General features: G+C 71.1%; 78 protein-coding genes, 1 tRNA gene, 1 other RNA gene and 1 pseudogene (1 of these 81 cut by a window edge). 34 read left to right on the forward strand and 47 right to left on the reverse strand.

The features are described from left to right. Both ABIC70_RS03520 and ABIC70_RS03525 read right to left on the reverse strand, forming a co-directional pair. On the reverse strand, positions 1 to 230 hold the 5' end (the start) of the coding sequence (locus tag ABIC70_RS03520; protein WP_354438885.1) for an EAL domain-containing protein. It extends 1105 nt beyond the left edge of the window; 230 of the gene's 1335 nt are visible here — the first part of the coding sequence; its start codon is at positions 228 to 230; its stop codon lies beyond the left edge, outside the window. Positions 231 to 264: 34 nt separating this feature from the next. Then, the gene (locus ABIC70_RS03525; protein ID WP_179698917.1) at positions 265 to 2130 is read right to left on the reverse strand and encodes a sigma-54 interaction domain-containing protein; all 1866 of its coding nucleotides are present in this window, start codon (positions 2128 to 2130) and stop codon (positions 265 to 267) included. Between the two features lie 336 nt (positions 2131 to 2466). Between ABIC70_RS03525 and cynS the strand changes: the two genes are divergently transcribed. Then, entirely contained in the window at positions 2467 to 2955 is a 489-nt protein-coding gene (cynS, locus tag ABIC70_RS03530; RefSeq protein WP_051044981.1) for a cyanase, read from the forward strand. 502 nt (positions 2956 to 3457) lie between these two features. Then, on the forward strand, positions 3458 to 3730 hold the full coding sequence (locus ABIC70_RS03535; protein WP_354438886.1) for a hypothetical protein: 273 nt from the start codon (positions 3458 to 3460) through the stop codon (positions 3728 to 3730). Between the two features lie 235 nt (positions 3731 to 3965). Here the strand turns inward: ABIC70_RS03535 and ABIC70_RS03540 are convergent, their stop codons facing one another. The 5 genes from ABIC70_RS03540 to ABIC70_RS03560 all read right to left on the reverse strand — a co-directional run bounded on the left by ABIC70_RS03540 (position 3966) and on the right by ABIC70_RS03560 (position 10675). Beyond that, positions 3966 to 7238, reverse strand: coding sequence for an efflux RND transporter permease subunit (locus ABIC70_RS03540; protein WP_043379305.1), 3273 nt, complete (start codon positions 7236 to 7238; stop codon positions 3966 to 3968). Between the two features lie 339 nt (positions 7239 to 7577). Continuing rightward, positions 7578 to 8012 (reverse strand): tellurite resistance TerB family protein, encoded by a 435-nt coding sequence (locus tag ABIC70_RS03545; protein WP_043354888.1) that lies wholly within the window; start codon positions 8010 to 8012, stop codon positions 7578 to 7580. A gap of 93 nt (positions 8013 to 8105) precedes the next feature. Further along, positions 8106 to 8306, reverse strand: a complete 201-nt coding sequence (locus tag ABIC70_RS03550) for a DUF3606 domain-containing protein (protein ID WP_043354886.1) — start codon at positions 8304 to 8306, stop codon at positions 8106 to 8108. Positions 8307 to 8382: 76 nt separating this feature from the next. Next, positions 8383 to 8604 carry a YbdD/YjiX family protein gene (locus ABIC70_RS03555; RefSeq protein ID WP_043354884.1) on the reverse strand — a complete coding sequence of 74 codons (222 nt, stop codon included), beginning with the start codon at positions 8602 to 8604 and terminating at the stop codon, positions 8383 to 8385. Between the two features lie 10 nt (positions 8605 to 8614). Continuing rightward, complete coding sequence (locus tag ABIC70_RS03560; protein WP_043379307.1) at positions 8615 to 10675, reverse strand: carbon starvation CstA family protein; 2061 nt, start codon at positions 10673 to 10675, stop codon at positions 8615 to 8617. 288 nt (positions 10676 to 10963) lie between these two features. Between ABIC70_RS03560 and ABIC70_RS03565 the strand changes: the two genes are divergently transcribed. After that, positions 10964 to 11833 (forward strand): NAD(P)-dependent oxidoreductase, encoded by an 870-nt coding sequence (locus ABIC70_RS03565; RefSeq protein WP_043354879.1) that lies wholly within the window; start codon positions 10964 to 10966, stop codon positions 11831 to 11833. A 193-nt stretch (positions 11834 to 12026) separates the two neighbouring features. Here the strand turns inward: ABIC70_RS03565 and miaA are convergent, their stop codons facing one another. Next, the gene (miaA, locus tag ABIC70_RS03570; protein ID WP_053609363.1) at positions 12027 to 12947 is read right to left on the reverse strand and encodes a tRNA (adenosine(37)-N6)-dimethylallyltransferase MiaA; all 921 of its coding nucleotides are present in this window, start codon (positions 12945 to 12947) and stop codon (positions 12027 to 12029) included. A 14-nt stretch (positions 12948 to 12961) separates the two neighbouring features. Between miaA and serB the strand changes: the two genes are divergently transcribed. Continuing rightward, positions 12962 to 13855 (forward strand): phosphoserine phosphatase SerB, encoded by an 894-nt coding sequence (serB, locus tag ABIC70_RS03575; RefSeq protein WP_274926504.1) that lies wholly within the window; start codon positions 12962 to 12964, stop codon positions 13853 to 13855. A 298-nt stretch (positions 13856 to 14153) separates the two neighbouring features. Here serB and ABIC70_RS03580 read toward each other — a convergent pair whose 3' ends face one another. From ABIC70_RS03580 to ABIC70_RS03605, 6 genes are all read right to left on the reverse strand, one after another. Continuing rightward, entirely contained in the window at positions 14154 to 15692 is a 1539-nt protein-coding gene (locus tag ABIC70_RS03580) for a DegQ family serine endoprotease (protein WP_043379315.1), read from the reverse strand. 116 nt (positions 15693 to 15808) lie between these two features. Further along, the gene (gene hflC, locus ABIC70_RS03585; protein WP_043379318.1) at positions 15809 to 16786 is read right to left on the reverse strand and encodes a protease modulator HflC; all 978 of its coding nucleotides are present in this window, start codon (positions 16784 to 16786) and stop codon (positions 15809 to 15811) included. Beyond that, positions 16783 to 17967, reverse strand: a complete 1185-nt coding sequence (gene hflK / locus ABIC70_RS03590) for an FtsH protease activity modulator HflK (RefSeq protein WP_043348254.1) — start codon at positions 17965 to 17967, stop codon at positions 16783 to 16785. The genes hflC and hflK overlap by 4 nt, the downstream gene beginning before the upstream one ends. 284 nt (positions 17968 to 18251) lie before the next feature. Next, complete coding sequence (locus tag ABIC70_RS03595; RefSeq protein WP_354438887.1) at positions 18252 to 18743, reverse strand: dihydrofolate reductase; 492 nt, start codon at positions 18741 to 18743, stop codon at positions 18252 to 18254. Further along, positions 18740 to 19534 (reverse strand): thymidylate synthase, encoded by a 795-nt coding sequence (locus tag ABIC70_RS03600; protein WP_043348249.1) that lies wholly within the window; start codon positions 19532 to 19534, stop codon positions 18740 to 18742. The genes ABIC70_RS03595 and ABIC70_RS03600 overlap by 4 nt, the downstream gene beginning before the upstream one ends. A gap of 77 nt (positions 19535 to 19611) precedes the next feature. Further along, positions 19612 to 20379, reverse strand: a complete 768-nt coding sequence (locus ABIC70_RS03605; RefSeq protein WP_354438888.1) for a CPBP family intramembrane glutamic endopeptidase — start codon at positions 20377 to 20379, stop codon at positions 19612 to 19614. Positions 20380 to 20457: 78 nt separating this feature from the next. Here ABIC70_RS03605 and ssrA point away from each other — a divergent pair. Next, positions 20458 to 20839, forward strand: a transfer-messenger RNA (tmRNA) gene (ssrA, locus tag ABIC70_RS03610). 65 nt (positions 20840 to 20904) lie between these two features. Further along, positions 20905 to 21534: an SspB family protein gene (locus tag ABIC70_RS03615; protein ID WP_354438889.1), complete on the forward strand. Its 630-nt coding sequence runs from the start codon at positions 20905 to 20907 to the stop codon at positions 21532 to 21534. A gap of 210 nt (positions 21535 to 21744) precedes the next feature. Here the strand turns inward: ABIC70_RS03615 and ABIC70_RS03620 are convergent, their stop codons facing one another. Then, positions 21745 to 23133, reverse strand: coding sequence for a cytochrome P450 (locus tag ABIC70_RS03620; protein ID WP_354438890.1), 1389 nt, complete (start codon positions 23131 to 23133; stop codon positions 21745 to 21747). Between the two features lie 121 nt (positions 23134 to 23254). On the opposite strand from ABIC70_RS03620, the gene fumC reads away from it, so the two are divergent. From fumC to ABIC70_RS03650, 6 genes are all read left to right on the forward strand, one after another. After that, a complete protein-coding gene (gene fumC, locus ABIC70_RS03625) occupies positions 23255 to 24664 on the forward strand; it encodes a class II fumarate hydratase (protein ID WP_179697493.1) in 1410 nt (469 codons plus the stop codon). A 55-nt stretch (positions 24665 to 24719) separates the two neighbouring features. Beyond that, a complete protein-coding gene (locus tag ABIC70_RS03630) occupies positions 24720 to 24923 on the forward strand; it encodes a DUF4169 family protein (protein WP_354438891.1) in 204 nt (67 codons plus the stop codon). 10 nt (positions 24924 to 24933) lie between these two features. Further along, complete coding sequence (locus ABIC70_RS03635) at positions 24934 to 25158, forward strand: ribbon-helix-helix domain-containing protein (protein ID WP_170861819.1); 225 nt, start codon at positions 24934 to 24936, stop codon at positions 25156 to 25158. Between the two features lie 81 nt (positions 25159 to 25239). Next, on the forward strand, positions 25240 to 25866 hold the full coding sequence (locus ABIC70_RS03640; protein ID WP_043351110.1) for a ParB-like protein: 627 nt from the start codon (positions 25240 to 25242) through the stop codon (positions 25864 to 25866). 144 nt (positions 25867 to 26010) lie between these two features. Further along, positions 26011 to 26931 carry a penicillin-insensitive murein endopeptidase gene (mepA, locus tag ABIC70_RS03645; RefSeq protein ID WP_043351108.1) on the forward strand — a complete coding sequence of 307 codons (921 nt, stop codon included), beginning with the start codon at positions 26011 to 26013 and terminating at the stop codon, positions 26929 to 26931. 165 nt (positions 26932 to 27096) lie between these two features. After that, entirely contained in the window at positions 27097 to 27258 is a 162-nt protein-coding gene (locus ABIC70_RS03650; RefSeq protein ID WP_164706358.1) for a hypothetical protein, read from the forward strand. A 3-nt stretch (positions 27259 to 27261) separates the two neighbouring features. On the opposite strand, the gene msrA is transcribed toward ABIC70_RS03650, so the two are convergent. Beyond that, the gene (gene msrA, locus ABIC70_RS03655; RefSeq protein WP_043379331.1) at positions 27262 to 27918 is read right to left on the reverse strand and encodes a peptide-methionine (S)-S-oxide reductase MsrA; all 657 of its coding nucleotides are present in this window, start codon (positions 27916 to 27918) and stop codon (positions 27262 to 27264) included. Between the two features lie 187 nt (positions 27919 to 28105). Here msrA and ABIC70_RS03660 point away from each other — a divergent pair. Beyond that, a pseudogene (locus tag ABIC70_RS03660) lies at positions 28106 to 28567 on the forward strand (PAS domain-containing protein); the annotation flags it as partial. A 69-nt stretch (positions 28568 to 28636) separates the two neighbouring features. Here ABIC70_RS03660 and ABIC70_RS03665 read toward each other — a convergent pair. Further along, entirely contained in the window at positions 28637 to 28957 is a 321-nt protein-coding gene (locus ABIC70_RS03665; protein ID WP_043351099.1) for a hypothetical protein, read from the reverse strand. 220 nt (positions 28958 to 29177) lie between these two features. Between ABIC70_RS03665 and ABIC70_RS03670 the strand changes: the two genes are divergently transcribed. After that, on the forward strand, positions 29178 to 29855 hold the full coding sequence (locus tag ABIC70_RS03670) for an HAD family hydrolase (RefSeq protein ID WP_111473528.1): 678 nt from the start codon (positions 29178 to 29180) through the stop codon (positions 29853 to 29855). Between the two features lie 405 nt (positions 29856 to 30260). After that, entirely contained in the window at positions 30261 to 30548 is a 288-nt protein-coding gene (locus tag ABIC70_RS03675; RefSeq protein ID WP_043351096.1) for a hypothetical protein, read from the forward strand. A 20-nt stretch (positions 30549 to 30568) separates the two neighbouring features. Here the strand turns inward: ABIC70_RS03675 and ABIC70_RS03680 are convergent, their stop codons facing one another. The 4 genes from ABIC70_RS03680 to argH form a co-directional block, all read right to left on the reverse strand. Further along, positions 30569 to 31282, reverse strand: coding sequence for an invasion associated locus b family protein (locus tag ABIC70_RS03680; protein ID WP_354438892.1), 714 nt, complete (start codon positions 31280 to 31282; stop codon positions 30569 to 30571). A 108-nt stretch (positions 31283 to 31390) separates the two neighbouring features. Then, positions 31391 to 31672, reverse strand: a complete 282-nt coding sequence (locus tag ABIC70_RS03685; protein ID WP_043351095.1) for a hypothetical protein — start codon at positions 31670 to 31672, stop codon at positions 31391 to 31393. Positions 31673 to 31862: 190 nt separating this feature from the next. Further along, positions 31863 to 32354: a P-loop nucleotide/nucleoside kinase family protein gene (locus ABIC70_RS03690; protein ID WP_354438893.1), complete on the reverse strand. Its 492-nt coding sequence runs from the start codon at positions 32352 to 32354 to the stop codon at positions 31863 to 31865. Between the two features lie 209 nt (positions 32355 to 32563). After that, positions 32564 to 33943 carry an argininosuccinate lyase gene (gene argH, locus ABIC70_RS03695; protein ID WP_075381087.1) on the reverse strand — a complete coding sequence of 460 codons (1380 nt, stop codon included), beginning with the start codon at positions 33941 to 33943 and terminating at the stop codon, positions 32564 to 32566. A 42-nt stretch (positions 33944 to 33985) separates the two neighbouring features. On the opposite strand from argH, the gene tlpA reads away from it, so the two are divergent. The 3 genes from tlpA to ABIC70_RS03710 all read left to right on the forward strand — a co-directional run bounded on the left by tlpA (position 33986) and on the right by ABIC70_RS03710 (position 37711). Then, positions 33986 to 34627: a thiol:disulfide interchange protein TlpA gene (gene tlpA, locus ABIC70_RS03700; RefSeq protein ID WP_043759741.1), complete on the forward strand. Its 642-nt coding sequence runs from the start codon at positions 33986 to 33988 to the stop codon at positions 34625 to 34627. A 69-nt stretch (positions 34628 to 34696) separates the two neighbouring features. Further along, positions 34697 to 35893: a Na+/H+ antiporter NhaA gene (nhaA, locus tag ABIC70_RS03705; protein WP_043379344.1), complete on the forward strand. Its 1197-nt coding sequence runs from the start codon at positions 34697 to 34699 to the stop codon at positions 35891 to 35893. 60 nt (positions 35894 to 35953) lie between these two features. Beyond that, entirely contained in the window at positions 35954 to 37711 is a 1758-nt protein-coding gene (locus ABIC70_RS03710) for a carbamoyltransferase family protein (protein WP_354438894.1), read from the forward strand. 54 nt (positions 37712 to 37765) lie between these two features. Here ABIC70_RS03710 and ABIC70_RS03715 read toward each other — a convergent pair whose 3' ends face one another. The 5 genes from ABIC70_RS03715 to ABIC70_RS03735 form a co-directional block, all read right to left on the reverse strand. Next, a complete protein-coding gene (locus ABIC70_RS03715) occupies positions 37766 to 38116 on the reverse strand; it encodes a hypothetical protein (protein ID WP_170867474.1) in 351 nt (116 codons plus the stop codon). A gap of 151 nt (positions 38117 to 38267) precedes the next feature. Then, positions 38268 to 38741 (reverse strand): SRPBCC family protein, encoded by a 474-nt coding sequence (locus ABIC70_RS03720; protein ID WP_043379349.1) that lies wholly within the window; start codon positions 38739 to 38741, stop codon positions 38268 to 38270. A gap of 172 nt (positions 38742 to 38913) precedes the next feature. Beyond that, positions 38914 to 39591: a haloacid dehalogenase type II gene (locus ABIC70_RS03725; protein WP_075381084.1), complete on the reverse strand. Its 678-nt coding sequence runs from the start codon at positions 39589 to 39591 to the stop codon at positions 38914 to 38916. Between the two features lie 71 nt (positions 39592 to 39662). Continuing rightward, positions 39663 to 41189, reverse strand: a complete 1527-nt coding sequence (murJ, locus tag ABIC70_RS03730) for a murein biosynthesis integral membrane protein MurJ (protein WP_354438895.1) — start codon at positions 41187 to 41189, stop codon at positions 39663 to 39665. A 200-nt stretch (positions 41190 to 41389) separates the two neighbouring features. Then, positions 41390 to 41989, reverse strand: a complete 600-nt coding sequence (locus ABIC70_RS03735) for a superoxide dismutase (RefSeq protein WP_043351079.1) — start codon at positions 41987 to 41989, stop codon at positions 41390 to 41392. Between the two features lie 301 nt (positions 41990 to 42290). Between ABIC70_RS03735 and ABIC70_RS03740 the strand changes: the two genes are divergently transcribed. Continuing rightward, positions 42291 to 43163 (forward strand): hypothetical protein, encoded by an 873-nt coding sequence (locus ABIC70_RS03740; protein WP_354438896.1) that lies wholly within the window; start codon positions 42291 to 42293, stop codon positions 43161 to 43163. A gap of 128 nt (positions 43164 to 43291) precedes the next feature. Here ABIC70_RS03740 and ABIC70_RS03745 read toward each other — a convergent pair whose 3' ends face one another. The 4 genes from ABIC70_RS03745 to ABIC70_RS03760 all read right to left on the reverse strand — a co-directional run bounded on the left by ABIC70_RS03745 (position 43292) and on the right by ABIC70_RS03760 (position 48014). Next, positions 43292 to 45007 carry a sensor histidine kinase gene (locus ABIC70_RS03745; protein WP_354438897.1) on the reverse strand — a complete coding sequence of 572 codons (1716 nt, stop codon included), beginning with the start codon at positions 45005 to 45007 and terminating at the stop codon, positions 43292 to 43294. Between the two features lie 169 nt (positions 45008 to 45176). Next, on the reverse strand, positions 45177 to 45911 hold the full coding sequence (trmB, locus tag ABIC70_RS03750; protein WP_043759730.1) for a tRNA (guanine(46)-N(7))-methyltransferase TrmB: 735 nt from the start codon (positions 45909 to 45911) through the stop codon (positions 45177 to 45179). Positions 45912 to 46256: 345 nt separating this feature from the next. After that, a complete protein-coding gene (gene metK / locus ABIC70_RS03755) occupies positions 46257 to 47435 on the reverse strand; it encodes a methionine adenosyltransferase (RefSeq protein ID WP_053609375.1) in 1179 nt (392 codons plus the stop codon). Positions 47436 to 47606: 171 nt separating this feature from the next. Then, a complete protein-coding gene (locus ABIC70_RS03760; protein WP_043346443.1) occupies positions 47607 to 48014 on the reverse strand; it encodes a helix-turn-helix domain-containing protein in 408 nt (135 codons plus the stop codon). Between the two features lie 634 nt (positions 48015 to 48648). On the opposite strand from ABIC70_RS03760, the gene ABIC70_RS03765 reads away from it, so the two are divergent. The 3 genes from ABIC70_RS03765 (at position 48649) to ABIC70_RS03775 (ending at position 51720) form a co-directional block, all read left to right on the forward strand. After that, entirely contained in the window at positions 48649 to 49476 is an 828-nt protein-coding gene (locus ABIC70_RS03765; RefSeq protein WP_502915944.1) for a thermonuclease family protein, read from the forward strand. A gap of 5 nt (positions 49477 to 49481) precedes the next feature. Next, positions 49482 to 50966, forward strand: a complete 1485-nt coding sequence (locus tag ABIC70_RS03770) for a M48 family metalloprotease (RefSeq protein WP_354438900.1) — start codon at positions 49482 to 49484, stop codon at positions 50964 to 50966. A 73-nt stretch (positions 50967 to 51039) separates the two neighbouring features. Continuing rightward, entirely contained in the window at positions 51040 to 51720 is a 681-nt protein-coding gene (locus ABIC70_RS03775; protein WP_043346447.1) for a glutathione S-transferase family protein, read from the forward strand. Positions 51721 to 51751: 31 nt separating this feature from the next. Here ABIC70_RS03775 and ABIC70_RS03780 read toward each other — a convergent pair whose 3' ends face one another. From ABIC70_RS03780 to ABIC70_RS03800, 5 genes are all read right to left on the reverse strand, one after another. Beyond that, the gene (locus ABIC70_RS03780; RefSeq protein ID WP_167380420.1) at positions 51752 to 51907 is read right to left on the reverse strand and encodes a hypothetical protein; all 156 of its coding nucleotides are present in this window, start codon (positions 51905 to 51907) and stop codon (positions 51752 to 51754) included. Between the two features lie 85 nt (positions 51908 to 51992). Next, the gene (locus ABIC70_RS03785; RefSeq protein ID WP_043346438.1) at positions 51993 to 52430 is read right to left on the reverse strand and encodes an EamA family transporter; all 438 of its coding nucleotides are present in this window, start codon (positions 52428 to 52430) and stop codon (positions 51993 to 51995) included. A gap of 182 nt (positions 52431 to 52612) precedes the next feature. After that, positions 52613 to 54880: a xanthine dehydrogenase family protein molybdopterin-binding subunit gene (locus ABIC70_RS03790; RefSeq protein ID WP_043759725.1), complete on the reverse strand. Its 2268-nt coding sequence runs from the start codon at positions 54878 to 54880 to the stop codon at positions 52613 to 52615. 8 nt (positions 54881 to 54888) lie between these two features. Then, positions 54889 to 55896, reverse strand: coding sequence for an FAD binding domain-containing protein (locus tag ABIC70_RS03795; protein ID WP_043354027.1), 1008 nt, complete (start codon positions 55894 to 55896; stop codon positions 54889 to 54891). Continuing rightward, a complete protein-coding gene (locus tag ABIC70_RS03800; protein WP_354438904.1) occupies positions 55893 to 56417 on the reverse strand; it encodes a (2Fe-2S)-binding protein in 525 nt (174 codons plus the stop codon). The genes ABIC70_RS03795 and ABIC70_RS03800 overlap by 4 nt, the downstream gene beginning before the upstream one ends. Before the next feature lie 273 nt (positions 56418 to 56690). Here ABIC70_RS03800 and ABIC70_RS03805 point away from each other — a divergent pair, with 273 nt between their 5' ends. Next, complete coding sequence (locus ABIC70_RS03805; protein ID WP_043379370.1) at positions 56691 to 58076, forward strand: M20/M25/M40 family metallo-hydrolase; 1386 nt, start codon at positions 56691 to 56693, stop codon at positions 58074 to 58076. Between the two features lie 4 nt (positions 58077 to 58080). Here the strand turns inward: ABIC70_RS03805 and ABIC70_RS03810 are convergent, their stop codons facing one another. Further along, positions 58081 to 58809 carry a nucleotide-binding protein gene (locus ABIC70_RS03810; RefSeq protein ID WP_354438906.1) on the reverse strand — a complete coding sequence of 243 codons (729 nt, stop codon included), beginning with the start codon at positions 58807 to 58809 and terminating at the stop codon, positions 58081 to 58083. 270 nt (positions 58810 to 59079) lie between these two features. On the opposite strand from ABIC70_RS03810, the gene ABIC70_RS03815 reads away from it, so the two are divergent. The 3 genes from ABIC70_RS03815 (at position 59080) to ABIC70_RS03825 (ending at position 62646) form a co-directional block, all read left to right on the forward strand. Beyond that, entirely contained in the window at positions 59080 to 60240 is a 1161-nt protein-coding gene (locus ABIC70_RS03815; protein WP_354438907.1) for an SMP-30/gluconolactonase/LRE family protein, read from the forward strand. A 6-nt stretch (positions 60241 to 60246) separates the two neighbouring features. Continuing rightward, positions 60247 to 60690, forward strand: coding sequence for an MEKHLA domain-containing protein (locus ABIC70_RS03820; protein ID WP_354438908.1), 444 nt, complete (start codon positions 60247 to 60249; stop codon positions 60688 to 60690). 294 nt (positions 60691 to 60984) lie between these two features. Then, positions 60985 to 62646 (forward strand): methyl-accepting chemotaxis protein, encoded by a 1662-nt coding sequence (locus ABIC70_RS03825; protein WP_043379378.1) that lies wholly within the window; start codon positions 60985 to 60987, stop codon positions 62644 to 62646. 30 nt (positions 62647 to 62676) lie between these two features. On the opposite strand, the gene ABIC70_RS03830 is transcribed toward ABIC70_RS03825, so the two are convergent. The 8 genes from ABIC70_RS03830 to ABIC70_RS03865 form a co-directional block, all read right to left on the reverse strand. Then, on the reverse strand, positions 62677 to 63657 hold the full coding sequence (locus ABIC70_RS03830; protein WP_354438910.1) for an ABC transporter ATP-binding protein: 981 nt from the start codon (positions 63655 to 63657) through the stop codon (positions 62677 to 62679). After that, entirely contained in the window at positions 63654 to 64634 is a 981-nt protein-coding gene (locus tag ABIC70_RS03835; RefSeq protein ID WP_043354012.1) for an ABC transporter ATP-binding protein, read from the reverse strand. The genes ABIC70_RS03830 and ABIC70_RS03835 overlap by 4 nt, the downstream gene beginning before the upstream one ends. 142 nt (positions 64635 to 64776) lie before the next feature. Next, positions 64777 to 65748, reverse strand: a complete 972-nt coding sequence (locus ABIC70_RS03840; RefSeq protein ID WP_354438911.1) for an ABC transporter permease — start codon at positions 65746 to 65748, stop codon at positions 64777 to 64779. Between the two features lie 361 nt (positions 65749 to 66109). Further along, positions 66110 to 67090 (reverse strand): ABC transporter permease, encoded by a 981-nt coding sequence (locus tag ABIC70_RS03845; protein WP_043379385.1) that lies wholly within the window; start codon positions 67088 to 67090, stop codon positions 66110 to 66112. Positions 67091 to 67099: 9 nt separating this feature from the next. Then, entirely contained in the window at positions 67100 to 68716 is a 1617-nt protein-coding gene (locus tag ABIC70_RS03850; protein WP_043759712.1) for an ABC transporter substrate-binding protein, read from the reverse strand. A gap of 307 nt (positions 68717 to 69023) precedes the next feature. Continuing rightward, positions 69024 to 72182, reverse strand: a complete 3159-nt coding sequence (locus ABIC70_RS03855) for a multidrug efflux RND transporter permease subunit (protein ID WP_043379387.1) — start codon at positions 72180 to 72182, stop codon at positions 69024 to 69026. Between the two features lie 17 nt (positions 72183 to 72199). Then, positions 72200 to 73468 (reverse strand): efflux RND transporter periplasmic adaptor subunit, encoded by a 1269-nt coding sequence (locus tag ABIC70_RS03860; RefSeq protein WP_051975938.1) that lies wholly within the window; start codon positions 73466 to 73468, stop codon positions 72200 to 72202. 169 nt (positions 73469 to 73637) lie between these two features. Next, positions 73638 to 74051 carry a hypothetical protein gene (locus tag ABIC70_RS03865; protein ID WP_043379479.1) on the reverse strand — a complete coding sequence of 138 codons (414 nt, stop codon included), beginning with the start codon at positions 74049 to 74051 and terminating at the stop codon, positions 73638 to 73640. Between the two features lie 207 nt (positions 74052 to 74258). Here ABIC70_RS03865 and ABIC70_RS03870 point away from each other — a divergent pair, with 207 nt between their 5' ends. From ABIC70_RS03870 to ABIC70_RS03885, 4 genes are all read left to right on the forward strand, one after another. Further along, a complete protein-coding gene (locus ABIC70_RS03870) occupies positions 74259 to 74819 on the forward strand; it encodes a L,D-transpeptidase (RefSeq protein ID WP_043379390.1) in 561 nt (186 codons plus the stop codon). 292 nt (positions 74820 to 75111) lie between these two features. Next, a complete protein-coding gene (locus ABIC70_RS03875; protein WP_354438914.1) occupies positions 75112 to 75660 on the forward strand; it encodes a formaldehyde-activating enzyme in 549 nt (182 codons plus the stop codon). A gap of 152 nt (positions 75661 to 75812) precedes the next feature. Then, complete coding sequence (locus tag ABIC70_RS03880; RefSeq protein ID WP_043759710.1) at positions 75813 to 77165, forward strand: L-serine ammonia-lyase; 1353 nt, start codon at positions 75813 to 75815, stop codon at positions 77163 to 77165. Between the two features lie 88 nt (positions 77166 to 77253). Further along, positions 77254 to 77904 (forward strand): outer membrane protein, encoded by a 651-nt coding sequence (locus tag ABIC70_RS03885; protein ID WP_182591459.1) that lies wholly within the window; start codon positions 77254 to 77256, stop codon positions 77902 to 77904. A gap of 60 nt (positions 77905 to 77964) precedes the next feature. Here the strand turns inward: ABIC70_RS03885 and ABIC70_RS03890 are convergent, their stop codons facing one another. Continuing rightward, the gene (locus ABIC70_RS03890) at positions 77965 to 79008 is read right to left on the reverse strand and encodes a MaoC family dehydratase (protein ID WP_354438916.1); all 1044 of its coding nucleotides are present in this window, start codon (positions 79006 to 79008) and stop codon (positions 77965 to 77967) included. 12 nt (positions 79009 to 79020) lie between these two features. After that, complete coding sequence (locus ABIC70_RS03895) at positions 79021 to 79323, reverse strand: YggT family protein (protein WP_010684838.1); 303 nt, start codon at positions 79321 to 79323, stop codon at positions 79021 to 79023. A gap of 123 nt (positions 79324 to 79446) precedes the next feature. Between ABIC70_RS03895 and ABIC70_RS03900 the strand changes: the two genes are divergently transcribed. Together ABIC70_RS03900 and ABIC70_RS03905 are read left to right on the forward strand one after the other, a co-directional pair. Further along, positions 79447 to 79522 (forward strand) — tRNA-Ala (locus ABIC70_RS03900). 275 nt (positions 79523 to 79797) lie between these two features. Further along, complete coding sequence (locus tag ABIC70_RS03905) at positions 79798 to 81126, forward strand: alpha-amylase family protein (protein WP_354438917.1); 1329 nt, start codon at positions 79798 to 79800, stop codon at positions 81124 to 81126. A 76-nt stretch (positions 81127 to 81202) separates the two neighbouring features. Here ABIC70_RS03905 and ABIC70_RS03910 read toward each other — a convergent pair whose 3' ends face one another. Continuing rightward, a complete protein-coding gene (locus ABIC70_RS03910) occupies positions 81203 to 81574 on the reverse strand; it encodes a hypothetical protein (protein ID WP_043759707.1) in 372 nt (123 codons plus the stop codon). Between the two features lie 754 nt (positions 81575 to 82328). Between ABIC70_RS03910 and ABIC70_RS03915 the strand changes: the two genes are divergently transcribed. Both ABIC70_RS03915 and ABIC70_RS03920 read left to right on the forward strand, forming a co-directional pair. After that, positions 82329 to 83789, forward strand: a complete 1461-nt coding sequence (locus ABIC70_RS03915; protein ID WP_043759706.1) for a helix-turn-helix transcriptional regulator — start codon at positions 82329 to 82331, stop codon at positions 83787 to 83789. A 195-nt stretch (positions 83790 to 83984) separates the two neighbouring features. After that, a complete protein-coding gene (locus tag ABIC70_RS03920; RefSeq protein WP_354438918.1) occupies positions 83985 to 84908 on the forward strand; it encodes a PhnA-like protein in 924 nt (307 codons plus the stop codon). Positions 84909 to 84968 lie beyond the last annotated feature (60 nt).

Genomic DNA, 84968 nt, shown 5'->3' on the forward strand with positions numbered 1-84968 from the left:
GCCATCTCGCCGAAGAGCTCGCCGGCCCCGCGCCGGCCGAGCACCGACTCGCCGCCGTCGCGCCGCCGGAAGATCGCGATGCGCCCGCTCAGGATCAGGTAGGCACAGTGCCCGATCGCCCCCTCCTCGAACAGGACGGCGCCGGCCGGGAGGGTGACGGGCTCGGAGAGATCCTGCATCGGCCGGGGCGCTGCGACGTCGACGGGGAAGGCCGGAGCGACCCCTGGCACAGCGATCTTAAGATCGGATCAAGGACCTGCCGGATCAGCCGCGCGGGATCCCGTGGGCCTTGATCCGCGAGGCGAGCGTCGTCGGGCGCAGGCCGAGCAGCTCGGCCGCGCCGCCCGGCCCGGAGACCCGGCCGCCCGCCAGGGACAGGGCGGCGACGATCTCGGCGCGATCCCGGGCCCGGCGCTCGGCTTCCGTGGCCGGCCGCCCGCCGGGCGCCGCGGCCGGTGCGGCCGGGTCCGTGGGCCCGGTCGCCTCGCCGTCGGGCAGATCGAGGCGGAGCCGGCCCCCGGCGGAGAGGATCACCGCCCGCTCGATCACGTTCTCCAGCTCGCGGACGTTGCCGGGCCAGGGATAGCGGCAGAGGCGGCGGACATCGCCCTCCGAGAGCCGCGGCTCCGGGACGGTGAGGCGGCGCGCGGCGACCCGGAGCAGGTGCAGGGCGATCGGCGGGATGTCCTCGGGCCGCTCGCGCAGGGGCCGCGCCTGGATCGGGAAGACGTTGAGGCGGAAGTAGAGATCCTCCCGGAAGCGGCCCGCCCGGACCTCGGCGCGCAGGTCCCGATTGGTGGCCGCGACCACGCGCACGTCCACCGCGCGGGTGCGGGCCTCGCCGACCCGCTCGAAGGAGCGCTCCTGCAGGACGCGCAGCAGCTTGCCCTGGAGGTCGAGGGGGATCTCGCCGACCTCGTCGAGGAACAGCGTGCCGCCATCGGCGAGTTCGAACCGCCCGATCCGGTCGCGCAGCGCCCCGGTGAAGCTACCCCTGACATGGCCGAAGAACTCGCTCTCGAAGAGCTCGCGGGGGATCGCCGCGCAGTTCACCCGGATCATCGGGCGGGCGCTGCGGCGGCTCGCCTCGTGGATCGCCCGGGCGATGAGTTCCTTGCCGGTGCCGGATTCACCGGTGATCAGCACCGTGGCGTCGGTTCCGGCCACGAGGTCGACTTGGCGCAGCGTGGCCGCGATGGCGGGGGAGCGGCCGATGATGCCCTGGTGCTGGCGCTCGGCCCGGATTTCCTCCTTGAGATAGGCGTTCTCCAGCTCGAGGCGCTCCCGGAGGGAGTCGACCTCGGCGAGCGCGCTCGTCAGCCGGGCCTCGGCCTCCCGGCGCTGGCTGATGTCGCGAAACACGATGACGGCGCCGAGCAGGCGTCCCCGGTCGCGGATCGGCGTCGAGGTGTACTCGACCGGGAAGGACGTCCCGTCGGCGCGCCAGAAGACCTCGTGATCGACCTGATGCACGATCCCGTCGCGGAACGCCGCGTAGATCGGGCAGTCGCGATGGGGGTAGTGGCTGCCGTCGGCGCGGGTGTGGTGCACGGCGGCATGCATGTCCCGGCCGACGAGGTCGGCGGCCTCGCAGCCGAGCATGCGCGCGGCAGCCGGATTGACGAAGGTGGTCACGCCCTCCGCGTTGACGCCGTAGATCCCCTCCCCGGCCGCGCGCAGGATCAGCTGGTTGCCCCGCTCGATGTCGCGGAAGATCCGCTCCATCCGCTGCCACTCGGAGAGGCCCGCGCGCATATGGGCCTCGGCCTCGCCGTCGACCTGACGGCGGTGGAGGGCGTCCGGATCCGCGAGCGCCACGACGAGGCGCATCTGTTCGCCCGGAAGCGGGAAGGCCACGGTCTCGACCCGCAGGTCGCGGCCCGCCGCGTCGCGGGGCGCCAGGGTCCGCGTCCACCAATGCCCTTTCGCCAGGACGGCCTGGGTGAACGCCGTGAGGGCCGCGAGCTGGCCCGGAAACAGCGCGCTGGCCCGGGCCCGCCGCAGCGCCGGACGCCCGTGACCGAGCAGACGCGCCGCCGCCGCGTTGGCGTCGGCGATCCGGTCCTCCTCGGGCAGGAGCACCAGCATGGGATCCGGGCTCGCCTCGAAGACCGCCCCGAACGCGCCCATCTCGCGGGTGTCACGATATGTCGTCATGGTCTGACGATATCTCGTTTCCAACGAGATGTCGTGATTCTCGCACTGGCCGGCCAACCTCCTGCCGGCGCTGGCGATTCCGGAATTTCCGCGGCTGGCATACCGCTTGCGCAGCGAAGGGGGTCCGCCCGTCGTCCGGCGCCGCTCCCGATAGCGGCCAGGCCGATGATCGGCGGATGTCCGCGTCCGGTCGCGACCGTATCCCCTCACCGGTCGCGATCCGGACGCGCACCCCGCATCGGGGTGGGTGGGGCCGCGGACGACGCGGCCTCACCGAACCCATCGCAGATTGAAACCCAGGAGCCGACCATGAAGCGCGAGGACCTCACCGAGAAGCTTCTCGACATCAAGCGCGAGAAGGGCTGGACCTGGAAGCACATCCACGAGGCGATCGGCGGCCTGTCGCCGTTCCTGATCACCGCCGCGTGCCTCGGCCAGATGAAGCTGCCGAAGGCCCAGGCCAAGCGGGCGGCCGAACTCTTCGGCCTCACCGAGGCGGAGGAGCGGATGCTCAACGAGCCGCCCTACCGCGGCTCGATCCCGTCGCTGCCGCCCACCGACCCGCTGATCTACCGGTTCTACGAGCTGGTGATGGTCTACGGCACGACCTTCAAGGAGCTGATCCAAGAGGAGTTCGGCGACGGCATCATGTCGGCGATCGACTTCAACATGGACATGGCCCGCGAGGCCAACAACAAGGGCGACCGGGTGAAGCTCACCATGTCGGGCAAGTTCCTGCCGTACAAGTATTACGGCAACGACGACGACACGCCGGAATACGGCTTCAAGGAGGGCTGAGGACATTCGTGCGGTCCGCACGGGCCAGCGGTGTCCGGGCGTGGCGGTTCCGAACCGACGCCCGCCGCTCCTCTCCCCCTGCGGACCACCGGATCCACACCGCTCGGTCTGACACCCCGTTCCGACAGGGCAGCGCGCATCCCCTCCCCCTGCCGGGAGGGGTTACGGGTGGGGTGGTGCAGAAGGCACCGCACCGCCTCATCCTGCGCCCCCACCTCCAACTCCACCCCGCAAGGGGGAGGAGCGCGGCTCCGGCAAGCGATGGGGTGCGTGTCGTCGCCCCGGAGGGCTCAGGGCGCGCGGCGTCCGTCAGGGCCTGAACCCGATCGATCCCGTCAATTTGCCGGACGCCTCCGATCCGCGACGATCCCGGCTGCGCTGTCGCGCCATGGCGTGCGCCGCATTCCGTTCGGATTGTCTCCGTCGATCAAGCAGCGCACGAAAAATCCGCAAGACTGCGAGGGTCGGTCCTGACGGCAACGACCAAGCGAGGGAGAGGGCGATGTCGCATCTGAAGTTGGCGGGGTTTTCCGTCGCCGCAGCCCTCGCGCTCGGCCTGGGAAGCGGCGCGATGGCAGCGCCCTTGGGCACATCTCGGCCTGCGGTCGAGGCGGCCGGCGTCGCAGACGGGTTGATCCTCAAGGCGCAGACCCTCGGCATGGAGCGTCGGCACGATCGCAGGATGGATCGACACGAGCGACGCATGGACCGGCAGGTCAACCGGCAGGACCGGAGGATGGACCGGCACGAGCGACGGATGGAGCGGCGCTACTGATCGGATAGGCACCGCACGACGCCACCACGCCGGCCCGAGGCTGTTCCTGCCGTAGACGTATCACGGCAACGCCGACGACACGCCGGAATGCGGGTTCAAGGAGGGGTGAGCCGTTTCCCCTCCTCCTTATGGGGTGGGGCTCGGGAAGGTGCAGGATCGAGCGTCCCGGCGCCGCCTGCACCCCCACCTCCAAGGCCTCCCCACGCGAGGGAGGCGAGAGCCGCGCGTCCGGCGCTCAGGCCGCCGCCGGTCGCCCCTCCGGCTCCAGGTAATCCTGCACCGGCCGGGCCGGACCGCCGCGCATCAGCACGTAGAGGAACGGCACCAGCAGCAGGGTCGCGGGCGTCGCGAAGGCGATGCCGCCCATGACGGCGCGGGCCAGCGCCGCGTTCTGCTCGCCGCCCTCGCCGGTGCCCAGCGCCATCGGGATCAGGCCCAAAAACATCGCCGAGGCGGTCATCAGCACCGGCCGGAGCCGGGTCTCGCCCGCGGTGATCGCCGCCTCCAGGGCGCTGCAGCCCGTCGCCTCCCGGTGCTCCTTGGCGAAGGTGACGAGCAGGATCGAGTTCGCCGAGGCGATGCCCACCGACATGATCGCCCCGAAGATCGACGGGATCGAGAAGGTCGTGCCGGTGACGAACAGCGCGAAGGTGATGCCGCAGAACGCCATCGGCAGGGCCGCGATCACCACGAACGGGTCGCCCCAGCTCTGATAGTTCACCGCCATCAAGAGGTAGACGGCGATCAGCGCGATGCCGAGGCCGATCTCCAGGCGGAAGAAGGCCGAGCGCATGTTCTCGATCTGGCCGCGCACCACGATCTTGTCGGGCGCCTCCAGGTTCTTCTGCTCGTCCTGGACGATGGCGTCGATCGCGCGGGCCACCGTGCCGAGATCCCGGTCCTGCACCGAGGCGAAGATGTCGAAGGTCGGCTGGATGTTGACGTGGCTGATCATGGTCTGCGTCGGCGTCCGACGGATGTCGGCGAGGCTCGAGAGCAGGGTGAGCACGCCGGGGCCCGAGCCGGAGGTGGCGGCCGCGCGCACGAATATCGGCGTGTTGCGCAGGTCGGTGAGTGAGCTGTTGCGGTATTCGGGCGTCTGCACCCAGAGCTGGTAGGGGATGCCGGTCTTCGGGTCGGGCCAGAAGTTCGGCGTCACCTGGTAGCTGCCCGACAGCGAGATGTTCATGTTCTGCGCCACCTGCTGCTCGGTGAGGCCGAGTTCGGAGGCGAGGCGCCGGTCGACGTCGACGTAGAATTGCGGCGCGTTGACGATCTGCTGCAGGTGGACGTCGACGAGGCCCTTCGTGTGCTTCAGCCGCTGGACGATGCGCTGGGCGACCTCCAGATCCTTCTCCTTGTGCCGGCCTGAGACCTGCACGTCGATCGGCGTGAGGACGCCGAAATTCAGGATCTGGGTGATCATGTCGGCGGGCTGGAAATAGACGGTCACGTCGGGGAAGCGCTTCATCAGCACGTCGCGCAGGCGCTTCATGTAGCCGGCCACCGGGCCGTGCCCCTCCTTCAGGCTGATGAGCATCTGCCCGTCATTGTAGGAGACGAACGAGCCGTCCGAGAACGCGAAGTTGTAGTTGTTCGACGGCAGGCCGAGATTCTGCAGGATCTGATCGATCTCATCCGCCGGGATCACCTCGCGGACGGTACCCTCGACCTCGGCGAAGACCTGCCGGGCGGTCTCGATGCGCATGCCGGTGCGGGTGCGCAGATGCAGGGTCATCTGGCTCGCCTCGATCTGCGGGAAGTAATCCTGGCCCACGAAGGCGAACAGCACGCCGGTCAGCCCGAGCACGCCGCCGACGACGCCGACGGTGACGATCCGGTGGCGCAGCACCGCGTGGAGCAGGCCGACATAGCCCCGGTGGAACCGCGCGAAGCCGCGCTCGAAGTGGCCATGGATCCAGCCGGCGAGCCGCATCACGGGGGCGCCGACGAGACCGGCGGCCCGGGCGATCCGGCCCCGGCGGGGGGCCTCGTGCTCCGCCCGGTCCTTGGCGTGCTTCTGCCGGTATTCCGGCGCCACGATCACGTCGATCAGCAGCGGCACCAGGGTGCGCGAGAGCAGGTAGGAGGTCAGCATCGCGAACACGACCGCGAGCGCCTGCGGGGTGAACAGGTATTTCGGCGTGTCGGTCAGCGCGAACACCGCCGTGAAGGCCGCGCAGATCGCGAGCGTCGAGATCAGCGCCGGCTTGGCGATGCCGGCGGCGCCGTGGACCACGCTCTCGCGGAACTCCTCGCCCTCCTCGAACAGCCGGTAGGTGTTCTCGATCGCCACCGTGGCGTCGTCCACCAGGATGCCCACCGCCAGGGCGAGGCCGCCCAGCGTCATCACGTTGATGGTCTCCCCGAGCGCCGCCAGCACCGCGAGCGAGGTCATCACGCAGAGCGGGATCGAGATCAGCACGATGATGGTCGAGCGCCAGGAGCCGAGGAACAGCAGGATCGCCAGCCCCGTCAGGGCCGCGGCGGTCAGCGCCTCGTGCAGCACGCCCTCGATGGCGTTCGACACGAAGACCGACTGGTCGAACAGCGGCTTGATCGACAGGCCGTCGGGGGCGGCGGCGCGGATCGTCGGCATCGCCGCCTTGACGTTGTTGACGACGTTCAGCGTCGAGGCGTTGCCGTTCTTGATGATCTGCATCAGCACGGCCTGCTGGCCGTCGGCGCTGACCACGTTGACCTGCGGCGGGCCGCCGTCGCGGACATAGGCGACGTCGCGCATCAGCACGGGCTGGCCGGCCACAACCTTGATCGGCGCGAGGTTCAGGGTCTCGATCGAGGGCGGGGTGCCGTTGAGCTGGACCGGATATTGCTGCTCGCCGATCTTGGCGAGGCCGGACGGCACCGTCAGGTTCTGGGCCGTCATGGCGTTGGTGACGTCGAGCGGCGTCAGGCCGAGCGCCTGGAGGGCGTTGAGGTCGAGATCGACCATGATCTGCCGGGGCGCACCGCCGAACGGCGACGGCAGGGTCGAGCCCGGGACCTGCGCGAGGGTCTGGCGGATCCGGTACTGGGCGTAGTCGTAGACCTCGTTGAGGCTCTGCTTGGCCGAGGTCAGGGCGAGCTGGATCACCGGCACCGAGGAGGCGGAGTAGCGCACGATCACCGGCGGCTGCGTGCCGGTGGGCATCACGGCGCGGATCGAGTTGGTGGAGGAGACCACCTGGGCGATGGCGAGATCCAGGCTGACGGACGGGTCGAAGTAGATCCGCTGCACCGCCGTGCCCTGGAGCGTCGTCGACTCCATCCGTCGGATGCTGTTGACGTTATTGGAGATCCCGTATTCGGCGTAGGTCGTGATGCGCTGTTCCATCTCCGGCGCCGACAGGCCGGTATAGGTCCAAACCACCACGACGACCGGGATGTCGACGACCGGCAGCACGTCCTTGGGCGTGACGAGGATCGCGCCGACGCCGCCGAGCATCATCAGCACGGCGAGCACGTAGGTCGTGATCCGGAACTTGAGGGCGTAGAGGACGAGGCCCATGCGGTCTCCGCCGGCCGGCCGCGGGCCGGCAATTCCGCGCTGTGTACCGGCTCACCGGCTAGACCCGGATTGTTTCGCGATCACGTCCGGTCAAGCAAGGGCCGGACCGCATCGCCGCAGGGTTGCGGTCGCCCCCCTCTCATGCCCCGCATCCCGCTGCGCCGTCATCCTGCGGTGCCCGCGTCGCGGGACTCGAAGGCGGGCGCCAGGGATCGCGGCGCCGACTGGCGGTCTGCTTCGAGGCCTCCGCGGCGCTCCGGCCCTTCAGGATGAGGGGGCGGGTTGGCGAGACATCTCGGCGCAGCGTCCCCGCGCCTGCCGGGCGCTGCGCCCTCTGGATCACCGCAGCAGCGCGGACTTGTCGACCTGCAGCGCGGCGGCGATCTCGTCGAGCGCCTTGTGCTCGACCGCGCTGATCCCGTCGATATCGGCCACGTCGGCGCCGATCAGGAACACGTCCTGGCGCTGCTCGATCGGCCGTTCCGCGATGGCGCCGACGTGGCGCAGGTTCTCAATGCGCCCGGCCCGGGTCTTGGCTCGGGCGATCGCCTCATAGAGCTCCTGCTCGACGCGCAGCGTGTCGTACGACTTCTCGAGGATCGGGTTGGCGCGAATGCCGGTGATGGCCGACTCGATCTCCTCCTCGCCCACGTCCCCATCCGCCACGATGACGTTGGCGGCGGACGAAACCGCAGCCTGCAGGAAGACCGCGTCGCCCGCATACGACATGATCGTGCGGCCAAACCGAAGGATGGCGTCTTGGAAAATGCTCATGCCGACCTCCCGTCGGGCCTGAGATGGCGGATATTGTGGCCGCCGAGTCAAGATGCGGCCGAGCTTAAGCCCGGGATCGTGGAGGACGAGCGCTCAGGTGGCGGGCTCGTGGCCCGGCCAGTCCCGCCCGAGATGGGCCGCCACGCGGGCCGGATCGTCGCCGACCGCCGCCACGGCGGCCTCGACCTGCTCCACCGGAACCATGAACCGGCGCGCCCAGTAGGCCCGCTCCCAGGCATGGGCGATGTTGACGGCCCGGGGCTCGATCGGGGCCTGCACGCTCTCGTCGGTCATCGGTGCTCCGCGTCTCGCGAGGGCGGGGCGGCCCTCCGGCCTGGAGAACGCCGGCCGGGCCGCATCGGGTCCGCGCTCAGCAGCAGCGGAAGCCCGCGGTGTTGCCGACGCCGAAGCGGGCGTTCTCCCGGTTGCGGAAGAACTCCACCTCGGTCATCGGCGCCTGGTCCGGATGGGTGCGGCGGACATGCTCGGCATAGGCCGCGTAGTCCCCCTGCCCCACCATCAGACGGGCGCCGTCGCAGACGCATTTGGACAGCGTCCGGAGGCGATCCCGCAGGTTCGACGGCTGCCGCATGGCCCTCCCCCTACTCCGCCGGGACCATGTGGGGCTCGGTCTCCAGGGCGGTCCAGCGATCCGCGCGCCACGCCTTCAGGCAGGCGGCGATGCCGAAGCCCGCGATGGCGACGACGAGGCCGATGAACAGGGCCGCCAGCACCGCGTCGATCCGGTCGTTGAGGATGATCTGGCTCATCTGGTCGGCGTTCTTGGCCGGGGCCAGGATCTTGCCCTCCGCGGCGGCGGCCGCGTAGCGCTGGGCGTGCGCCAGGAAGCCGATCTTCGGATCGGCGGAGAAGATCTTCTGCCAGCCGGCCGTGAGGGTGCAGATGCACAGCCACGCGGTCGGGATGATGGTCACGAACGCGTAGCGCTCGCGCTTCATCTTGAAGATCACCACCGTGCAGAGCGTCAGCGCCACCGCGGCCAGCATCTGGTTCGAGATGCCGAAGAGCGGCCACAGGGTGTTGATGCCGCCGAGCGGGTCGGTCACCCCCTGGTAGAGGAAGTAGCCCCAGGCCCCCACCGAGATGGCGGTGGCCGCGATACTCGGCCCCCACGACGTGGTGTTCTTGAACGACGGCACCGCCAGCGCGACCAGATCCTGCACCATGAACCGGCAGGCGCGGGTGCCCGCGTCCACGGCCGTGAGGATGAACAGCGCCTCGAACAGGATCGCGAAATGGTACCAGAAGGCCATCATCGCCTTGCCGCCGATGGCCGACGAGATGATGTGGGCCATGCCCACCGCGAGCGTCGGGGCGCCGCCGGCGCGGGAGATGATCGTGTGCTCGCCGACATCGGCGGCGGTCTGGGTGATCACCTCCGGGGTGGTGGCGAAGCCGAGCTTGGTCACCGCGGCGGCGGCGGTCTCGGGCGTGGTGCCGAGCAGGGCGGCGGGCGAGTTCATGGTGAAGTAGACGCCGGGGTCGATCACGCAGGCCGAGACCAGCGCCATGATCGCCACGAAGGACTCCATCAGCATGCCGCCGTAGCCGATGAAGCGGGCATCGGCCTCGCTGGCGATCAGCTTCGGGGTGGTGCCCGACGAGATCAGGGCGTGGAAGCCCGAGACCGCGCCGCACGCGATGGTGATGAACAGGAACGGGAACAGGCTGCCCGCCCAGACCGGGCCGGTGCCGTCGACGAACTTGGTGACCGCCGGCATCTGCATGTGCGGCGCCACGACGGCGATGCCGAGGGCGAGGCCCACGATGGTGCCGATCTTGAGGAAGGTCGACAGGTAGTCGCGCGGGGCGAGGAGCAGCCAGACCGGCAGGATCGAGGCGACGAAGCCGTAGCCGATCAGCATCCAGCAGAGCTGCGGGCCCGTGAAGGTGAAGGCCGGTCCCCAGACCGGGCTCGCCGCCACCGAGCCGCCGGCCACGATCGCCAGCATCAGCAGGACGAAGCCCAGGATCGAGACCTCGCCGATCTTGCCGGGCCGGATATAGCGGGAATAGACGCCCATCAGCATGGCGATCGGGATCGTCGACATCACCGTGAAGGTGCCCCAGGGGCTCTCGGCGAGCGCCTTGACCACGATGAGGGCCAGCACGGCCAGCAGGATCACCATGATCAGGAAGGTGCCGAACAGCGCGATGATGCCGGGAATCGTCCCGAGCTCGGCCCGGATCAGCTCGCCGAGCGACCGGCCGTCCCGGCGCATCGACACGAACAGGACCATGAAGTCCTGCACGGCGCCGGCGAGGACCACGCCGGCCAGGATCCAGAGCATGCCGGGCAGGTAGCCCATCTGGGCGGCGAGCACCGGGCCGACCAGCGGGCCCGCGCCCGCGATCGCCGCGAAGTGGTGGCCGAACAGGACGCCGCGGTTGGTGGGGACGTAATCGAGACCGTCATTGTGCCGCACGGCCGGCGTCATGCGCTTCGGGTCGAGGCGCATCACCTTGTCGGCGATGAACTGGGAATAGTAGCGGTAGGCGATCAGGTAGACGCAGACCGCCGCGACCACGACCCAGAGGGCGTTGATGGTCTCGCCCCGCTGGCTCGCCACGATCGCCAGCGCCGCGGCGCCGAGGGCGCCCACGAGGGCCCATGGCCCATGCCTGCCGAGCGCCGTACCCATGTCCCACTCCCTGACCGACCGCCTCGCGCACGGGGCCACGCGCGGGGGCTCCGGCTGGGACTTCGTGGTCCCGGGCTACACGGGCGGGTTATCCTATTCGTCCGCCGTTGACGCAAGCGATCCGAGCTGTGATGCAGCGTCGGCGGCGGCACGACGCCCAATGTGTCACATCGGGTCTCCGGCCCGGCCCCGACCCCCTTCACGGCCAGGCTGCCGAGCTCCGTCGCCGTCCGCCGTCGGAGAAGGAAGGGCGCCGGCGCGGTCCGGGCCTGCGAGGAGCGGACAACCATGGCGAAGGTCGCATTCCTGGGTCTCGGCGTGATGGGCGGGCCGATGGCCGGCCACCTCGCCAAGAAGGGTGGCCACGACGTCACCGTCTACAACCGCACCACGCCGAAGGCGGAAGCCTGGGTGAAGACCTATGGCGGTGCCTTCGCCCCCACGCCCCGGCAGGCCGCCGAGGGCGCCGAGATCGTCTTCGCCTGCGTGGGCAACGACGACGACCTGCGCAGCGTCGTGCTGGGCGACGACGGGGCGCTCGCCGGCATGACGCCGGGCGCGGTCTTCGTGGACCACACCACCGCCTCCGCCGAGGTGGCCCGGGAACTGGCCGCGGCCGCGGAGGCCAAGGGGCTCGGCTTCATCGACGCGCCGGTCTCCGGCGGCCAGGCCGGCGCCGAGAACGGGGTGCTGACCGTGATGTGCGGCGGCGACGCGGCGACCTACGCCAAGGTCGAGGGCGCGATCGGGTCCTTCGCCCGGGCCTGCCGGCTGATGGGCCCGGCGGGCGCCGGCCAGCTCACCAAGATGGTCAACCAGATCTGCATCGCCGGCCTCGTCCAGGGCCTCTCCGAGGGCGTCCACTTCGCCAAGCGCGCCGGCCTCGACGTGGAAGCGGTGCTCGACGTGATCTCCAAGGGCGCCGCCGGCTCCTGGCAGATGGAGAACCGCGGCAAGACCATGAACGCGGGCAAGTTCGACTTCGGCTTCGCGGTCGACTGGATGCGCAAGGATCTCGGCATCCTGCTGGACGAGGCCCGCCGCAACGGCGCCAAGCTGCCGGTCTCGGCGCTGGTGGACCAATTCTACGCCGAGGTTCAGGCCATGGGCGGCAACCGCTGGGACACGTCGAGCCTCGTGGCCCGGCTGGAGCGCTGAGGGCGGCAGCTCCCCTCGCGGTCCGGAGGGGTCGGAAACGGCCCCGTGTGCCCCCTCCCTCGCCCCGTCGCGGGAGGGGGTGTCGGGCGAGGACAGCATCCGTACAGAACAGGATTCTGCCCCGCGTGCAGGCCCTGCCTTCTCCGGAAGCCGGGCTCCCTCACCCGCACGGGGAGGGAGCCCGCGGGAAGCCTCACAGCGCCGCCGCGGCCTCCTCCGGATCCATCCAGCGCCAGTCCTCCCCCATCTGGTGGCGGAACCACGTGAACTGGCGCTTGGCGTAGGCCCGGGTATCCGCCTGTCCCCGGACGATCGCCTCCTCGAGTCCGATCGCCCCCTCGAGATACGCGATCAGGCCCGGCACGCCGTGGGCGCGCATCACCGGCAGCAGCGGGTCGAGGTTTCGCCTGTGCAGGCGGGCGACCTCGTCCAGCGCCCCTTCGGCGATCATGGTCCGGAAGCGGGCGTCGATGCGGGCGCGCAACACCGCGCGGTCGGGGGCCAGGAAGATTTTTTCGAGGGCCCACCCGGCGAGCGGCCCGGGTATCGGATCGCCGTAGAAGCTCGCGATCGGCCGGCCAGTCGCGAGAAAAATCTCCAGGGCCCGCATCACCCGCATCCGGTCGCTCGGGCGCAGGCGGGCGGCGCCCTCGGGATCGTGGCGGGCGAGGTCGGCGTGCAGCGCCTCGGTGGGACGGCCCTCGGCCTCCGCCCGCACCTGCGCGCGCACGGCCTCGGGCACCGGCGGCAGCTCCGAAAACCCCTGCTCCAGCGCCCGGAAGTACAGGCCCGTGCCGCCGACGAAGACCGGCCTTTGCCCGCCGAGCGTCGTCAGCAGCGCCGCCACATCCCGTGAAAAATGCCCCACGGAATAGTTCACGGCGCCGTCGACATGCCCGTAGAGCCGGTGGGGCACCCGTGCCTCCTCGTCCGGGTCGGGCCGGGCGGTGAGGCGCCGCAGGTCGCCGTAGACCTGCATGGAATCGGTGTTGATCACCACGCCGCCGTGACGCTCCGCCAGCCGGGCGGCCAGCGCCGACTTGCCCGACGCGGTGGGCCCTGCGATGAGGATCGCCGCCGGGCGCCCCCCGGCTTCCTCCCGGTCTGGCGGCAAGGTGAAACTCCACGATGCTGGTCGCGGTCCTGATAGCAAACCCGGATCGGCCGTCCATCACCGATGCGGTGCTGGCCGAGGCCCGCGCGGTGCTGCGGACGGAGCACCAGCCCCGGATCCTGCACGGCGCGGTGGCGGCTGAGTTGCTCGTCCCGGGCGAGCCCGCCGCCGCGGCGTCCCTCACCGACGCGCTGCGGACGGCCCTCGCCGGTGAACCCATCGACCTCGCCGTGCTCCCCGCCGACGCGCACCGGCGCAAGCGCCTGTTCCTGGCCGACATGGATTCCACCATGATCGAGCAGGAATGCATCGACGAGCTCGCCGGAACGCTCGGCCTCAAGGAGCATGTCGCGACGATCACCGAGCGGGCGATGCGCGGGGAGATCGCCTTCGAGCCGGCGCTGCGCGAGCGCGTGGCGCTCCTGAAGGACATCCCGGTCGGTGCGGTCGACGGGCTGATCGCCGAGCACCTGACCCTGACCCCGGGCGGCCGCACCCTGGTGCGGACGATGCGGGCGCACGGCGCCCACACCTGCCTGGTCTCGGGCGGCTTCACCCTGTTCACCGGCCCGATCGCGGCGATGATCGGCTTCGATGAGCACCGGTCCAACCTGTTGGGCGTGGCGGACGGACGGCTCACCGGCTTCGTGGAGGATCCGATCGTCGGGAAGGCCGAGAAGCGCGCGGCGCTGATCGAACTCCGTGAGGCGCTGTCCCTCGGCCCTGCGGAGACGCTGGCGGTGGGCGACGGGGCCAACGATCTCGACATGCTGACCGAGGCCGGCCTCGGCGTGGCGTTCCGCGCGAAGCCCGCGGTCGCCGCCGCGGCGCGGGTCCGGGTCGAGCACGGCGACCTCACCGCGCTCCTGTACCTGCAGGGCTATGCGGCGGCGGAGTTCGTGGGGTGAGCCCTCACTGAAGGGTGCGGGTCGGGGCGCGGACCGCGCCCGGAACGGCCGGGGCCTGAACGCCGGTCGCACCGACCCGCCGGCGCACCGGCTCGACCTTCGCGCAGGCGACGGCGCCCATCGTGGCCGCGATGTCAGAGCGTGTCGATACGCGGAGCTTCTCGATCTCCGGTTGGTTCGCGAACCGCTGCGCCTCGCGGCACCGGCGTGCCGCGCTGCGGCACCACGGGTGTCCTGAACGCAGGAAGGCCGCCGCTCCTCGCGAAGCGACGGCCTTCGATCTCGCGGGTGATAGGGCTCAGTCCAGCCCGACGGCCACGAAACGGACGTCGCCGGTGGCGCTCGCCACCAGCAGCAGCACCGACTTGCGCCCGTCCTTCTTCAGGGCGTCGATCCGCTTGGTCACCTCCGCCGGGGTGCTCACCGCCTCCTGGCCGACCTCGACGATCACCTCGCCGGGCTGGATCCGCTTGTCGGCCGCCGTCGAGTTCGGGTCGACCCGGGTGACGACCACGCCCTTCACGGTGTCCTTGATGGAGAACTTCTTGCGCAGCTCGTCGGTCATGCCGGAGAGGTTGAGGCCCAGCGCCTGCCGGGTGGCGCTCTCGGGCTCCGGCTGGCGCAGGTTGGCGAGCTGCGGCTTGTCGCTGTCCTCCAGGCGGCCGAGGGTGACGGGCTTCGTCACCTCCTCGCCCTTGCGGACCACGACCACGTCGACCTTCTGACCCACGGGGGTCGAGGCCACGATCCGCGGCAGGTCGCCGGAGGCCTTCACCGGCGCACCGTTGAACTTCAGGATCACGTCGCCGACCTCGATCCCGGCGGTCTTGGCCGGACCCTTCTCGTCGACGCCGGCCACCAGGGCGCCCCGCGCCCCGCCCTTGAGGTTGAGCGCCTCGGCGGTGGTGTCGTCGACGTTCTGGATGCGGACGCCGAGCCAGCCGCGGCGGACCTCGCCGAAATCGCGGAGCTGATCGATCACGGGCTTGGCCGTACCCGACGGGACCGCGAAGCCGATGCCCACCGAGCCGCCGGTCGGCGACAGGATCGCCGTGTTGATGCCGATCACCTCGCCGTCCATGTTGAACAGCGGACCGCCGGAATTGCCCTTGTTGATGGCCGCGTCGGTCTGAATGTAGTTGTCGTAGGGTCCGGACTCGATGTTGCGGCCCCGGGCCGAGACGATGCCGGCCGAGACCGAGCCGCCGAGCCCGAACGGATTGCCGATGGCGATGACCCAGTCGCCCGGGCGCATCTTGTCCGAATCGCCGAACGGCACCGCCTTCAGCGGGTGATCGGCCGGGGGCTTCACGCGCAGGACCGCGAGATCGATCTTCGAATCCTTGCCGACGATCTCGGCCTTGAGCTTGGTGCCGTCGTGCAGGATGACCTGGATGTCGTTGGCGTCGCCGATGACGTGGTTGTTCGTCACCACGAGGCCGGCGGCGTCGATGATGAAGCCGGAGCCCAGGGAATTGGACTTGCGCTGCGCGCGCGGCGCCTCGCCGTCACCACCGCCGCCGCCGCGGCCGCCGCGCCGGTTGAAGAACTCCTCGAACAGGTCCTCGAACGGGGTGCCCGGGGGGACCTGCGGCATGGCGCGACCGCCGCGGGCCTCCACGGTGGTGGAGGCGGAGATGTTGACCACCGCGTCGGTGACCTGCTCGGCGAGATCCGCGAGCGAGGCCGGCCCCTTGGCGAGGGCGGGAACCGGCAGGGCGGCCGCGGCTACGGAGGCGCCGATCAGGATCGAGGCCATCAGCGCGCGGGCGCGGGAACGAGGCTGCGCGGTGGCGCGGCCGAAGGGCGCCACGGGGGCGCTCGCGACGGGGTGCATGGTCGACCTCTTCAAGAACGCGTTTCCGGCGCCGCGGGCCTCGACCGATGATCGGGGGCCCGCGGGTTTTCCTGCAAGGTAGTCTCCGGACGCCGGGGCGCCAACTCGCATCCCGATCAGCGTGCCGTCCCGGCCGCGGACCCGGTGGTGGACCCGGTGGCGGCGCTCGGATCGGCCGGTCCGCGCGGCCCGCGGGCCGCCGGGGCCGGGGGCCGGCCCTGCGGGTCGCTGAAGTACCGGAAGAAGTCCGAGGTCGGGCTGATCACCAGACGGGTGTCGGATCCCTTCAGCCCGCTCTCGTAGGCCTGCATCGAGCGGTAGAAGCTGAAGAAGTCCGCATCCTTGCCGAACGCCTCGGCGAGGATGCGGTTCTTGTCCGCGTCACCCTGTCCGCGCAGCTGCTCGGAGGTCTGCGTCGCGTCGGCGAGGATCACCGTGACCTCGCGGTCGGCCTTGGCGCGGATCGTGGCGGCGATCTGGTCGCCGTTGGCGCGGATGTCGGCGGCCTCGCGCTCGCGCTCGGTCTTCATCCGCCGGTAGACGGCGGCCGAGTTCTGCGCGGGCAGATCGACGCGGGTCATGCGAAGGTCGACGATCTCGATGCCCAGCGCCTTGGCCTGCCGGTTCACGTCCTCCTGGATCTGGTGCATCAGCTGGCCGCGGTCGGTCTTCACGATGGCGTCGCGGGTCGAGCGGGCGAGCACGTTGCGCAGGCCGGAATTGGTGAAGCTCGCGAGCCGCTGGTTGGCGAGCCCGATATTGCCCACCGCCTGGTAGAAGCGGAGCGGGTCGAGGATCCGGTAGCGGGCGAAGGCGTCCACCTCCAGGTTCTGCCGGTCGGCGGTGAGCACCGTCTGCACCGGCAGGTCGAGGTCGAGCACGCGCTTGTCGAACAGGACCACGTTCTCCATGAACGGGATCTTGAAGTACAGGCCGGGCTTCTCCTCGCCGGTGGCGTTGAGGACGGCGCGGACGCGGCCGAACTGCAGGACCAGGGCCTGCTGCATCTGGCCGACGGTGAAGATCGACGCGTAGAGGCCGATCGCGACGATCGCCGCGATCGCGATCAGGCCGGTGCGGAGAGCCTGCTTCATCGGGCGGCTCCCGTCTGGGTCTGGGCGCGGGCGCCGAACTCCGAGAGCGGCAGCACCGGCAGCACGCCGGCGGCGGTCGCCGCCCCGGGCTGCGTCCCGTTCTGGTCGATGATCACCTTGTTCACGGACCCCAGTACCTTTTCCATCGTCTCCAGGAAGATCCGCTCGCGGCTGATCGCCGGGGCGGCCTTGTAGGAGGCGTAGACCTCGCTGAAGCGGGCCGCCTGGCCGGTGGCGTCGGCGGTCGCCTTGGTCCGGTAGGCCTCGGCCTGCTGGACGATCTGGGACGCCTTGCCGCGGGCCTGCGGCACTTCGCGGCTCGCGTAGGTCTTGGCCTCGTTCTGCGCCGTGTCGGCGTCCTGCTGGGCCGCGTTCACGTCGATGAAGGCGGGGCGCACCTCCGGCGGCGGATTGACCGAGACGAGCTGCACCACCTCGATGCGCACGCCGGCGCCGTACTCGTCGAGCGCCTTCTGGACCATCTCCTTCACCTCCTGGGCGATGCTCGACTGCTCGTTGGTGAGGATCGCCTGGATGTTGCGGCGGCCGATCACCTCGCGCATCGCGCTCTCGGAGATCGCCTTGATGGTGCCTTCCGGGTTCTGGAGGTTGAACACGAAGTCGGAGGCCTTCAGCGGGTTGACCCGCCACTGCACCTCGAAATCGAGATCGACGATGTTCTCGTCGCCGGTGAGCATCAGGCTCTCGTCCGGCACGTCGCGGGTGCGGCCCTGGCCGTTCGGACCGGCGCGGAAACCGATCTGGATCGAGTTCTGGGAGCCGACATCCGGCTTCACAACCCCGCCGATCGGATAGGGGAAGTTGTAGCGCAGGCCCTCGCCCTTGGTGCCGACATAGCGGCCGAAGATCGTCTCGATGCCGACCTGACGGGGGTAGACGGTGTAGAAGCCGGTGGCGAGCCAGATCGCGACGGCGAGCACGGCGATCACCGCCGCGCTGCGGCCGCCGCCGACGCCCTGCGCGCCGCCGCCCCCGTAGCCGCCCGAGCCGCCACCGCCGCCCGGGATCAGACCGCGCAGGCGGTCCTGCCCGCGCCGGAGCAGGTCCTCAAGATTCGGCGGCGTCTTGCCGCCGCCGCCGCCACCACCCCAGGGACCGCCGCCGTTGCCGCCGGGCCGGCCCCACGGGCCCCCGCCGCCGCTCTGATTGCTCCAAGGCATCCTAGACGTCGTCTCCTGCCTGTCCGCGCCCGGCCCATACCCCGGCCGGCGCCCCCTGCCTGAACGGCCACGCTCGCCCGCCTAGTCCCGGCCATCCGGATCGATCGCGAGGCGACCGCATCCGGCCTCAAGCCTTAAGAGCCTGCACGCACGCATCTTCCCGCAGGATGCGCAGGCCCGGCGTGAGCACGCGCACCCGACAGGCACCTGCGGGCGCGCGCCCCGTGCTGTCAAGGCTGGCAGGTGGGCATGCGCGGCATGGAACGCAATTGCGGCGGCGCGCCTCAGCGGACGCGCTCCCAATCGACGAACGCGAAGGCGTGCTCGTCCCGGGGTCCCGCCGGATGCGCCTCGCGGAACGTCTCCCGGAAGCGACCGCGGTCGAAGGCCGGGAAGCGCACGTCGCCCTCGGGCTCGGCCTCGACCTCGGTGAGATGGAGCCGGTCGGCCTGCGGGAGCGCGAGCGCATAGATCTCGGCCCCGCCCACCACCATCAGCTCCGCCCCGGCGGCGGCCGCCAGCGCGGAGGGCCAGTCATGGACGGCCTCGACCCCCTCGGCGCGGAAGCCGGCATCCCGGGTGAGCACCAGGGTGCGGCGCCCCGGCAGGGGACGGCCGATCGAATCCCAGGTCCGCCGGCCCATCAGCATCGGCTTGCCCATGGTCAGGGCCTTGAAGCGCTTCAGGTCGCTGGAGAGATGCCAGGCGAGGCCGTTGTCGCGGCCGATCACGCCGTTGCGGGCGACCGCGGCGACCAGGGAGACGATCGGGCTCATACCGCCACCGGGGCCGCGATGGCCGGGTGCGGCTCATAGCCCGCAATGGCGATGTCCTCGTACCGGAAGGCGAAGAGGTCGCGGACCTCCGGGTTGAGCCGCAGCTGCGGCAGCGGGCGCGGGGTCCGGCCCAGCAGGGTCCGGGTCTGCTCCAGGTGGTTCCGGTAGAGATGCGCGTCGCCGAAGGTGTGGACGAAGTCGCCGACCCCGAGGCCGGTCACCTGGGCGATCATGTGGGTCAGCAGGGCGTAGCTCGCGATGTTGAAGGGCACGCCGAGGAAGGCGTCCGCCGAGCGCTGGTAGAGCTGGCAGGAGAGCCGCCCCTCGCTCACGTAGAACTGGAACAGGCAGTGGCAGGGGGCGAGCGCCATCCGGTCGAGGTCGGCCGGGTTCCAGGCCGAGACGATCAGGCGGCGGGAATCGGGGTTGCGCCGGATCTCGTCGAGCACCCAGGCGATCTGGTCGACGGTGCCGCCGCCGGGCTTCTCCCAGGAGCGCCACTGCTTGCCGTAGACCGGCCCGAGATCGCCGTGCGCGTCGGCCCACTCGTCCCAGATCGTCACGCCGTTGGCTTGGAGCGCGGCCACGTTGGTATCGCCCGTCAGGAACCAGAGCAGCTCGTGGATGATCGAGCGCAGGTGCAGCCGCTTCGTGGTGACCAGCGGGAAGCCGGCCGACAGGTCGAAGCGCATCTGGTGGCCGAACACCGAGAGCGTGCCGGTGCCGGTGCGGTCGTCCTTGGCCACGCCCTCGTCGAGGATGCGCCGGAGCAGGTCCTGATAAGCGTCCATCGGTCATTCCTGCGCGCCGGCGCGACGGCCGGCAAGCGCGCCGCCGACATCTGTCCACCGCCGTCACCAGCTGGCGGTCAAGCCGGCCAAAGCAGGTAGGTCACGAGGGCGAGGTTCGACCAGCCGTGCAGGGCGATCCCGGGCCAGAGCCGGCCGGTCCGCCAGCGCAGCCAGCCGAGCGCCAGGGCGAGCGGCAGCAGGGAGACCGGCCGGGCGAGCCCCCAGGACGAGATGTGGGCGGCGGCGAAGATGACCGCCGTGACCAGGATCGCCCCCGCCGGCCCCAGCACCGCCCGGGCACGGGCGAAGGCCTCGCCGCGCAGCAGCAGCTCCTCGGCCACGGGCGCCAGGATCGCCAGATAGGCGAGCCACGCCGCCACCGCGGCCTGGCTCATGAACGGGGACAGCCGCACGTGCTGGCCGAAGCTGGCACCGAACAGTTCCGCGGTGCCGGTGACCCAGGCGATGTGCAGAACCGGCCAGACGAGGAGGAGCCCCAGCAGGGCGACGGGCCGCATCCCGTTCGGGCGCTCGCGGTCGAGGGCGAGGCGGCGGCGCCAGCCGGTCCGGTCGCGCCACCAGGCCGCACCCACCACCAGAACGGCGAGGAACACCTGACGCAGGACGTCCGTGGCGAAGGCACGGTGGGTCAGCTCCACCGCACCGAGGAACGGGCGCCGCTCCGGCGGCAGGAACGGATCGATCCCGCTCCACAGATCGAACCCGACGCGCACGACCGCCAGCGCGAGCAGGCTCGCGGCGCCGAGATAGAAGACGACGAGCGCGATCAGCCCGCCGAGATGCCAGGCCGCCGACCAGATGCCGGGACGAGGGGCGTCGGCCACCGCGCCGGAAGACGACTGCGCGCTTCCGGCAACAGCCTCACCCGGAGGCTCCAAATGAGACAGCGGCGCGACACGATCGGGCTTCAAAACCGGACCGATCCCCTCTATATCTTGGGAGCCGGTCGCGAGGCCGGCTATGGCGATAAACGTTCTTCGCAATAAACCTATCGGACCCGGGGGCGGTACCCGGCGCCTCCACCCAAGCCCAGGACATGCTGCCGCAAGGCGCGTGATCTTAGCCTGGGCTTTGGCGGGGGCGAAATAGGATCGACGAGGGCGTAAAGGTTGGACTTTCGCTCGGCATGGTTCCGCCGTTATCGGGCCTTTGCAATAGTTGCCAACGACAACTTTGCTCCGGTGGCGGTGGCCGCGTAAGCGGTCCCCAATACCGACCTAAAGTCCTAGCGGGTAGCACCGCATAGGCGGGGTTCGGAGGCACCTGGCAACAGAAGCCTCCACTTCCAATCCTCGGTCCAGCCATCCGCGGCGGGGCGCCGGGCAGACCGGGCGAGAGCGCAACCGCAGATGGCAGACGACCTCATCCGCTACGATCTACTGGTACAGGACGCCCTGCGCGGCGTGGTCCGCAAGGTGCTGACCGACGCGGCCCGCGAGGGCCTGATGGGCGAGCATCACTTCTACGTCTCGTTCCGGACGGAAGCGCCCGGCGTGCGGATCTCGCAGGCCCTGCGGGAGAAGTACCCGCAGGACATGACGATCGTCCTGCAGCACCAGTTCTGGGACCTCAACGTCACCGAGCACGCCTTCGAAGTCGGCCTGTCCTTCTCGGGGGTGCCGGAGCGGCTGCTGGTGCCGTTCGATGCCCTGTCGGGCTTCTTCGATCCCTCCGTGCAGTTCGGCCTGAAGTTCGATCTCAGCGAAGCCGGCGAGACCCCCGAGGAGGCGAACGCCGCCCCGGCGGCCAAGCCCGGCCCGCGCGGGGCCGGTTCGGAACCCGGCGAGGTGCGGCCCAAGAGCGCCGGTCTTGCCACGATCGGCTCCGGCGCGCCGAAGGGGCTGCCCGCTCCCGCCGCTCAGGGCGAGAAAGCCGCCGGCAAGCCCGACGACAAGGCCCCCCGCCCCGCCGCCAAGAAGGAGGGCGAGGAGGGCAGCGCCGAGGTCGTGAGCCTGGACGCCTTCCGCAAGAAGAGCTGAGCGTCTCCCGGGCCGGATCGACGGCCGGGCGTCGTACGGGGGACGACACGGTCGCGCCGTCGATGCTGTCGGCGGCTGCGGGGAGCCCGCGCCCGATCGCCAAGCGATCCGCGACCCTCGAGACCGTCGATCAGATTCGGTCGCCCGTCCCCTCCGGCCGTCCTGCTGAAGGGCGCCGGCCTGCACCGCGGCACGGTGACCGGGCCCGGCCTAGCCCCGCGCCACCGCGTCCATGCGCAAGCCGTGCTCCGGCCGCAGCGTCACCCGGTGGAGCGGCGTCACCGGCGGATGATCCGCCGGCAGCCGGAAGAGCACCGCCCGCACCACATGCGCCAGCACGATCACGGCCTCCTGAATCGAGAAGCTCTGGCCGATGCAGATCCGCGGCCCCGCCCCGAACGGCAGATAGGCGAAGCGCGGAATCGTGTCGCGGTTCTCGGGCAGGAACCGCTCCGGCACGAAGGCCTCCGGATCCTCCCACAGCAGATGATGGCGGTGGAGCACCCAGGGCGCCACCATGACCAGCGAGCCCCGCGGCACCTTGATCCGGCCGAGCCGGTCGTCCCGGATCGCCTGACGGCTGAGGAACGGCACCGGCGGGAACAGGCGCATGGCCTCCTCGATCGCCGCCCGGGTGAACGGCAGACGCTCCGCGGAAAAATCCCCCGACCCGGCGGCGTCGACCTCGGCCTCGATCCGCGCCTGGGCGGCCGGATCCTGCGACAGGCAGTAGAGCGTCCAGGTCAGGGAATTGGCCGTGGTCTCGTGCCCGGCGGCGATGAAGGTGACGATGTTGGCCTTCACGGCGAGATCCGAGAGCCCGTTGCCGGTCTCGGGATCCTGCGCTTCGAGCAGCAGGGTCAGCAGGTCCCGGGGCGCCTCCCCCCGCGCCATCAGCGCCTTGCGGCGGGCGATGAGCTCATCGACCACCTCGGCGAAGAAGCGGCCCGCCGGACGGGCCCTCAGGCGGCCGATCCGCGGCACGAAATCGGGCACGCCGAACACGTCGAGGGGGTCGATCGGCCCGACCGCTTCCAGGAAGCGCGTGATCGCACGGCCGAGGGCATCGGGATCGCTCGGCAGGCCTTGCGTGAAGATCGTCCGCTCCAGCACGTCGAGCGTGACGCGGGTCATCTCAAGGGCCACATCGACCTGCTTGCCGTCGCGGCGGACGAGGCGGCGGCCGAGACGGGCGCCGGCGGCGTTCATCGCCTCCGAAAAGCCCTGGACCGTGCGGGCGTTGAAGATCGGCGCCAGCGTCCGGCGCTGGAGGCGCCACTCGTCGCCCTCGGCGCTGAGCAGACCGTTGCCGAGCCCCGGGGCGAGGACACGCCGCTGCAGGTCGTCCTTGCGGTAGCCGTCGGCGTTCTCGATGAGCAGGTAGCGGATCAGCGCCGGGTCGCTCACCAGGGTGATCCGGCCCATCGCGCTCTCGGCCGCCACCACCGGCAGCTTGAAATGCGCGTCCATCCAGGTGGTGATCGGATTCTTCCGGGCCGCCCGCAGGAAGTCGAACAGGCCGAGCGGCGCCTTCAGCGGCGGCGGCACGACGGGGCGGAACCGGGCGGCGGGTTCGGACAGATCGATCGTCGCGCTCATCGGCTCCTTGTCCGGCGGGAACAGAGCTTCGCTCTTGTCGGGGTGCCGGGAAAACCGGCATCGCGATTCACCCGCGCCTCATTTAAGTAGGCACCGCACGGCACCAGACGTAGAGGCCACGATGTCGCCCACCGAGACCGCCACCCGCACCGAGTCCGACACCTTCGGGCCGATCGAGGTTCCGGCGCATCGCTACTGGGGCGCGCAGACGCAGCGCTCGATCCAGAACTTCAAGATCGGCACCGACCGGATGCCGGCGCCGCTCGTCCACGCCCTCGGGGTGGTGAAGCAGGCCGCCGCCCTGGTGAACAAGGATCTCGGCGCCCTCGACGCGACGCTCGCCGACGCCATCGCGGCCTCGGCCGCCGAGGTAGTGGAGGGCCGCCACGACGACGAGTTCCCCCTGGTCATCTACCAGACCGGCTCGGGCACCCAGTCGAACATGAACGCCAACGAGGTGATCGCCAGCCTCGCCAACGAGCGGCTGGGCGGCCAGCGCGGCGGCAAGTCCCCGGTCCACCCGAACGACCATTGCAACCGCGGCCAGTCCTCCAACGACACCTTCCCCACCGCCATGCACATCGCGGTGGCCCGCGAGATCCAGGGGCGCCTGCTGCCGGCGCTCTCCCACCTGCACGGCGCGCTGGACGCCAAGGCCAAGGCGTTCGCGTCGATCGTCAAGATCGGCCGCACCCACCTGCAGGACGCGACGCCGGTCTCGCTGGGCCAGGAATTCTCCGGCTACGCCGCCCAGGTGGCGCTCGGCGGCTCGCGGGTCGCCGCGACCCTGCCGGGGGTCCTGGCGCTCGCCCAGGGCGGCACCGCGGTCGGCACCGGCCTCAACGCCCATCCGGAATTCGCCGAGCGCTTCGCCGCCAAGGTCGCGGAGCTGACCGGGCTGCCCTTCACCTCCGCCGAGAACAAGTTCGAGGCGCTGGCCACCCACGACGCGCTGGTGTTCACGCAGGGCGCGCTCGCGGCCCTCGCCGCCGGCCTGTTCAAGATCGCTCAGGACATCCGCTTCCTCGGCTCGGGCCCGCGCTCCGGCCTCGGCGAATTGTCGCTCCCTGAGAACGAGCCCGGCTCCTCGATCATGCCCGGCAAGGTCAACCCGACCCAGTGCGAGGCGCTGACCATGGTCTGCGCCCAGGTGATCGGCAACGGCACGACGGTGAGCTTCGCCGGCAGTCAGGGCAATTTCGAACTCAACGTCTTCAAGCCGGTGATCGCCAACGCGGTGCTGCAATCGGTGCGGCTGCTCGCCGACGCGGCGGTGAGCTTCACCGACAATTGCGTCGTCGGCATCAAGGCCAACGAGGACAAGATCGCCGACCTGATGAGCCGCTCGCTCATGCTGGTGACCGCGCTCGCCCCCTCGATCGGCTACGACAAGGCCGCCGAGATCGCCAAGACCGCGCACAAGAACGGCACCACCCTCAAGCAGGAGGCCCTGCGCCTCGGCTACGTCACCGAGGCGGAGTTCGAGCGCGTGGTCCGGCCGGAGACGATGCTGGCGCCGAGCGCCGACTGATTGTTGTGTGACGTCCCGGCGCGGAGCCTCCCGCGCCGGTTACGGGAGGCGATCCGTGGCCGAGATCATCAATCTGCGCCAGATCCGCAAGGCGAAGGCCCGTGCCGAGGCCGACACGAAGGCCGAGGCCAACCGGATCGCCTTCGGCCAGCCGAAGAAGGCCAAGATTCTCCAGCAGCGGCGCAAGGCCCTCGAGACCGAGCGCCACGAGGGCCATCGCCTCGCGCGGCACGAGCCGGATTCCGACCCGAACGCATGATCCGCCTCCCGTGAGCGCCGGCCTCACCAAGCACTCCGTGATGATCGCCGGCCACCGCACCAGCGTGTCCCTGGAGGATCCGTTCTGGGCGGCGCTGCGGGAGATCGCGGAGGCGCGGGGCCAGTCCGTCCAGGCCCTCATCGGCGCGATCGATGCCGGGCGCGACGGACAGAACCTGTCTTCGGCGATCCGGGTCTTCGTCCTCGAAGCCGTGCGCGCGATGCCGGAATCGTGAGCGCGTCGCGCCCTGTCCGATCTGCCGGTCCCGAATAGCTTGTGACGTGCGCGTGACAAAATCCCGCAGTCAGGAGATCCCATGGCCACCCGAGAGCCGCTGCTCAGAACAATCCCGATCGCCGAGCTGCGCCCGACGCAGATGACGGTGGGCTACCGTGAAGTGGCGGAGAAGCGGCGGCGCTGGCGGGAATACGACGGCGAGAAGAAGGAGGAGTTCCTCGGCGCCCATATGATCCCGACGCTGCTCGGGCCGAAGAAGCGCCATTACATCATCGATCATCACCACCTCTCCCGCGCCCTGCACGAGGAGGGGGTCGAGAGCGTGCTCGTCACCGTGGTGGCCGACCTGCACTACCTCGACAAGGACGCCTTCTGGACGGTGTGCGACCACAAATCCTGGGCGCATCCCTACGATGCCGAGGGCGTGCGCCAGCACTTCAAGGACATCCCGAAATCGGTCGATGCCCTGGCGGACGATCCCTACCGCAGCCTCGCCGGCGAGCTGCGCCGGGCCGGCGGCTTCGCGAAGGATACCACCCCGTTCAGCGAGTTCCTGTGGGCCGACTTCCTGCGGCGGAACATCAAGGAGAAGCGGATCGAGGGCGACTTCTCCTCCGCTCTGGAGCGGGCGATGGCGCTGGCGAAATCCAAGGACGCCGACTACCTGCCCGGCTGGTGCGGACCGGTGACCCGCCCCATCCGCTAGGGCGCCGCCGGGTCGTCGCGGTGGATCCGCCCGACCGTTTCGCGTGACGCGGCGGGCTGTCTGCCCGAAAAACGCCCCGCCCCTGGGCGAGGTTCGGGGGGGCCGCCCGCGCCCGCCCCCTCCAGCCGGACGAACAGCCCCCGCATGCCGATGCCGCGTTTCGCCCCGAGCCTCGCGCTCGCCGCCCTGCTCCTGCCCGCCGCCGCGCAGGCCCAGGATCGCGGCAGCGTCAATCCGAAGCCCCTGCCGCCCCTGGAGCATCCGGACGCGCCCTCGACGCCCGCCAAGGCGCTGTTCGGGCGCGTCACCAAGGCGGCCTCCGGGCCGGCGCACATCTACGGCTTCTATGCCAAGGGCTGCTTCTCCGGGGGTGAGGCGCTGCCGCTGGACGGTCCGAACTGGCAGGTCATGCGCCCGTCCCGCAACCGGATGTGGGGCACGCCCTACCTCGTCGATTTCATCGAGCGCCTGTCGCAGAAGGCGGCCCGGGTCGGCTGGCCCGGCCTCCTCGTGGGCGACATGGCCCAGCCCCGGGGCGGCCCGATGATCACCGGCCACGCCTCGCACCAGATCGGCATCGACGCCGATGTCTGGCTGACGCCGATGCCCGACCACCGCATGAGCCGGGCGGAGCGCGAGGAGACCTCGGCCACCGACATGGTCCGCCGCGACCGCCTCGACATCGATCCGGAGGTCTGGACGCCGACGCACCTGCAACTGATCAAGGTCACCGCCGAGCAGCCGGAGGTGGAGCGCATCTTCGTCAACGCGGCGATCAAGAAGGCGCTGTGCCGCGACGCCGCGGGCAGCCGCTGGATGTCCAAGGTGCGCCCGATGTACGGGCACAATTACCACTACCATATCCGGCTCGCCTGTCCGGCCGGCCAGGAGGATTGCCAGCCGCAGGGCGCGCCGCCGCCGGGCGACGGCTGCGACGACCTCAGCTACTGGTTCTCGGATGCGGTGCTGCATCCGAAGCCCCCGAAGGTGCCGCCGAAACCCAAGCCCGCCATGACCATGGCCGCGCTCCCCAACGCCTGCCGGGCGGTTCTGAAGGCGCCGTAGGGCGGAGGCGCGGAGGCGGGGCGGCCGCCATCGCGGGCGAGGCGACCCGTCCGCGCGCCACCCGCGCTGACGGTGGCACCGCCGAGGGGATGAGCGGCGCGGAAACGATCCGCCCGGCGAGACTGGTCGCTCGGCGCGCCGGACGCGATGTGCTAACGCCTGCGGATGCCCCGCTGGCTCTTCATCCTCTTCGCGACCGCCGTCGCCCTCTCGGTGCTGGGCAGCGTGCTGATCGTGCTCCGCAGCCCGAACAGCACGCCGCCGCCGCACGGCAGCGCCGCCCCGTTGCCGGGCCCGCAGACGCGGCCCGACGGACGGAGCCCGTGAGGCTCAGGCGGCGACGCCGGTTCCCACCGGGCAGCTGACGCCGGTGCCGCCCAGGCCGCAATAGCCCGCCGGGTTCTTGGCGAGGTACTGCTGGTGGTAGGCCTCCGCGAAATAGAACCGCTCCAGCGGCTTGATCTCGGTGGTGACGTCGGGGAAGCCGCGCGTCCGGAGCGCCTCGGCGTAGGCGTCGCGCACGGCCCGGGCCGTGGCCTCCTGGTCGGGGCCGACGGTGTAGATGCCGGAGCGGTACTGCGTGCCGACATCGTTGCCCTGGCGCATGCCCTGCGTCGGGTCGTGGCTCTCGAAGAAGGTCCGCAGCACCGCCTCCCGGGACAGCACCGCCGGATCGAAGGCCACCAGCACGACCTCGTTGTGGCCGGTCTGGCCGGTGCAGACTTCCTCGTAGGTGGGGTTCGGCGTGTAGCCGCCGGCATAGCCGACCGCCGTCACGAACACGCCCTCGGGCAGTTGCCAGAACCGCCGCTCGGCGCCCCAGAAGCATCCGAGCCCCAGCACGATCGTCTCGATGCCCGGCGGATACGGCCCCTTGAGCGGGTTGCCGTTGACGAAATGCGTCTCGGCTGTCGGGACCGGCGTCGGGCGGCCCGGCAGGGCGTCGGCCGGGGCCGGCATTTCGGGACGCTTGCGGAACGAAAACATCGGCTTGCCTTCCGGTGTCGAACTCCCGCCGATATGGGGAGGCGGAGGCGGCCAGAAAAGCGTTCGGCGGCCCGGCGACGCGAAACCTTGACGCGAGACTGGACCTCGGACGCGAATTCCGGCTTGTACCCCCGAGAGACACTGATCGAATGGCCGCTCCGAGCGGCGTTGGGAAGGGCTGATCCGCATGGAGACGGGCGGGACTGCCACGAGCCACGTGCCGGACAATGTGAAGGTGGGGTCGCAGCGGGGCGATCCGTTCGCCGCAGCCGTGCGCGCGACGCGGATGCCGATGATCATCACGGATCCGGCCCAGCACGACAACCCGATCGTCTTCGTGAACGACGCCTTCCTGACGCTGACCGGCTATACCCGGATGGAGGTGATCGGCCGCAACTGCCGCTTCCTGCAGGGTCCCGAAACCGAGGCGGAGGCCGTCGATCGCCTGCGCGACGCCATCCGGCGGGAGGAGGACATCCGGGTCGACCTCCTCAACTATCGCAAGGACGGCTCGACCTTCCAGAACGCCCTCTATGTCGGGCCGGTGCGGGATGAGGCGGACCGGGTCGTCTACTTCTTCGCCTCGCAGTTCGACGTCAGCGAGCGGTACGCGCTGACCGCCGAGGTCGAACGGCTGAAGGGGGCGCTGGCGGAGGCCGAGGCCCGGCTCGCGGGCCGTTAGGCCGCGCCCGAGCGCCAGGGCTTCGTCATTACTTCGTCAGGGCTTCGTCAGGAAGCCGATCGGCTCGCGGCCCGGCTGGCCGAGCCAGAGCAGCACCGCGCCGAGCCCCAGGCCGATCAGGGAGGCCGGCGCCAGGGTGAGCGGCAGGCCCAGGATGTGCCAGAGCCAGGGCGCCGCCCCCTCCACGCTGCCCTGCAGGGCGCTGGCCTTGTCCTTGAACAGGGTGGCGATCACGTCGGAGAGGGGCGTCACCCGCAGGCCGTTGTTGGCGATGGAACGGGCGCCGTCATAGATCAGCGCGACGAAGCCGCCGGCCATCAGCAGGAAGCCCAGGACGCGGGCCAGGAAGCGGAACATCGCGGGGCCTTCTGAGCCTTGCCTTACGGACCGTTTGGGCTTTCGCCGGCGCGCCCGAGGGCGCCCGCCCCGGGAGTATGGGTCCGGACCGCAAGGTGCAAGCGCCAGCGGCGCGTCTGCGGCGCGTCCGGGGCGAGCGTCGATCCGCGCGGTTGCCGGGTCGCCGGGCCCGTGCCACAGGCTCGCCCCGCGGCGGCGGGCCGCGGGAGAGCGGTCGACCTTGAACGCGCGCGCGACGAATCTCGGCCTCGTGATCTTCGATTGCGATGGCGTTCTGGTGGACAGCGAGCCCCTGAGCCTCGCCTGCCTGACGGCCGGACTGAACCGGATCGGCGTCGATATCGACTTCGCCACCGTGCGGGCCCGCTTCACCGGCACCGCGATGCCCTCGATCATGGCCCATATCGCCAGCGACTACGGGGTCGCCGCACCCGCCGGCTTCGTCGAGGCGGTGAAGGCCGAGACCCTGGCGCTGTTCGACGCGGAGCTGCGGGCGATGCGCGGCGTCGCCGAGGCGGTCGCCGCCGTGGGCCTGCCGGTCTGCGTCGCGTCGAGCAGCGACCCGGTGCGGCTGCGCCATTCCCTGACCCTGACCGGGCTGCTGCCGCTGTTCGGCGACCACGTCTTCTCCTCGGCCCAGGTGGCACGGGGCAAGCCGTTCCCCGACCTGTTCCTGTTCGCCGCCGCGCGCATGGGCGCCGCTCCGGCCGCCTGCCTGGTGATCGAGGACAGCGTGCCCGGCGTCACGGCGGCCCGGAGCGCCGGCATGCGGGTGGCGGGCTTCACCGGGGGCGGCCATTGGGGGCACGACCCGGCAGGCACCGGCCTCGCGGAGGCCGGCGCGACCCGGATCTTCTCGGACTTCTCCGACCTCGCCGCGGTGATCGCCGCCGCCTGAACGATCCCGCCTCCCCCGAGCGCGGCCGGGACCGGATTCCTGCCAGGCGGGCACCGAAAATCGGAAGTCCGTTCCGTTGACGGTGTGCGGCGCCACGCCCATTTTCAAGGTGCCGGCCGGGCTGAACGCCCGGGCGCTCCGCCGGTCCGGCCGCGGTGATTTGAGAAGCGTAGCTTGCGCCGCGTGATCAAACGCTAAAGCACTGCGACGGCCCCGTGCCGCGCGGTCCTTCAGTCTGGAGGACATCCGATGGTCCCGCGAACACCGTCCCTTCGACACCCGCTCCTGAACGCGCCCTGCTGCCCCGCCGCCCGTCGGCGCTGTCGACGCTAGCCCCGCCGACCGTCCGCAGCAGCCCACGCGATCCGGCACGGCGATATGCCGGCCCAGGGAGTTCCCAGTCCGATGCACAGTCTCGCAGAGTTCCAGCCCGAAGACCGTCCCGATTTCGCAGACCCGGCCATCGGACCTGCCGAACCGGCCCGGGTGATCGAGATCGGTGAGGTCACCGCCGGGATCGCCGTGCCCGAGGGGCGCGGCGTCCGGTTCTTCTCATCGGCGCGCGCGTTCGACGGTCTCGACGGCGCCGTGTTCCGCACGGCCGAGCAGGCGGCCCGGGCAGCCCGCGCGCGCATGCGTGCCCCGAGCCGGCCGGCCGCGCGGGCGCATCGCCCCGCGCTGCGCCGGGCCTGACCCGCGCGCCACCCCGCGCGCTACCGGCCGCACTCGTCGCGGGTGCGCTTCAGGGCCTCCGCGAACCCGCCGAGGGCGTATTCGTCGCTCGTCGGGTTCCCGCGCAGCGAGGTGGTCTTGATCACGAGCTTGGGGTTGCGGGCGCTCATCTCCGAGACGACCCGCGCCTCCTCGGCGGGGTTCTGCAGCCAGGCATTGCCGTCCTTCACCACGAGGCCGTAGCGGCTGGCACCGAGGTTGAGGCTCGGATCGGTGGGCGCGGCCGCGGAGCCGGGCTTGATCTGGGAGGCCGCGGGCTTCGACGGGAAGCCCAGCATCACCGCCACCTCGTTCTGGACGTTCTCGCCCTTGCGCACACTCACGAACAGATAGGCGGTGTCGCGCTTCAGGGTCTTGGGCGAGCGCGTCTGCGGCTGCGCGATGGCGTAGCAGAGCTTGTTGCGGCCGTCGCCGTTCACGAACACGTTCCAGTCGCCGAAGATCGCCACCGGCGTCGCCTGCTGCATGCCGGGCGGCGTCGCCGCCTTCTCCGCGCGCTTGGTCCGCTCGCGCCCATGCCGCCGCCCCCGGCGGCTCGGGGCCGCGTCGCCGCCCCCGGCATCCGGGGCCTGCGCCAACTCCTGGGCATGGGCCGTCGTCGCCGACAGGCCGACCCCGCCGAGCAAACCGGTGGCCAGCCCGGATGCGAGCAGGGCGAGAGCTCCGACCGGGAGCGAGCGGGAAACGCGGACCATCTTCACTTCCTGACGACGGGCGGCTCCGTCAGGAGCCGGACCGGGGATCGGGATTAGTGAAGCTTGCGTAAAACGTCGGCAAGATGGCGAGGCCGGATCTCTCGAACATCAGACCGCGCGGGCTTCCGTCGCCCGGGCCGCGATCAGTCCGGCCGGAACCGGCAGCGGCTCGACCGCCTGGCCGGCCGGGACCGCGATCGCGTCCGGCTGGGCCGACGCGGCGCGCTTGCGGGGCGGATCGTTGTAGGGCGTGTTGTAGCCCTTGCGGACCGCGGCCCAGTAGGATTCGCGCGTCAGGCCCGACCCGGTCAACGCGGCGTCGATCATCGCCGTGGCATGCGCCGCGAAATCCGGCACGTCCTCCGGGTTAAGCCAACTCTCGACAGGCATCCTGCGAACTCCGATCCGAACGGCGAAGCTTGTAGCTGAGCGGACTTATCCAGACGCTGAACGCACGGGCGGGCCGAGGGTTGCAATGCACAATTTTAATGGGCGCTGTGGATGACCGGGCGCCCGTCATCGGGCCCGAGGCGATCGGGGCGCCGCCCTGTCGGCGGAGCGAAACGCCCCCCAGCCCGCGCTACGCCCGGTGAACGACGAGGGTAAAGCCTTCCTCCGGGTCCGGCGGCACGAAGTAGCGGCTGAATAGGTCGAACTCGGCATCCGTCACCGTGAAGGGATGGGCACCCTCGGCGTTGCGGAGGCGGAGGCGGGCCTTGCAGACCGCGTCGGGCACGTCGAGGACGTGGAGTTGGTGGGCGACGCCGGCCGCCTCGAACAGGGTCCGCATCCAGGCCCGGCTGGCGACGGTGTTAGCCGGGAAGTCCAGCACGACCGAGAGGCCGAGTCGCAGCAGCGCCACGAGGTGCGGCGCCATCGCGTCGCGCAGGCGCGCCGCGTTGCGCGCGTAGTCGGCCAGGGAGATTTGCTCACCGGGATAGAGCCGGGCGAGCCAGTGATCCTCCGCGACCACGACCGTGCCGGGCTGCTGCCCCAGGCGGTCGGTCAGCGTCGATTTGCCGGCGGCGATCTTGCCGCACACGAGGTGCAGAGTCGGGACGTGGGTGGGCATGGCGGGGACCTTGGATGCGGCGCGACGGCCGCGGGGCGCTCACGGGCGGGTCGGCCCGGCCTGACGGATCAGGCCGGGTTCCGAATTCGCCCGCGCAACGCGGCCCCTCCGCCGTGAATCGACAAGGTCATGAACCCACTCTGACATCCGCCGGGCGCCACTGCCAAGGAGCACCCAGGAGCGGCGGAGGCCCGCGGGGGCGCGCCGGCTCAGCCCAGCCGCTCGATCCAGGCCTGCGCCTGCCGCCGGACGTTGTCGGGCGCGGTGCCGCCGTAGCTGGTGCGGCTCGCCACCGAGTTCGCGACGCCGAGCACCGCGTAGACCGCATCGGTGATCCGCGGCTCCGCCTCCTGCATCTCGGGCAGCGACAGCGCCTCGAGCCCGACGCCCTTGGCGGAGGCGACGCCGACGAGACGGCCGGTGACGTGGTGGGCCTGCCGGAACGGCAGGCCGAGCTCGCGCACCAGCCAGTCGGCGAGGTCGGTGGCGGTGGCGTAGCCGGAGCCGGCCGCTTGGCTGAGCACCTCGGCGTTGGGCTCCAGATCCTTCACCATGCCGGTCATGGCGGCGAGGCACAGCGACAGGGCCTGGAGGGCGTCGAACGTCCCCTCCTTGTCCTCCTGCATGTCCTTCGAATAGGCGAGCGGCAGGCCCTTCATGACGATGAGCAGGCCGGTCAGCGCGCCGATGATCCGGCCGCTCTTGGCCCGCACCAGCTCGGCGGCGTCGGGGTTTCGCTTCTGCGGCATGATCGACGAGCCGGTGGTGTAGCCGTCCGACAGGCGCACGAAGTTGAACTGGGCCGAAGTCCAGACCACCAGCTCCTCGGCGAAGCGCGACAGGTGCACCGCGCAGATCGAGGCCGCCGCCAGCGCCTCCAGGGCGAAGTCGCGGTCGGCGACGGAATCCAGGGAATTCGCGGTCGGCCGGTCGAAGCCAAGCGCCGCCGCGGTGGCGTGCCGGTCGATCGGGAAGGAGGTGCCGGCGAGCGCCGCGGCGCCCAGCGGGCACTCGTTGAGGCGCGCCCGGGCGTCGCGGAACCGGCCCCGGTCCCGGGCCAGCATCTCGACATAGGCGAGGCAATGGTGGCCGAAGGTCACCGGCTGCGCCGACTGGAGATGGGTGAAGCCCGGCATCACTGTGCCGGCGTGCTGCAGCGCCGTCTGGCTGAGGGCGCGCTGCAGGTCGGCGGCCTGCTGGTCGAGCGAATCCAGGGTGTCGCGCACCCAGAGCTTCATGTCGGTGGCGACCTGGTCGTTGCGCGAGCGCGCCGTGTGCAGGCGGCCGGCGGCCGGCCCGACGATCTCGGTCAGGCGGCTCTCCACGGACATGTGGATGTCCTCGAGCTCGCGCTTGAACGTGAAGGTGCCGGCCTCGATCTCGTCGCGCACGGACTTGAGCCCGGCCTCGATCGCGGCCACATCCTCCGCTGGCAGGATGCCGGCTTGGCCCAGCATCGCCACATGCGCCAGCGAGCCGCGGATATCCTGGGGCGCGAGGCGCTTGTCGAACCCGATGGAGGCGTTGATCTCCTCCATGATCTCCGCCGGGCCGCTCGCGAAGCGGCCGCCCCACATCCGGTTGCTCATGTCGATCCTTCCGCGCCCTGACCGTCCCGAGGCCCGAGCCTGATGCCCGGCCGCACGCCCATCCTGGCCGGCGCGGGCGTCGCCGCGCTCGCCGTCCTCGGCCTCGCCCTATACGGGAGCGGTCTCCTGCCCGGCAACATGGGCGGCGCCCTTCAGCCCTGCGCCGCCGCCAAGCCCGCCCTCGCCCGGGTCGACGCCGCCGCGAAGGGCGAGGTCGCCGCCATGCAGGCCCTGACGCAGGCCCGGCCCGCGCCGGACATCCGCTTCAAGGGGCCGGACGGCGCCGAGACCGGCCTCGCCGACCTCAAGGGCCGGCTGCTCCTCGTGAATCTCTGGGCGACGTGGTGTGCCCCCTGCAAGGCCGAGATGCCGGCCCTCGACCGGCTCCAGGCGCAGATCGGCGGGCCCGACTTCCAGGTCGTCGCCATCAACGTCGACACCCGCAACCTCGAGACGCCGCCGGCCTGGCTGAAGCAGGCCGGCATCCGCGACCTCGCCTTCTATGCCGATCCCGGGGGCCGCGTGCTTCCGATCATCCAGCGCGACACGCAATCGCCCGGCCTGCCGACCACGATGCTGATCGACGCGCAGGGCTGCACCCTCGGGGTGATGAAGGGACCGGCCGCGTGGTCGAGCCCGGACGGGCTGGCCCTGATCCGCGCGGCGCTGGGACGGACGTCATAGAGGTTGGCGCCATAGGGGTTACGGTCGCGCCCTTGCGCCCACCTGGGATGCGCGGCAAGGCCTGCCGCGATGACATCTCCCCACACCGCGCCGCGGAGGCGGGGCCCGCGCCCCCTCTCGATCATCCGCACGCTGCTCGCCGGCGAGGCGGTGGGCGGGCTGATCCTGATGGCGGCCGCCGCCCTGGCGCTCGTCGTCGCCAACGGGCCGTTCGCCGAAACCTACGCGCACGGGCTCCACGCGGCCCTCGGGCCGATGAGCGTCCAGCACTGGATCAACGACGGCCTGATGGCCGGGTTCTTCCTGCTGGTCGGGCTGGAGATCAAGCGCGAGGCCCTCGACGGGCGGCTGCGCACCTGGCCCGACCGGATCCTGCCCGGCTGCGCGGCTCTGGGCGGCATGGCGGTGCCGGCCGCCTTCTACGCCCTGGCCAATCTCGGCGCCGGCACCCTGCGGGGCTGGGCGATCCCGGCGGCCACCGACATCGCCTTCGCGCTGGGGGTCCTGGCGCTCCTCGGATCGCGGGTGCCGGTCTCCCTCAAGATCTTCCTCAGCGCGGTCGCCATCGTCGACGATCTCGGCGCCGTCGTGGTGATCGCGCTGTTCTACAGCTCCGGCCTCGACCTCACCATGCTGGGGCTCGCCGCCCTGGTGGTGGCCGCCCTCTACGGCCTCAACCGGGCGGGGATCGGATGGCTTCCGGCCTACGGGCTGCTCGGCCTCGTGCTCTGGGTCCTCGTGCTGCGCTCCGGGATCCACGCGACGATCGCGGGCGTGCTGCTCGCGCTCACCATCCCGATCCGGGTCAGCCCGGGCCGGCCGGAGGATGCGCTCTCGCCCCTGCACCGGCTGGAGCACGCCCTCGCCCCCTGGATCACCTACTTGGTGGTGCCGGTCTTCGGCTTCGCCAATGCGGGCGTGGACCTCTCCGGCCTCACCCCCGAGGCCCTGCTGCAGCCGGTCACGCTCGGCATCGCGGCCGGGCTGTTCCTCGGCAAGCAGGCCGGCGTGTTCGCGAGCCTCCGGCTGGCGGTGGCGCTGGGATGGGCCAAGCGCCCGGCCGGGGCCGGCTGGGGGCAGGTTTACGGGGTCGCGGTGCTGTGCGGCATCGGCTTCACCATGAGCCTGTTCATCGGCGGCCTCGCCTTCCCGGATCCGGAGCACGAGACCGCCGTGAAGCTCGGCGTGCTCGCGGGCTCGGTCCTGTCGGGGCTCGCCGGCGCGGCGATTCTGCTGCTGGCCAAGCCGCGGACCGCCACGCGATAGCGGCGTCCCGCGCACGAGGCGGGATCCGCTGCGCGGAAAAATGCGCTACCCCGCGTCGGCATGCGCTTCTATCTCGGCCTCGCCACCACCTTCCACGACCCGGCCCTCGCCCTGGTCGGGCCCGACGGCACCCTGCTCTTCGCCGAGGCGGCGGAGCGGGTCCTGCAGTACAAGCGCGCGCCGAACTGCGAGCCGGACGCCCCGGCCGTGATGGCGTCGCTGCTGAAGGACCACGTCCCGCCGGGCTCCGAACTCGTCGTCGCCTCCAGCTGGGGCCCGCAATTCACCGACTTCCTACGTGGTCAGGCGGGCACCGGCGCCTTCGACCTCATGGCGCTGTCCGCCCACACCACGGCGCTCAACCGCTCCTTCGTGCCCGAGCAGGCCGAGCGGGTGTTCATCGCCGACCTCCACGGCGCGCAGGAGCGGGCCGGCCACGGCACCCTGCTGGCCCTGAACCAGGAAGCCCGGATCACCGGCGCGGCGCCCCGGGCGACCATCGCCGGGCAGCGGCGCTACCCGCACCACCTCTGCCACGCCGCCTACGGCCTCTGGGGCAGCCCCTTCGACACGGCCACGGCCCTGGTGGTCGACGGCATGGGCGAGACCGGCGCGGCGGCGATCCACCGCCTGGAGGGCGGCCGGATCACGGAGCTGCGCCGCCATCGCGGGCGCGGCTCGCTGGGGTTCCTGTACGGGCTGATCACGGATCTCGCCGGCTTCGACCAGGTGAAGGGCGAGGAGTGGAAGATCATGGGGCTCGCCCCCTACGGGCGGTCCGATCCGGATCTCGCCGCGCTGCTCGGCCGGCTCTGCACGGTCGAGGGCCACCGCCTGCGCTATGCCGACGCGGAGACGATCCGCTCTGTGGCCGCGGAGATCCGCGCCCGCCGCCCCGCGGACGCCCTGGAGACCGGCTGGGCCGATCTCGCCCGCTGCGGCCAGGATCTTTTCGGAACCCTCATGGACGCGCTGGTGGCCGAAGCCTACGCCCTGGCGCCCACCGAAAACCTCGTGATCGCCGGCGGCTGCGGGCTGAACTCCTCCTACAACGGCCGGGTGCTCGGCCGCTCCGGCTTCACCCGGCTGCACGTGCCCTCCGCCCCGGCGGATGACGGCAACGCCGTGGGCGCCGCGTGGCTCGCCTACGCGGAGGACCATCCGGACTGGGCGGGACCGCCGCACGCGCAGCGTCCGCTGACCCCCTATCTCGGCTCGCGGGTCTCCACCGGCCCGATGGAGCGGCTCGCCGAGCAGGAGCCGCGCGCCAAGCGCGTCGGCCACGCGGAGGCGACACGCGCGGCGGCGCGGATCCTCGCCGAGGGCGGCCTCGTCGGCTGGGTGCAGGGCCGGGCGGAGTTCGGGCCCCGGGCGCTCGGCAACCGGTCGATCCTGGCCGATCCGCGGCCGGAGGGCGCCAAGGACGACCTCAACGCCAAGGTGAAGTACCGGGAGGCGTTCCGGCCGTTCGCGCCGTCGATCCTGGCCGAGGCCGGGCCGGACTGGTTCGAGGATTACGCCGACAGCCCCTACATGGAGCGCACCCTGGTCTGGCGCGAGGCGGTCCGGGCCCGGGTTCCGGCCGTGGTCCACGCGGACGGGACCGGCCGGCTCCAGAGCGTCACGGCGGCGCGGAACCCGGCCTACGCGGCCCTGATCGGCGCCTTCGCGGTGATCACCGGCGTGCCGATCCTGCTCAACACGAGCTTCAACGTGATGGGCAAGCCGATCCTCCACGGCGCGGAGGACGCGATCCTGATGTTCTACACCACCGGCCTCGACGCCCTCGTGGTCGAGGATTGGCTGGTGGTGAAATGAAAAGCGCCGCGCCCCCGGGGGACGCGGCGCCGGTCGCGCGACCGCGCGGATGCCTTACTCGCAGACCTCGACGCGGCGGTAGGTGAACTCGCCGTCGCCGAGCCATTCCTTGCGGCGCTCGTAGTGGCAGATCGGGCCGCGGCGCTCGCGCACCACGATGGTCTCGGGCTCCTCGACCACGACGCGGCGCGGGCGGTACTCCGGCGGGGGCGGCGGGGGCGGCGGGTTCGCGCCGTTGACGAGGGCGCTGCCGACCATGCCGCCGACGACGCCGGCCGCGAGGCCGCCGACGATGGCACCGGTCTGGTCGCGGGCGGTGGCCGGGGCGACCGCCCCGAGCACCAGGGTCGCCGCGAGGGCTGCGGCCCCAGCGCGAATCATCGTGAAGGAACCGTTCAAGGACACGCGAAAGATCTCCCGTTCGTGTTGAGGACGATCCAACACCGGGAGGATTAAGAATCCCCGAAGTGGGCCAATTGAATTGTGTGCCGGATATGGCATCGGCCCGTCCGAAGTTCCTGGGCGGAGGCGCGCAGGGCCCGCCTCCGCCGGCCGGCTACTTCGCCTTGTCGGCGATGCCCTTCAGGCCGGCCTCATAGACGCCCGCGATGGCCTCTTCCGCTTTCGCGTCGGGGGCGCCCTTGGCCTTGAACGTCCCTTTCCAGGTCACCTTGGAACCGCTGCCGGCCTTCGCGACCATGATCGTGGAATGATAGTCCGTGACGGGCAGCGGGCCTTCCAGGATGGTGTAGGTGTAGTCCATCTTGGTGTCGTTGCGGGATTCCTCCTCCTCGACGATCGTCCCGCCACCCTTCAGGCTGAGCGTCCGGACCGCCTTGCCGCCCTTCTTCGACAGGGCGCATTTCTCGATCACCGGATGCCAGTCGCCGATCCCGCAGAACCCGCCGATCGTCTTCCACACGGCTTCGGGCGACGCGGCCACATCCACCGACTTGGTGACGTCCAGGGCCCAGGCCGGCCCCGCCGCCCCGAGGCAGATCGCGGCGGCCGCCAACAACATACGCTTCATCAGTCGCTTCCTCCCGCTCGACGCTCGATTTCCCGGCGTCCGAGTCAGGCCCAAACCAAGAGCGACACGCCCACGTTGCAAGGTCGACTTTAGTCCAAGACGCGGCCGAAAAATTCTGCCCCGGCCGCGCTGCGGGCCATCCGGTGCACCGCGTCCCCCGCGGCCTCGGATGTCAAAGCAGACCGTCGAGGGCCCCGATCACGACCGTCGGCGCCGAATCCATGTACTCGTCGGGCAGGCCCTTGCGGTTGACCCAGGCGGTCCGGAACCCGAAGACCCCGGCCCCCGCCACGTCCCAGCGGTTCGACGAGCAGAACAGCACGTCGCCCTGCCCCACCGCCAGCCGGGTCAGGGCGATCCGGTAGGCGTCGGGATGGGTCTTGAACACCTGCGCGTCGTCCACCGAGAGAACCGCGTCGAGGTGGTCGGCCAGCCCCGCCGAGGCCACCGCCCGGTCGACCATGGCGGCGTTGCCGTTGGTGAGCACCGCCGTGCGGATCCCGCGCTTGCGCAGGGCCGCCAGCACGCCCGGCACCTCCGGATAGGCATCGAGGTCGCGGTAGGCGTCGAGGAGCCGCTCGCGCAGGCCGGGATCGACCTGCGGGTGGACCGCCAGGGCGTAGTCGAGGGCCCGCACGGTGAGGTCCCAGAAGGCCGCGTACTGGCCCATCAGCGACAGGGTCCAGCTGTATTCGAGCTGCTTGTTGCGCCAGACCTCGGAGAGGTGTGCGGCGTCCGGCCCCACCGCCTCGGCGTAGCGCTGGACCGCGGCGTTCACGTCGAACAGGGTGCCGTAGGCGTCGAACACCGCGGCCTTCACGCCCGCAAGGGGTCCTGATGCGTCGGTCATGGTGTTCCTCACTCGGTGCTCTCGCCCGATCTGGGGCCGGACCCGCGCTGCGGCGAGCCTGGCCGGGTCACTCAGGCCCGGCGCAGGCGCAGGCCGAACAGGTGCAGAAGGCCCGCCAGCAGGCCGCCATAGACCAGCGCTCCCACGAGCCCCAGCACCGCCAGGACGACGAGGTCGCGCCCGTGCGGGAGGGCCGGCACCAGCGCCTGGACGAGTCCCTGGCCGTAGACGGCGACCGCCGCCAGCCCGAGGCAGGCCAGGGCCACGCCGGCGACGGTGAGGCCGAGCGTGCGCCCCGGCGCCGTCCAGTTCCGGCGCTTGGCCAGGACGAGCAGCAGCAGCAGGTTCACCCATTGGCTGACCGCGGTGGCGAGCGCCAGCCCGGTGACGCCGTAGGGGCCGGTCAGCCAGAGCTTCAGGACCACGTTGACGCCGATCGCCGTGAGGGAGGCCCAGAGCGGCGTCTTGGTGTCCTGGCGGGCGTAGAAGCTCGCCACGGCGCTGCGCACCAGCACCACCGCCGGCAGCGCCAGCCCGTAGGCCGCCAGCACCGAGGCCGCCCGGGCCGCATCCTCGGCGCTGAAGGCGCCGCGCTGGAACAGGGCCGCCATGATCAGGCCCGGGATGGTCAGGAAGGCCACGGTGAACGGCGCCGACAGGGCCAGGGAGAAGCCCGCGGCCCGGTTCTGCGCCGCGTGGGCCCCGGCCACGTCGCCGGCCGCGATCCGGCGGCTCATCTCCGGCAGCAGGACGGTGCCGGCCGCGATGGCGATGACGCCGAAGGGCAGCTGGTAGAGCCGGTCGGCGTAGTAGAGCGCCGAGACCGCCCCGGTGGGCAGCCAGCTCGCGATGATCGTGTCGGCGAAGGCCGCGATCTGGAAGCCGGCCGAGCCGACCACCGCCGGACCGAGCACCGTGAAGAAGCGCTTCAGCGCCGGATCGAGGCGCGGCACCGCGAGGTCCGGCATCACCCGGACCCGGCGGCAGCCCCACCAGAGCAGGCCGAACTGGAGCACGCCCGAGACGGCGACGCCCCAGGCGGCGGCGTAGGCGGCGTTCGGGAACAGGAAGCTCACACTCAAGGCCGCCAGCATGGCGAGGTTGAGCAGGACCGGGGCGCCCGCCGCCACCGCGAAGTGCCGGTGGGCGTTCAGGATGCCCGACAGCAGCGTCACCAGCGTCATGAACAGCAGGTACGGGAAGGTGATGCGGGTCAGCGCCACGGCGAGCTGGAAGCGCTCGCCGTCCTCGGCAAAGCCCGGCGCCAGGGCGTGGACCACCCAGGTCATGGCCGGCAGGGCGAGATTGAGCAGCACGAGCTGCACGATCAGCATCAGGGTGAAGACGCGGTCGGCGAAGCGGTGCGCCGCCCCGGGCTCGCCGGCCTCCGCGAGCCCGGCATAGGCCGGCACGAAGGCGGTGTTGAACGCGCCCTCGCCGAAGATCGCGCGGAAGTGGTTCGGGAGCCGGAAGGCGACCACGAAGGCGTCGGCCATGGGCCCGGCGCCCATCACGGCGGCCATCACCACGTCGCGGGCGAAGCCGGTGACGCGGGAGACCAGCGTCCAGCCGCCGACGGACAGGATGGAGCGGATCATCGGGCGGGGCGCTCGCTCACCCCCTCCCCCCGCAGCGGGGGCGGGCGAGAGCACGGTCGAAGCGTCGCGCGTGTCGATCGAAAGGAAATGGCCGGCCCCTTCTGCACCGGGTCATCCGGCCTCGGGCGCATCAAGAGCCGGTTTCGTGCGCCACCTCAAGGGTGCCGCGGACACAGGGTCCGCGGCACCGGCGATGCGCCTCAGCGGGTCGCCTCGGCGTACATCTTCTCGACGTGCTCCCAGTTCACGAGGTTCTCGATGAACGCCTTGAGGTAGTCGGGCCGGCGGTTGCGGTAATCGATGTAGTAGGAGTGCTCCCACACGTCGACGCCGAGGATCGGCTTGGCGCCGTGGACCAGCGGGTTCTCGCCGTTCGGGGTCTTCATGATCGCGAGCTTGCCGTCCTTGACGGCGAGCCACGCCCAGCCCGAGCCGAACTGGCCGACGCCCGCCTGGATGAAGTCCGCCTTGAACTTCTCGGCACCGCCGAGATCCTCGTCGATCTTCTTGGCGATCGCGCCGGGGATCGCGCCGCCGCCATTCGGCTTCATCCACTGCCAGAAATGGATGTGGTTGTAGTGCTGGCCGGCGTTGTTGAAGAGCGGCTGATTCGTGTTGTAGGCGGCCTTGACGATCTCCTCGACGCTCTTGCCCTGGAGATCCGTGCCCTCAAGCAGCTTGTTGCCCGTGTCGACATAGGCCTTGTGGTGCTTGTCGTGGTGGAACTCGAGGGTTTCCTTCGACATGTACGGCCCCAGCGCGTCGTAGGCGTAGGGCAGTTCCGGCAGGGTGAAGGTCATCGCGTCTTTCTCCGCTTAGCAGGGGGCGGCCTCGTCCCCGGCGGGGGGTCCCGAGTCGAGAGCCCGCTAGGTAAGTCGGCGACCGCGGGACGGCAACGCCGTTCGGCCGCAGCGCGGGACGTTCCGTCGATCCCGAAGCCGCGGCGGCGGATCGGTCCGCGCGGCGGATTGCCGGGTGAGATCCGGACTATTCCGCTTTCCCGGACAATCTCAGCCCCGAGTTTTGCAATATGACCGGTAGGCCTTACTGTGCGACCGCCTTGAGTGCCGGCCGTCAGCCGGCCCGTGTCTAGAGAGTATCATGATCGCTGCGCTGTTCGCGCTCGCCGCCGCCATGATCATCGGGGGCTGCGCCGCCGTGATCCAGGGCTTCCCGTACGTGCGTCTGGAGAGCGGGCTCGCGATGGTGATCGCGGGGTCTGTGGCGGCTTCGTCGGGTGCGGTCCTCCTCGGCCTCGGCGTGGTGGCCCTCGGTTTCCGACGGGTCGAACGGGCGATCGGGCGGAATCCGATGGCCGGCCCGCGGGAGGCCACCGCGGGCGCCGCACCGACAATGTCCCCCGACGAGGGCCGGATCCGGCTGCCGCCGGTCCTGCCGGCGGCGCCCGCCTTCATCGTGCCCTCGGTGGTGGAGCCGGCCTTCGACCCCGAGCGCCCCCGGATCGAGCCGAACCTGGAACTTCGGGCCGACGAGGCCCGCGCGCCCATCGCGGGCCCCTCTTTGGCCGAGCTGGAGAGACCCGTTCCGGCCGAGCCGCCGCCGCTGCATGTGGCGCCTCCCGTCCACGTGGCCGAGCCGATCCGCGCAGCCGCGCCGGAAGCCCCGAAGGCCGAAGCCGCGATCGCGCCCGACGACGACCTGTTCGCCGCCCCCGAGCCGCCTCCGGAATCCCGGTCGGAGGAGCCCCATAAGGGGCCGCAGGAGGGACCGCAGGAGGAGACACCCGCCCTGCGCCCGAGCCTCGACACTCCCCCCGAGCCCGAGCCGGCTCCGAAGCCCGCCACGCGCACCGTGGTGGGGCGCTACGCCTCGGGCGGCAACACCTACGTGATGTTCGAGGACGGCTCGATCGAGGCGGAGACGCCGCAGGGCCGCTTCACCTTCGGGTCGCTCGACGAGCTGAAGGCCTTCGTGGATGGCGGCGGCGAGGCCGGGACCCGCGGCGCGGCCTGACCCGCGTCCGCGCGCGCGCAGCGCAGCGACCCAGGGCCGCGCGCCGTCTGCGGGCGCGGTGCGCTGCTCGATGGCCCCGTCCCCCGCAAGGACGGTGACCTGTCCGAGCCAGCGGCGGGGACGCGGCCTCACACCAGCGGGTTGAGGCTGTCGTTGCGCGGCGGGATCGGCGCCCGCATCGTCAGGGCGAAACCGCCGGGGGCGTAGTCGGTCGTCACCTCGGCCTGGACCTGGGTGATCAGGACGCGTTGCAGCAGGCGCGACCCGAAACCCTGACGGCTCGGCGGCGAGACGGGGGGACCGCCCGTCTCACGCCAGGAGAACCGCAGGATCCCGGCCGGTCCGCCGGGCTCCAGCGACCATTCCACCGCCACCCGCCCGGTGCGGTTCGAGAGCGCCCCGTACTTCGCGGCGTTGGTGGTCAGTTCGTGGATCGCCATGCCGATCGGGACCGCGATCTCGGAGGGCAGGTCGATCGCCGGCCCGTCGAGGCTGATGCGGCCCTCGGCGCCGCCGTCCGGCGCCACCTCCGCGTAGGGCTTCAGCTCGTTGCGCAGGAGGTTGGCGAGGGACGCCATCTGCCACGTGTCCTCGGTGAGGACCGAGTGCGTGTGCGCCAGGGATTTGATGCGCCCGACGAACGCCTCGTAGAAGCTCTCGATGCTCGACGCCGTCCGCGCCGTGGAGCCGACGATGGCCTGGACGGTGGCCAGCGTGTTCTTCACCCGGTGATGCAGTTCCCGGATCAGCAGGCTCTGGCGCTCCTCCGCGACCCGGCGGTCGGTCACGTCCGCCACGACGCCGATCAGGCGGCGCGGCAGGCGGCCGGGGGCGTCGCGCTCGAACCGCCCGGCCATGTCGATCGTGCGCCACACGCCGTCGGACTTGCGCCGGATCCGGCCGCTGATGTGGAGATCGCCGTCCTCCCGCAGCGCCTTGGAGATCGCCCGGCGGACCGCGGGACGGTCTTCGGGATGGAGGATGTCGTTGAGGAACTCGGTCTTGCCGATCGTCCCGTCCTCGGGCGTGTGCCCGAAGATCTCGTACATGTGCTCGTTCTCCCAGATCGCCTGATCCTCGAGCATGTGCCACTCGAAGATCCCGAGCTTGGCGACCGTGGTCGCGACCCGCAGGCGCTGGTCGCGGGACAGGATCTCGTCCCGGGCCTCGACCCGTGTGGTGATGTCCTGGATGACGCCGACCATACTGGCCGGTCTGCCGTCCGGGCCCGGCACGGCCTGCCCCCGCACCCGCAGGATCACGGAGCGCCCCGCCACCGTCGTGGCCGTGTCGAACTGATAGGGCTCTTCGGTTCCGGCCGCGTCGTCGATGAGCGCGCTCAGGCGGGTGAGTTCCGCCTGCGACAGGCCGGTCTTGAGCGCCTCCCACGAGACGGAGCGACCCGGCGGCCGGCCGAGGATCCGGGCGGCGCGGCGCGACAGGGTGAGAAGGCCCGTCGCCCGGTCCCAGCGCCATTCCCCGAGCCCGGCGGCCGCCAGCGCCTCCCGGTTCGCCTCGGAATGGGCGGCCGCATCCACGTCGACCGCCTCGACGACCAGGGTCAGGCCTGCGCGCCGGACCCGCACGTCGAGGGAGGTGCCGTCCGAGCGGCGCCAGAACTGGAGGCCGTCCCGGAGCCCCTCCGGTCCCTCGGTCAGGAGATCGGTGGCCGGCCGCCCGGGCAGGGTGCCCTGCGGCCAGCCGAGGAGATCGTGCAGCGCCCGATTGGCGGCAGCGATCGTCGCCTCGTCCGCCGACAGCACGATGAGGCCGATCGCGGCGTCGTCGAAGCCGGTGCGGGACGGGTCCGCCGCCGCCGGGTCCTGCCCCACCCTCTCATTCACTCGGAAGAATCCTCGAACGTGCCGTGGCACGCTCCCGCCGGAGATGAACCCCGCCCCGCGATCCGCAGCCGCGGCGGGACTTCAGGATGGCGATCGAGCGTGACTGTGGCAAGGCGTTCCGCTCCGCCTGCGGCGACCGGGCGCCCGGGCGGCGCGATCGAGGCCGGTCTCAGCGCGGATGCCGGGCGAATTCCAGGTAGGTGGGCCGCCGCCCAGCGTCCAGCGCCTTGGCCTCGTAGCGCGTGCCGGGCCAACCCGGGAAGGGCTGCGTCCAGTCCTGCGCACCCCGTGCCGTCCAGGTGAGGTCCGGGCAGCGCGCGGCCCGGACCAGCGTCCAGCCGGCGTAGTCGTCGATGTCGCTGGCGAAGCGGAACAGGCCGCCATCCTTCAGCACCCGGCCGATCTCGGCGAGCGAGGCATCGGAGACGAAGCGGCGCTTGCGCTGCCGGCGCTTGGGCCAGGGATCGGGATAGAGCAGGTAGACCCGATCGAGGCAGGCATCCGGCAGGCGCGCCAGGAGGGCGGTCACGTCCGCGTCGCGGATGCGGACGTTGCGCAGACCCTGCGCCTCGATCGCCGCCAGCAGCTTGACCACACCGTTCACGAAGGGCTCGGCGCCGATGATGCCGACGGTCGGCTGCGCGGCCGCCTGGGCGGCGAGGTGCTCGCCGCCGCCGAAGCCGATCTCCAGCCAGAGCGCCTCGGGCGGCGCCGCCATCGCGGGAAACAGCGTCCGCGGATCGAGGGGCCGGTCGTCCGGCGGCAGGTCGATGCGCAGGGCCGGCAGAAGCTCGGCGAGCCGGCGCTCCTGCTGGCCGCGCAGGCGCTTGCCCTTGCGCCGGCCGAAGAAGGCGCGCTCCAGCTCCTCGGCCGGCGGTGCGGCGCGTCCAGACGTGTCAGACATGGTCACGGTGCGCCGTCGAAGGGCTTGCGCATCTCAGCGGGGTTGCTCGGCGGCGTGGGACCTTCGTCCCGTGCCGGTGTCTCGCGACGTCGGTCCGGGGGCCGCGGGCAAGCCCGGATCCGGGATCGCCGTCCCGACGCGGATCCGGATCCGCCGGCGCGTCTGGATGCGGGCTCCGCGGGGCGGCCCCGGATGACGGAGCGGTTGCCGGCCCGAGCCGGCCACCGGTCGGACCCAGGCATGGGGGCGCCGATCGCGGTGGGTGTGCGTCCGGCGCAGGCCCCGGACGACACCGGAACCGGCGCTGCCCCGAACCCGCTCCGCGGGTCCGGGGCGATTCCGTCCTCAGGCGAGGGCGGACTTCAGCTTGCCGGCGAGGTCGGTCCGCTCCCAGGAGAAGCCGCCATCGGCCTCCGGGGCGCGGCCGAAATGGCCGTAGGCCGAGGTGCGCGCGTAGATCGGCTTGTTGAGGCCGAGCGCCGTGCGGATGCCGCGGGGCGACAGGTCCATGGCGTCCATCAGCACGGCTTCGAGCTTGGCCTCGTCCACGTTCCCGGTGCCGTGCAGGTCCACGTAGATCGAGAGCGGCTTCGAGACGCCGATCGCGTAGGCGAGCTGGATCGTGGCGCGGCTGGCGAGGCCCGCGGCCACCACGTTCTTGGCGAGGTAGCGCGCCGCGTAGGCCGCCGAGCGGTCGACCTTCGTCGGATCCTTGCCGGAGAACGCGCCGCCGCCATGCGGGGCCGCGCCGCCGTAGGTGTCGACGATGATCTTGCGGCCGGTCAGGCCGGCATCGCCGTCCGGACCGCCGATCACGAACTTGCCGGTCGGGTTCACGTGCCAAGCCGTGCCCTCGTTGACCCAGCCCTGCGGCAGGGCCTTGAGGATGTAGGGCTCGACGATGGCGCGCACGTCCGCGGAATCGAGGGACTCGTCGAGGTGCTGCGTCGACAGCACGATCTGCGTGACCTCGACCGGGCGGCCGTTCTCATAGCGGACCGTGACCTGGCTCTTGGCGTCGGGCCCGAGCTTGGCGGCGTCGCCCTGCTTCGCCTTGCGGGCGTCGGCGAGGTCCTTGAGGATCTTGTGGGCGTAGAAGATCGGCGCCGGCATCAGCTCGGGGGTCTCGTCGGCGGCGTAGCCGAACATGATGCCCTGGTCGCCCGCGCCCTCGTCCTTGTTGCCGGCGGCGTCCACGCCCTGGGCGATGTCGGCCGACTGGGCGTGCAGGTAGATGGCGACGTCGTTGTTCTTCCAGTGGAAGCCCGACTGCTCGTAGCCGATATCCTTCACGGCCTCGCGGGTCAGGGCCTCGAGGTCCTTGAAGGTGACCGAATCGGGCCCGCGCACCTCGCCGGCGATGACGACGCGGTTGGTGGTGGCGAGGGTCTCGACGCCGAGCCGTGCCTCCGGCATCGCCGCGAGATAGGCGTCGACGACGGTGTCGGAGATTCTGTCGCAGACCTTGTCGGGGTGCCCCTCGGACACGGACTCGCTGGTGAACAGATAGTTTGAGCGCGGCATCAGACGGCCTCGGTTTCAGAGGTACGCCGTCGCGATCGCGGCGTTAGACCCTTCATGGGGCGGGCGTTCTCGCACCCGAGCAGTGGACGGTCAAGATGGAGGAACGAACGGATCCGCTATAACGAACGAAACGACCGAAAGAACGGCCGACCCGGGGATCCCGCCGCGGCCTCAACCGCCGATCTTGCTCTCCAGGGCGCGGATGGCGTCGGCCACGTCGCGGCGCGCTTCCTCGGAGAAGTTTTCGGTGATGTGACGGCCCACGATTTCGGCCAGCCCCTTCAGGCCGCCATCCGACAGGGCCGATTGCTCGCGCTCGCCGAAGCCCGGCGCGACGAAGTCATCGTTCCGGGGCATGCCTTTAAAGAAGTAATCCATCGGCACGCCGGTCATCCGCGAGAAGATATCGAGATGGACGGCGCTGATCCGGTTGGTGCCCTTCTCATACTTCTGGAGCTGGGCAGCAGACATACCGAAGCTCTGCGCGACGCGGCGCTGTGTGAGCGACGCCTTCCGGCGCTGCTCGGCGATGCGTTGCCCGACATAAACGTCGCGCTGATCGGTCTTCTGGCCCGCCATGAAGTGCTCGTCCACCCCCGCCATGAATCCTGGCAGCAAAGCTTAGCGCGGCCCTCGGTACTTGTCACCGGCAGGCGGTCACCGTGGCGGACGATTTGCGCGCGGCTCCGCGGCCGGAGAGAATTGCAAGACGCGAAAACTTGGCGTCCCCGGCAGGGCTCGAACCTGCGACCCCAGGTTTCATACCACTTCGGCTTTCGCCGCCGCGTCCCGAAGGCTCGCGTTCGTGGCCTGGACTATCCCTTCACCGTGGGCCGGATCGCCTCCAGCCGTTAGGTGCCGCCCGTCTAGTCTCTACACCTTCCCGCCGGGGCACCGTCGGGCTTGGCTCGGGATCGGCAGAGCATCGGACGCCTGAGCGCCGATGCCGGAAGCTTTCCCCGACTTTGAGCGGATCCGCCGCGTGGTTTCCCGACGCGACGCCCAATTGAACCTGCTTAGGAAACCTGTGCTCTGTCCAGCTGAGCTACGGAGACAACCGCGTGCTCCATAGCATTCTCCCGGTCCGAGGCCAACCGCGCCCGGTGGAAAGGCGGACGGCCGGGGCTCGCGGCCTCGGGGGTGTTCCATGGGCGGGATCACGGGCTGGGAGAGACAGCGGAGCGCGGCAGCGGCGCGGGTGGTGCGCGCGGGGATGCGCGCGGCGGTGCGCGCGGTCGTGCTCACGGCCTCCCTCGCCGCGACGCCGGGCGTCCTGCCGGTCCGGGCCGCCCCGCGGACCAGCCTGTCCGAATGCATGGCGGGGCCGGCGCGCGTCGAGGTCATCGCGGGGATCGGCCCCCGGGGGGAGATCCGCCTCGCGTCGGGCGTCCGGGCGGTGCCGGACTCGCTGCGGTGGCCGGACGCGCCGGAGGCCGCATCCGCGGCCCAGGCCTGGCTGGAGGCCCGGCTGGGCGCCAGGGTCACGATGATTCCGCGCGGGCAGCCCGACCGCTGGGATCGGGTGCGGGCCGATCTCCTGATCGCGGAGGGTGAGGAGGATCTGGCGGGCGGCCTCATCGGGGCGGGCCTCGCCGTCGCGGACGCGAACGAGGCCGATTCGCTCTGCCGCCCCGCCCTGCGCCTCGTGGAGGCGGCGGCCCGCGCGCGCAGGCTCGGCCTCTGGCGCGCGCCGCTTCCAGGGGCGCAGGACGGCCCGGCGCTCCGGGCGAAGGCGGGGCATTTCGTCGTCGTGGAGGGGCGCATCCGCCATATCGGCGAGCGGGGCGCGCGCACCTATCTCGATTTCGCGGCCCGGGGCACGGACGGGCTCACGGTGACGGTATCGAAACGCACTTGGCGAATGATGCGCGCCCGTGGTTTGAGTGCGGCCTCGCTCGAAGACCGGCGCGTGCGGGTGCGCGGCCTCCTCGAGGTCCGGCGCGGCCCGACCTTGGAGGCCGCCATCGACGGGATCGAGGTTCTGGACGAGGCGGACCGGCCGGAGGCCGGTCCGGACGGGGAACGGGAATTGCGGCGCTGATCGCGATGGGCGGGATCACGGGTCACATCATCGGGGCGTGCGTCCGCGGGGCGGGACGCCGCCCGCGCGGTGCGGCGGCGCTCGGCGGGCTCGCCCTGCTGCTCGGCGCCTGCGTCGCCGACCAGACCGAGGCGACCGTGCGGCCGGCCGTGGTCCGGGTGCCCGCGGAGGCGCCGCGCACGACGGGCCGCGAGCGCGCCGCGGACGCCGACCACCTCAAGCTCGTGGCCTCCTTCGGGGGCGAGGCGCGGGCGCCCAACGTGATGCGGCTGCTCACGGAGGTGACGGACCGCCTCGTGCGGGCCAGCGATCGGCCCGATCAGAGCTACACGGTGACGCTCCTCGATTCGCCGGTGGTCAACGCCTTCGCGCTGCCGAACGGGCGGCTCTACGTGACCCGCGGCCTCGTGGCCCTGGCGAGCGACACCTCCGAGGTGGCCGCCGTCCTGGCGCACGAGATGGCCCACGTGACCCTCAACCACGCCACGGCCCGCAGCGAGCTGGAGCTGCGCTCGGCGCTCGTCAGCCGGGTCGTGGCCGACGTGCTGAACGATCCCGATACCGGCGCGCAGCTCCAGCACCAGTCCCGCTTCGCCCTGGCCCGGTTCTCCCGCGAGCAGGAGCTGGAGGCGGACGCCACCGGCGTGCGCACCCTCGCCAAGGCCGGCTACGATCCGTTCGCGGCCGGGCGCTTCCTCACCGCCCTCAGCCGCTCGACCGGGCTGAAGGCCGGCAGCGCCAACGCGCCCGACATGCTGGCGACCCATCCGGGCACGGCCGAGCGCATCACCCAGGTCACCCGGGCGGCCCGCCGCATCGGCGCGCCGGGCATCGGCACCGACGACCGCGCCACCTACCTCGCGGCGGTGGACGGCCTCTCCTACGGCGACAATCCGCGCGACGGCGCGGTGCGCGGGCACCGCTTCATCCATCCCGGCCTCGGTATCGCCTTCGAGGTGCCGGAGGGCTTCACCCTGGAGAACACCCGCTCGGCGGTGCTCGGGACGACCCAGGACGGCAGCCGGCGCCTGCTGTTCGACCAGATCGAGGCCAAGGAGGGCCAGCCCCTCGACGCGGTGCTCAAGGCGAGCTGGAACGACGCCTTCGACCCGGCCGGCTTCGAGACCCGGGAGGTCGGCGGCCACCCGGCGGCCTTCGCGCTGTCGCGGGGGAAGGAGTGGACCTTCCGCCTCGCGGCGATCCGGATCGGCGATTCGACCTACCGGATGATCATGGCCGCCAAGGGCACCGCCGATCCCGACCCGGCCTTCCGCCGCTGGACCGCGACCCTCGTCGCCGTGTCGCCGGACGAGGCGGTCCTGCGTCCCCTGCGGCTGCAGGTGGTCCAGGCGATGTCGGCCAATGCCGAGGATCTCGCCCGCCGCATGGCGGTGCCCGACCGGGCGCTCGACCGGTTCCTCGTCCTCAACGGCCTGGAGCGCGGCGCCGCGCTGGTGCCGGGTCGCGGCTACAAGATCATCGTGGAATAGCCGCCCTGCGCGGCGGCGGCTTGTGCGTTCGCCCGGCCCGGACATCCTGCCGGGGTCGTTCAGGGAGAGCGCCGTGATTCGATTCTTCTACAATCTCAGCCCCAACCCCATGAAGGTCGCCCTCTGCCTCGAGGAGATGGGGCTGCCCTACGAGCCGGTGCCGGTCGATACCCGCAAGGGTGAGCAGTTCGATCCCGCCTACACGGCGGTCAACCCGAACGGGAAGGTGCCGGCGATCGTCGACGGCGACGTGACCGTGTTCGATTCGAACGCGATCCTGATGTATCTGGCGGGCAAGACCGGCCGGTTCCTGCCGGAGGGCGAGCCGGTCCGCGGCGAGATGCTGTCGTGGCTGATGTTCGTGGCCACCGGCATCGGGCCGTTCTCCGGCCAGTGCGTGCATTTCCGCCACTTCGCGCAGGACGGGGGCGCCTACGCCACCGAACGCTACACCTTCGAGGCGCGCCGGCACTGGGGCATCCTCGACCAGCGCCTCGCCGACCGCACCTACGTGCTGGGCGACACCTACACGATCGTCGACATGGCGGTCTGGGGCTGGGCCCGGATGGTGCCGTTCATCCTCGGCGAAGGCGCCTTCGGGGACCTGCCCAACGTCAAGCGCCACCTCGATGCGCTCAACGCGCGGCCGGCCGCGCAGGCCGCCGAGGCGCTGAAGGGCCGCCACGCCTTCAAGGCCGAGATGGACGACGAGGCCCGGAGCTTCATGTTCCGCGCCGTGAACAGCGCCGCCTGACGCTCCGCCGGATCCGACCGCTCCCTTCGCCTCAGGGCGCGGGAGCGGTCACCGTGAGCATCGGCAGGGTGACGGAGAGCGTGCCGGTCGGTGTCCGCTCGGTACCGAGCGTCAAACAGGCGGCGAGGCCGAGACACAGGGCGAGACCGATCAGCGAGGTCTCGAAGCCACGATAGACCCAATCCATGACGGTCCCCGTTCGCGAGGGACCGTCAGGATGCGCTCCACCGGTTAACGGATCTGTGCGCCGGCACGCATCCGCTGACCAGCGCTTACCAGCCGGATGCGACGAGGGCGGCCCCGGCGGCGATCAGGCCGACGCCCATCCAGGCGGCGAGGCTGAGGGTTTCGCCGAGCAGGGTGGCGCCGAGGATCGCCACCAGCACGACGCTGAGCTTGTCGATCGGCGCGACCCGGGCGGCGTCGCCCAGCGACAGGGCCCGGAAGTAGCAGAGCCACGACGCCCCGGTGGCGAGCCCCGACAGGGTGAGGAAGACGAGGCTGCGGCCGGAGATCTGCGCGAGGCCGCCGGCCTGCCCGGAGCCGACGACGATCGCCCCGGCGAAGACCAGGATCACGGCGGTCCGCACGAAGGTCGCGACATCCGACTGGACGCCCGAGACCCCGACCTTGGCGAGGATCGCGGTGAGTGCCGCGAAGCCGGCGGCGGCGAGCGCCCAGAAGCGCCAGGAGTGCAGCAGGTGGCTCACGGAGCTCTCACGCCGTTTCGGTTCCGGGCGCTCGGCGTCTTCGCGCGCGGAGCGACAGGCGGAGTGCCACGCCGACCGAGCGCGCACCCCCAGATCGCATCACGGCGCTCGCGATGCGGATGCGCCCGTGGACGTTGATGTGACCGCCGCGCCCGGGGCGCGGCGGCGCTCGGATCTCGGCTTCAGAGCAGCTTGTCGATCGTGATCGGCAGGTCGCGCACCCGCTTGCCGGTGGCGTGGAACACCGCGTTGGTGATCGCCGCCGCGGTGCCGACGATCCCGATCTCGCCGAGCCCCTTCACGCCGAGCGGGTTCGCCTTGTCCTCCTCCTCCACGAAGATCACGTCGATGTCGTAGATGTCGGCGTTCACCGGCACATGATACTCGCCGAGATTGTGGTTCATGAACCGGCCGATCCGGTGGTCGAGCATCGACTCCTCCTCCAGGGCCGAGCCGATCCCCATGACGACGCCGCCGAGAATCTGGCTGCGCGCGGTCTTCGGGTTCAGCACCTTGCCGGCCGCGATCGCCGAGACGACGCGGGTCACCCGGACCTGACCCAGCTCCTCGTCGACCTTCACCTCCACGAAGATCGCCGAATGGGTGTAGGCCTCGTATTTCTGATTGAAGTCCTTGTCGGGCCCTGCCTGTTCGACCGCCTCGACCTTGTCGATGCCGGCCGCCTGCATCACCTCGACCAGGGAGACGCTGCGGCCCGGATCGCCGGCAACCGAGATCCGGCCGTCCGCGAAGACGGCCCGGTCGAAGTCGACATTGGCGAGCGGCGAGTTCTCGAGCCCGCGGGCGAGCTTGAACACCTGTTCGCCGACGTTGCGGCAGGCCTTCATCACGGCGGTGCCCGAGGAGGCCGCCGTCCAGGAGCCGCCGGCGACCGGCGCCTCCGGCAGGCGGGTGTCGCCGAGCTTGGTCGTCACCGCGTCCATCGGCAGGCCGAGGGTGTCGGCGGCGATCTGCGTCAGAATCGTGTAGGTGCCGGTGCCGATATCGCCGGTGGAATTGCCCACCGTCAGGCGGCCGTCAGGCGTCAGGGTCGCGATGGCGCTCGACTGCATCATCATCGATTCCCAGATGCCGGTGGCCACGCCCCAGCCGACGAGCTCCCGCCCCTCGCGCATGGAGCGGGGCTCGGGATTGCGCTTCGCCCAGCCGAAGCGCTCGGCGCCCTGCCGGAAGCAGCTCTTCAGCTCCTTCGAGCCGAAGGGCTTGCCCTGGGCGGTGGCGTCGGATTCGGCGTAGTTCTTGAGCCGCAGGGCGATCGGGTCCTGGCCGGTCGCGTAGGCGAGCTCGTCCATGGCGGTCTCGATGGCGAAGACCCCGGTCACGGCACCGGGGGCGCGCATGTCGCCCGGGGTGGCGGTGTCGAGCTTGGCGATGCGGTAGGTCAGGGCCACGTTCTCGCAGCGGTAGAGAACCCCCGACCAGTTGACGATCACCTCCTGGTAATCCTCGAAGGTGGAGGTGCCCTGGACGGCGTCGTGCCGCAGCGTCGTCAGCGTGCCGTCCGGCTCGGCGCCGAGCGCGACGGTCTGGAGCGCCTCGCCCCGGTAGGTGAAGGACCACATCTGGTCGCGGGTCAGGGTGACCCGGACCGAGCGCTTCAGCTCCTGGGCGGCCAGCATCGCCAGGAACGCCTGGTATTGCGGGCGCAGCCCGGAGCCGAAGCCGCCGCCGAGATAGGGGTTGAGCACCCGGACCTGATCGGGCTTCAGGCCGAACACGTTGACGAGGTACTGGTGGCTGTTCGAGACGCCCTGGATCTTGTCGTAGACCGTGTAGGTCCCGTCCTGCTCCACCACCACCGTGGTGGCGTGCGGCTCCATCGGGTTGTGGTGCTCGTTGGCCATGCTGTAGCCGCCCTGCACGCGGATCGGCGCGCTGCCGAACGCCTGGTCGGCGTCGCCCCACGGAGCCGGCGGCGGCTTGATGCCCTCGCGCTTGGTGGGCGGATCGTAGGCGTCGCCGCGCACGGCCTTGAGGTCGGTGACGGGCTCCTGCATCGCGTAGCTGACGCGGACGAGGGACGCGGCGTAGCGCGCGGTCTCGAAATCTTCCGCCACCACCAGGGCGACCGGCTGGCCGCTGAACACGATCAGGTCGTCGTAGAGGGCGCGGAAGGGCGAGCCGGGGGGCGCCACCGCGTCCTGGAAGTTCTTGTCCCGCCACGCGGTGCGCGGCCGGTTCGCGTGGGTAATGACCTTGAGGACGCCCGGGACCGCCTCGGCCTCGGCGGACTCGATGGCGGTGATCCGGCCTTTGGCGATGGAGCTGGACACCACATAGCCGTAGGCGAGGCCGGGCGCGGCGAACTCGCCCGCGTACTTGGCGAGGCCGGTGACCTTGGCGGGCCCGTCGATGCGGCTGCGCGGGCTGCCGACGAAGGTGTCGCGGCCGGTGGAGCTGAAGGTCTGGGGGTTCGAGGTCTGGGTCATGGCGGGGCCTACTGGATGCGCTTGTCGCTGAGCGACTGGGGCGTGCCGGCGGCGGCCTGTTCGAGGCCGCGCACGATGGCCCGCCGGGCGAGATCGATCTTGAAGCCGTTCTCCGATTGCGGCTTGGCTTCCGCGACGATCAGGTCGGCCGCGTCCTGGAAGCTGGCGCGGGTGGCGGGCTTGCCCTCGAGCAGGGCCTCGGCCTCGCGGTTGCGCCAGGGCTTGTGGGCGACGCCGCCGAGCGCGAGGCGCGCGGTCTTGATCCGGTCGCCGTCGAGTTCGAGCCCCGCCGCCACCGAGACCAGCGCGAAGGCGTAGGACAACCGGTCGCGCAGCTTCAGGTAGGTGAAGTGCTGCGGGAAGCGGCTCTCCGGCAGGTCCACCGACACGACGATCTCGCCGGGGGCGAGGTTCGTGTCCGTCTCGGGGGACTCCCCCGGCAGGCGGTGGAATTCGGAGAACGGGATCGACCGCTCGCCCTGCGGCCCGTTCACCTGCACGGTGGCCTCCAGGGCGGCCAGCGCGATGCACATGTCGGAGGGGTGCGTGGCGATGCACTTGTCGCTCGTGCCGAAGATCGCGTGGATGCGGTTCATCCCGCCGATCGCCGGGCAGCCGGAGCCGGGCGCGCGCTTGTTGCAGGGCGTGGCCACGTCGTAGAAATAGTAGCAGCGGGTCCGCTGCAGCAGGTTGCCGCCCGTGGAGGCGGCGTTGCGCAGCTGCGCCGAGGCGCCGGCCAGGATGGCGTTGCGCAGGAGCGGATAGCGCGCCGTCACTCTGTCGTCGTACGCCACCTTGGCGTTGGTCACGAGCGCCCCGATCCGGAGCCCGTCCCCGTGCGCCTCGATCCGGTCGAGGGGCAGGTGGGTGATGTCGATCAGCCGGCCCGGCTTCTCGACCTCGTACTTCATCAGGTCGATCAGGTTGGTGCCGCCGGCGATGAAGCGGGCCCCGGCCCCGAAGGCCTGCACCGCCTCCGCCACCGTGCCGGCGCGGACGTAATCGAAGCGGTTCATCGGGCGTCTCCCTGCATGACGTCCTCGATGGCGTCGACGATGTTGGTGTAGGCGCCGCAGCGGCAGAGGTTGCCGCTCATCGCCTCGCGGATCTCGTCCCGGGTGTGGGCGTGGCCCTCGTTCATCAGGCCCACCGACGAGCAGAGCTGGCCGGGCGTGCAGTAGCCGCACTGGAAGGCGTCGTGCTCGATGAACGCCTCCTGGATCGGGTGGAGGGCGTTGCTGCCCGCCCGGTCGCCGAGGGCGGCGAGCCCTTCGACCGTGGTGATCTCGGCCCCGTCCTTCATCACCGCGAGGGTCAGGCAGGAATTCACCCGGGTGCCGTTCACCAGCACCGTGCAGGCGCCGCACTGGCCGTGGTCGCAGCCCTTCTTGGTGCCGGTGAGGTCGAGCCGCTCGCGCAGCAGGTCGAGGAGCGTGGTCCAGGGCGCGATGCGGAGTTCGCGTCGCTGCCCGTTGATCGTCAGCGTGATGCCGATGGGCGTATCCGCCGACACCGGCGGCTGGGTCTCGAGTCGCATGATGTCGTCCACGGTCTGGGCCGGCCGGGGCCGGGCTGGAACGGATCGGCCGAAGCGGCAACCGGCAGAGACGCGCGGGCACCGGCCTGAGGGCTCGATCGATAACCATTCCAATCTGCGCCTGTTCCGGTGCGCGCTGTCTCACCCCATGATCGCTGGCGGGTCCGCGAAGCGGCTCCGGGGCCAATCAACCCGTCCTCCGACGTTGCCGCCCCCGCCCCGCCTCGGCTAACCCTCGTCCCGCAGAGTCCCCGCCGCACCCCGGAGCCCCCGATGGCCGCGCTCGACGCGATCCTCAACGACATCGACACGGATCTGGAGAACGCCCTGGAGCGGCTGTTCGCCTTCCTGCGGATCCCGTCGATCTCCACCGATCCCGCCTATGCCGGCCAGTGCCGCGAGGCTGCCGCCTGGCTCGCCAAGGACCTGACCGCGCTGGGCTTCGAGACCTCCGTCGAGGAGACCTCGCTCCATCCGGTCGTGCTCGCCCACAAGCCGAAGCCCGGAGCGCCGCACGTCCTGTTCTACGGCCATTACGACGTGCAGCCCGTCGACCCCCTCGACCTGTGGACGACGCCGCCCTTCGAGCCGCACCTCGCCGATGACGGGCAGGGCGGCAAGAAAATCGTCGGGCGCGGCGCCTCCGACGACAAGGGGCAGGTGATGACCTTCGTGGAGGCGTGCCGGGCCTACATCGCCATGCACGGCGAGTTGCCCTGCGGCGTCACGATCCTGATCGAGGGCGCCGAGGAGAGCGGCTCGCAGGGGCTCCCCGAATGGGTCGCCGCCAACCGCGACCGGCTCGGCTGCGACGTGGTCCTCGTCTGCGACACCGGCATGTGGGACCGGAAGACCCCGGCCATCACCTCGTCCCTGCGCGGCCTCGCCTATTTCGAGGTGAAGGTGACCTGCGCCGACCGGGACCTGCATTCGGGCTTCTTCGGCGGCGCCGCCCGCAACCCGATCCACGTCCTGTCGAAGATCATCGCCGACCTGCACGACGCGGACGGTCGCGTGACGATCCCGGGCTTCTACGAGGGGGTGCACGAGCGCCCGCCCGAGGTGCTGGAGCAGTGGCGCGGCCTCGGCCTGACGCCGGAGACCCTGCTCGGGCCGATCGGCCTCAAGGAGCCCGCGGGCGAGCGCGGGCGCATGCCGATCGAGCTGGTGCAGTCGCGCCCCTCCTGCGACGCCAACGGCATCATCGGCGGCTATACCGGCGAGGGCACCAAGACGGTGATCGCCTCGACCGCCTCCGCCAAGGTCTCGTTCCGCCTCGTGGACGACCAGGATCCGAAGCGGCTCGCCGAGAGCTTCGAGGCGTTCGTGCGGGAACGCGTGCCGGCAGATTGCCGGGTCGAGGTCATCACCTACAAGGGCTCGCGGGCGATCAGCCTGCCCTTCGACATGCCGCAGCTCGGGGCCGCCAAGGCCGCGCTGCAGGACGAGTGGGGCGTGCCGGCGGTCACCGTCGGGGCCGGCGGCTCGATCCCGATCGTCGGCGACTTCAAGCGGATCCTCGGGCGCGACACCCTGCTGATCGGCTTCGGCCTCGACGACGACCGGATCCACTCGCCGAACGAGAAGTACGACCTGACGAGCTTCCACAAGGGCACGCGCTCCTGGGCGCGGATCCTCGCGGCCCTCGGCCAGGGCTGAGCCGTCAGCGGGCGGAGGCCGACCGCATCTTCCCGTCGATCCAGGTCCAGAGGGCCCGGACCTCGTCGGCGGCCGGGCTGACGGGGGCGTATTCCGTGACGCCGAGCCCGGTCGCCAGGGCGTCCTGGTGGTCGACCCGGTGGATGATGCCGGGCTCGGCCAGGACGCCCAGGGCGCGCAGCTGCGCCGCGTAGGCGCTGGTGCGCGGCGAGGGCGGCGGCGGGCACTGGTTCAGTACCAGGGCCAGCCGCTCCCGCAGCCCGAGCCCGACGAGCGCCTGGAGGGTCGGCCGGGCGGCCACGATGTCGAGCCGCGAGGGGCGGACCGGCATCAGGACGAAGTCGGCATCCTTCAGGGCCGGCGCGAGGCCGGACGCGCTGCCGGCGGTATCGAGGACGGCGAGCGTCGTGCCCTGCTCGGCGAGGATGCCGAGAATCTCCGACAGCTGGCCCATCTCCCAGGGCTGGATCCGGTCGACCGCGACGGCGTCGCTCTCGCTGTCGCTCCCGCGGTCGCTCTTGCGCAGGGCCCCCCAGCCGGCCAGGGATCCCTGCGGGTCGAGATCGAGGGCGGTCACCTGCTCGCCTGCCTCCGCGGCGGCGACGGCCAGGGAGGCCGCGAGGGTTGTCTTGCCCGTCCCGCCCTTCTGCACCGCCAGGGCGAGGACCCGCAGCGAGCCGGCGCCGGGCCGGGGCGCGGTGTCCGGCGCCGGTTCGGATCCTTCGGGATCCATGCGTGTCCCACCTCTCCAATCTCAGGCCCGGGCCTCGGCCCGTGCGGCGCCGAATCGAGGTCCGGCACGATCGTGCTTACCGTGACGCCGCTGGCTGGGGCCAGCGTCGCGCGGCGGCGCCTGTGGACCGCCCGTCACCGGCTCCCGATCGGCGGGGCGCGGATTCCGGCGCGCGGGATCGCCCGGACGGCCCATGCGTTGGGCCGGCATCCCGTCGGTCGCGCGCCGCGCCCCCGCCGGGACTCCGATGACCGCCACGCCGGGATCCGCATGCGCCTCGACCGCCGCCGCCTGATCGGAACGGGGCTCCTGGCCCTCGCCGCCCCCGCGGCCCGCGCCGGGACGCCGCCGCCCCCGACGAGCCGGCCTGCGGGGATTCTGGACCTCGCCATCGCGGCGGATGCGCCCTCGACCCCCACGGGACTCGCCATCGCCCGGGGCGGACGGATCTTCGTGATGATGCCGCGCTTCACCGGTGCGGAGCCGATCACCCTCGGCGAGGTGCTGCCCGACGGATCGGTGAAGCCCTACCCCGACGCGGCGGCCAACCGCCCGGATCCGCAGGCGCCGCAGGCCACCCTGTTCCACGTGCCGAACGGCGTCTTCGACCGTGACGACACCCTCTGGGTGCTCGATGCCGGCCTGCCGACCGGCAAGGGACGGCCGGTGCCGGGCGGCGCGAAGATCCTGGCGATCGATATCGGCCGGAACAGCATCCGCCGGACGATTCCCCTCGACGCGGGCGTGGTGCCGGATTCCTCGCTGAACGACCTGCGGGTCGACGTGCGCGACGGGCGGGCGCTGGCCTACGTCACCGATCAGGGGCAGGCCGGCGCGGGGGCGATCCTCGCGGTCGATCTCGACAGCGGGCGGGTGGTGCGGCGCCTCGCGGACCATCACAGCACGCGCTCCGAGGAGGGCTTGGTCAAGTTCGTGGAGCGGCGGCCGGTGATGGAGCGGAAGGGCGACGCGCCGGAGAAGAGCCCGAAGGGCGGCGCCAACGGCATCGCGATCAGCCCGGACGGACGCCGCCTGTACTACGCGCCGCTGATGAGCCGGCGGCTCTACGCGGTCGAGACCGCGGCCCTGCGCGACCCGAACGTCTCGGACGCGGCCGTGGCCGCCACGGTCAAGGATCTCGGCGAGAAGGGCATGACCGGCGGGCTGACCACCGATTCCGAGGACCGGGTCTATCTCAGCCTGCAGGAGCACAACGCGGTCGGCCGGCGCCTGCCGGACGGCACCGTGGAGGTGCTGGCCGCCGACGACCGGCTGATCTGGGCCGACACCTTCTGGATCACCCCGGACCGATGGCTCTATATCTCGGCGGCCCAGGTCAACCGGCGGCCGGAATTCAACCGCGGCCGGGACCTTCAGCAGCCGCCCTACGCGATCCTGCGCATGCGCATCGACGCGGACCCTGTCCTGTAGCGGATCATGACGGACCTCTCGCACGACCCGGACTTCTTCGCCCTGCTCACCGGCAGCTATGCGCGGCGGCTCGGCGAGTCCCTGGTGCCGGCCGGTGCCGATGCGGCCTGGCTCTACGCGGCGGCCCCCTTCGCGGTCCTCGCCCACGATGGCGCCGCGGATCCGCGCTTCGTCTACGGCAACCGGGCCGCCCAGGCCTGCTTCGGCTACGCCTGGGACGAACTGATCGGCCTGCCCTCGCGGCTCTCGGCCGAGGCGCCCGAACGGGCCGCGCGGCAGAGCCTCCTCGACGCGGTCACCCGGGACGGCTTCAGCCGCGGCTATCGCGGCCTGCGGATCGCCAAGGACGGCCGGCGGTTCTGGATCGACCAGGCGGTGGTCTGGCAGCTCGACCGCGACGGCACGAATGTGGGACAGGCCGCGACCTTCTCGGCATGGCGCGACGCCTGAGGAAGCGGCCGATCCTGCCGGCTCCGTCGCCGGGCCAGTCCCGTCGCAGGCCGGGACTTACACCTTCCGATAGAAGTTTCTTGAAAATATCAGTTCTAGATAGAAATCAGTCACGCGCTTTGCAGTCGCGATCACGTTCGTTTGAAATCTTGTCTTGGCTCGAAACTCGACTGCATTTATCGACTAAACTTTAATCATCGTGCCTCACCAAGGTGCAAACTCCGAAATCACCGCGCGCGTGTCTGCGCCGCCGCCGGTCTCGGATGCCACCGTCTGGAAGGCCACCCGCCCACGATGACCATCAAACTCAGACTGCTCGCACTCCTGGCCGTCATGGGCCTGCTCCTGCTCGCATGTGCCGCCATGGGCAATCTCGCCCTTCACTGGAATCACCAGAGCTTCAAGACCGTCTTCGACGACCGCGTCGTCTGCCTCCGGCAATTCAGCATCATCCGCGATGCCTATGACGACCTGATCGACGTCTCGCGCAGGCTGCGCGGCCGGCAGATCGACCCGGCCCAGGCGAAGGACCAGATCGAGCGCGATCTCTCCAACCTGCACACGCAGTGGTCGGCCTATCTGGCGACCTACCTGACCCCGGAGGAGAAGGCCCTGGCCACCGAGCTGCAGGGGTCGCTCGACCGGAACGATGCCATCGCGGCCGAGATCCTCAAGCGCATCGCCGCGGGTCGCGCTTCGGATTTCGAGTCCACGCATGCGGACCTGCTGACGAGCCTGCGGACCGCCAACGCGACCCTCGGCAAGCTCACGGCCTTGCAGGTCCGTGAAGCGGAGGCGGAGTTCGAGCGCTCCGAGACCACCGCGGGCTGGTCGCGCCTCGCCCTGCTGGCCGCCCTCGTCCTCGCGGCGCTCAGCATCGCCTACGGCATCTACACGATCGTCGTGCAGGTGATCCGTCCGCTCGGCGGCATGACGGCGACGATGACCCGCCTGGCCGCCGGCGAGCTCGAGGCGCCGGTCACGGGCGCGGAACGGGCGGACGAGATCGGCGGGATGGCCCAGGCCGTCCAGGTGTTCAAGGAGGCGATGATCGCCAAGCGGGACGCCGACGCGGCTGCAGCGATCGAGAACGCCGCCAAGATGCGGCGGGCCCAGGTGCTGGACGATGCGACGCGGGCGTTCCAGAGCCAGGTCACGCAGCTCACGCACGGCCTGGCCTCGGCCGCCACCGAGATGGAGGCGACCGCCCAGTCGATGAGCCGCACGGCCGATCAGACGGCGGGTCAATCCATGAGCGTCGCCTCGGCCGCCGAGCAGACCTCCTCCAACGTCCAGACCGTGGCGGCGGCGAGCGAGGAGATGGCGGCCTCCATCGGCGAGATCGCCCAGCAGGTCGCCCGCTCCACGATCATGGCCGAGCGGGCCGCCGCGGATGCCGCGCAGTCCACCACGATCGTACGCGGGCTGGCCGAGGGCGCCGAGAAGATCGGGGCGGTGGTCGGCCTGATCTCCGGGATCGCCGCTCAGACGAACCTGCTGGCGCTCAACGCCACGATCGAGGCCGCCCGTGCGGGCGAGGCGGGGCGCGGCTTCGCCGTCGTCGCAGGCGAGGTCAAGGAGCTGGCCTCGCAGACGGCGCGGGCGACGGACACCATCGCCGCGCAGATCAACGCCATCCAGGGCGAGACCCGCGAGGCCGTCGCGGCCATCCAGTCGATCGGCGCGACGATCACTGAACTCCGCGAGATCGCCGTCGGCGTCGCCGCCGCCATGGAGGAGCAGGGCGCGGCGACCCAGGAGATCGTCCGCAACGTCACGCAGGCGGCTCAGGGCACCCAGTCGGTCACCGTCAGCATCGGCAGCGTCACGCAGGCCGCGAGCGAGACCGGCGCCGCCTCCGCACAGGTGCTCACCGCCGCCTCGGAGCTGTCACGGCAATCCGAGCAGCTCGGGGCCGAAGTGTCGGGCTTCCTCGCCACGGTCCGGGCGGCCTGACGGCCCCTCGGGCCGACCGGGCGGGCCTCCTCAGGCCCGCCCCTCCTGGACGGCGTGGCAGGCGACGCCGTCCAGCAGCGCCGGCACCTCGGTCCGGCAGCGGTCGTTCGCCAGCGGACAGCGCGGGTTGAAGGTGCAGCCGGGCGGCGGATCGATCGGGTTCGGGATCTCGCCGGAGACCGGCACCCGGGCGCGGCCGACATGGGCGAGGTCGGGCACCGCGTCGAGGAGCATCCGCGTGTAGGGATGCCGGGGCGCGGCGAACAGGTCCCGGGCGGCGGCGACCTCCACGAGGCGGCCGAGATACATCACCCCCACCCGGGTCGCCATGTGGCGGACCACGGCCAGGTTGTGAGAGATGAACAGGTAGGTGAGGCCGAGCCGGTCCTGCAGGTCGCGCATCAGGTTGAGGATCTGCGCCTGCACCGAGACGTCGAGCGCCGAGGTCGGCTCGTCGCCCACGAGGAACTCCGCCTGGCTCGCCAGCGCCCGGGCGATCGCCACCCGCTGGCGCTGGCCGCCGGAGAATTCGTGCGGGTATTTTTTCGCATCGTCCGGGTGGAGCCCGACCAGGCCGAGCAGCTCGCTGACCCGGGCGCGGATCGCCCCCTCCCCCTGGATCAGGCCGAAGGCCCGGATCGGCTCCGCGATGATCCGGCCCACCCGCCAGCGCGGGTTCATGGACGCGTAGGGGTCCTGGAAGATCATCTGGATGCGCGCCCGCAGGCGCCGCCGGGCTGCGGCCTGGCGCGGGTCGGTCATCGAGACGCCGGTGATCGTCACCTCCCCGGCCGAGGGCGGCAGCAGGCCGACCACCATCCGCGCCACCGTCGACTTGCCGGAGCCGGATTCGCCCACGATCGCGAAGGTCTCGCCTTTCTCGATCGTGAACCCGACCCGGTCCACCGCCGTGAGGAATTTCCGGGGCTCGCCCTCGAGCACCCGGTTGAGCCAGGGCCTCGAGACGTCGAACCGGCGGCGCAGATCGGTGACTTCGACGTAGGCGCTCACGCTGCGCGCTCCGCTGCATCGTACAGGTGACAGGCCACCCGGCTCGCCTCCACGGCCTGCGGCTCCGGCCGCTCGACCCGGCAGCGCGAAAAGACCTTCGGGCAGCGCGGGTTGAAGGCGCAGCCCTTGGGGATGGCGGTGAGGCGCGGCATCGAGCCGGGGATCTGGCTCAGCCGCGTGGCCTCCTGCGACAGGGTCGGGATCGCCCCCATCAGCCCCACCGCGTAGGGATGGTGGGGCTTCGCGATCACCGAGGCGACCGGGCCGATCTCGGCGACGCGCCCGGCATACATCACCGCCACCCGGTCGGCGGCCTCGGCGATCACGCCCATGTCGTGGGTCACCAGCATCACCGCGGTGCCGTGCTCCCGGCAGAGGCGCTTGAGCAGGGTGATGATCTGGGCCTGGACCGAGACGTCGAGCGCCGTGGTCGGCTCGTCGGCGATGATCAGCTCCGGCTCGGCGGCCAGCGCGAGGGCGATCACCACCCGCTGGCGCATGCCCCCGGAGAACTCGTGCGGGTAGCCGTCGATCCGCCGCTCGGGGGCCGGGATGCCGACCTCGGCGAGCAGGTCGATGGCGCGGGTGCGGGCGGCTTTCCCCGACAGGTCGGTGTGGGTGCGCAGGGTCTCGACGATCTGGTCGCCCACCCGGAACAGCGGGTCGAGCGAGGTCAGCGGATCCTGGAAGATCATGCCGATGCGCTTGCCCCGCACCCGCCGCATGGCCTCGGGCGAGAGATTGTCGATGCGCTCGCCGCGCAGGCGGATCTCGCCGCCGGCGATGCGTCCGGGGCGGTCGATCAGCCCGATCACCGCCGAGCCGGTCACCGACTTGCCGGCCCCGGATTCGCCGACGACGCCCAGGATCTCGCCGCGGCCGATCTCGAAGGAGACCCTGTCGATGGCGGTGAGCGGCCCGCGGCGGGTGTCGAAGGCGACCGTGAGATCGCGCACGGAGAGGATCGTGTCGGTCATGGCGTGGCGGCTCCGGTGGCAACCGGGCGTCGGATGGGCGCCCCCGTCCTTGCGAGCGGAGCGAAGCAATCCAGCGGCGCCACGTTTACCAAGGTCGCGCTGCCCTGGGTCGCTTCGCTGCGCTCGCGCTGACGATGTCCCATCATTGCAGCTTCGGATTGAGCGCGTCGCGCAGCCAATCCCCCAGGAGGTTGATGGCGATGACCAGCCCGGCCAGCGCCAGCCCCGGGAAGGCGACGATCCACCACTCGCCGGAGAACAGGAAGCGGTTGCCGGTGCGGATCAGCGTGCCGAGCGACGGCATGGTCTCGGGCAGGCCGGTGCCGAGGAACGACAGGGTCGCCTCGGTGATGATCGCGAGCGCCAAGTTGATCGTCGCGATGACGAAGACCGGGCCGGTGACGTTCGGCAGCACGTGGCGGACCAGGATCACCGGGGAGGACAGGCCGATCAGCCGCGCCGCCTGGACGTAGTCCTTGCCCTTCTCGACCATCACGGAGGACCGCACGGTCCGGGCGTACTGCACCCAGAAGGACAGGCCGATCGACACCACGATCAGCCCGATCAGTGGCCCGACGTCGAGGGCGCTGCCGAAGGTTGCCTTGGCGACGCCGTCCACTACCAGGGCGATCAGGATCGCCGGGAAGGTGAGCTGCACGTCGGCGATCCGCATGATCAGCGTGTCGAGGACGCCGCCCGCGTAGCCGGCGATCAGACCCAGCGCGATGCCGATGACGCCGGAGGTCAGCACCCCGAGCCCGCCGACGATCAGCGACAGGCGCAGGCCGTAGAGCACCGCCGAGAGCACGTCCCGGCCCTGGTCGTCGGTGCCGAGATAGTAGGGCGCCTGACCGTCCGCCTGCCAGATCGGCGGCAGGTTGGAGTTGATCAGGTCGAGCTGGGCCGGGTCGTAGGGGTTCTGCGGGGCGATCAGGGGCGCCGCGAAGGCGAGCCCGACCATCAGCACCGTGGCGACCAGCGCCGCCATGGCGGTCTTCGAGCGCAGGAAGCTCGCCAGCAGGTCGGAATCCTGCCAGCGCGCGAGGCGGGAGGGCGCCGCCTCCGGCAGGGGGACCGGCGGGGCATCGCCCGCGTCGAGGTCGTATCCGCTCATCGGTCGCCCTTCACGCCGTGTCCGGTGGAAAGCTTCGGGGCGGCTGCCGTCGTCTTTGCGAGCGGAGCGAAGCGATAACGGCAACCCAGAACGCGACCGTCTTGCGCCGACGGGCCTGGCAGGCGCGACCTGCCCCCTCTCCCGTGCGGGAGAGGGTCGGGGTGAGGGTCGAGACCGCTCAGAGTGAAGCGCACCCTCGAAGCGCCGACAGGCCGCGCCCCATCCGGACAGTTCTCATCCCTCACACTGTCCCTCTCCCGCACGGGAGCGGGGACCCGGGCCTCCTGCGAAGCGGGCGTGACCGTCGCGTCCCGTTCAATGACGCGCGGCAGGCAAGCGGAACGGTGCGTCATGTCCGGTCTCACGCCGCCCGCCCGGTCGAGAGCCGCAGGCGCGGATCCACCACCGTGTAGAGGATGTCGACCACGAGGTTGATGGTCACGAAGATCAGCGCCACGAGCAGCAGGTACGCGGACATGATCGGGATATCGACGTTCTGCACGGCCTGCACGAACAGCAGGCCCATGCCGGGCCACTGGAACACCGTCTCGGTGATGATCGAGAAGGCGATGACCGAGCCGAGCTGCAGCCCCGCGATGGTGATCACCGGCACGAGGGTGTTCTTCAGGGCGTGCCGCAGGTGGACGGCGCGGGTGGTGAGCCCCCGCGCCCGGGCGAAGCGGATGTAGTCGGTGCGCAGGACCTCCAGCATCTCGGCGCGCACCAGCCGCATGATCAGCGTCATCTGGAACAGGCCGAGCGTCACCGAGGGCAGGATCAGGGCCTTGAGCCCCGATGCGGTGAGGAAGCCCGTCGTCCACCAGCCGAGCCGGACCGTGTCGCCCCGCCCGTAGGAGGGCAGCCAGCCGAGCGTCACCGAGAAGAGGTAGATCAGCAGGATGCCGATCAGGAAGGTCGGCAGGCTGATCCCGATGAGCGAGACGGCCTGGAACAGCCCGGCGAGCCAGGAGTCGCGGCGCAGGGCGCAGTAGACGCCCATGAGGACGCCGACCACGAGGGCGAAGACCGTCGCGCAGAAGGCGAGCTCCAGCGTCGCCGGCATGCGCTCGGCGAGGAGCTGCGCCACCGGCTGCCGGAACTGGTAGGAGATGCCGAACTGACCCCGCGCCACGCTGCCGGCGTAGCGGGCGAACTGGACCAGGACGGGATCGTCCAGGCCGAGATTTTTGCGGATCTCCGCCCGCTCGGCCACGGTGGTGTCGGGGCCGACGATCTGGTTCACGGGATCGCCCGCGAACCGGAACATCGCGAAGGCGATGAGCCCGACGACCGCGAGGACCGCGGCCGCCTGGATCACCCGGCGCAGCAGGAAGGCGAGCACGCCCGGATCCTACTGCGGATCCTTCGACACCCAGTAGAGCAGGAGCAGGTTGTCGGCGCGCTGGGTCAGGTGGACCTTCTTGGAGACGCCCCAGGCCAGCGCCTGCTGGTGCAGCGGGATGTAGCCCCAGTCGGTGTTGAGGACATCGAAGCCCTCCTTGATCAGGGCGTCGCGCTTGGCCTTGTCGGTCTCGCCCTCGACCTTGTCGGCGATGGCGTCGATCTTCGGATCGCAATAGCCCGCGAGGTTCCAGCTGCCCCGGCCCGACTTGTCGCCGGGCTTCCGGCAGCCGACGATCTCGTAGAGGATGTTGTGGCTGTCGAGCGAGGACGGGGTCCAGCCGAGCAGGTAGAACGACGTGTCGTAGTTCGGGGCCAGCACCTTGGCGAAGTACTTGGCCTTCGGCTGCGCGTTGAGGTTCACCTTGACGTTGATGCGGGCGAGCATCGAGACCACCGCCTGGCAGATCGCCTCGTCGTTGACGTAGCGGTCGTTGGGGCAATCCATGGTGAGCGAGAAGCCGTCCGGATAGCCGGCCTGGGCCATCAGCTCCTTGGCCTTCTTCAGGTCGGTGGCGGGGCGCTTGAACTCGGCGCCGCGGTCGTAGAGGCTTGGGGCGATCATCAGCGCCGAGGGCACCGCCTGCCCGCGCATGACCCGCTTGGCGATCGTGTCCTCGTCGATGGCGAGGTAGAAGGCCTCGCGGACCTTGATGTCCTTGAACGGGTTCTTGCCCTTGACGCTCGAATCCTTCAGCTCGTCCCGGTCCTGGTCCATGCCGAGGAAGATCGTGCGCAGTTCGGGCCCGGCCATCACGGTGGCGGTGCCGCTGGCGTTCACCCGCTGCTGGTCCTGCAGCGGCACGGGGTCGATCCAGTCGACCTCGCCGGAGAGGAGCGCGGCGACGCGGGTCGCCGGGTTGGCGATGGTGGTCAGCACCGCCTCGTCGAGGTTCGACTCGACCTTGCCCCAGTAGCCGTCGAACTTCTTGAAGACCGTCTTCACGCCCGGCTGGTGCTCGGCGATCACGAAGGGGCCGGTGCCGTTCTCGTGGAGGGTGGCGTAGCTCGGGCTGGAGGCGTTGGGCGGCGTCGGCTGCACGACGCCGTTCTTCTCGGACCATGCCTTCGACATGATCAGCCAGGTCGGAAACTGGGCGATGGCGATGGGGTTCGGCTTCTTCAGCACCATGTCGACGGTGAAGTCGTCGACCTTCACGAATTCGGCGTCGGACGGGACGTTGGTGGTGAAGTTCGAGCCCGGGGCGCGGACCCGCTGGGCGGAGAAGATCACGTCGTCGGCGGTGAAGGGCGTGCCGTCGTGGAACTTCACGTTCTTGCGCAGGTGGAAGCGCCAGCGGGTCGGCTCGGGCGTCTCCCAGGATTCGGCGAGGCCGGGGGCGAATTTCAGGTTCTTGTCGAGGGTGACGAGGGATTCGTAGGCCGCCTGCTGCATGCCCTCGGTGAAGCTCTCCTTGAGGGAGTACGGGTCGAGGGATTTCAGGTCACCCTGGAAGGCGAAACGGAAGACGTTCGCGGCCTGCGCGGGCAACGCCGCGAAAGCGAACGTCGCGACGGCACCCGTGGCCACGCCGCGGACGAGGGTCTTCAGGGTCGAACGGGACAAGCGGATCTCCGGAACCGTGAATGCGCCACCGGCCGGCAGCCCCGGCGGTGTCCACCGCGGCGTCAGCAAGCTTCGGACCATCTGTATACAAGGCGGCGGCCGAGGCTGTCGCGGGTGAGTGACATTATTCGGCCGCCCGAACGCGTTTTTCCCGCCTCCTATCGTCCTCGATCGACGGCCGAGGCGCCGCCATCGCGCGGCAGGCGGGACCGGGACGGCCCTCGCGCATGGAAGCGCGCGCCTCCTCCCCCGTGCGGGAGAGGGGGCGCGTCGCGCCTTGCATGGGCCGGGGCGCGAGCGCGCCGGCCTACTCGGCCGCCACCCGCGCCGGCTCGTGCCGCGTCTCCGCGTCCGCCCGCTCGCCCTCCGCCACCGCCTTGCGCCGGAACAGGCGCATGACGACGACGAAGAAGACCGGCACGAAGAACACCGCCAGCACGGTGGCGGTGATCATGCCGCCCATCACGCCGGTGCCGATCGCCTGCTGGCTCTTCGAGGCGGCGCCGGTGGCGATGGCCAGCGGCACCACGCCGAAGATGAAGGCCAGCGAGGTCATCACGATCGGCCGGAACCGGAGCGTGGCGGCGTCCACCGCCGCCCGGATCACCGAGGTTCCGGGCTTCCAGAGGTCCTTGGCGAATTCCACGATCAGGATGGCGTTCTTGGCCGAGAGGCCGATGATCGTGATCAACCCGATCTTGAAGTACACGTCGTTGGGCATGCCGCGCAGGTAGACGGCCGCCACGGATCCGATCACGCCGAGCGGGATCACCAGCATGACCGAGACCGGGATCGCCCAGCTCTCGTAGAGCGCGGCGAGGCACAGGAACACGATCAGCACCGAGAGGGCGAGCAGCAGGCTCGCCTGGCTGCCGGCCTGCTTCTCCTGGTAGGACTGGCCGGTCCAGGCGTAGCCGAAGCCCTTCGGCAGCTGGAGCATCAGCCGCTCCATCTCGGCGATGGCGTCGCCCGACGTGTAGCCGGGGTTCGGCTCGCCGGTGAAGCGCACCGACTGGTAGCCGTTGAAGCCGACGATCTGGCTCGGCCCCATGCCCCATTTCAGCTCCGCGAAGGACGACATCGGCACCATCGTGCCGCCGGCGTTCTTGACCGCGTAGTTGAGGATGTCCGACGCGTTCATGCGCTGGAGCTGCTCGGCCTGCACGTAGACACGCTGCATCTTGCCCCGGTTGGGGAAGTCGTTCGGATAGACCGAGCCGAGGTTGAGCTGGATCGTGGCGTTGATGTCCTCGAACTTCACGCCCAGGGCCGCGGCCTTCTCGCGGTCGATCACCAGCTCCGCCTGCGGGGTCGGCGGCAGGCCCTCGATCTTCACCTTCTGGAGGATCGGGCTCTGCTGCGCGAGCTTGAGCAGCTGCTCCTGGGCCGAGAGCAGGGCCGCGTAGCCGCGGTTGGCCCGGTCCTGCAGGCGGAACGAGAAGCCCGCCGCGTTGCCGAGATTGTCCACGGGCGGCGGTTCCTGGGCGTCCACCGTGGCGTCGCGGTAATTGGCGAGCGCCGCGTTGGTGCCGGCGACGAGGGCGGCGGCCGAGTTCTTGGCGTCGCGCTCGGACCAGGGCTTGAGGGTGACGAAGGCCTGGCTGGTGCTCGGGGCCTGGCCCGAGAAGGAGAAGCCGTTGAGCATGGTCACGGTGGCGACGCCGGGCTGGGCCAGCAGGTGCTCCTCGACCTTGCGGACCGCCTCCTGGGTGCGGTTGTAGGAGGCGCCCGGCGGCGTCTGGATGTCGACCGTGAAGAAGCCCTGATCCTCCACCGGCAGGAAGCCCTCCGGCAGGTTCACGAAGGCGTAGGCGGTGCCGGCGACCAGCGCGAGGTAGACCAGCATCACCCGGCCGGATTTCCGGATGAACCACTGGGTGCCGCGGCCGTAGCGGGCGGTCTCACGGTCGACGAACCGGTTGAACATTCCGAACACGCCGCCCTTGGCGTGGCCGTGGCCCTTCTCGATCGGCTTCAGGAAGGTCGCGCAGAGGGCCGGCGTCAGCGACAGGGCGAGCAGCGCCGAGAAGGCGATGGAGGTCACCATCGCGATCGAGAACTGCCGGTAGATGATGCCCACCGAGCCGGGGAAGAACGCCATCGGGATGAACACGGCCATCAGCACCAGGGTGATGCCGATGATCGCCCCGGTGATCTGCCCCATGGCCTTCTTGGTGGCCTCCTTGGGGGGCAGCCCCTCCTCGTTCATGATCCGCTCGACGTTCTCCACCACCACGATGGCGTCATCGACCAGGATGCCGATGGCCAGCACCATGCCGAACATGGTGAGCACGTTCACCGAGAAGCCCGAGATCCACATCACCGTGACGGTGCCCATGAGGGCGATCGGCACCACGATGGTGGGGATCAGGGTGTAGCGGATGTTCTGCAGGAACAGGAACATCACCAGGAAGACCAGCACCACCGCCTCGACCAGCGTGTGCAGCACCTTCTCGATGGAGGCTTCCACCGCCGGGGTGATGTCGTAGGGGATGTCCCACTTCAGGTCCGGCGGGAAGAACTGGGACAGCTCCACCATCTTGGCGCGGATCGCCCGGGCCGTCTCGAGGGCGTTGCCGTCGGGGGCGAGCGTCACCGAGATGCCGGCGGCGGGGCCGCCGTTCAGGCGGGTGGAGAACTGGTAGGCGTCGCCGCCGAGTTCGATCCGGGCGACGTCGCGCAGGCGCACGTTCGAGCCGTCGGGATTGGCCCGCAGCACGACCGCGCCGAACTCCTCGATGGTGCCGAGCTGGCCCTTCACGATGATCGGCATGGTCAGCGATTGCCGGGTCGGGCTCGGCTGGGCGCCGACCGCCCCGGACGCGACCTGGACGTTCTGGTTGCGGATCGCCTCGGTGACGTCCGAGGCGCTGAGCGAGAGGCCGCGCAGCTTGTCGGGATCGACCCAGACGCGCAGCGACCGCTCCGTGGAGTAGAGCGTCGCGCGGCCGACGCCGGGGATGCGCCGGATCTCGTTGATGACGTTGCGGATCAGGAAGTCGCCCAAGCCCACCTCGTCCATCGACCCGTCCTTGGAGACGAGGGTGATGATGTTGAGGGTCGCGGCCGAGGCCTCCTCCACCAGGATGCCCTGCTGGCGCACCTCCGCCGGAAGGCGCGCCTCGACGCGCTTCAGCCGGTTCTGGACCTCCACGGAGGCGAGCGACGGGTCGGTGCCGGGCTGGAACGTGGCGGTGATGTTCACCGAGCCGAACGAGTCGGTGGTCGACTCGAAGCTCATGATGTTGGCCGCGCCGTTCAGCTCATCCTCGATGAGCCGGGTGGTGCCGATGTAGAGGCTCTCCACCGAGGCCCCCGGATAGGCCGTGGACAGGGCGATGGAGGGCGGGGCGATCACCGGGTACTGCGCCACCGGCAGGTTCGGGATGGCGAGGGCCCCGCCCAGGCAGATGAACAGGGCCACGACCCAGGCGAAGACCGGCCGGTCGATGAAGAAGCGTGCCATGATCGGGCTCTCCCGGCTCAGTGGCGCGGCTGGACGGCGGCGGCCCGCGGCGCGACCTCCGCCTTGTCACCCGAGGCGTCGGGGGCCTCGTCGGTATCGTGCTTCGGACCGGTCTCGCCGTGGACCGGCGTCTGGTCGCGGGGCTTCACCTTGGCGCCGACGGTGATCTTCTGGAAGCCGTCGATCACGACCCGCTCGCCGGCCTTCAGCCCCGAGCGGATCAGCCAGTTCTGCCCGACCACCGGCCCGACCTCGACGGGCTGGCGCATGACCGTCTCGTCGGCGCGCACCACCCAGACCTCGGCGCGGCCGTCGTCGGTGCGCTGGATCGCCTGCTGCGGCACCGCGATGGCGTCGGAATCGATGCCCTGCTTGATCCGCGCCCGCACGTACATGCCGGGAAACAGCTCGTCGTGCGGGTTGGGGAACTGCACCCGCAGGGTCACTTGGCCGGTGCTCGGATCGGCGGTGACGTCCGAGAACAGGAGCCGGCCGGCCAGCGGGTAGAGAGAGCCGTCATCCATGATCAGGTGAACGTTGGCGGTGTTCTCCTCCAGCCGCGCCAGCTCCCCGCTGGCGAGATCCCGGCGCAGGCGGTTCAATTCGCCCACCGACTGGGTGATGTCGACGTAGATCGGGTCGAGCTGCTGGATCGTGGCGAGCGCCCCCGTGGAGCCCGGCTCGATCAGGGTGCCCTCGGTGAGCAGCGCCCGGCCGATCCGGCCGGTGATCGGCGCGCGCACGTCGGTCCAGCCGAGGTTGAGCTGCGCCCGGTCGCGGGCCGCCTTGGCGCCGGCGACCTCCGCCTCGGCCTGCTTCTTGGCCGCGAAGGCGGCATCGTACTGGGCCTGGCTGGCGGTGGCCCGCGTCAGCAGCTGCTCGAGCCGGTCGGCCTGCTGCCGGGCCAGCACGAGGGCGGCCTCCTGACGTGCGAGCGCCGCCTCGGCGCTGGCGAGCTCGACCTGATAGGGCGCCGGGTCGATCTTGTAGAGGATGTCGCCTTCCTTGACCTGGCTGCCCTGCTCGAAGAGCCGCTTCACCACGAGCCCGGAGACCCGGGAGCGGACCTCGGCGATGCGCATGGGCGCGACACGGCCCGGCAGGTCGCGGAGATAGGGGATCGCCTGGGGCTCGACCTTGACGAAGCCGACCTCGGGCACCGGCGGCGCCGGCGCGGCCACCTGCTTCGGGTTGCAGGCCGCGAGGCCGAGCAGAAGCAAGGCCGCGGGCAGGACGGTCCTGGCCCGGCCCGGACGGCGGCGAGAGGATGAGGTTCTGACGGACAGAGTGCGGGTCACGATTTCCGACGCTCCTGAAAACATGCGTCTGCTGAGGCTGGCGCGGAGCATGGACCCGCGCATCGTCGTGGCAGATCTCGGGACCGGTCACGAGGCCGGTCGGACGGAGATCAGGACAGGCGCGCATCCTCGCCGGCCGCCAGGGCCGGGGCGCGCGTCAGGCCAAGCGGGGAGGCCGGTGCGGCGAACCGTCCGGCGCGGAAGCCGGCAGGATGTCGGACCTGTATTCGAACGATGCGGAAAGAGTGTGACGGGGCCGCGGCGCCTCGACCGGCGGGCGCGGCAGCCCCAGTTCGGTGAGGATCTCGCTGTCGGCGGCGCAGAGATCGGTGCGGCCGAAGACGGACCGCTTGGCCTCGGGTTGCGCGTCCGGCGTGCCCGACAGAACCGAGAGGCGCGGGCTCGTGATCGCGCAGGCCGGGCCCTCCGGCCGCGCGGATTGGGCCCGTGCCGGCACGGCGGCCATCGCGGCCGCCGCGAGGACGAGCAGCGCCAGCACGGCGAGGCCCCGGGCGAGGCGGTCCGGCAAGGCCGCGACACGGCGGGCCAGAAGGGCGGCGGATCGGATCACGGATCTGAGATAAGCACGGCTGTCGCCGGGCGCAATCACCCACGGCGTCGCGGCGACCGCGGAGTGTTGCATGCAGCACACAGCTACGCCCGGAAGTGCACATCCCGACGGCCCGGCCTCAACCTTGCCGTGAAGTCCGGGCCGGCTCGCCCGATGCGCGCAGGGCACCGCGAAGGTCTGCGCCACGACGGACGGAGGATGGAGACCATGCCGAGACGGATCGCGCTGCTCGGGCTCGCGGGGTTGCTGCTTGGAAGCGCCCCCGCGCTGGCCAACCCGCTGGACAGGGGCCCCATCGCGGACTTCCTCAACGTCTTCCGCAGCCAGGCGATCCCCCGCGAGACCGTGGCGTGGACCGGCAAGGAGAAGCCCGGGACGATCGTGGTCTCGACGCGCCAGCGCCGGCTCTACTACGTGCTGGGCGGCGGCGCGGCGGTCCGCTACGGCGTCGGCGTCGGCCGGCAGGGCTTCTCGTGGTCGGGCACCAAGACCGTCACCATGAAGAAGGAATGGCCGGATTGGCGCCCGCCGCAGCAGATGCTGGCCCGCCGCCCGGACCTGCCGCGCTACATGGCCGGCGGCCAGGACAACCCGCTGGGCGCCCGCGCCCTCTATCTTGGCTCCTCGCTCTACCGCATCCACGGCTCGAACGAGCCGGAGACGATGGGGGCGGCGGTCTCGTCGGGCTGCATCCGCATGACCAACAAGGACGTGGTCGACCTCTACGACCGGGTCCGGGTCGGCACCAAGGTCGTCGTGCGCGACTGATCGCGGCGGGTGGCGGCGCCCGGCCGCCGCCCTCCCCCCCTGCGTCGCCTTCTCCCCTGCGTCGCCTTCTCCCCTGCGTCGCCCTCTCCCCTGCGCCTCGGAGCGGCCCCGGGCGGCGCGCGGACCGACCGCAACGCGCAAGGCCGTGCGCGGCCGGATCGGCGCGGCTGCGGCTGCGGCTGCGGCTGCGGCTGCGGCTGCGGCCGGGTCCGCGTCGACAGGCGCGGCGGGCCGGTGATAGGAGCCGCGCCGTCGGGCAGAGCCGGATCGCCCGATCTCCACGAGGGACAGCATGAACGAACGCATCATCCTGCGGGCCGGCGAGGCCCTGGTGGCGGGCGGGCCGCCCAACACCGCCTCGGAGCCCGAGGTCATCATCGGCGAACTCGACGGGCCGGTCGGCACCGCCCTCGCCACGCTGACCGGCGATCAGGTCGTCGGCCACAGCCGCGTCTTCGCCCTGCTGAACACCGACATCATGGTCCGCCCGGTCACGCTCTGCGTGTCCAAGGTCAGCGTCACCGAGAGCAAGTACACCTCGATCCTGATGGGCACCGTGCAGTTCGCCATCGCCAACGGCGTCCTCGACGCCGTGCGGGCGGGCTACATCCCCAAGCACAAGGCCAACGATCTCGGCATCATCTGCTCGGTCTGGCTCAGCCCCGGCGTCATCGAGGCGCAGCATGTCGACCACAAGGCGCTGTTCGACACCCAGCGCCGCGGCATGACCGAGGCCATCCGCAAGGCCATGACCAACGAGCCCTCGATCGACTGGCTCCTCGAGAACCAGGACAAGATCGTGCACAAGTACTACCAGATGGGCCTCGACGGGAAGATCTGAGCGCCCGTCCGCGCCGCGATCACGCCTCCCGCCGTCGGCTCCCGGCCGGCGGCCGCGGCGCGGACCCGGCGGGCGTTCCTGCGGGACCCGCATGGCCGGCTTCCTGCAGGGCCGCGTCCGGGGCCCGGGCCGATAGGGAGAGACGCCACGCCATGATCAGCGCCTTCGATCTGTTCAAGATCGGGATCGGCCCGTCGAGTTCGCACACGATCGGCCCGATGGTCGCCGCGCGCCGCTTCCGCGACCGCGTCGCCGGCCGGTCCGGCGTCGCGCGGGTGAGCGCGGAGATCTTCGGCTCCCTCGCCTGGACCGGGCGCGGCCACGGCACCGACGTGGCGATCTACCTCGGCCTCCTGGGGCACGAGCCCGCCACCGTCGATCCCGACGCCGTGGCCGGTTACACGCAGGCCCTCGCCGAGACCGGCGCCCTCGGCCTGCCCGGCATTGCCTTCGATGGCACGCGGGACCTTCTCTTCAACTTCACCGAGGTGCTGCCGCGCCACACCAACGGCATGCGCTTTCGCGCCTACGATCCTGCCGGCGGGCTTCTGGACGAGGTGGTCTGCTACTCCGTGGGCGGCGGCTTCGTGGAAGAAGAGGACGAGCCCGGCACCGCCGGCCTGGACGCGGTGGCGCTGCCGTATCCGTTCGAGAGCGGCGCCGACCTCCTGCGGACCTGCGCCGAGACCGGCCTGACGATTCCGCAGGTCCAGATGGCCAACGAGCGCGCCCTGCGCTCCGACGCGGAGATCGAGGCCGGGCTCGATGCCATCCGCGACGCCATGCTCGCCTGCATCGCCCGGGGTCTGCGCATGGACGGCGAGCTGCCGGGCGGCCTCAAGGTGCGGCGGCGCGCCAAGCGGCTCCACGCGACGCTCGAAGCGAACCGGCTGTCCAACAGCCGTCCGGCCCACGAGATCATGGACTGGATCAGCCTGTTCGCCCTGGCGGTGAACGAGGAGAACGCCTCCGGCGGCCGCATCGTCACGGCGCCGACCAACGGTGCGGCCGGGATCGTCCCCGCGGTGCTGCGCTACATCGTGGATTTCTGCCCCGGCTGGAGCGAGTCGCGCGGCCGCGACTACCTCCTCACCGCCGCGGCCATCGGCGGGCTGATCAAGCGCCGGGCCTCGATCTCGGGCGCCGAGGTCGGGTGCCAGGGCGAGGTCGGCTCGGCCTCGGCCATGGCGGCGGCGGGCCTCGCCGCGATCCTCGGGGGCGAGCCGCCCCAGGTGGCCAACGCCGCCGAGATCGCCATGGAGCACCATCTCGGCATGACCTGCGACCCGATCGGCGGCCTGGTGCAGATCCCCTGCATCGAACGCAACGCCTTCGGCGCCAACAAGGCGGTGGCCGCCGCCTCCCTGGCGCTGCACGGTGACGGGGTGCATTTCGTGAGCCTCGACCAGGTCATCGAGACCATGCGCCAGACCGGGCACGACATGCAGGCCAAGTACAAGGAAACCTCCCTGGGCGGCCTCGCGGTCAACGTCGCCGCCTGCTGAGCACGCCGGCCCCGGCGCGCCGCGCACGATCCCGCGGGTGCGCGGGTTCCGCCTGTCGCGGGCGGGGAGCTTCGGCTAGGATGGCGGGATGATCAGACGCGCCGATTCCCGTCCGTTCAGCCGCCTCGCGGCCGGTCTCGCGCTCGGGGCCGGTCTCGGGCTCGGGGCCGCGTGTCTCCCGGCGGGTCCCGCCGCCGCCCAGGCGCCGTTCTGGCCGTCCATCGGCTTCGCGCCGCTGCCCTCCTTCGCCTGGCCGCAGATGCCCGAGGACGCGTATGGCCGCTGGACCGGCTCCTACGCGCGCCTCTCGACCGGCTACGCGGTCAGCACGTCCCGGCATTTCGGCAGTTATTCGGGCCCGACGATCGGGTTCGAGGGCGGCCGGATGTGGCAGGAGGGCCCGATCCTCTACGGCATCAGCGGCGGGTTCGATTACCTGGCCGGGCTCGACGGCACCCTCACGCCAGGCTTCGGGCGGCTCGCCTATTCCAACGACTTCGCCGGGTCCCTGGAGGTGAAGGTCGGCACCCTCGTCGCGCCGGACGTGCTGGTCTACGCCAAGACCGGCGCCCTGGCCCTGCACCAGACGCTGCGCGTCGGGCCGACCCCGGGGTCGCTGCCGTTCACGCGCCAGGACATCGCGGTGCGGCCGGTCGCGGGCGTCGGCGTCGAGTGGGCGGTCACGGACCGCCTCTCGCTGGCGGTCGAGGCGGGCGTGGTCGGCGGCGGGATCCGCTGAGGCGGTCTCTCCCGGCACCGCCGCCCGGCGGTGCCGGGAGGCGGCCCCCTGATCGGCCCCCTACTTCGGGACGAAGGCCCAGTAGTCGAGGTCGAGAATCACCGCCGGGTCGTAGCCGTCGCCCGCGCGGTCCGGGAAGGCGCCGCAAGACTGATTCTTGGTGGCGACCGTCCGCAGGCGCAGGAGCCCGACATCGTTGCGGCCGACATCGGCTGTGGCCAGCACCTCGCTCCAGGCATAGACCGTGTCGCCGGCAAACAGCGGTGCCACGTGGCGGCCGGCATTGATGCCCGCGAGGGCGAAGGCGTTGCCGAGCCCGTTGAAGCTCAGCGCCCGGGCGAGCGAGATGACGTGGCCGCCGTAGATCAGGCGCCGGCCGAACCGGGTGTCCTTGGCGGCCAGCCCGTCGAAATGCACCTTGGCGGTGTTCTGGAACAGGCGCGTGGCGATCTGGTGCTCGGCCTCCTCGACGGTCATGCCGTCGACGTGGTCGATCTTCTCACCGACCGCGTAATCCGCGAAGCGGTGCGGGCTGCCGGCGAGGTCGGTGTCGTAGGCGGCGGCCGAGAGCTTCGGCAGGGCGCCCGCGAGATCCTGCGGGTCGACCACCTTGGCGAGGCTCGGCACGTGCTCCTCGGCGATGGCCGCCTCGGGGTCGCGCTTGCGCACGAGGACCCAGCGGCAATAGCTCAGCACGGTCTCGCCGCGCTCGTCGGAGCCCACCGAGCGGACATAGACCACGCCGGTCTGGCGGTTCGAGCTCTCCTTGAGGCCGATCACCTCCGACACGGTGGACAGCGTCTCGCCCGGATAGACCGGCCGCCGGAACCCGCCCTCCGCGTAGCCGAGATTGGCCAGCGCGTTCAGCGAGACGTCCGGGACGGTCTTGCCGAACACCATGTGGAAGGTGAGCAGGTCGTCGAGCGGGCTCTTCGGGTAGCCGATGGCCCGGGCGAAGGCGTCCGACGACTGCACGGCGAAGCGCGGCCCGTAGAGGCCGGTGTAGAGCGCCACGTCGCCCACCGTCACGGTGCGCGGGGTGGCGTGGCGGATGGTCTCGCCGAGGCGGAAATCCTCGAAGAAGCGGCCGGGATTCGTCTTCACGGGCGTTCGGTCCTACTGCGCGTAAACGTAGGTTGCGGGCACGGCGTACTCGTGCAGCAGGCGGCTGATGAACAGCAGCAGCAGGATCAGGATGATCGGCGAGATGTCGACGCCGCCGAGATTGGGCAGCAGGTTGCGGATCGGCCGCAGCACCGGCTCGGTCAGCCGGTAGAGCACCTCGCCGATCTGCGCGACGATCGGGTTGCGCACGTTCACCACGTTGAACGCCACCAGCCAGCTGAGAACCGCGCTTGCGATGAGGACATAGATGAAAAGCTGGACGACCGTGTCGAAGAGCCAGATCAGGGCGTTCATGCAGGTCCGCGCGCTATCCTCGGGGCGCCCGCACCCCAGCGCCGGAGCGGCGCGCGGCGGGCGACGTTGAAACAGGGAATTGACAGGCTGAGCCGCCCGCGCCTACAAGGCCGGCGCCTCGACGGGGCTGTAGCTCAGATGGGAGAGCGCCGCAATCGCACTGCGGAGGTCAGGGGTTCGAATCCCCTCAGCTCCACCAGGCCTTCCTGGTGACAATTCAGCATCCTGGCGACGCGGCGATATCGCCGTCGCAGCCAGGACTTAGCGGTAACCAGCCGCGATTTTCGCGCCCTGCGCCCCTGTCCGATCACCGATCTCAAGCCTGCTGGCGCCCGGACCGCGCCTGATCCGCGGGCGCGGAGGGATGGGCGACCGCGGGCCGTCTCACGCCGCGCGGCCGCGTCCGGACCGGCGGCCCTGCAACCATTGCGGCGGATCGGGGTTCGCTCCCGATTGACGACAGGCGGAGGCCGGGTGGCGCCCTGGATCGAACAGACAGTCTGGTGGCAGGTCTTCCCCCTCGGCTTCGTCGGCGCCCCCGACCAGGCCGATCCGGCCGCACCGGTCGTGCACCGCCTCTCCCACCTGCAGGCTTGGCTCGACTACGCGGTGGAGCTCGGCGTGTCCGGGCTGGCGCTCGGGCCGATCTTCGCGGCCGCCACGCACGGCTACGACACGATCGACCCTTTCCGGATCGATCCGCGCCTGGGCGATGAGGCCGATTTCGACGCGCTGATCGCCGCGGCCCGTGCCCGCGGCCTCCGCGTCCTGCTCGACGGGGTGTTCAACCATGTCGGGTGGGCCCATCCCGCCTTCCAGGACGTCCTGCGCAACGGGCCCGAAGCCCGGCAGGCCAACTGGTTCAGGCTGTCCTGGCCGCGGGGCTCCGGCCCGGGCATCGAGCCGGACTACGCCTGCTTCGAGGGCCATCGGCAACTCGTGACGCTCAATCACGACGCGCCGCAGGTCGCCGACCATGTCGCCGCCGTCATGGACCATTGGATCGCCCGCGGCGCCGATGGCTGGCGGCTCGACGCGGCCTACGCGGTTCCCCCGCACTTCTGGGCGCGGGTGCTGCGGCAGGTCCGCATCGCCCACCCGGAGGCCTACATCGTCGGCGAGGTGATCCACGGCGACTACGCCCGCTTCGTGCGGGACACCGGCATGGATGCGGTGACCCAGTACGAGCTGTGGAAGGCGATCTGGAGCGCCCTCAACGATCGCAACCTGTTCGAGTTGGCCCACGCCTTGGACCGGCACAACGGCTGCCTCGACACGTTCGCGCCCCTGACCTTCGTGGGCAACCACGACGTGACGCGGATCGCCAGCCGGCTCACGGACGACCGGCACCTGCCGCACGCCCTGGCGATCCTACTGACCTGCGGCGGAACGCCCTCGATCTATGCCGGCGACGAGCAGGCCTTCCGCGGCGTGAAGGAGGAGCGGGTCGGCGGCGACGACGCGATCCGGCCGGCCTTCCCGCCGACGCCCGCGGATCTCGCCCCGTACGGCTGGCCGATCTACCGGCTGCACCGGGACCTCATTGCGCTGCGGCGCCGTCATGCCGGGCTGCACCGCGCGCGGACGCGGACCCTGCACCTCGCCAACGAGCAGATCGTGGTCGTGCTGGGCGACGGCGCCGCGCGCGTCCTGCTGGCCCTGAACCTCGCCGACGCGGCCGTGCCGCTGCCGGTCCCGGATGCGCGGGCGATCGAGGCCGGCCAAGGCGATCTCGCGGAAGCCGGCGGCCCGAGCGCCCGGGTGACCCTTCCGCCCCACGGCTGGGCCATCCTGGTTGCCTGACCGTCGCGGGTCGGCCCGCGACGGATCGGCCGGGGCCCGCAGGGCCGCCGGTCGCGGCCCTGCCCTACCCCGTGCCCTACCCCGTGCGGCGCGCGGTCCAGCGGCCCGCACAGGCGCCGAGCCCCGACAGGGTCCAGCGGCCGGTTCCGGCGGATCCGCGCAGACGGCCCGAGACCAGGACGCTGGCGAGCCCCTTGCGGATCGTGCCGGTGATCCGGCCGTCCGCGCCCGCCCGGCCGGACGCGTCGACGCCGTTGCCGCCGGCATCGTCCACGGTCCCGTCCCGGATGACGATCGGGTAGCTGTAAGGCCCCGTGCAGCTCCCGCTCTCCGCGGTGGCTATGACCGACCAGGCTCCATCGAACCGATTGGCCGCGTAGGCTCCCGTCGGAGCGCCGACGGCGAGGAACAGGGCGGGCGCGAGCAGTGCAGCACGAAGTCGGGTCATCGTCTCCTCTGTGGTGATTTCGAAGCGCGGGCGCGGTTCATCCGCGGCCGGATCATCGACAGGGCCGATCGGGTGCGGGCCTGAAAGGGCAACGGGCCGGACGCGCGCCCGGAGTGGCGCGGGCGTCCGGCCTCGCGGCCGTGCCGGACAAGAGGGCCATCCGCCCGGCACAACCTCGACAAAGGGGTGGGACGCCGTGGAAGCCTGGGCCCCCACGGCACGTCCCGCAGCCCCGATATGGCCCCTAACACGTTCTTTCAAATGAGAGATTTGTACCAGTACGGCGCGCTTTTTTCACGCCGCCGATCCGGACGCGCGACCGCTCCCGTCAGGGGGAGTTCCGCGAAGGCCCGTCGCCCAGGCGGCGCGGCCGGCGACCGGCGGGCCCACGGTGCCCGACACGGCCGGCAGACGGGCCGGCCGGTGCCCCGGACGCGATGCGGCATCGACTTCTGCAACTTCTAAACAGTGGTCGCGAAGATCCGCCCCGGGGTCGCACCGGCCCCGGAGCTTCTGGCCCGGTGTTCGGTCGATATCCGCACGTTCGGCACGCCCAGGTCTGTTGGGCGGTTCGTCGGCGATCTGCGCGAGACAACGCCTCGACGGGCCGAGCATCAATCCTTGGCTCAAAACGCCCGCGTCGATGATGCGTGTATACCAAGAAAATAACTTAGGTGAGGGAACCTGCTTGTGCGCAACCCGTTTGTGCCCGGCTGCCGGAGGGGCGGCGAGCGCGGCATGGGGTGCGAGAGCGGTGACGGCGGGCGTCGACAGGCACGAACTCCGGCAGATCATCGCCGGCCTGAGCGAGGGCGTGATCCTGGTCGAGCCCGACCAGACCATCGCGTACGCCAACGCCGCCGCCCTGGCGATGCACGGCGCCGAGAGCCTCGACGAGCTCGGGCCGACCGTGGACGCGTACCGGGACCGGTTCTGCCTGCGCTACCGCAACAACGTCGCGCCCAACCAGTATCCGATCGAGCGCGTCGTCGCCGGTGAGCGCTTCCACGATGTCGTGGTCGAGGTGCGCCGGGCCGACAAGCCCGAGATGGATTTCGTCCACTCGCTGCGCAGCCTCGTGGCCACGGACCGCGACGGCAAGCCGAGCTGCCTCGCGCTGATCCTCAAGGACGTCTCCGACCAGTTCGAGGCCGAGGAGCGGTTCGAGCGGACCTTCAACGCCAACCCGGCCCCGGCGGTGATCACCCGGCTGTCCGACCTGCGCCACGTCAAGGTCAACACCGGCTTCCTGGAGATGACCGGCTTCACCCGCGACGCCGTGATCGGCCGCAGCGTCTACGAGGTCGACGTCCTGGCCGGCGCCCGCAACCGCGACCTCGCCGTCGCGCGCCTCGAGTCCGGCGGCACGATCCCCCAGATGGAGGCCTGCCTCGACCTGCCCGACGGCGGCAGCCGGTTCGTGATCGTCGCCGGCCAGCCGATCGCGATGGGCGACGAGCCGTGCATGCTGTTCACCTTCGCCGACCTCGAACTGCGCCGGAAGGCCGAGACGGCCTTGCGCCAGAGCGAGGAGCGCTTCGCCAAGGCGTTCCGGATGACGCCGGTGCCGACCGTGCTGGTGCGGGCGGACACGTTCCAGGTCACCGGCATCAACGAGGCGTTCAGCCGGGTCTTCGGCCACGGCGAGGACCGGATCGTCGGGCGCAGCCTCGACGAGGCCGGGCTGTGGGTCGCCGACAAGCAGCGCCTGCAGGTCGAGGCCGCCCTCGACCGGCACGGCTACGTCCTCGGGGTCGAGGTGTGCCTGCGCCACGAGAGCGGGACGAATCTCGACTGCCTGGTCTCGGCCGAGCGCGTGACCATCAACGATGCCGAGTTCGCCCTGTTGGTCCTGCAGGACATCACCGAGCGCAAGCACACCGAGCGGGAGCTGTTCGACGCGATCGAGACCGTGATGGCCGACACGTCGTGGTTCAGCCGCGGGCTGATCGAGAAGCTCGCGACCCTGCGCCGCCCCGGCCGGGAGGCCGCCGAGGGGGCGGCGCCGAACCTGACGGTGCGCGAGCGCCAGATCCTCAACCTGATCTGCTCGGGGCTCGGCGACGACGCGATCGCGCGCAAGCTCGGCCTGTCGCGCAACACGGTGCGCAATCACGGCGCCGCCTTGTACCGCAAGATCGGCATCCACAAGCGCAGCGAGGCGGTGGTGTGGGGGCGCGAGAACGGCTTTCCGCTGAGCAGGCCTGACGGATGAATACCGCCGTACCGGTATGGACGGACCATTGATCGGGCGATGTCCGCCCTCATCTTCCGCGCGGCCAGAGTTCTTCCGCGCGGGACGAGGCGCCCGCGACTGAGCCCCCTCGCCGGCGCCGCCCCACCGCGAGGCCCCCACCGGCGCCCCCCCCTTGCGACGCCCCACGACGACCACCACTACCGGAGTGACAGCGTGACCACCATCCAGACCGTAGCAACGCCCCTCGCGCCGGACGCGCACGCCGACACGCGCGCCGTCCTGCTCAACCAAGTGTCCTGGGGAGCGATCTTCGCCGGCGCCGTCACCGCCCTGGTCACCCAGGTGATCGTGAACCTCGTCGGCGTCGGGGTGGGCCTGGCCTCGGTGGGCACGACGGCGGCCGACAACCCGTCGGCCTCCACCGCCTCGATGGGCGCCGGCATCTGGTTCGTGGCCTCGGGCATCGTCGCCTCGCTGGCCGGCGGCCTGATCGCGGGCCGGCTCTCGGGCAAGCCCCTGCCGGGCGCGGCCGCCCTGCACGGTCTCGTGTCCTGGGCGGTGACGACGCTGGTCGTGCTCTACCTGCTGACCTCGGCCGCCAGCGGCCTGGTCGGCGGCACGCTGAGCACCGTCTCGGGCGCGCTCGGCGGCGCGGGCACCCTCGTGGGCGGCACCGTGCAGACGGCGGCCCAGGCGACGGCGCCGTCGCTGGCGAAGATCTCGAACCCGCTGGACGGCATCGAGCAGAAGGTCCGCCAGCAGACCGCCGGCCAGGACCCGCAGGCGGCCCGCGACGCGGCGGTGGCGGCGATCAAGGCGCTGTTCACGGGTGACGCGTCGCAGAAGCAGCAGGCCGAGGCCCGCGCGGCCGACGCCCTGGCCAAGGCGCAGAACATCCCGGTCGATCAGGCCCGCCAGCAGATCCAGGACTACGAGACGCAGTACGACCAGGCGGTGGCCACCGCCAAGCAGAAGGCCGAGGCCGCGGCCGTGACGGCCAAGTCGGCGGCCACGCAGGGCGCCTTCTACGCGGCGCTGGCGCTGATCCTGGGGGCCCTGGCGGCCTTCCTCGGCGGCCGCCTGGGCGCGCCGAAGCCCGCGGCCCTGCTCGGCGCCTACGAGACCCGGCGCGTCTGACCGCCTTCGGCGCCCGCGCCTCCATGCGGGCGCCGCCCATCCCCGGCGGGCGGAACGCGC

The organism is Methylobacterium sp. 1973, assembly GCF_040545035.1.
GTDB lineage: Bacteria > Pseudomonadota > Alphaproteobacteria > Rhizobiales > Beijerinckiaceae > Methylobacterium > Methylobacterium fujisawaense.

What these genes read in the sequence shown, in the direction of transcription:
- ABIC70_RS03525 (WP_179698917.1), bottom strand. Translation starts at nt 2,130, where the DNA reads ATGGGCGCGTTCGGGGCGGTCTTCGAGGCGAGCCCGGATCCCATGCTG.
- cynS (WP_051044981.1), top strand. Translation starts at nt 2,467, where the DNA reads ATGAAGCGCGAGGACCTCACCGAGAAGCTTCTCGACATCAAGCGCGAG.
- ABIC70_RS03535 (WP_354438886.1), top strand. Translation starts at nt 3,458, where the DNA reads ATGTCGCATCTGAAGTTGGCGGGGTTTTCCGTCGCCGCAGCCCTCGCG.
- ABIC70_RS03540 (WP_043379305.1), bottom strand. Translation starts at nt 7,238, where the DNA reads ATGGGCCTCGTCCTCTACGCCCTCAAGTTCCGGATCACGACCTACGTG.
- ABIC70_RS03545 (WP_043354888.1), bottom strand. Translation starts at nt 8,012, where the DNA reads ATGAGCATTTTCCAAGACGCCATCCTTCGGTTTGGCCGCACGATCATG.
- ABIC70_RS03550 (WP_043354886.1), bottom strand. Translation starts at nt 8,306, where the DNA reads ATGACCGACGAGAGCGTGCAGGCCCCGATCGAGCCCCGGGCCGTCAAC.
- ABIC70_RS03555 (WP_043354884.1), bottom strand. Translation starts at nt 8,604, where the DNA reads ATGCGGCAGCCGTCGAACCTGCGGGATCGCCTCCGGACGCTGTCCAAA.
- ABIC70_RS03560 (WP_043379307.1), bottom strand. Translation starts at nt 10,675, where the DNA reads ATGGGTACGGCGCTCGGCAGGCATGGGCCATGGGCCCTCGTGGGCGCC.
- ABIC70_RS03565 (WP_043354879.1), top strand. Translation starts at nt 10,964, where the DNA reads ATGGCGAAGGTCGCATTCCTGGGTCTCGGCGTGATGGGCGGGCCGATG.
- serB (WP_274926504.1), top strand. Translation starts at nt 12,962, where the DNA reads ATGCTGGTCGCGGTCCTGATAGCAAACCCGGATCGGCCGTCCATCACC.
- ABIC70_RS03580 (WP_043379315.1), bottom strand. Translation starts at nt 15,692, where the DNA reads ATGCACCCCGTCGCGAGCGCCCCCGTGGCGCCCTTCGGCCGCGCCACC.
- hflC (WP_043379318.1), bottom strand. Translation starts at nt 16,786, where the DNA reads ATGAAGCAGGCTCTCCGCACCGGCCTGATCGCGATCGCGGCGATCGTC.
- hflK (WP_043348254.1), bottom strand. Translation starts at nt 17,967, where the DNA reads ATGCCTTGGAGCAATCAGAGCGGCGGCGGGGGCCCGTGGGGCCGGCCC.
- ABIC70_RS03595 (WP_354438887.1), bottom strand. Translation starts at nt 18,743, where the DNA reads ATGAGCCCGATCGTCTCCCTGGTCGCCGCGGTCGCCCGCAACGGCGTG.
- ABIC70_RS03600 (WP_043348249.1), bottom strand. Translation starts at nt 19,534, where the DNA reads ATGGACGCTTATCAGGACCTGCTCCGGCGCATCCTCGACGAGGGCGTG.
- ABIC70_RS03615 (WP_354438889.1), top strand. Translation starts at nt 20,905, where the DNA reads ATGGCAGACGACCTCATCCGCTACGATCTACTGGTACAGGACGCCCTG.
- ABIC70_RS03620 (WP_354438890.1), bottom strand. Translation starts at nt 23,133, where the DNA reads ATGAGCGCGACGATCGATCTGTCCGAACCCGCCGCCCGGTTCCGCCCC.
- fumC (WP_179697493.1), top strand. Translation starts at nt 23,255, where the DNA reads ATGTCGCCCACCGAGACCGCCACCCGCACCGAGTCCGACACCTTCGGG.
- ABIC70_RS03640 (WP_043351110.1), top strand. Translation starts at nt 25,240, where the DNA reads ATGGCCACCCGAGAGCCGCTGCTCAGAACAATCCCGATCGCCGAGCTG.
- mepA (WP_043351108.1), top strand. Translation starts at nt 26,011, where the DNA reads ATGCCGATGCCGCGTTTCGCCCCGAGCCTCGCGCTCGCCGCCCTGCTC.
- ABIC70_RS03650 (WP_164706358.1), top strand. Translation starts at nt 27,097, where the DNA reads ATGCCCCGCTGGCTCTTCATCCTCTTCGCGACCGCCGTCGCCCTCTCG.
- msrA (WP_043379331.1), bottom strand. Translation starts at nt 27,918, where the DNA reads ATGTTTTCGTTCCGCAAGCGTCCCGAAATGCCGGCCCCGGCCGACGCC.
- ABIC70_RS03665 (WP_043351099.1), bottom strand. Translation starts at nt 28,957, where the DNA reads ATGTTCCGCTTCCTGGCCCGCGTCCTGGGCTTCCTGCTGATGGCCGGC.
- ABIC70_RS03675 (WP_043351096.1), top strand. Translation starts at nt 30,261, where the DNA reads ATGCACAGTCTCGCAGAGTTCCAGCCCGAAGACCGTCCCGATTTCGCA.
- ABIC70_RS03680 (WP_354438892.1), bottom strand. Translation starts at nt 31,282, where the DNA reads ATGGTCCGCGTTTCCCGCTCGCTCCCGGTCGGAGCTCTCGCCCTGCTC.
- ABIC70_RS03685 (WP_043351095.1), bottom strand. Translation starts at nt 31,672, where the DNA reads ATGCCTGTCGAGAGTTGGCTTAACCCGGAGGACGTGCCGGATTTCGCG.
- ABIC70_RS03690 (WP_354438893.1), bottom strand. Translation starts at nt 32,354, where the DNA reads ATGCCCACCCACGTCCCGACTCTGCACCTCGTGTGCGGCAAGATCGCC.
- argH (WP_075381087.1), bottom strand. Translation starts at nt 33,943, where the DNA reads ATGAGCAACCGGATGTGGGGCGGCCGCTTCGCGAGCGGCCCGGCGGAG.
- tlpA (WP_043759741.1), top strand. Translation starts at nt 33,986, where the DNA reads ATGCCCGGCCGCACGCCCATCCTGGCCGGCGCGGGCGTCGCCGCGCTC.
- nhaA (WP_043379344.1), top strand. Translation starts at nt 34,697, where the DNA reads ATGACATCTCCCCACACCGCGCCGCGGAGGCGGGGCCCGCGCCCCCTC.
- ABIC70_RS03710 (WP_354438894.1), top strand. Translation starts at nt 35,954, where the DNA reads ATGCGCTTCTATCTCGGCCTCGCCACCACCTTCCACGACCCGGCCCTC.
- ABIC70_RS03720 (WP_043379349.1), bottom strand. Translation starts at nt 38,741, where the DNA reads ATGAAGCGTATGTTGTTGGCGGCCGCCGCGATCTGCCTCGGGGCGGCG.
- ABIC70_RS03725 (WP_075381084.1), bottom strand. Translation starts at nt 39,591, where the DNA reads ATGACCGACGCATCAGGACCCCTTGCGGGCGTGAAGGCCGCGGTGTTC.
- murJ (WP_354438895.1), bottom strand. Translation starts at nt 41,189, where the DNA reads ATGATCCGCTCCATCCTGTCCGTCGGCGGCTGGACGCTGGTCTCCCGC.
- ABIC70_RS03735 (WP_043351079.1), bottom strand. Translation starts at nt 41,989, where the DNA reads ATGACCTTCACCCTGCCGGAACTGCCCTACGCCTACGACGCGCTGGGG.
- ABIC70_RS03740 (WP_354438896.1), top strand. Translation starts at nt 42,291, where the DNA reads ATGATCGCTGCGCTGTTCGCGCTCGCCGCCGCCATGATCATCGGGGGC.
- trmB (WP_043759730.1), bottom strand. Translation starts at nt 45,911, where the DNA reads ATGTCTGACACGTCTGGACGCGCCGCACCGCCGGCCGAGGAGCTGGAG.
- metK (WP_053609375.1), bottom strand. Translation starts at nt 47,435, where the DNA reads ATGCCGCGCTCAAACTATCTGTTCACCAGCGAGTCCGTGTCCGAGGGG.
- ABIC70_RS03760 (WP_043346443.1), bottom strand. Translation starts at nt 48,014, where the DNA reads ATGGCGGGCCAGAAGACCGATCAGCGCGACGTTTATGTCGGGCAACGC.
- ABIC70_RS03765 (WP_502915944.1), top strand. Translation starts at nt 48,649, where the DNA reads ATGCGCGCGGCGGTGCGCGCGGTCGTGCTCACGGCCTCCCTCGCCGCG.
- ABIC70_RS03770 (WP_354438900.1), top strand. Translation starts at nt 49,482, where the DNA reads ATGGGCGGGATCACGGGTCACATCATCGGGGCGTGCGTCCGCGGGGCG.
- ABIC70_RS03780 (WP_167380420.1), bottom strand. Translation starts at nt 51,907, where the DNA reads ATGGATTGGGTCTATCGTGGCTTCGAGACCTCGCTGATCGGTCTCGCC.
- ABIC70_RS03790 (WP_043759725.1), bottom strand. Translation starts at nt 54,880, where the DNA reads ATGACCCAGACCTCGAACCCCCAGACCTTCAGCTCCACCGGCCGCGAC.
- ABIC70_RS03795 (WP_043354027.1), bottom strand. Translation starts at nt 55,896, where the DNA reads ATGAACCGCTTCGATTACGTCCGCGCCGGCACGGTGGCGGAGGCGGTG.
- ABIC70_RS03800 (WP_354438904.1), bottom strand. Translation starts at nt 56,417, where the DNA reads ATGCGACTCGAGACCCAGCCGCCGGTGTCGGCGGATACGCCCATCGGC.
- ABIC70_RS03805 (WP_043379370.1), top strand. Translation starts at nt 56,691, where the DNA reads ATGGCCGCGCTCGACGCGATCCTCAACGACATCGACACGGATCTGGAG.
- ABIC70_RS03810 (WP_354438906.1), bottom strand. Translation starts at nt 58,809, where the DNA reads ATGGATCCCGAAGGATCCGAACCGGCGCCGGACACCGCGCCCCGGCCC.
- ABIC70_RS03815 (WP_354438907.1), top strand. Translation starts at nt 59,080, where the DNA reads ATGCGCCTCGACCGCCGCCGCCTGATCGGAACGGGGCTCCTGGCCCTC.
- ABIC70_RS03820 (WP_354438908.1), top strand. Translation starts at nt 60,247, where the DNA reads ATGACGGACCTCTCGCACGACCCGGACTTCTTCGCCCTGCTCACCGGC.
- ABIC70_RS03825 (WP_043379378.1), top strand. Translation starts at nt 60,985, where the DNA reads ATGACCATCAAACTCAGACTGCTCGCACTCCTGGCCGTCATGGGCCTG.
- ABIC70_RS03835 (WP_043354012.1), bottom strand. Translation starts at nt 64,634, where the DNA reads ATGACCGACACGATCCTCTCCGTGCGCGATCTCACGGTCGCCTTCGAC.
- ABIC70_RS03840 (WP_354438911.1), bottom strand. Translation starts at nt 65,748, where the DNA reads ATGAGCGGATACGACCTCGACGCGGGCGATGCCCCGCCGGTCCCCCTG.
- ABIC70_RS03855 (WP_043379387.1), bottom strand. Translation starts at nt 72,182, where the DNA reads ATGGCACGCTTCTTCATCGACCGGCCGGTCTTCGCCTGGGTCGTGGCC.
- ABIC70_RS03870 (WP_043379390.1), top strand. Translation starts at nt 74,259, where the DNA reads ATGCCGAGACGGATCGCGCTGCTCGGGCTCGCGGGGTTGCTGCTTGGA.
- ABIC70_RS03875 (WP_354438914.1), top strand. Translation starts at nt 75,112, where the DNA reads ATGAACGAACGCATCATCCTGCGGGCCGGCGAGGCCCTGGTGGCGGGC.
- ABIC70_RS03880 (WP_043759710.1), top strand. Translation starts at nt 75,813, where the DNA reads ATGATCAGCGCCTTCGATCTGTTCAAGATCGGGATCGGCCCGTCGAGT.
- ABIC70_RS03885 (WP_182591459.1), top strand. Translation starts at nt 77,254, where the DNA reads ATGATCAGACGCGCCGATTCCCGTCCGTTCAGCCGCCTCGCGGCCGGT.
- ABIC70_RS03895 (WP_010684838.1), bottom strand. Translation starts at nt 79,323, where the DNA reads ATGAACGCCCTGATCTGGCTCTTCGACACGGTCGTCCAGCTTTTCATC.
- ABIC70_RS03910 (WP_043759707.1), bottom strand. Translation starts at nt 81,574, where the DNA reads ATGACCCGACTTCGTGCTGCACTGCTCGCGCCCGCCCTGTTCCTCGCC.